Origin of the sequence: Marinobacter sp. F4216, assembly GCF_019931195.1 — a bacterium.
GTDB lineage: Bacteria > Pseudomonadota > Gammaproteobacteria > Pseudomonadales > Oleiphilaceae > Marinobacter > Marinobacter suaedae.
On sequence record NZ_JAIOUO010000003.1, the window covers coordinates 684,667 to 800,009 of the forward strand.

At 56.4% G+C, this 115,343-nt stretch carries 104 protein-coding genes, 1 tRNA gene and 1 pseudogene (2 of these 106 only partly in view); 47 read left to right on the top strand and 59 right to left on the bottom strand.

All coding sequences use genetic code 11. The annotated features are described in order from the left end of the window. The 3 genes in view from K8I84_RS08710 to K8I84_RS08720 are tightly spaced (at most 33 nt apart) and all read left to right on the top strand, a layout consistent with a single transcriptional unit that may run on beyond the window. A protein-coding gene (locus tag K8I84_RS08710) for a PrkA family serine protein kinase (protein WP_223794355.1) crosses the window boundary here: on the top strand, positions 1-1,515 show its 3' portion. Its footprint begins 408 nt before the window's first position; only the last 1,515 of its 1,923 coding nucleotides appear in the window; the start codon falls outside the window, past its left edge; its stop codon occupies positions 1,513-1,515. Positions 1,516-1,548: 33 nt separating this feature from the next. Further along, complete coding sequence (locus K8I84_RS08715; protein ID WP_223794356.1) at positions 1,549-2,841, top strand: YeaH/YhbH family protein; 1,293 nt, start codon at positions 1,549-1,551, stop codon at positions 2,839-2,841. Continuing rightward, the gene (locus K8I84_RS08720; protein ID WP_223794357.1) at positions 2,838-4,403 is read left to right on the top strand and encodes a SpoVR family protein; all 1,566 of its coding nucleotides are present in this window, start codon (positions 2,838-2,840) and stop codon (positions 4,401-4,403) included. The genes K8I84_RS08715 and K8I84_RS08720 overlap by 4 nt, the downstream gene beginning before the upstream one ends. 9 nt (positions 4,404-4,412) lie before the next feature. Here the strand turns inward: K8I84_RS08720 and K8I84_RS08725 are convergent, their stop codons facing one another. Together K8I84_RS08725 and K8I84_RS08730 are read right to left on the bottom strand one after the other, a co-directional pair. Beyond that, complete coding sequence (locus tag K8I84_RS08725; RefSeq protein WP_223794358.1) at positions 4,413-5,144, bottom strand: LrgB family protein; 732 nt, start codon at positions 5,142-5,144, stop codon at positions 4,413-4,415. Beyond that, positions 5,137-5,520: a CidA/LrgA family protein gene (locus tag K8I84_RS08730; RefSeq protein ID WP_223794359.1), complete on the bottom strand. Its 384-nt coding sequence runs from the start codon at positions 5,518-5,520 to the stop codon at positions 5,137-5,139. The genes K8I84_RS08725 and K8I84_RS08730 overlap by 8 nt, the downstream gene beginning before the upstream one ends. 213 nt (positions 5,521-5,733) lie before the next feature. Here K8I84_RS08730 and K8I84_RS08735 point away from each other — a divergent pair, with 213 nt between their 5' ends. After that, positions 5,734-7,170, top strand: a complete 1,437-nt coding sequence (locus tag K8I84_RS08735) for a WS/DGAT/MGAT family O-acyltransferase (protein WP_223794360.1) — start codon at positions 5,734-5,736, stop codon at positions 7,168-7,170. Here K8I84_RS08735 and K8I84_RS08740 read toward each other — a convergent pair. Beyond that, the gene (locus K8I84_RS08740; protein ID WP_223794361.1) at positions 7,167-7,796 is read right to left on the bottom strand and encodes a TetR family transcriptional regulator; all 630 of its coding nucleotides are present in this window, start codon (positions 7,794-7,796) and stop codon (positions 7,167-7,169) included. The genes K8I84_RS08735 and K8I84_RS08740 overlap by 4 nt on opposite strands. Positions 7,797-7,988: 192 nt before the next feature. Here K8I84_RS08740 and K8I84_RS08745 point away from each other — a divergent pair, with 192 nt between their 5' ends. Both K8I84_RS08745 and K8I84_RS08750 read left to right on the top strand, forming a co-directional pair. Next, the gene (locus tag K8I84_RS08745) at positions 7,989-9,092 is read left to right on the top strand and encodes a ferredoxin reductase (protein WP_223794362.1); all 1,104 of its coding nucleotides are present in this window, start codon (positions 7,989-7,991) and stop codon (positions 9,090-9,092) included. A 53-nt stretch (positions 9,093-9,145) separates the two neighbouring features. After that, complete coding sequence (locus K8I84_RS08750) at positions 9,146-10,237, top strand: fatty acid desaturase family protein (RefSeq protein WP_223794363.1); 1,092 nt, start codon at positions 9,146-9,148, stop codon at positions 10,235-10,237. On the opposite strand, the gene K8I84_RS08755 is transcribed toward K8I84_RS08750, so the two are convergent. Further along, the gene (locus K8I84_RS08755; protein ID WP_223794364.1) at positions 10,225-10,662 is read right to left on the bottom strand and encodes an RrF2 family transcriptional regulator; all 438 of its coding nucleotides are present in this window, start codon (positions 10,660-10,662) and stop codon (positions 10,225-10,227) included. The genes K8I84_RS08750 and K8I84_RS08755 overlap by 13 nt on opposite strands. Before the next feature lie 254 nt (positions 10,663-10,916). On the opposite strand from K8I84_RS08755, the gene moaA reads away from it, so the two are divergent. Further along, positions 10,917-11,909, top strand: a complete 993-nt coding sequence (moaA, locus tag K8I84_RS08760; protein WP_223794365.1) for a GTP 3',8-cyclase MoaA — start codon at positions 10,917-10,919, stop codon at positions 11,907-11,909. Between the two features lie 9 nt (positions 11,910-11,918). Here the strand turns inward: moaA and hemN are convergent, their stop codons facing one another. Beyond that, on the bottom strand, positions 11,919-13,337 hold the full coding sequence (gene hemN / locus K8I84_RS08765; RefSeq protein ID WP_223794366.1) for an oxygen-independent coproporphyrinogen III oxidase: 1,419 nt from the start codon (positions 13,335-13,337) through the stop codon (positions 11,919-11,921). 203 nt (positions 13,338-13,540) lie between these two features. On the opposite strand from hemN, the gene K8I84_RS08770 reads away from it, so the two are divergent. Further along, on the top strand, positions 13,541-15,073 hold the full coding sequence (locus K8I84_RS08770; protein WP_223794367.1) for a cryptochrome/photolyase family protein: 1,533 nt from the start codon (positions 13,541-13,543) through the stop codon (positions 15,071-15,073). A 317-nt stretch (positions 15,074-15,390) separates the two neighbouring features. On the opposite strand, the gene K8I84_RS08775 is transcribed toward K8I84_RS08770, so the two are convergent. Continuing rightward, a complete protein-coding gene (locus K8I84_RS08775) occupies positions 15,391-16,167 on the bottom strand; it encodes an outer membrane beta-barrel protein (protein WP_223794368.1) in 777 nt (258 codons plus the stop codon). Between the two features lie 613 nt (positions 16,168-16,780). On the opposite strand from K8I84_RS08775, the gene K8I84_RS08780 reads away from it, so the two are divergent. Continuing rightward, on the top strand, positions 16,781-17,173 hold the full coding sequence (locus K8I84_RS08780; protein WP_223794369.1) for a hypothetical protein: 393 nt from the start codon (positions 16,781-16,783) through the stop codon (positions 17,171-17,173). 193 nt (positions 17,174-17,366) lie between these two features. Here K8I84_RS08780 and K8I84_RS08785 read toward each other — a convergent pair whose 3' ends face one another. The 3 genes from K8I84_RS08785 to K8I84_RS08795 form a co-directional block, all read right to left on the bottom strand. Beyond that, on the bottom strand, positions 17,367-17,981 hold the full coding sequence (locus K8I84_RS08785) for a TetR/AcrR family transcriptional regulator (RefSeq protein ID WP_223794370.1): 615 nt from the start codon (positions 17,979-17,981) through the stop codon (positions 17,367-17,369). A 93-nt stretch (positions 17,982-18,074) separates the two neighbouring features. Further along, a complete protein-coding gene (locus K8I84_RS08790; protein WP_223794371.1) occupies positions 18,075-19,709 on the bottom strand; it encodes a GMC oxidoreductase in 1,635 nt (544 codons plus the stop codon). A gap of 362 nt (positions 19,710-20,071) precedes the next feature. After that, a complete protein-coding gene (locus K8I84_RS08795) occupies positions 20,072-21,760 on the bottom strand; it encodes an HAD family hydrolase (protein ID WP_223794372.1) in 1,689 nt (562 codons plus the stop codon). A 154-nt stretch (positions 21,761-21,914) separates the two neighbouring features. Between K8I84_RS08795 and K8I84_RS17000 the strand changes: the two genes are divergently transcribed. Together K8I84_RS17000 and K8I84_RS08805 are read left to right on the top strand one after the other, a co-directional pair. Next, entirely contained in the window at positions 21,915-22,058 is a 144-nt protein-coding gene (locus K8I84_RS17000; RefSeq protein WP_223794373.1) for a DUF2256 domain-containing protein, read from the top strand. Then, on the top strand, positions 22,055-23,578 hold the full coding sequence (locus K8I84_RS08805; RefSeq protein ID WP_223794374.1) for an FAD-binding domain-containing protein: 1,524 nt from the start codon (positions 22,055-22,057) through the stop codon (positions 23,576-23,578). Before K8I84_RS17000 ends, K8I84_RS08805 begins: the two co-directional genes overlap by 4 nt. 55 nt (positions 23,579-23,633) lie before the next feature. On the opposite strand, the gene K8I84_RS08810 is transcribed toward K8I84_RS08805, so the two are convergent. Continuing rightward, positions 23,634-24,122 carry a DUF4175 domain-containing protein gene (locus K8I84_RS08810; RefSeq protein WP_223794375.1) on the bottom strand — a complete coding sequence of 163 codons (489 nt, stop codon included), beginning with the start codon at positions 24,120-24,122 and terminating at the stop codon, positions 23,634-23,636. Positions 24,123-24,356: 234 nt separating this feature from the next. Between K8I84_RS08810 and K8I84_RS08815 the strand changes: the two genes are divergently transcribed. Beyond that, a complete protein-coding gene (locus K8I84_RS08815; protein WP_223794376.1) occupies positions 24,357-25,022 on the top strand; it encodes a cation transporter in 666 nt (221 codons plus the stop codon). On the opposite strand, the gene K8I84_RS08820 is transcribed toward K8I84_RS08815, so the two are convergent. Beyond that, a complete protein-coding gene (locus K8I84_RS08820; protein ID WP_223794377.1) occupies positions 25,019-25,936 on the bottom strand; it encodes an AEC family transporter in 918 nt (305 codons plus the stop codon). The genes K8I84_RS08815 and K8I84_RS08820 overlap by 4 nt on opposite strands. Before the next feature lie 316 nt (positions 25,937-26,252). Between K8I84_RS08820 and trhA the strand changes: the two genes are divergently transcribed. The 4 genes from trhA to K8I84_RS08840 all read left to right on the top strand — a co-directional run bounded on the left by trhA (position 26,253) and on the right by K8I84_RS08840 (position 28,912). Then, positions 26,253-26,936 (top strand): PAQR family membrane homeostasis protein TrhA, encoded by a 684-nt coding sequence (gene trhA, locus K8I84_RS08825; RefSeq protein WP_223794378.1) that lies wholly within the window; start codon positions 26,253-26,255, stop codon positions 26,934-26,936. A 74-nt stretch (positions 26,937-27,010) separates the two neighbouring features. Further along, positions 27,011-27,466 carry an EVE domain-containing protein gene (locus K8I84_RS08830; RefSeq protein ID WP_223794379.1) on the top strand — a complete coding sequence of 152 codons (456 nt, stop codon included), beginning with the start codon at positions 27,011-27,013 and terminating at the stop codon, positions 27,464-27,466. 137 nt (positions 27,467-27,603) lie between these two features. Continuing rightward, entirely contained in the window at positions 27,604-27,993 is a 390-nt protein-coding gene (locus K8I84_RS08835; RefSeq protein WP_317848208.1) for a septal ring lytic transglycosylase RlpA family protein, read from the top strand. Positions 27,994-28,096: 103 nt separating this feature from the next. Beyond that, on the top strand, positions 28,097-28,912 hold the full coding sequence (locus K8I84_RS08840) for an ion transporter (RefSeq protein ID WP_223794380.1): 816 nt from the start codon (positions 28,097-28,099) through the stop codon (positions 28,910-28,912). A gap of 66 nt (positions 28,913-28,978) precedes the next feature. Here K8I84_RS08840 and K8I84_RS08845 read toward each other — a convergent pair whose 3' ends face one another. The 5 genes from K8I84_RS08845 to K8I84_RS08865 form a co-directional block, all read right to left on the bottom strand. Then, on the bottom strand, positions 28,979-29,869 hold the full coding sequence (locus tag K8I84_RS08845; protein WP_223794381.1) for a hypothetical protein: 891 nt from the start codon (positions 29,867-29,869) through the stop codon (positions 28,979-28,981). A gap of 138 nt (positions 29,870-30,007) precedes the next feature. After that, positions 30,008-31,375, bottom strand: coding sequence for an alpha/beta hydrolase (locus K8I84_RS08850; protein ID WP_223794382.1), 1,368 nt, complete (start codon positions 31,373-31,375; stop codon positions 30,008-30,010). Positions 31,376-31,440: 65 nt separating this feature from the next. Then, complete coding sequence (locus K8I84_RS08855; RefSeq protein WP_223794383.1) at positions 31,441-31,773, bottom strand: hypothetical protein; 333 nt, start codon at positions 31,771-31,773, stop codon at positions 31,441-31,443. A gap of 68 nt (positions 31,774-31,841) precedes the next feature. Then, entirely contained in the window at positions 31,842-33,773 is a 1,932-nt protein-coding gene (locus K8I84_RS08860) for a DUF3604 domain-containing protein (RefSeq protein WP_223794384.1), read from the bottom strand. Between the two features lie 79 nt (positions 33,774-33,852). Then, positions 33,853-35,358 carry a DUF1214 domain-containing protein gene (locus K8I84_RS08865; RefSeq protein ID WP_223794385.1) on the bottom strand — a complete coding sequence of 502 codons (1,506 nt, stop codon included), beginning with the start codon at positions 35,356-35,358 and terminating at the stop codon, positions 33,853-33,855. Between the two features lie 218 nt (positions 35,359-35,576). On the opposite strand from K8I84_RS08865, the gene yegQ reads away from it, so the two are divergent. The 12 genes and pseudogenes from yegQ to trmL all read left to right on the top strand — a co-directional run bounded on the left by yegQ (position 35,577) and on the right by trmL (position 46,903). After that, entirely contained in the window at positions 35,577-36,890 is a 1,314-nt protein-coding gene (gene yegQ / locus K8I84_RS08870) for a tRNA 5-hydroxyuridine modification protein YegQ (protein ID WP_223794386.1), read from the top strand. Positions 36,891-37,314: 424 nt separating this feature from the next. Continuing rightward, the gene (gene sufB / locus K8I84_RS08875) at positions 37,315-38,763 is read left to right on the top strand and encodes a Fe-S cluster assembly protein SufB (RefSeq protein ID WP_223794387.1); all 1,449 of its coding nucleotides are present in this window, start codon (positions 37,315-37,317) and stop codon (positions 38,761-38,763) included. Between the two features lie 61 nt (positions 38,764-38,824). Beyond that, complete coding sequence (gene sufC, locus K8I84_RS08880) at positions 38,825-39,598, top strand: Fe-S cluster assembly ATPase SufC (protein ID WP_223794388.1); 774 nt, start codon at positions 38,825-38,827, stop codon at positions 39,596-39,598. 12 nt (positions 39,599-39,610) lie between these two features. After that, the gene (gene sufD / locus K8I84_RS08885; protein WP_223794389.1) at positions 39,611-40,897 is read left to right on the top strand and encodes a Fe-S cluster assembly protein SufD; all 1,287 of its coding nucleotides are present in this window, start codon (positions 39,611-39,613) and stop codon (positions 40,895-40,897) included. 6 nt (positions 40,898-40,903) lie between these two features. Then, positions 40,904-42,157 (top strand): aminotransferase class V-fold PLP-dependent enzyme, encoded by a 1,254-nt coding sequence (locus tag K8I84_RS08890; RefSeq protein ID WP_223794390.1) that lies wholly within the window; start codon positions 40,904-40,906, stop codon positions 42,155-42,157. 13 nt (positions 42,158-42,170) lie between these two features. Then, positions 42,171-42,524 (top strand): HesB/IscA family protein, encoded by a 354-nt coding sequence (locus tag K8I84_RS08895; protein WP_223794391.1) that lies wholly within the window; start codon positions 42,171-42,173, stop codon positions 42,522-42,524. Positions 42,525-42,568: 44 nt separating this feature from the next. After that, on the top strand, positions 42,569-43,111 hold the full coding sequence (gene sufT, locus K8I84_RS08900) for a putative Fe-S cluster assembly protein SufT (RefSeq protein WP_223794392.1): 543 nt from the start codon (positions 42,569-42,571) through the stop codon (positions 43,109-43,111). Next, on the top strand, positions 43,111-43,569 hold the full coding sequence (locus K8I84_RS08905) for a SufE family protein (protein WP_223794393.1): 459 nt from the start codon (positions 43,111-43,113) through the stop codon (positions 43,567-43,569). The genes sufT and K8I84_RS08905 overlap by 1 nt, the downstream gene beginning before the upstream one ends. A 144-nt stretch (positions 43,570-43,713) precedes the next feature. After that, positions 43,714-43,893, top strand: a pseudogene (locus K8I84_RS08910) (conjugal transfer protein TraF); the annotation flags it as partial. Positions 43,894-44,025: 132 nt separating this feature from the next. Then, entirely contained in the window at positions 44,026-45,147 is a 1,122-nt protein-coding gene (locus K8I84_RS08915; protein ID WP_223794395.1) for a multifunctional CCA tRNA nucleotidyl transferase/2'3'-cyclic phosphodiesterase/2'nucleotidase/phosphatase, read from the top strand. 107 nt (positions 45,148-45,254) lie between these two features. Beyond that, positions 45,255-46,433, top strand: a complete 1,179-nt coding sequence (locus tag K8I84_RS08920; RefSeq protein ID WP_223794396.1) for an acetyl-CoA C-acetyltransferase — start codon at positions 45,255-45,257, stop codon at positions 46,431-46,433. A 5-nt stretch (positions 46,434-46,438) separates the two neighbouring features. Further along, on the top strand, positions 46,439-46,903 hold the full coding sequence (trmL, locus tag K8I84_RS08925) for a tRNA (uridine(34)/cytosine(34)/5-carboxymethylaminomethyluridine(34)-2'-O)-methyltransferase TrmL (protein WP_223794397.1): 465 nt from the start codon (positions 46,439-46,441) through the stop codon (positions 46,901-46,903). 73 nt (positions 46,904-46,976) lie between these two features. On the opposite strand, the gene secB is transcribed toward trmL, so the two are convergent. After that, on the bottom strand, positions 46,977-47,483 hold the full coding sequence (gene secB, locus K8I84_RS08930) for a protein-export chaperone SecB (RefSeq protein WP_223794398.1): 507 nt from the start codon (positions 47,481-47,483) through the stop codon (positions 46,977-46,979). Positions 47,484-47,624: 141 nt separating this feature from the next. Beyond that, on the bottom strand, positions 47,625-48,041 hold the full coding sequence (locus K8I84_RS08935) for a rhodanese-like domain-containing protein (RefSeq protein ID WP_223794399.1): 417 nt from the start codon (positions 48,039-48,041) through the stop codon (positions 47,625-47,627). A gap of 143 nt (positions 48,042-48,184) precedes the next feature. Here K8I84_RS08935 and gpmM point away from each other — a divergent pair, with 143 nt between their 5' ends. The 4 genes from gpmM (at position 48,185) to K8I84_RS08955 (ending at position 53,225) form a co-directional block, all read left to right on the top strand. Further along, positions 48,185-49,732 carry a 2,3-bisphosphoglycerate-independent phosphoglycerate mutase gene (gpmM, locus tag K8I84_RS08940; protein ID WP_223794400.1) on the top strand — a complete coding sequence of 516 codons (1,548 nt, stop codon included), beginning with the start codon at positions 48,185-48,187 and terminating at the stop codon, positions 49,730-49,732. Positions 49,733-49,751: 19 nt separating this feature from the next. Beyond that, positions 49,752-50,888 carry a murein hydrolase activator EnvC family protein gene (locus K8I84_RS08945; protein ID WP_223794401.1) on the top strand — a complete coding sequence of 379 codons (1,137 nt, stop codon included), beginning with the start codon at positions 49,752-49,754 and terminating at the stop codon, positions 50,886-50,888. Between the two features lie 97 nt (positions 50,889-50,985). Next, positions 50,986-52,395 carry a S41 family peptidase gene (locus K8I84_RS08950; RefSeq protein WP_223794402.1) on the top strand — a complete coding sequence of 470 codons (1,410 nt, stop codon included), beginning with the start codon at positions 50,986-50,988 and terminating at the stop codon, positions 52,393-52,395. 23 nt (positions 52,396-52,418) lie between these two features. After that, positions 52,419-53,225, top strand: a complete 807-nt coding sequence (locus tag K8I84_RS08955) for a divergent polysaccharide deacetylase family protein (protein WP_411722666.1) — start codon at positions 52,419-52,421, stop codon at positions 53,223-53,225. A gap of 9 nt (positions 53,226-53,234) precedes the next feature. Here K8I84_RS08955 and hisF read toward each other — a convergent pair whose 3' ends face one another. The 5 genes from hisF to K8I84_RS08980 all read right to left on the bottom strand — a co-directional run bounded on the left by hisF (position 53,235) and on the right by K8I84_RS08980 (position 56,630). Continuing rightward, positions 53,235-54,008, bottom strand: a complete 774-nt coding sequence (hisF, locus tag K8I84_RS08960; RefSeq protein WP_223794403.1) for an imidazole glycerol phosphate synthase subunit HisF — start codon at positions 54,006-54,008, stop codon at positions 53,235-53,237. Positions 54,009-54,019: 11 nt separating this feature from the next. Further along, positions 54,020-54,757 carry a 1-(5-phosphoribosyl)-5-[(5-phosphoribosylamino)methylideneamino]imidazole-4-carboxamide isomerase gene (hisA, locus tag K8I84_RS08965; RefSeq protein ID WP_223794404.1) on the bottom strand — a complete coding sequence of 246 codons (738 nt, stop codon included), beginning with the start codon at positions 54,755-54,757 and terminating at the stop codon, positions 54,020-54,022. A gap of 36 nt (positions 54,758-54,793) precedes the next feature. After that, positions 54,794-55,432: an imidazole glycerol phosphate synthase subunit HisH gene (gene hisH, locus K8I84_RS08970; RefSeq protein ID WP_223794405.1), complete on the bottom strand. Its 639-nt coding sequence runs from the start codon at positions 55,430-55,432 to the stop codon at positions 54,794-54,796. Positions 55,433-55,457: 25 nt separating this feature from the next. Further along, positions 55,458-56,051, bottom strand: a complete 594-nt coding sequence (gene hisB / locus K8I84_RS08975; protein WP_223794406.1) for an imidazoleglycerol-phosphate dehydratase HisB — start codon at positions 56,049-56,051, stop codon at positions 55,458-55,460. Positions 56,052-56,168: 117 nt separating this feature from the next. After that, the gene (locus K8I84_RS08980) at positions 56,169-56,630 is read right to left on the bottom strand and encodes an SRPBCC family protein (protein ID WP_223794407.1); all 462 of its coding nucleotides are present in this window, start codon (positions 56,628-56,630) and stop codon (positions 56,169-56,171) included. 190 nt (positions 56,631-56,820) lie between these two features. On the opposite strand from K8I84_RS08980, the gene K8I84_RS08985 reads away from it, so the two are divergent. From K8I84_RS08985 to K8I84_RS09000, 4 genes are all read left to right on the top strand, one after another. Further along, complete coding sequence (locus K8I84_RS08985; protein ID WP_223794408.1) at positions 56,821-59,007, top strand: AsmA family protein; 2,187 nt, start codon at positions 56,821-56,823, stop codon at positions 59,005-59,007. After that, on the top strand, positions 59,007-60,071 hold the full coding sequence (gene mutY / locus K8I84_RS08990) for an A/G-specific adenine glycosylase (protein ID WP_223794409.1): 1,065 nt from the start codon (positions 59,007-59,009) through the stop codon (positions 60,069-60,071). Before K8I84_RS08985 ends, mutY begins: the two co-directional genes overlap by 1 nt. 74 nt (positions 60,072-60,145) lie before the next feature. Further along, the gene (locus K8I84_RS08995; protein ID WP_223794410.1) at positions 60,146-60,418 is read left to right on the top strand and encodes an oxidative damage protection protein; all 273 of its coding nucleotides are present in this window, start codon (positions 60,146-60,148) and stop codon (positions 60,416-60,418) included. 121 nt (positions 60,419-60,539) lie between these two features. After that, a tRNA-Phe gene (locus K8I84_RS09000) sits at positions 60,540-60,615 on the top strand. Positions 60,616-61,883: 1,268 nt separating this feature from the next. On the opposite strand, the gene cas7c is transcribed toward K8I84_RS09000, so the two are convergent. The 5 genes from cas7c to K8I84_RS09025 all read right to left on the bottom strand — a co-directional run bounded on the left by cas7c (position 61,884) and on the right by K8I84_RS09025 (position 68,683). Beyond that, positions 61,884-62,753: a type I-C CRISPR-associated protein Cas7/Csd2 gene (gene cas7c, locus K8I84_RS09005; RefSeq protein WP_223794411.1), complete on the bottom strand. Its 870-nt coding sequence runs from the start codon at positions 62,751-62,753 to the stop codon at positions 61,884-61,886. Next, the gene (gene cas8c, locus K8I84_RS09010; RefSeq protein WP_223794412.1) at positions 62,753-64,534 is read right to left on the bottom strand and encodes a type I-C CRISPR-associated protein Cas8c/Csd1; all 1,782 of its coding nucleotides are present in this window, start codon (positions 64,532-64,534) and stop codon (positions 62,753-62,755) included. Before cas8c ends, cas7c begins: the two co-directional genes overlap by 1 nt. Beyond that, positions 64,531-65,205, bottom strand: a complete 675-nt coding sequence (gene cas5c, locus K8I84_RS09015) for a type I-C CRISPR-associated protein Cas5c (protein WP_223794413.1) — start codon at positions 65,203-65,205, stop codon at positions 64,531-64,533. The genes cas8c and cas5c overlap by 4 nt, the downstream gene beginning before the upstream one ends. A gap of 42 nt (positions 65,206-65,247) precedes the next feature. Continuing rightward, the gene (locus tag K8I84_RS09020; protein WP_223794414.1) at positions 65,248-67,467 is read right to left on the bottom strand and encodes a CRISPR-associated endonuclease Cas3''; all 2,220 of its coding nucleotides are present in this window, start codon (positions 67,465-67,467) and stop codon (positions 65,248-65,250) included. A gap of 217 nt (positions 67,468-67,684) precedes the next feature. Then, entirely contained in the window at positions 67,685-68,683 is a 999-nt protein-coding gene (locus K8I84_RS09025) for a helix-turn-helix transcriptional regulator (protein ID WP_223794415.1), read from the bottom strand. Between the two features lie 1,336 nt (positions 68,684-70,019). Between K8I84_RS09025 and K8I84_RS17005 the strand changes: the two genes are divergently transcribed. The 3 genes from K8I84_RS17005 to K8I84_RS09040 all read left to right on the top strand — a co-directional run bounded on the left by K8I84_RS17005 (position 70,020) and on the right by K8I84_RS09040 (position 72,169). Next, positions 70,020-71,102: a tyrosine-type recombinase/integrase gene (locus K8I84_RS17005; protein ID WP_223794416.1), complete on the top strand. Its 1,083-nt coding sequence runs from the start codon at positions 70,020-70,022 to the stop codon at positions 71,100-71,102. A gap of 441 nt (positions 71,103-71,543) precedes the next feature. Beyond that, on the top strand, positions 71,544-71,753 hold the full coding sequence (locus K8I84_RS09035) for a helix-turn-helix transcriptional regulator (RefSeq protein WP_223794417.1): 210 nt from the start codon (positions 71,544-71,546) through the stop codon (positions 71,751-71,753). Positions 71,754-71,842: 89 nt separating this feature from the next. Further along, complete coding sequence (locus K8I84_RS09040; protein WP_223794418.1) at positions 71,843-72,169, top strand: hypothetical protein; 327 nt, start codon at positions 71,843-71,845, stop codon at positions 72,167-72,169. Between the two features lie 1,328 nt (positions 72,170-73,497). Here K8I84_RS09040 and K8I84_RS09045 read toward each other — a convergent pair. The 22 genes from K8I84_RS09045 to K8I84_RS09150 form a co-directional block, all read right to left on the bottom strand. After that, positions 73,498-74,979 carry an O-antigen ligase family protein gene (locus K8I84_RS09045; protein ID WP_223794419.1) on the bottom strand — a complete coding sequence of 494 codons (1,482 nt, stop codon included), beginning with the start codon at positions 74,977-74,979 and terminating at the stop codon, positions 73,498-73,500. 79 nt (positions 74,980-75,058) lie between these two features. Beyond that, positions 75,059-76,195 (bottom strand): tetratricopeptide repeat protein, encoded by a 1,137-nt coding sequence (locus K8I84_RS09050; protein ID WP_223794420.1) that lies wholly within the window; start codon positions 76,193-76,195, stop codon positions 75,059-75,061. 42 nt (positions 76,196-76,237) lie between these two features. Further along, positions 76,238-77,206 carry a type II secretion system F family protein gene (locus tag K8I84_RS09055; protein ID WP_223794421.1) on the bottom strand — a complete coding sequence of 323 codons (969 nt, stop codon included), beginning with the start codon at positions 77,204-77,206 and terminating at the stop codon, positions 76,238-76,240. A gap of 3 nt (positions 77,207-77,209) precedes the next feature. After that, a complete protein-coding gene (locus K8I84_RS09060) occupies positions 77,210-78,118 on the bottom strand; it encodes a type II secretion system F family protein (protein ID WP_223794422.1) in 909 nt (302 codons plus the stop codon). A gap of 80 nt (positions 78,119-78,198) precedes the next feature. Beyond that, a complete protein-coding gene (locus tag K8I84_RS09065; RefSeq protein ID WP_411722667.1) occupies positions 78,199-79,524 on the bottom strand; it encodes a CpaF family protein in 1,326 nt (441 codons plus the stop codon). 71 nt (positions 79,525-79,595) lie between these two features. Further along, on the bottom strand, positions 79,596-80,819 hold the full coding sequence (locus K8I84_RS09070) for a CpaE family protein (RefSeq protein ID WP_223794423.1): 1,224 nt from the start codon (positions 80,817-80,819) through the stop codon (positions 79,596-79,598). Positions 80,820-80,839: 20 nt separating this feature from the next. Continuing rightward, positions 80,840-81,319: a TadE/TadG family type IV pilus assembly protein gene (locus K8I84_RS09075; protein ID WP_223794424.1), complete on the bottom strand. Its 480-nt coding sequence runs from the start codon at positions 81,317-81,319 to the stop codon at positions 80,840-80,842. Continuing rightward, the gene (locus K8I84_RS09080; RefSeq protein ID WP_223794425.1) at positions 81,316-81,792 is read right to left on the bottom strand and encodes a TadE/TadG family type IV pilus assembly protein; all 477 of its coding nucleotides are present in this window, start codon (positions 81,790-81,792) and stop codon (positions 81,316-81,318) included. The genes K8I84_RS09075 and K8I84_RS09080 overlap by 4 nt, the downstream gene beginning before the upstream one ends. After that, positions 81,789-83,120, bottom strand: coding sequence for a Tad domain-containing protein (locus K8I84_RS09085; protein ID WP_223794426.1), 1,332 nt, complete (start codon positions 83,118-83,120; stop codon positions 81,789-81,791). The genes K8I84_RS09080 and K8I84_RS09085 overlap by 4 nt, the downstream gene beginning before the upstream one ends. Positions 83,121-83,174: 54 nt before the next feature. Continuing rightward, positions 83,175-83,441, bottom strand: coding sequence for a hypothetical protein (locus K8I84_RS09090; RefSeq protein ID WP_223794427.1), 267 nt, complete (start codon positions 83,439-83,441; stop codon positions 83,175-83,177). 22 nt (positions 83,442-83,463) lie between these two features. Continuing rightward, a complete protein-coding gene (locus tag K8I84_RS09095) occupies positions 83,464-84,927 on the bottom strand; it encodes a type II and III secretion system protein family protein (RefSeq protein ID WP_223794428.1) in 1,464 nt (487 codons plus the stop codon). A 32-nt stretch (positions 84,928-84,959) separates the two neighbouring features. Beyond that, positions 84,960-85,745, bottom strand: a complete 786-nt coding sequence (gene cpaB / locus K8I84_RS09100; RefSeq protein WP_223794429.1) for a Flp pilus assembly protein CpaB — start codon at positions 85,743-85,745, stop codon at positions 84,960-84,962. Further along, positions 85,742-87,106, bottom strand: coding sequence for an AAA family ATPase (locus K8I84_RS09105; protein ID WP_223794430.1), 1,365 nt, complete (start codon positions 87,104-87,106; stop codon positions 85,742-85,744). Before K8I84_RS09105 ends, cpaB begins: the two co-directional genes overlap by 4 nt. 97 nt (positions 87,107-87,203) lie before the next feature. Next, positions 87,204-87,713 carry a prepilin peptidase gene (locus K8I84_RS09110; protein ID WP_223794431.1) on the bottom strand — a complete coding sequence of 170 codons (510 nt, stop codon included), beginning with the start codon at positions 87,711-87,713 and terminating at the stop codon, positions 87,204-87,206. Positions 87,714-87,773: 60 nt separating this feature from the next. Beyond that, positions 87,774-87,938 carry a Flp family type IVb pilin gene (locus K8I84_RS09115; RefSeq protein WP_223794432.1) on the bottom strand — a complete coding sequence of 55 codons (165 nt, stop codon included), beginning with the start codon at positions 87,936-87,938 and terminating at the stop codon, positions 87,774-87,776. Between the two features lie 170 nt (positions 87,939-88,108). Further along, positions 88,109-89,518: a L,D-transpeptidase family protein gene (locus K8I84_RS09120; RefSeq protein WP_223794433.1), complete on the bottom strand. Its 1,410-nt coding sequence runs from the start codon at positions 89,516-89,518 to the stop codon at positions 88,109-88,111. A 246-nt stretch (positions 89,519-89,764) separates the two neighbouring features. Next, on the bottom strand, positions 89,765-91,033 hold the full coding sequence (locus tag K8I84_RS09125) for a dicarboxylate/amino acid:cation symporter (protein WP_223794434.1): 1,269 nt from the start codon (positions 91,031-91,033) through the stop codon (positions 89,765-89,767). A gap of 348 nt (positions 91,034-91,381) precedes the next feature. Continuing rightward, on the bottom strand, positions 91,382-92,818 hold the full coding sequence (locus tag K8I84_RS09130) for a sigma-54-dependent transcriptional regulator (RefSeq protein WP_223794435.1): 1,437 nt from the start codon (positions 92,816-92,818) through the stop codon (positions 91,382-91,384). After that, the gene (locus K8I84_RS09135; protein WP_223794436.1) at positions 92,815-94,485 is read right to left on the bottom strand and encodes a transporter substrate-binding domain-containing protein; all 1,671 of its coding nucleotides are present in this window, start codon (positions 94,483-94,485) and stop codon (positions 92,815-92,817) included. The genes K8I84_RS09130 and K8I84_RS09135 overlap by 4 nt, the downstream gene beginning before the upstream one ends. Continuing rightward, complete coding sequence (locus K8I84_RS09140) at positions 94,482-95,285, bottom strand: enoyl-CoA hydratase-related protein (RefSeq protein WP_223794437.1); 804 nt, start codon at positions 95,283-95,285, stop codon at positions 94,482-94,484. The genes K8I84_RS09135 and K8I84_RS09140 overlap by 4 nt, the downstream gene beginning before the upstream one ends. Continuing rightward, the gene (locus tag K8I84_RS09145) at positions 95,282-95,581 is read right to left on the bottom strand and encodes a hypothetical protein (protein WP_223794438.1); all 300 of its coding nucleotides are present in this window, start codon (positions 95,579-95,581) and stop codon (positions 95,282-95,284) included. Before K8I84_RS09145 ends, K8I84_RS09140 begins: the two co-directional genes overlap by 4 nt. A 65-nt stretch (positions 95,582-95,646) precedes the next feature. Beyond that, entirely contained in the window at positions 95,647-96,090 is a 444-nt protein-coding gene (locus K8I84_RS09150) for a DUF4124 domain-containing protein (protein WP_223794439.1), read from the bottom strand. A 235-nt stretch (positions 96,091-96,325) separates the two neighbouring features. Between K8I84_RS09150 and K8I84_RS09155 the strand changes: the two genes are divergently transcribed. Next, the gene (locus K8I84_RS09155; RefSeq protein WP_223794440.1) at positions 96,326-97,453 is read left to right on the top strand and encodes a hypothetical protein; all 1,128 of its coding nucleotides are present in this window, start codon (positions 96,326-96,328) and stop codon (positions 97,451-97,453) included. An 84-nt stretch (positions 97,454-97,537) separates the two neighbouring features. Here the strand turns inward: K8I84_RS09155 and glcF are convergent, their stop codons facing one another. From glcF to dctP, 7 genes are all read right to left on the bottom strand, one after another. Next, positions 97,538-98,746, bottom strand: coding sequence for a glycolate oxidase subunit GlcF (glcF, locus tag K8I84_RS09160; RefSeq protein WP_223794441.1), 1,209 nt, complete (start codon positions 98,744-98,746; stop codon positions 97,538-97,540). Positions 98,747-98,759: 13 nt separating this feature from the next. Beyond that, complete coding sequence (gene glcE / locus K8I84_RS09165) at positions 98,760-99,827, bottom strand: glycolate oxidase subunit GlcE (RefSeq protein ID WP_223794442.1); 1,068 nt, start codon at positions 99,825-99,827, stop codon at positions 98,760-98,762. Beyond that, positions 99,820-101,292: an FAD-linked oxidase C-terminal domain-containing protein gene (locus K8I84_RS09170; protein ID WP_223794443.1), complete on the bottom strand. Its 1,473-nt coding sequence runs from the start codon at positions 101,290-101,292 to the stop codon at positions 99,820-99,822. The genes glcE and K8I84_RS09170 overlap by 8 nt, the downstream gene beginning before the upstream one ends. A 93-nt stretch (positions 101,293-101,385) precedes the next feature. Beyond that, positions 101,386-101,811 (bottom strand): GlcG/HbpS family heme-binding protein, encoded by a 426-nt coding sequence (locus K8I84_RS09175; protein WP_223794444.1) that lies wholly within the window; start codon positions 101,809-101,811, stop codon positions 101,386-101,388. 22 nt (positions 101,812-101,833) lie between these two features. Beyond that, positions 101,834-103,369 carry a TRAP transporter large permease subunit gene (locus K8I84_RS09180; RefSeq protein WP_223794445.1) on the bottom strand — a complete coding sequence of 512 codons (1,536 nt, stop codon included), beginning with the start codon at positions 103,367-103,369 and terminating at the stop codon, positions 101,834-101,836. Beyond that, positions 103,366-104,070, bottom strand: a complete 705-nt coding sequence (locus K8I84_RS09185; protein WP_223794446.1) for a TRAP transporter small permease subunit — start codon at positions 104,068-104,070, stop codon at positions 103,366-103,368. Before K8I84_RS09185 ends, K8I84_RS09180 begins: the two co-directional genes overlap by 4 nt. Before the next feature lie 98 nt (positions 104,071-104,168). Then, positions 104,169-105,212 carry a TRAP transporter substrate-binding protein DctP gene (gene dctP / locus K8I84_RS09190; protein ID WP_411722668.1) on the bottom strand — a complete coding sequence of 348 codons (1,044 nt, stop codon included), beginning with the start codon at positions 105,210-105,212 and terminating at the stop codon, positions 104,169-104,171. A gap of 366 nt (positions 105,213-105,578) precedes the next feature. Here dctP and K8I84_RS09195 point away from each other — a divergent pair, with 366 nt between their 5' ends. From K8I84_RS09195 to astE, 6 genes are all read left to right on the top strand, one after another. Continuing rightward, positions 105,579-106,337 carry an FCD domain-containing protein gene (locus K8I84_RS09195; RefSeq protein WP_223794511.1) on the top strand — a complete coding sequence of 253 codons (759 nt, stop codon included), beginning with the start codon at positions 105,579-105,581 and terminating at the stop codon, positions 106,335-106,337. A gap of 155 nt (positions 106,338-106,492) precedes the next feature. Continuing rightward, positions 106,493-107,263, top strand: coding sequence for an ABC transporter ATP-binding protein (locus tag K8I84_RS09200; protein ID WP_223794448.1), 771 nt, complete (start codon positions 106,493-106,495; stop codon positions 107,261-107,263). 87 nt (positions 107,264-107,350) lie between these two features. Beyond that, entirely contained in the window at positions 107,351-108,106 is a 756-nt protein-coding gene (locus K8I84_RS09205; RefSeq protein ID WP_223794449.1) for an ABC transporter substrate-binding protein, read from the top strand. Positions 108,107-108,155: 49 nt separating this feature from the next. Beyond that, complete coding sequence (locus K8I84_RS09210) at positions 108,156-108,860, top strand: ABC transporter permease (RefSeq protein ID WP_223794450.1); 705 nt, start codon at positions 108,156-108,158, stop codon at positions 108,858-108,860. Between the two features lie 3 nt (positions 108,861-108,863). Then, the gene (locus K8I84_RS09215; RefSeq protein ID WP_223794451.1) at positions 108,864-109,589 is read left to right on the top strand and encodes an ABC transporter permease; all 726 of its coding nucleotides are present in this window, start codon (positions 108,864-108,866) and stop codon (positions 109,587-109,589) included. A gap of 160 nt (positions 109,590-109,749) precedes the next feature. Then, positions 109,750-110,790 (top strand): succinylglutamate desuccinylase, encoded by a 1,041-nt coding sequence (gene astE, locus K8I84_RS09220; RefSeq protein ID WP_223794452.1) that lies wholly within the window; start codon positions 109,750-109,752, stop codon positions 110,788-110,790. A 12-nt stretch (positions 110,791-110,802) separates the two neighbouring features. Here the strand turns inward: astE and K8I84_RS09225 are convergent, their stop codons facing one another. Together K8I84_RS09225 and K8I84_RS09230 are read right to left on the bottom strand one after the other, a co-directional pair. Continuing rightward, entirely contained in the window at positions 110,803-113,829 is a 3,027-nt protein-coding gene (locus K8I84_RS09225; RefSeq protein WP_223794453.1) for an efflux RND transporter permease subunit, read from the bottom strand. Further along, positions 113,829-114,908 (bottom strand): efflux RND transporter periplasmic adaptor subunit, encoded by a 1,080-nt coding sequence (locus K8I84_RS09230; RefSeq protein WP_223794454.1) that lies wholly within the window; start codon positions 114,906-114,908, stop codon positions 113,829-113,831. The genes K8I84_RS09225 and K8I84_RS09230 overlap by 1 nt, the downstream gene beginning before the upstream one ends. A gap of 164 nt (positions 114,909-115,072) precedes the next feature. Between K8I84_RS09230 and K8I84_RS09235 the strand changes: the two genes are divergently transcribed. Then, on the top strand, positions 115,073-115,343 hold the beginning of the coding sequence (locus K8I84_RS09235; protein ID WP_223794455.1) for a TetR/AcrR family transcriptional regulator. It continues 365 nt past the right edge of the window; the window shows 271 of its 636 coding nt (coding positions 1-271); it begins with the start codon at positions 115,073-115,075; its stop codon lies off the right edge, out of view.

Below are 115,343 nucleotides of genomic sequence, written 5' to 3' on the forward strand. Positions count from 1 at the left end.
GGCTCGCCGGTGAACGAATCGCCGCTCGGCCTGTTCGACCCGGCCGAAGACGCGCAGATTCTTGAAGAAGAATACGGCATTCCCTCCCGCTACCTGACGTCCATTATGTCCCCCTGGGCCGTCAAACGGCTCCACGAATACGGGGGTGACGTCAGCCAGTTCCGGGTCGTGAAACGTTACCCGTCCGTGCTCGATCAGGTGGGCGTGTCCAAAACCGAGCCGGGCGATGACAACAACCAGGACATCTCCGCCCTGGTGGGCAAGGTCAACATCCGCATGCTGGAAGATTTTTCCCAGGACGATCCGGATGCCTACAGCTTCAGCGGTGGCCTGTGCAAGGCCAACCAGGGCCTGCTGGAATTCGTGGAGATGTTCAAGGCACCGATCAAGGTTCTGCATCCCCTGCTGACCGCCACCCAGGAAGGCAACTACAACACCACCGAGGGCATGGGTTCTGTGCCCTTCGATGGCGTGATTCTCGCCCACTCCAACGAATCCGAGTGGCAGACCTTCCGTAACAACAAACACAATGAGGCATTCCTGGATCGGGTATACATCGTCAAGGTGCCCTACTGTGTGCGGGTAACAGAAGAGATCGAGATCTACAAGAAGCTGCTCAAGAACAGTTCACTGTCCGGCGCGCCCTGTGCCCCGGACACCCTGGACATGCTGGCCCAGTTTTCCGTGCTCTCACGTGTTAAGGAGCCGGATAATTCCAGTATTTTCTCCAAGATGCGTGTATACGATGGCCAGAACATCAAGGACACCGATCCCAAGGCCAAGTCCATTCAGGAGTACCGGGACTCTGCCGGTGTGAACGAGGGCATGGACGGTCTGTCGACCCGCTTTGCGTTCAAGATCCTGTCCAAGGTCTTCAACTTCGACACCACCGAAGTGGCCGCCAACCCGGTCCACCTGCTGTATGTCCTCGAGAAGCAGATCGAGCAGGAACAGTTCCCGACCGAAACCCAGGAGCGCTACCTGCGCTACATCAAGGAGTTTCTGGCGCCCCACTACGTCGAATTCATCGGCAAGGAAATCCAGACCGCGTATCTGGAAAGCTACAGTGAGTATGGCCAGAACCTGTTCGACCGTTACGTCACCTATGCGGACTTCTGGATTCAGGATCAGGAATACCGGGATCCGGAAACCGGGGAGATTCTCGACCGTTCTTCCATCAATGACGAACTGGAAAAAATTGAGAAGCCGGCCGGCATCAGCAACCCGAAAGACTTCCGCAACGAGGTGGTCAACTTTGTTCTGCGGGCTCGGGCCAACAATCAGGGCCGCAACCCGTCCTGGCTCAGCTACGAAAAGCTGCGCGCTGTGATCGAGAAGAAGATGTTCTCCAATACCGAGGATCTGCTTCCTGTCATCTCGTTCAACCCGAAAGCAAGTCAGGAAGACCAGAAAAAGCACAAGCAATTCGTGGAACGCATGGTCGACCGGGGTTATACCGAGAAGCAGGTACGCCTGCTGGCCGAGTGGTACTTGCGGGTTCGCAAGTCTCACTAAGCCTGTGACCGAGCGCTGAACGGGAGTTACGCTATGGGTATGACTCACGTCGTCGACCGGCGACTGAACGGCAAGAACAAGAGCGCTGTGAACCGGGAACGGTTTCTGCGCCGCTACCGGCACCACATCAAGAAAGCCGTGTCGGATGCGGTGCAGCGCCGCTCCATCACGGACATTGAGCGGGGTGAGCACGTCAGCATTCCCACCCGGGATATCGAAGAACCGATCTTCCACCACGGGCAGGGAGGTAGTCGGGAAGTCGTGCATCCGGGCAACCAGGAGTTTGTCGCTGGCGACACCATCCCCAAGCCCGGGGGCGGTGGCAAAGGCCAGGGACAAGGCAGCGCCAGTCCGGATGGCGAAGGCATGGACGAGTTTGCGTTCCAGATCACCCAGGACGAATTCCTGGACTTCCTGTTCGATGACCTGGAACTGCCCAACCTTGCCCGTAAAAAGCTCAAGGATACCGAGTCGTTCAAGTACGTCCGCTCGGGCTTCACCACTCAGGGCGTGCCCGCCAAGCTGGACGTTGTGCGTTCACTCCGTGGCGCCCATGCCCGCCGCCTGGGTCTGGGCGGTGCCCGGAAGAAAAAGATCCGGGAAATGGAAGCGCAGCTGGAGGCACTGAAAGCCGCCCCGGCGGAGCTGGACCCCGCGTTCAGTCACGAAGATCAGGTGCAGGCGCTGGAGGAAGAAATCGCTCGCCTGAAGGCCAATGTACGTCGCATTCCCTTCATTGACGAAATCGACCTGCGCTACCGCCAGCACCTGAAGCACCCCCAGCCGGCCACCAGTGCCGTGATGTTCTGCCTGATGGATGTATCCGGGTCCATGACCCAGATGCACAAGGACATTGCCAAGCGTTTTTTCATCCTGCTCTACTTGTTCCTCAAGAAGAACTACAAGAAGATTGACGTTGTCTTCATTCGCCATCACACCAGCGCCAAGGAAGTGGATGAAGAGGAGTTCTTCTACTCCCGGGAAACCGGCGGCACCATCGTCTCGAGCGCACTGAAGCTGATGAAGAAAATCGTCGACGCCCGCTACCCGTCTTCAGAGTGGAACATCTATGCCGCCCAGGCATCCGATGGCGACAACTGGAATGACGATTCCCCCGTGTGCAGCAAGATTCTGGCAGAAAGCCTGCTGCCGCTGGTTCAGTACTACGCCTATATTGAGATAACGCCGCAGGATCACCAGATGCTCTGGTACGAGTACGAAAAGATCATGCAGGAGTTCCCACAAAGTTTTGCCATGCAGCAGATAGCCGACCCGGGCGAGATTTACCCGGTGTTCCGCCAGTTGTTTGAGAGGAAAGCCGCATGACCGATTTCGTGGATCGCCCCAACGCTCCGGAGGAGCCGGGGCAACCCAGAGCCAATGAGCCGATATCCAGCAGCTCCGAATGGACCTTCGAACTGATTCAGCAGTACGACGAGGAAATCGCCAGGTGCGCACAGGAGTTCGGGCTGGACACCTACCCCAATCAGATTGAAGTGATCAGCGCCGAACAGATGATGGACGCTTACAGCTCCGTGGGCATGCCAGTGGGCTATCACCACTGGTCATTCGGCAAGCAGTTCCTGAGCACTTCCAAGAGCTACCAGCGCGGGCAGATGGGGCTGGCCTACGAGATCGTGATCAACTCAAACCCCTGCATCGCCTACCTGATGGAGGAAAACACCCTGCCCATGCAGGCGCTGGTGATTGCCCACGCCTGTTACGGCCACAACTCCTTTTTCAAGGGCAATTACCTGTTCCGTACCTGGACCGATGCCAGCGCGATCATTGATTACCTCGTATTCGCCCGGAACTTTGTTGCCGAGTGCGAGGAACGCCACGGCGTCGAAGCGGTGGAGGAAATCCTGGATTCCTGCCATGCGCTGATGAACTACGGCGTGGACCGGTACAAGCGCCCGGCCCCGATTTCTGCCGTGGAAGAGCAGCGCCGACAGCAGGAACGGGAGGAGTACCAACAGCGCAGGATCAACGATCTCTGGCGCACCATTCCTCACCACGATGACATTGATCCCGTCGAGCAGAAAAAGCGGTTCCCCGAGGAACCCCACGAGAACATTCTCTATTTCATCGAAAAGAACGCGCCTCTGCTGGAAACCTGGCAGCGGGAGATTGTCCGTATCGTTCGCAAGCTGGGGCAGTACTTCTACCCCCAGCGCCAGACCCAGGTCATGAACGAGGGCTGGGCTACCTTCTGGCATTACACCCTCACCCACCGGATGTACGAGAAAGGGCTGGTCAACGACGGCTTCATGATGGAGTTCCTGCAAAGCCACACGGCCGTGGTATACCAACCTCCGTTCAACAGCCCCTGGTATTCGGGCATCAACCCCTACACCCTGGGTTTTTCCATCTTCACCGATCTGCGCCGGATCTGTGAAAATCCTACCGAGGAAGATCGGGAGTGGTTTCCCGACATCGCGGGTTCAAACTGGTTGGAAACCCTGCACTTCGCCATGAAGAACTTCAAGGACGAGAGTTTTATCCTGCAGTTCCTGTCACCCAAAGTCATGCGGGATCTGAAGCTGTTTTCGGTTCAGAACGATGATCAGGAAGACGTTTACCGCGTTACCGCCATCCATGACGATCCGGGCTATCGACCGCTGCGGGAAAAGCTGGCCCGCCAGTACAACCTCAGCTACCGGGAGCCCAACATCCAGGTCTGGAACGTCGATGTGCGCGGCGACCGGTCACTGACCCTGCGTCACGTTCCCGTTGACCGGGTGCCACTGGGCGAAGATACCGATGAAGTGCTGCGCCACGTGCACCGTCTGTGGGGATTCGATGTGCATCTGGAGAGCGTCGACAACGACAAGGTTGTGGAGGAGTTTCACTGCCCTCAGTCACAGGCCAATGCCCCAACCGACTGAGTTTCTTACTCACAACAGACTTTGGAGCCAGTCCACCATCCAGGGCACGATCAGGGCGGTGGCAAATGCGGACAAGGCCATCGCCAATCCCGAGAAAGCCCCCATCTGGGAGCTGACCTGAAACGCCCGGGCCGTCCCAATACCGTGGGCGGCAACCCCCATGGCAATGCCTTTGGCGGTGTCATCCTTGATACGCAGCCACTCAAACAGCTTGGTGCCCAGAACCGCTCCAGTGATGCCTGTAATCACCACCAGCACAGCCGTCAGTGAGGGCAGCCCGCCAATTTTCTCCGAGATCCCCATGGCCACCGGAGCCGTTGCCGACTTGGGTGCCAGGGACATCTGGATTTCCGTCGAGCCACCCAGTAACCAGGCCAGCCCTATGGAGCTGCCGGCCGCAATAATTACACCGCACACCAGCGAAATGGTAACGGGAAGCCACAGTTGCTGAAGCCGACTGAATTGCTCGTAAAGCGGCACCGCCAGGGCCACTGTCGCAGGCCCCAGCAGGAAGTGCACAAACTGCCCGCCTTCGAAATAATCGTCGTAGGAGGTCCCAGTCAGCAGCAAGACACCAATGAGCATGGCCACGGACGTGACCACCGGATTGGTCAGCGGATTGGAGTTGGCACGAAGATACAACCGATAGGCGAGCGCGTAGGCCACCATAGTGATGGTCAGTCCAAGCAGCGGCGATGCGGACAGGTAAACCCAGATATCCCTCAGGTTCGGATCAGTCATCATCAGCTCCCGCCCCGTTATCCTGAGGCCGTGCCAGCCAGCGGGTGGTCAACTGCATGATCAACGCGGTAGCGACCATGGTAAGGACAGTGCTCAGTAGCAAGGCAATGGTGATCGGCAACCACTCTGCGGCGATGCGATCAAAGTGCACCATCATTCCCACGCCCGCCGGCACGAACAGCAGGGAAAGGTGGGAAAGCAATGCCGACGAAGCCTGATCCAGTGACTCCGCCGTTCGCCCCCGAATCCACAGGGTAATAAACAACAACACCATGCCGAGCACCGGCCCCGGAATGGGGACGTCCGCAAGACGCACCGTCACTTCACCGATCAACTGGTAAACCAGTAACCAGGTAATGCCATGGATAAATGACATAGGCAGAAGGCCTGTTCGCTAAGAAAGTCCTTTATGATCAGAGCATAGCCGGACAAGGCACTGGCGAACAGCAAATAGGGGCATTTGCGACAACTGTGAAATGTCGAAAAACCCTATCGGATTATCGACCGCATCATCGTGAACCGATCTTGATATCAGTATACTGAGGGAACACACCTTTTAACTTTTAATATTCGTGGAGTAAGACAAGGAATGAAACGCCTGGGAACATTGGATGCCTCATGGCTGGCAGTTGAATCTGAAGACACCCCCATGCACGTGGGCAACCTGCAGATTTTTTCACTGCCAGAAGGCGCTCCCGATACCTTTCTGCGGGACATGGTGACCCGCATGAAAGAAGCTGGTGATGTCGCACCGCCCTGGAGCTACAAGCTGGCCTGGCCTGGAGCCTTCGGTAAGTTAGTGGCCCCCGCCTGGAAAGAAGACAAGGCCATTGATCTGGATTACCACGTGCGCCACTCGGCCCTGCCCCGCCCCGGCGGCGAACGGGAACTGGGGATACTGGTATCGCGCCTGCACTCCAACCCGCTGGATTTCCACCGGCCACTCTGGGAGTGTCACGTAATTGAGGGGCTGGAAAATAACCGCTTCGCGCTCTATACCAAGATGCATCACTCCCTGATCGATGGTATCAGCGGCGTCAGGCTTTTGCAGCGAGTGCTGACCACCGATCCAAACAAAACCAACATGACCCCGCCATGGTGTGTAAAACCCGCATCCCGGCGCGCCAGCAAAACCGATACCGAAGCCAGCATTCCTGCCGCCGTTTCTCAGGCAATGGAAGCCCTGAAGCTTCAGGCAGGTATGGCCCCGCGGCTTGTAAAGGCAGGCAGCCGGCTTCTGCATTCGGCACGCCACCCGGAAGATGGGCTGCCATTCCCGTTCATGGGCCCGGTTTCCAAGCTGAATCATCGTGTCACCGGTCAGCGTCGCTTTGCTACCCAGCATTATCAGCTGGAGCGGATCAAGGAGCTGGCCCGCGAGTCCGGAGGCTCGCTGAACGACATCGTACTGTACCTGTGCGGTACGGCCCTGCGCCGCTTCCTGCTGGAACAGGGTGAACTGCCGGATACGTCCCTGACGGCAGGCATTCCAGTGAACGTCCGTCCGGCGGACGATCAGGGCACGGGCACCCAGATCAGCTTCATGATTGCGTCGCTGGCGACGGACGAGCCAGACCCGCTGAATCGCCTGCAGCAGATCAAGAATTCCACCCGTATAGCCAAGGAGCACCTGCAGAAACTGCCGAAAGCGGCGCTCACCCAGTACACCATGTTGATGATGTCGCCTTACATCCTGCAGCTGATGTCCGGGCTTGGCGGGCGCATGCGTCCGGCGTTCAACGTCACTATTTCGAACGTACCGGGCCCACAGGAAAGCCATTACTACGAGGGCGCCAAACTGGAAGCCATGTACCCGGTGTCCCTGATCACCCATGGCGGCGCACTCAACATTACCTGCCTGAGCTACCATGGTTCCCTGAACTTTGGCTACACCGGCTGCCGGGACACCTTGCCCAGCATGCAGAAGCTGGCGGTGTACACCGGTGAAGCACTGGATGAACTGGAAAGCCTGGTGATGCCGCCGAAACCTAAGCAGACCCGGAGAAAGGCACGCAAATCGGCCTAACCCGTGCCACTCTGCCAATGATTGGCACCGACAAAGATCAGTTGAAGGAAGCGGATCGTCCGCTTCCGGATCTGATCCATCTGGTAGTCATCGTTGGCAGACACCCTCAGTAGATCCGTCAGGCTGAATGCAACGGTTCGAACCACCAGATCACAGGCCATATCCAAATCGCCGTCGCTCAGATGATCAAGCAGCTTTAATCGTCTGAGATCATTCGCCAGTTCAGTGGCAAAGAACCGAATCTCGCTTCGAATGCCATCCTGAACCGCCCGGCTTTCGCCGGCCAGCCCCTGGGCCATAAACAGGAAGAAACTCTGATTCGCCCGTCCGTGGCTGATAAAAATATCCACCGACTCGGCGATTAACTTGTCTGCCTGTGACACGTGCGCCCGGGCTTCCCGCATCATCCGGCGTAATACCAGCCCAAGCTCGTCCACCAGCTGCAAGCCAAGGTCGTCCATGCTTCGGAAATGCCGGTAAAAAGAGGTTGGCACCACACCCGCCTGGCGGGTCACCTCCCGAATCCCCAGGCTGTCAAAATGACGCCCACTCCCCACCAGGCTCAGCGCCGCGCCCATCAGTTTTTCGCGGGTTTCTCCCGGTTTCCTGCGCCTTTTTTCCGCCATGAACTGCTCACATCAGTTATCAACAAAACAACGTAACAAGTGTACACATCCGCCTGGAGAAATGAACCGGCGACTTGTCATTCCACGCCAAAAACTGCGTCCTTGTTGTTGCTCGACCAATCCCTGTGTACAGTCGTACACATAAGTGAACAACTGTACACTAGAGTGCAGGCAATACCATGGAGAAACGCGATGTTAGCGAGAGAGAAACCAAGCAAAGCACTCCGGTGGCTGGGCAAGCAACTGTTTAACCGGGAAAATCCCGCTGCCTTTTTTGACCCACTACTGGAAAGCCTCAACCCGATGTGGGTGCGTGGTTACACACCGGCAAGGGTAGAACAGGTCCTTAAGGAAACCGCAGAAACCAAGACCTTCATTCTGAAACCAACTCAACGCTGGAGCGGATTCGAAGCGGGACAGCATGTGAACATCTGTACCGAAATTGATGGCAGACGCCATACCCGCCCATTCAGCCTGTCCAGTTCACCGGTTCTCTGGCAAGAGCAGGGCGTGATAACGCTGACCATCAAGCGCCTGCCCGGAGGGCTGGTGACCAACTGGCTGCACGATCGGCTAGAGGTGGGTGCCGTACTGGGGATGAGCGACGCCTTTGGTGACTTTCTGATTCCGGAACCCGCCGCCCCGGTGCTGTTCATTGCCGGCGGCAGCGGGATCACACCGATTCTGAGTCAGTTGGAAACCATGGCGACGCAGGATTACCGGGCACCGATCACCCTGCTCTATTTCGTGCGAACCCACGAAGATGTGATTGCCGGTTCCCAGCTAAATGCCCTGGCAGCCCGTTACCCGGCCCTCACCCTGAACATCGTCGCCACCCACTTGGGTGCATCCCCACGCTACCTGTCGGACAAGGATCTGGATACCGTGCCCGGACTGAAAGCCCGCAAGGCCTTCCTGTGCGGCCCCAGAGGACTGATGGAACTGGCGGAACATCTGCTCAGGGGTCGTGGCATCCGACAGAGCGACATTCATTGCACGTTCTTCGCTGCGCCCAGTGCCGGGCTTTCAGATCAAGCCGTCGGCGGCCAGGTGCAGTTCACTGAAAGCAGCCTGGAAGTCGGCTCCCAAGGCGACGCCAATCTGCTGGAGATTGCCGAGGCCGCCGGCCTGTCACCACGCTACGGTTGCCGCATGGGCATCTGCCATCAGTGCAGCTGCAGAAAGACCAGCGGCACCGTCATCAACCGGCTGACGGGCCAACCATCCGGCCGCGGCGAAGAGATGGTCCAACTATGTATTTCGGTACCCCAGGGTCCGGTTTCCATTGAAGCCTAGCCCCTCAGCGAATACCAACGCGGTGCAACTGAAGCACCACAAGGAGTAAGACAATGAAACGGATGACCGAAGCACAGCTCAGCGAACTGGAGCAGGATTTCAATGCCATTCGCGACCAGGTTGTCGCGGATCTTGGCGAGCGGGACGCGACCTATATACGCCGCATTGTCCGTCTGCATCGCACCCTGGAAGTGGCCGGTCGGATTACCATGCCCTTTGGTTTCATTCCGCCGGTCTTTGTCGGCGCAACCCTCGCACTGGGCCTTTCCAAAATCATCGAGAACATGGAAATCGGCCACAACGTCATGCACGGCCAGTACGACTGGATGAACGATTCCAGCCTGCACTCGCAGAGCTACGAATGGGACACCGTCTGTACCGGCGAATCCTGGCGCCGGACCCACAACTACGAACACCACACCTACACCAACATCATCGGTAAAGACCGGGACTACGGCTACGCATTGCTGCGTTTGGACGATGACGAACAATGGCGCCCAAGGCACAGCCTCCAGTTCATCAACTACATCCTGCTGAGTGTCTTCTTTCAGTGGGGCGTGGGTTTGCACGAACTGGAAAGCGAGCGCATTCGTCGGGGCGAAATCCGCGTGAAGGACAAGCTGCCATTCCTGAAAGACTTCTTTCGCAAAGGCGGGCGCCAGGCGTTCAAGGATTACGTGTTCTTTCCCCTGGTGACCCTGCCGGTTGCCCCCATTGTCCTGGCCGGGAACATCGGCGCCAACCTCATTCGCAACCTGTGGTCATCCACGGTCATTTTCTGCGGGCACTTCACCCAGCAAGCCGAGACGTTTACCGAGGCGGAGTGTGAAGGTGAAAGCCGGGGGCACTGGTACCTGCGCCAGCTTACCGGTTCGTCCAACTTTACCGGTGGCAAGTGGGTTCATCTGCTGAGCGGCCATCTGAGTTTCCAGGTCGAACATCACCTGTTCCCGGACCTGCCCGCGCACCGCTATCCGGAGATCTCGGAGCAGGTCCAGGCCGTGTGCCAAAAGCACGGCCTGCCCTACAACACCGGCAGTTTTGCCCGACAATACGGTTCCGTCCTCAAACGAATTGCCGCCTTTTCTCTGCCCGACCGGATTCGCACCCGGCTGCCCGCCCTGAGCATGGCTCATGCCACGTGAAGCAGCCGTAACAGCTGAGGCCGGTGATGATCCTGGATCACATCGGCCAGCGTGTAGTTATCCAGTACATCCAGAAAAGCCTGCAGGGCCTCCGCAAACATAGGTTTCAGGCCACAGACCGGGGCAATCCTGCAGGCGGTCTTGGGTGCGAAGCACTCCACCATTTTGAGATCCTGTTCGGTTTCCCGCACCAGCACTCCGATATTGATATCAGGAGGCTCCATATTGAGCCGCATGCCCCCTTTCTTGCCGCGAACCGTTTCGATGTAGCCGTGCCTGTTAAGCTGGTGAACCACTTTCATCAGATGGTTCCTGGAAATGTCGTACTGGTTGGCAATTTCCTGGATGGTGACCAGCCGGCTTTTCTGGACTGCGAGGTAAATAAGTACGCGTAATGAATAATCGGTATAGCGGGTGATGTGCATCGGATGCCTCCCCGATTTCTGAACAGATGAGTCTGAGCCCCTTTGGTCTCAACTTCCCTGGCAGAGCAAAACCGGACACTGCGGCACCGCCAAATAAAAGGAATACCTTAAAAGCAGAATATCACCTCTCCGGGATTTTGCCCGAAATGGGTCAGAATTCTTCCTTTTCGAACGTCCCCTCAACGCGCTAACCTGCCATATATCAGCTATGCTTCGGTAAAGTGACCCGTTAACCTGGACAGGAATGCGACATAATGGCACGGACCCCGCTGACAGATCGTTTTGGTCGCACGGTAAACTACGTGCGCCTGTCGGTGACTGACCGATGTGATTTCCGGTGTGTCTACTGCATGTCAGAAGACATGACATTCGTTCCCCGAGAGCAGGTTCTGACCCTGGAAGAGCTTGCCAAAGTGGCTCGTACCTTCGTTGACCTTGGTACCCAGAAAATACGCCTGACCGGAGGCGAGCCCCTGGTACGCAGGGACATTCTCGAACTGGTCAGGGAAATAGGTACCTTTGGTTTACGTGATTTCGCCATGACCACCAACGGCAGTCAGCTGCCCACCATGGCGGAGTCACTCAGGGAAGCGGGACTGAAGCGCCTGAACATCAGCCTCGACTCACTGGACGCCGACAAATTCCACCGCATCACCCGCACCGGCAAGCTGTCGCAGGTGCTGGATGGTATTGACGCTGCCCGGGAAGCGGGTTTTGAAGGCATCAAGCTCAACACGGTGGTTCTGAAAGGTCGTAACCACGAAGAGATCCCGGATCTGGTGGATTTCGCCCGGCAAAAGAACATCGACATTACCTTCATCGAGGAAATGCCCCTGGGCGAGATTTCCGAGCACGACCGCGGCCTGACCCTGTGCACCAGCGATGAAGTCCGGGACATCATCCGCGAACGACACGAACTGATCCCCACCGCAGAAGACTCCGGAGGCCCGGCCCGCTACTACCGGATGCCTGACAGCAACACCAAAGTGGGTTTTATCTCGCCCCACTCCCACAACTTCTGCTCGACCTGTAACCGTGTACGGGTCACCGTGGAAGGACGGCTGCTGCTGTGCCTGGGCAATGAGCACTCGATGGACTTGCGACGGGTATTGCGAAGCCATCCGGATTCGGACGACAAACTGCGGCAAACGATCATCGAAGCGATGGATCTCAAGCCCGAACGCCACCACTTTGCCAGTAATGGGGACGTTCAGATCCTGCGATTCATGAACATGACCGGCGGCTGATCCGCCGGTTCAGATGATTCGGGAAAAGCGCTGGCTGGCGCCTTCCTTTCGGTACAGATCAAAAATCTGGCAAATCGCCCTAATCAGCAACCGGCCTGCGGGCTGCACCCTCAATGCCGTGCCAAGATCGGCTACCAGACCATCCTCCATCATCGGCTGAAGCCGGCTCAGCTCATCGGCAAAGTACCGATCGAAGTCCTCATTCCACTGCGCTGAAAACTGGCTTCGATCCAGCCCGAACTGGCAGATCAACTGCCCGATGACCCAGCGGCGAATGCGATCATCCCGTGACAACCCCACACCTCGGGTAATCGCCAACTGGCCTGCATCGACGGCCGATTCCCAGGCCGATAAATCATGATGATTCTGGAAATAGGCGTCGTCGGTCTGCCCGATGGCCGAGACCCCCAGGGATACCAGATCGCAATCCGAGTGGGTGGTGTAACCCTGGAAATTCCGGTGCAACCGGCCCTCGCGCTGTGCCACCGAGAGACTGTCGTCCGGCTTGGCGAAATGATCCATGCCGATGTAATCGTAACCTGCCTCCAGCAACCGGTTGATCGTGTTGTGCAGAATAGTCAACTTCTGCTGGGGACTGGGTAGAGTGTCCGCCTGAATGCGCGTCTGGGGATAGAACCGATCCGGCAGGTGCGCATAACTGAACACGGACAACCGATCCGGTGACATGTCGATCACCGCGTCCAGCGTCTCCGCGAAGCTCTCCGGCGTCTGGTGCGGCAGCCCGTAGATCAGGTCGAGATTGATAGACCGGAAACCAATTCGACGAGCTTCATTCAGCACCGCCTCGGTCATGTCCTGGGGCTGAACCCGGTTCACCGCTTTCTGAACCGCCGGATTCACATCCTGTACACCCAGACTGATACGGTTGAAGCCCAGCTCCCACAGGGTGGAGAGGGTATCGTGATCCACTTCCCGCGGATCGATTTCCACGCTGTAATCCCGCTCATCCGAGGTTTGCAGGTTGAACAGCTCACCATAGCCGGCCATGAGGTGACGCATGACATCGGTGGGTAGGAACGTGGGTGTACCGCCGCCCCAGTGAAGCTGGCTCACCGGCCGGTCGGCACCGAACATTTTTGCCTGCATGGCCGCTTCTTTCAGCAGGCGCTCCACGTAAGGCATCGCCTTGTCCCGCTTCTTGGTAATCACCTTGTTACAGGCGCAGTAGTAGCAGAGGTGAGCGCAGAACGGCAGGTGGGTATAGAGTGAAATGGCTCCGCCTTTGGCGCGACTCCGGCCCGCCGCTTTGACCATATCCTCAATACCGAATTTGGGAGTGAACTCCACCGCCGTCGGGTAGGACGTGTAACGAGGCCCGCTGAGGTCATAACGGCGGATCAGGGCATCGTCCCAGAGAAAATCCGGAAGTTCATTGGAAACGGCAACGGCTGCGGAATCAGGGGCCATAGAAAACTCGGTATGGTTAAGTGAATGGTGTGCATTAACAAGGGCCGCCATTGTCGCCTAATCCCGTGCTGACGCACTTGACCAGAGTCAGATGCGCAACACTTTGGGCATCGCCCCCAAGCACTTCGCCTGAACCAGCAGCGCACAATGGGCGTACTCTGGCTAGCCTTACTTCCATAGTGTAGACGCCGGAGCCTCACCCGATGGCCAACCTGATTCTGATCCTCGGCGACCAGCTCAGCCCGCAGATCAGTGCCCTTGAAAATGCGAATCCCGCGGGTGACCGTATCGTGATGGCTGAAGTGGCCGACGAGGCCGGCTATACCAATCACCACAAGAAGAAGCTGGTTCTGCTGTTCAGCGCCATGCGCCACTTTGCAGAGCAACTGAAAGCGGATGGCTGGCGAGTCCACTACCATGACTTTGCAGCGGACTCAGAGTATAAAAGCCTGGAAGACGTGGTTGCCGGACAGCTGACGGCACAGTCCTGCGAACGAGTCATTACCACCGAGTGCGGCGAATGGCGCCTGCACGAACAGATCAGCCAATGGCACACCCGGCTCGGTGTGCCGGTGGAAATCCGACCGGACACCCGCTTCATCGCCGGCAAAAAGGAGTTCGCCGACTGGGCCGAGGGCAGGAAACAGCTACGGATGGAGTTTTTCTACCGGGAGATGCGCCGCAAGACTGGACTGCTGATGACCGCCGACGGTGACCCGGAAGGCGGCCATTGGAACTTCGACGCCGACAACCGGAAGAAGTGGACAGGCAAGCCCGCCGCACCCGCCCCCTTCCGGGTGGAACCGGATGACATCACCCGGCAAGTCATCGAACTGGTGAACAGGCACTTTGCCGACCACTTCGGCACCACCGAAGACTTTCACTTTGCGGTCACCCGAAAAGATGCCGAGGCCGCTCTGGAACATTTCATTGACTACGCCCTGCCCTGTTTCGGCGACTACCAGGACGCCATCTCCGATACCGAGGACTGGCTGTTCCACGCCATTCTCTCCCCCTACATCAACTGCGGCCTGCTGGACCCGCTGGCGGCATGTGAAGCCGCCGCTCAAGCCTGGTATTCCGGTCGCGCGCCAATCAACGCAGTGGAAGGATTTATACGTCAGATCATCGGCTGGCGGGAGTTCGTCCGTGGTATCTACTGGCTGCATATGCCCGATTACGCGAAGGAAAACCGTCTGGGGAATAGCCGACCCCTTCCCTGGCTCTATTGGACCGGGAAAACCCACATGCGCTGCATGCACAAAGCCATCGATGCCACCCGCCGAAATGCCTACGCCCATCATATCCAACGTCTGATGGTCACCGGCAATTTCGCCCTGCTAACCGGCATCAAGCCCGAAGAAATCTGCGACTGGTATCTGGCGGTGTATGCCGACGCCTACGACTGGGTGGAGCTGCCCAACGTGCTGGGTATGGTGATGCACGCCGATGGAGGACATCTGGGCTCCAAGCCCTACGCCGCCAGCGGCAAGTACATCCATCGCATGTCCGATCACTGCGCCAACTGCCACTACAACGTCAACAAAAGCACCGAGGACGACGCCTGCCCGTTCAACGCCCTTTACTGGCATTTCATCGACCGGCACCGGGATGACTTCGAAAACAACCCCCGCATGGGCATGATGTACCGCAACTGGGACAAGCAGAGCCCAGATCGGCGGGAGGCGTTACTAACAAGAGCGGAATGGCTCTTGGACAACGTAGAGAACCTTTGATGCTGCCGGAACACTGGCCGGCATGGAAGGTTATGCCGCCATATTGTGGCCGTCCCTCTATTTTCTTACCGAATCTAAACAGAAGCGGACATTGGGTCAGTGGATTTATCGATGAGGTCTGGTACAGGCTGGAACAGAGCGGAGAAAGACGATAGACCTCGTGGGCATCAGGAACAATGAAGGAAGTCTATCTCTCGGCAGAATCACGGATACGCTCGCTATGTCCCGTTTCGGTCGTGGATAAGGCTGATGTGAGCAAGTGCAGTGCAACGTGGTCGGCACACTCCCGGCGCAAAAGGCACCGAGAGCTTTTTCATTTAGAACTTGTAGCGAATGCCGAGATTATATTGGCTGCCATCATCATAGAAGTTGCCACCAAGCTGGAGCCCCAAGCTTGTAGTCAGGAAATAGACACCTTGCATGGTGAACTCGGTGGAAGAATCTCCTACCGTGTAGTGGTCTGCTCGCAAATCCAGCTCAAGCGTGTCAGTGAGGTTTCGTCGGTATCCAATGGATAGAATTGCGCCGGAATCATCGCCACTTTCAGATCCTGCGCCTGAATCCCAACGGCCGGGCGGATTGGTAACCCTGTCGCCGTTCGCATCCCGGTACACAATGGTGTAGGTAAGTTCGGTTTCGACTTCTGTGTGTGCGTAGCCGCCCGCAAGGTAGGCGCTGCTCAGGTCATCTTGGAAGAAACGGTAGCCTGCGGATATCGTCACCAACGAGCCGCTAAGATCAAAGTCAATAACTTGTTGCATTAATGTCGCCCCCGGAGGTAGAGAGCCCGGAGCGAAACTGCTGAGCGGCGTTTCAATGATGTGATCGGCGTCACCGGTGATTTCCTGGAAACGGGCTTGCCCAAACCAGTTGTTTCCGAAATCGAAGCTGGCCGTTAGCTGAAAGCCATCAAACGTCACATCTTTGTCAGGTATCGAGACAAACGTCCCGATATTGAGTGGCACATCTTGTAGTTCGGTCCTCAGGTAGTCAACCGAGACAAAGCTATAAGAAGGCGACACAGCCTGTGTGTTGGTGGAAAAAAGAGTCAGTGCTATGAATGTTAATGCAAAACGTTTGTTGGCAGACTTCATTTGGGCTCCTTGCCGGCAGTTCCTCTGGGGCGACATTACACTCAACATTTCGGCCGCCAGATATGTCTCTTTTGAAGGCAAATATCGATTTGCCGCACCGTTTTATACCAAATTTTGGAACTTGGGTTACGCCTCTAACTGAGGCGTTTGTTGTTTTTGAGTGCTTTTTCAAAGAAATAGTGCTGGATGTCCATGCTTAAGCACTGAAAGCGTGGGTACAATTCGCAACGATCGGTGTCCGGGCTGGCACCGAGTGCTCTGGGTTTTGCCTGTTGGGGGCGGTTTCGCACACTCTCAATGTCCGCTTTGCGACCGGCGGCTCCTCTGATGAAGAAGCTCCAGGCGATTACGTTCAAGTACACACCGATCCGGTTTTAGATGCGCTGCCAATGCTATTAATAAAGGCCATTCCACTGTAAACGGCATGGTGGTGGGGCACCGTTCAGAGGAGGGAAAGTTGATTTTCGTCCTATAGGACATAGCCATACCTGCTTTGACTGGCGACCTTGCGGAAGTAAATCGCCAAGCGAGTTGGCCCTGGCTAAGTGCGCTGAACGAGCGATGGGCTGCTATCCTGTCATAGTCTTTCATCGTCACAAGGATGTCTCTATCCATGGTTACCTACCTGTATTGGTTCATTATTCTTGCCCTCGTGTGTGGCGCCCTGTTTGGAATCGGTGTCAGGCTGGGGAAGTGGCAACTGGCAGTGATTCTGGCGGTGGTCATCGCGATGCTCGGCACCATGGCCTATTACTTTTGGCTTCAGCAGATATTCGTGAAGCGCTATGGCGGCGTGATGAGTATTACTATCCCTCAGGGCCTGCAGCATATTGGCTCCACCTGGAAGGACGATAACCTTTGGATTGAGGACTACAACCCGGAAACTAACGAATGCATTTTCCGGGAATACTCTCGGGGCGACCTGTTGCAAGGGCGTGTCGTGCTTAAGAACTGTCATCCGCTGGGGGCTTCGCCGTCAGTTTCTGTACCGGCCACCAACGAGTAAAGCGGAGCCGCTTTCTTAGCCCCCTGTATCAATCGGACAATAAACTTCCTGGACTGTTCCGGGCCAGGTTTATGGCACCAATGGGTAAGATCCCATTTCTGTACAAATTGCAGCTGAAGACCCTGGCGTCTGAGGTGTTTCTCGATATGGACTGAGTGCTGTATTGGTGGGCCGGAATTCGTCCCTCTTAACCCTACATAAAGGTGTCCAATGCTGCCCGCATTTCCTCAGCGAGTGACGCCCGGCTACGGGGGGTGCCCGTGACCTGGTTTTGCAGCTGGTAGCGGAAGAGGCCGTCAATCAGTGCATAACCAATTTCGGCATTGGTTTTTTCATTGCTGCCGGAACGGCTAGCGGCAAGAGCGACCATATCAATCAACGTTCTCTCGATATCCTTGACCACCGGCCGGAAGGCAGGGTCGAACAGAGCCTGGCTCCGCAGGTCATACCAGAGCCGGTGTATCAGGGCATCATCAGCAATGCTGTTGGCCAGTGCATTGGTCAGGGTGTCCAGCACCTGTTCCCGGCCCTCTGCGCCGCTGATGGCATCTGCGAGCTGCGAGGTGAATGACGTTTTGTAGGCGGTTACGCAGTACAGGATCAGTTCTGTGCGATCTTCGAAGTAGTAGTGCAGCATGCCAAGCGACAGATTGGCTTTCTCGGCAATATCCCTCAGGCTTGTGTTGGCATACCCCAGCTCCTGCAGAGCTTCCAGAGCGCTGCTGGCAATCTGATCCTTCTTCTGCTGTCGCTTACGGCTTTTGCGCTCGGCGCGGACCAGTAATTTTTCGGACACATCGGAACTCATTGGGTATTTCCTCAAACGGATGATGCGGCGTGGGGCGCTTCAGTACCCTGATGGGGCGCGAACCTCCCCATCCTTAACCCATTGGCGAATCAGTCACATTGGGGCCTTTGAATCATTCGCTTTCTCCGGAATAAACGACATGGCTCGTTCCGCAAGTGCTGTGATGGTCAGGCTCGGATTCACACCCAGGTTGGCCGATAGCATCGAGGCATCCACCACATAAAGATTCTGATAATTGAATACCCGGTTTTGGGCGTCGATCACTCCGTTCTCCGGTGAGTCCGCCATGGCGCAACCACCCATGCAATGCGCGGTCATGGGTACGTTGAACAGAATCTCGCTCATGGAGCTGAGGCCCACCCCCCCGGTGGCCTTGGCCGCCTTCTCCGCAAAGGCATTGGCTTCCGGGATGAACGTGGGAATACGATCGCCCTCGGTCGCCAGCCGTTTGGTGAATGGCCAGTACCACGCCCGTTTCCAGCGCATGTTGATGTGACCGTCGAGGGTCTGCATGACCAGGAAAATCACCGTTTCAGAAGCCCACCGATAGGGCAGCATACTGCGGATGCCAGTGATACCCCGGGTGGCGATCAGCTTGGTGAGAGCGCCCATCCAGTTCAGTATCCGGGTCGGCCCCGGTCGGCCACCGGTCAACACGGTGAACAGACTGCTCATCAGGTTGGAGCCCTCGGGATAACGAACCGCCTCGATATGAGTGTGCTCGTCAACATAGATGCCAGAGCCAATGGCGATTCCACGGGACATATCCTCGTCGGTGCCGGGGTAGCGAACCCCAAGGATCGACTCGGAATTGGTGCGGACCCGCTTGCCAAGGTCGTCGGACACGTTTGGCAGCGACCCGGACTCCTTCAGCTTGAACAGGAGTTGCTGGGTACCCAGGGAAGAGGCGGCAAAAACGACGCTCTTGGCGGTGATACGGGTCTTGGGGCGGTTAAAGCGTTTGAACGCCGGGGCCGTGATCACCTCGTAACCCTCCGAGCCATCTGAGGCGCCCAAGGGTCGAACATCCACGCATTCGGTTTCCGCCCGCACTTCCGTACCCAGTTTTTCAGCCAGATACAGGTAATTTTTGTCCAGGGTATTCTTGGCATTGTAGCGGCAGCCCACCATGCAGCCGCCGCAGCCGATGCAGGAATTCCGCGCCGGACCCTCGCCGCCGAAATACGGATCTGGATGCTCGGTGCCCTCAGGCTCGTCGTCGTTGCCGAAAAATACCCCCACGTCGGTGTAGTAGAAACTGTCCTCGATGTTGGCGGCTTTCGCCATTTCGCGGAGTTTATGATCCGCCGGTCCGGGGCGACGGTTTTCGGTGACGCCCAGCATCTGCTTGGCGGTCTGGTAGTGGGCAGGCATGGTGCCTTTCCAGTCATCCAGCCCGGCCCAGTTGCCATCGCTCCAAACGCTGTCCTTGGGGACAAGCAGTGTCTGGGCGTACGTGATAGAACCACCACCGACGGCATTGCCATGGAGAACCATAACGTGTTTGAAGAGTCGAAGGCTCAGGAATCCCTTCAGGCCGAGGAAGGGGCGCCAGAGGTAATCCCAGGCTTTCCAGTTGGTGCGGGGCAGGTTCTCGGGAGTCCATCGGCGCCCTTGTTCCAATACCAGGACCCGATAGCCTTTCTGGCTCAGACGATAGGCTGAAACGCTGCCGCCAAACCCGGAACCAACGACGACGTAATCATAATCATGCTGTTCGTTTTTCATATGGAAGGCTCACCGATTAATTGTTGTATGTAGCCTCCGAACTCCGCCGCGCCAGCGACGATGTCGGGTCTGGCTCGCTGGCTTTGCGCCCAGAACGCAGGTGGCGCCCCACCACTGCTGTCAGTTCGTTAGTGGCGGACAACCCTTGGTTTTCCGATTGTGCTTTTAGCTAATCATTTTTTCTGGACAGTTGTCCAATTAATTTGACCTGTTTGGAGTGCCAGATGTAGTAGTTGCCCGGAGAGAACCCGTCATTAAACCTGGATGGATTCGCCAGAAACGACAACCGACCTGAAGCGAAACCAGACGTAAAATGAATGGCCGGCCATGCCGAAGAAGCCGCTGTTCAACGTGGCAAACCGTCAAGGAGGACCGATCTCACAGGCCAGTACCAGCGCCCAGAACTCGGAAAAATCGTTTACCACCACATCCGGTTTGTGGGGGTGCTTGTGGGTGCCGGGAAAGATCCGGTTCAGCCAGGGCTGGTCCCACTGGGCACCGTTGAAGAACACTGACGTCATGCCGGCCTGCTTGGCGGCAATCACATCCGTGGTGCTGTCGCCCACGTACCAGACGCTCGGGTCCGGCGGATAATCCAGCCTCTGTACCGCCAGAAGAAGCTGATCCGGATGGGGTTTCCTCAGCGGTGTATCGTCCCCGCAGACGTTCACATCGAACAGGTGTGTCCAGCCGGTTTCCTCGACTGCCGCCAGCTCGTGTTCGAAAAACTCCCGGTCCCGGTTGGTGATCACCCCCACCTGCATATGCAGCCGGTGCAGCCCTTCGAGCACATCCCGCACCCGGGGTTCAAAGGCTTTCACCGTGCCGTAATGGGTACGGTAGTGGTAATTGAAGGCCTTGTGGGCAATCTGCTTGGCTTCCTGATCCTCACCAAACAGCACTTCAAAGATATCGGTGCGGGAAATTTTACGGTCCGCCTTCACCTTGGGGTGCAGCCGGGCGAACTCCCGGACGTAGGCCACCAGCCGGGCGTCTTCCGGCGTCTTGCTGTCCTCCGGTGCCACCATACGCCCCATCAGGTCGAGCTTGTGGAAATCCGGCAGCATGTCATCCACGGCGTGGTACATGGCGTCCAGGGTATCCACCAGCGTGGCGTGCCAGTCGAACAGCACCACCGACGGGCGGATCAGCTTGACCAGTGCCGGGTGCCAATCGGCCTCGATCCGGGGCTCCGGGCGCTCGGGTGGTGGGAAGGGCCTGGGGCGCACCTCGGCCGGGGTCTGCTGGAACGCACGGGGCTCCTGGCGCTCCAGCAAGGCCAACAGATCCAGCAATTCTTCGAAGCTTTCAAGAATGGCGGCCGGAGCATCCTTGGAAGAAAACCAGCTGTCGATCCGGGCCTGATCCCAGCCGGCGCCATTGTAGAATACGCCGGCCACACCCGCCCGGTGTGCGGTCAGCATGTCGACGAAACTGTCGCCCACATACCAGGCCCGTTCGTCCGCCGGAACGCCGAGCTGCTCAAGCACTTTCAGAATCACCTGAGGGTCAGGTTTGTACTCGGTCACATCGTCCGCGCAGACCGTAGCGTCGAACAGGTGCTGCCAGCGCCCTTCATCGACCGTGCGAAGCTCCTTGTCCAGGAATTCCCGGTTACGGTTGGTGGACACCGCCAGCCTGATCCCCATTTCCTTGAGGGCAGACAGGTATTCATAGGCACCGGGCTGGAACGGTTTCACCTGCCCAAAGAAGCGCCGGTAAGCGGTGTTGTAGGCTTTGTGGGCGATGAGTTTGGCGTCCCGGTCCTCGCCGAAAATGGCATTAAAGATATCGGTCCGGGAAACCCGGCGTTCGGCCAGTATCCGTGGGTGCAGCCGGCGGAAGATCCGGATGTAACGCACCAGCCGGGCATCGTCTTCGGTGCGGCACTGGTCTTCCGGCAGCAGCCGCTCCACCAGATTCAGCTCTTCCAGCTGGGGCAGCATTTCTTCCATAGCGCTGAACATGGCGTCGTGGGTATCCACCAGGGTGCCATGCCAGTCGAAGATCAGCACCGACGGTGCCGGAAGGGATTCGGAAAATCGGGCCATACACTGTCTCCCTGCAGGAACCGGCCGGACTCGTAACAACCTGTCCGTAAAGATAAACACAGTTGCCGTTCCTTGCACATTCGACCGGCGGGTAATCCCCGCCCAGTGCCACAACGTAATTGCTCTAGAAGCCACCAATGAACGACGGAGTGCCGTGCACACCAAATCCCACCTTCCCTCCAAACTCTGCCCGGTATGCCACCGACCGTTCAGCTGGCGAAAGAAATGGGCCAGAGACTGGGAGCAGGTTCGCTATTGCAGCGAGCGCTGCCGGCGTGACCGGAGCCGCGCATCATGACCACGCTGGTCTGGTTTAAACGGGACCTGAGAATTGACGACCATGGCCCTCTGACTGCCGCTGCCGAGCTGAATGAAGCCGTCATCCCCCTGTACATCGTGGAGCCAGACTACTGGCAACTGCCCGATACCTCCGCCCGCCAATGGGCGTTTATTGAAGAATCCCTGGATGATCTGCGCCGACAACTGCGCGGCCTTGGCACCGATCTGCTGGTACTGACAGGGAATGCCCGGGACGTGCTGGCGCAGCTGCACCGCTCAATGCCTTTCCGCCGGGTCTTTTGTCATCAGGAGACGGGCGGGCACTGGACCTTCGAGCGGGATAAAGCGGTGATTGGCTGGTGCCAGGAACAGAACATCGAGTTTCGGGAATGGCAGCCCTACGGCGTGGTTCGGCGCCTGCAGGACAGAGACCTCTGGGATCGTGCCTGGAACAGCCTGATGAAGCAGGCACTGTTATCGCCCCCCAACCACCTGGCCAAACCCGATGGTCTCGACCCTCTGATCCAGCCGATCGAAACGCCCCAACTGGCAGATGCGTCACCCTGCCCGGACCGCCAGATCGGCGGCAGTCAGCATGCCCGAAAACTGCTTAACTCCTTTCTGGAGCGGCGCTGTGTGGGTTACCAGTACAACATTTCCAGCCCGCTCACCGCCGTGCGGTCCTGTTCCCGCCTGAGCCCGCATCTGGCTTATGGGACACTGAGCCTGCGCGAGGTCTATCAGGCCGCCAAGGCCGCGGGACAAGACGCCGGCAGCCTGCCCAGAAAAAAGCGCAGCCTGACCAGTTTCCGTTCCCGACTGCACTGGCACTGCCACTTTATCCAGAAGCTGGAAGATGAACCGGAACTGGAATTCCGCGCCATGCACCGGGAACTGGAGCATCTGAAAACGGCAGGGGATGAATCGGAACGCCTTCAGCGCTGGCAGGAGGGAGAAACGGGCTGGCCGCTGGTGGACGCCAGTATGCGGGCACTGCAGCACACCGGCTGGATCAACTTCCGTATGCGAGCCATGTTAATGGCGGTTGCCAGCTACCATCTCTGGCTGCACTGGCGGGCGCCGGCGCTTCACCTGGCCCGGCAGTTCACCGACTTTGAGCCCGGCATCCATTACCCACAGGCACAGATGCAGTCCGGGCTGACTGGCATCAACGTCTGGCGCATTTACAATCCCGTTTTACAGAGCCAGAAACTGGATCCGGAGGGCGAGTTTATCCGTCGCTGGGTGCCAGAACTCCAGGGCCTGCCCACCGAATTCGTTCACACTCCCTGGCTCATGACACCTCCGCAGAAAAAACGCCACGGCGGCAACACCTACGTTCCGCCGGTGAGTGACCACGAACAGGCCGCACGGGCCGCCCGCAAGGCTATGGGGGCGTTCTATAAAGCCCGCGTGTCACGGGAGGAAACCCAGCGGGTACTGCAACGCCACGGTAGCCGGAGGGGGCCGACCCAACGCAGGCCCCGGCCACCGTCGAACAAGACGTCTGCCGACTCACAGCTGTCCCTGTTCGACTAACCCTCTGGCTTTCAGTTCTGTGCAACGGTGAGGTTGAGCTAAGCAGTCACGACATTCAGTTCTGGTGCATCTGCTGTTGACGGCGGAACATCTGCTCCATCATCAACTGCATCTGGTTCATGCGCTCTTCCATCATCCGCATTCGCTGATCGACGCTCGGCTGATTAGCACCCTTAGACTGTTTACCCGATTCAGGCTGCCCTTGCATCATGCCTTGGCCCTGATTACCGTGCATCATCCCATGTCCGCTCTGTCCCATCATTCCCGGGCCCATCATGCCTTCGTGCATCAAGCCCATCTGTTCCTCCATAGCCTTCCAATGCTCTTCCATCAGGCGCTGGCGTTCATCCGCAGAGCTGTTGGGAATTTGCTGCATCATCTCGTCCATGCGTGACCAGTTCTGATGCATCTGCTCCATTTGTTCCGGGTTCATCATCATGCCGGGCCCATGGCCCGAGGCAGGCCCTTCACTGCCATGAGCCAGCACCAGCACCGGCACAACGGCCAGGGCACCGACAGCGATAAAGCGCATTACGGTATTCATGTTCAATCTCCTTGCCTACGGCTGTTTCTGTCACTCAAGAGTAGATGCCAACTGCGGAACCGAAAATGCAAGAATGCACCCGATTGACTCAGGCTTGATCTGCGTCAGTTATGACATGGGCAGGACCGCCCGCCACCATCGACGGCTCCCTGTCTTGCTTGTGTGTTGTTCCAAAAATCACGGAGCGCTATGGTTGTAGACACACGGCTCCAAACTTTCAGTAGGAGATGTTTCATGGCGTGCAGTTGTTCCGCTCCAGAGTCCAATTCACCGGCCCCAGGATTTCGGCGGGCTCTGTGGATCGCACTTTGGGTCAACCTTGCCATGTTCGTGGTCGAGGGCGTGGCCAGCTTCCAATCCGGTTCCGTCTCTCTACTAGCCGATGCCATCGACTTTTTTGGCGACAGCGCCAACTACATTTTGTCCCTGAGTGTGCTGTCCATGGGTATGCTGTGGCGCAGTCGTGCGGCCATGGTCAAGGGGCTGACCATGGCGATATTTGGCCTGGTGGTCTGGGGGCGAGCAATCTGGATTGCCAACAGCGGCACAACGCCCGAACCTTTGACCATGGGAGCCGTGGGTCTGCTTGCATTATTTGCAAACGTGAACGTTGCTCTGCTGCTGTACAAGTTCCGGGAAGGTGATTCGGATATGCGCTCAGTGTGGCTGTGCAGCCGCAATGACGCCATCGGAAACCTGGCCGTCATGGCCGCCGCATTTGGCGTATTCGGCACCGGCAGCGCCTGGCCCGACCTGATCGTCGCCGCGATCATGGGTACCCTCGCCGTCACCGCCGGAATCAGTGTGGTGCGTCACGCCCGCACGGATGCTGCAAACGCCCGAGCCACAGCCAGTTCTGTGCAAGTTGAACCCTGCAGCTCGTCAGCCGGCACAAACTAGAAGGCCAGTGAAACCATCACCGGGATATAAACCAGCGCAAACAGAGTGGTCAATAGTACGGTACCCGCGACTTGTCTGGGATGAGTATCCAGCAGCGTGGCAATGACCACCGCATTGGCGGCAATCGGAGTGATGGAAATCAGGAACAGCGCCTGATGCACGGCGGGCTCGTACAAACCCAGTACGTGGACATCCAGCCACCAGAACAGCCCAACCAGAATCGGCCAAGAGGCAAACTTGCCCCAGAAGGCCAGTGCCGTGAATTTGATGTTGCCCGCCAGCCCCCGGAAACTGGAAATGCTCATACCGATGATCATCATCCCCAGCACGCTGTACGCCCCGCGTAGATTGTCGAACAGAGGAACAAAGGTTTCCGGAATGCCCGCACCCGAGAGATTCAGGACAACGGCCAGCACAAAGGCATAGACCGCGGGCAACCGCGCAACCCGCAGCAGGGCATCCTTGAAGTCGTAGCGCCCGCGCGCCGCCAGATAAAAACCCACCGACGTTTCGAACAGAGTGCAACCGAGCATGCACACAATATAAAGCGCCAGGCCCTCTTCCCCGAACAGCAGCAACGCCACCGGTATCCCGAAATAACCGGTATTGCCTGACCCCACACACAGAGCCAGGATACGCTCGCTGCCATCGCCAAGCACCGACTGCCCAAGCTTGAGGTGGATCACCGCCAGCAGTGAAGCAATACCGAAGACCAGAAACGGCAGAAAAATCACTTCAAGCGAGAGTGGCGCAGCCATAACACCGGAGAACACCACCGACGGGGTGACGATGTACAGCATGATCCCGGCGATATGCTTACCGCTGGCCTCCAGAAAGCGACCCGCGATCCATCCGAGCACCACGGTGACATACAGGGGAATCAGCTTAATGAACAAAGCCAGCGCGGCGGTCATGGGGGCTCCGGTAAAACCAATCACGAAGGAAGCGCGCAGTTTAACGCGATCTTGAAATTAGCTACACACAGTCGTCACCGGCCACACATAAAAAAGGCGGCAGGAGAGCCTGCCGCCAGGGGTACACAACAAACAACGCACAGAGGTCAACGCACTTCATGGTGGATCTACTAACCTTATACGCAGGTGCTCGCCAAATGAGATCAACATCACAAAATGAAAATTCAGGGTGCCTTGATCAAAGTTTCTGAGCAAGTGAACACCTCGTCATCAAAAACAGTTTGCGTACAAGTGTACGCTCAAGTAGGGTGCACTTATGAATCAACAAAACCCGGAATCCATGCCTGACTCTCCAGCCAACTCCATACACCATCGCATCGAAGAATGGCTGAACAGCGCCACTCATGGGATTGGCGCACTCCTGAGTGTCATCGGAACCATTGTGCTCGTGGTCGGTGCCAGCCAGCTGGAAGACAACTGGAAGCTGGTCAGCTTCAGCATCTTCGGCGCATCCCTGATCCTGCTCTACCTGGCGTCCACCCTGTACCACGGCACCCGGCACCCGGAGCTTAAAAAGTTATTCAAAACTCTCGATCATTGCGCCATCTTTTTATTGATCGCCGGAACCTACACCCCCTTTCTTCTGGTCAACATGCGGGGAACGGTGGGATGGACCCTGTTTGCGATCATCTGGTCACTTGCGATAACCGGGGTGGTACTGAAGATCATCTTCAAGAACCGCTATGAGCTGGCACGGGTTGGCATCTATATCGCCATGGGCTGGCTGATTATCTTTGCCTCCTCAGACCTCGTCGCAAGTCTCAGCGACACGGCCCTGACACTGATGATCGCCGGCGGAATCGCGTACACCGGGGGCGTGGCGTTTTACCTGGCCGATCGCATCCCTTACATGCACGCCGTATGGCACCTGTTCGTCATTGGCGGCAGCGCTTGCCACTTCAGTGCCGTGTATTACGGGGTACTGCCCCACGTTGCCTGATCCCGGTTACCAGGTTTAATCCTGCAAACCGGGATCCGCTATACTCCGCCCAGAATCAACGGACGGAACGCGCAATGGCAAAGTGGCTGGTTAAATCGGAACCGGATGAGTGCGGTATTGACGACTTCGCACAGTCACCGGAATCCGTCATCCCGTGGGATGGCGTACGGAACTACCAGGCCCGTAATTTCCTGGCACAGATGGCAGTAGACGACGAAGTATTCCTGTACCACTCCAGCTGCAAGCACATCGGCATCGCCGGCATCGTCAAAGTAGTCCGAGACGCCTACCCGGACCCGGCCCAGTTCAATGCAAACTCTCCCTACCACGACCCGAAGAGCACACCGGAGAACCCCCGCTGGCAGGCGGTCGATTTTGCCTTCGTCAAAAAGCTCCCGAGACTGATTCCTCTGGATGAGCTCAAATCTCTGCCCGGGCTTGAGCAACTGCCGCTGGTTCGCAAAGTTAACCGCCTGTCGGTTATGCCCGTCAGTGAGGAGGAATGGCAGATCATCCTTCAACAGGTCTAGCGGCCAGCTTTCTCCAACAAGGCTTTCAGATGCCCAGCGGCGCGGACACTGAACCCGGAGTATCCGGGACTATCAGCCCAACGGGTCACATCAAACCCACTCGACTCAAACACAGACAGTTGAAGAGAACTCAAACTATGATGACCACTCTCAGAAACGGTGCGGCGGCTGCGCTCCTTAGCCTGATCGCTGGATGCTCAACGGCTCACCCGGGGGCCGGAGGCAACACAGAAGGTTTCACAGAAACCGGCCAAGCATCGTTTTACGCGGACAAATTTCAGGGTCGACAGACAGCCAGCGGCGCCCTTTACAAGCACGACCTTTATACCGCCGCACATAAGACCTTACCGTTTGGCTCGACGGTCCGAGTCACCAACACCACGAATGGCAAGAGTGTCGTGGTTGAAGTGAATGATCGGGGCCCGTTTGTTAAAGGCCGCATCATCGATCTCTCAAAATCGGCGTTTAAGAGCATTGGAAATACGTCGCTCGGTTTGATTGATGTGAAAATTGAAGTGCTGCGTTAATGCGTAGCGACCTGTTCGCGCAGCCACCCCGACATCCCCGCTCTAGAATGCCCTTTCAAGGATCATTAGAATTGCCCGTTCCGACGTTACCTGGAGTTCCCGCATGTCCCCGGAAATGAGTCCCTCGCAGGGCTTCAACCAATTGCGCCGCATAGAATCGAGCAAGATCTTTCAGAGCGTCGTCATCGCCATCATCATCCTGTCGGCCCTGACGATCGGTGCAAAAACCTACGACCTTCCGGTCTGGGCTGAGCAGAGCCTGATCCTGACGGACAACGCCATTACCCTGTTCTTTCTGGTAGAGATCCTCTTCCGGTTCGCCGCCTGCCCCAATAAGCGCAAGTTCCTGCTGGATGGCTGGAACCTGTTCGACACCATTGTGGTGATTGGTAGTTTGATTCCGCTGGACAACTCCGAAGCGGTCCTGCTCGGCCGGCTGCTTCGGGTGTTCCGGGTACTGCGTCTGGTATCGGTGGTGCCGGAACTGAGGCAACTGATCAACGCCCTGCTCAAGGCCATTCCGCGCATGGGCTACATCGCCCTGCTGATGTTCATCATCTTCTACATCTACGCCGCCATGGGCGCGATCTTCTTCGCCGAGGTGGATCAGGAATTGTGGGGAGACGTGGCCATTTCCATGCTGACCCTGTTCCGGGTGGCCACCTTTGAGGACTGGACCGACGTCATGTACGCCACCATGGAACAGTACCCGATGAGCTGGCTGTACTACCTGACCTTTATCTTCCTCACGGCCTTCGTGTTCCTTAACATGATGATCGGCGCGATTCTGGAAGTAATGGGCGAGGAGCAGAACGCCCAGCAGGCGCAGAAAGCCCATGACGAACGGGACGAAATCGTGAAACAGCTGCACGCCGTTCAGCGCAAGCTGGATGAGCTGTCCCAAAGGCTGGAACGATAGACACTCACCGTTGAGCTTCAGGGAATCCCATCGCTCCCGTATGGTGATGGGATTCCCACATCGCCCCTAGCGTTTTTCCGACCGGTGCAGAAACCACCCCCCTTCCGAATCCCGGCAAATCTGCAGCTCGGTTTGCTTGAACAGCTCATCCCCCTTGCGGCTTCTGAGTGCCACGAGCCGACAATCCATTCCGTCGATCACCCGATTGGAAAGCAGTTCGTACTGCAGGGAAATGTTTGGATCTTCGGTCACAAAGGTCTGCATATCGCCGATCTCCGCGGTATTCACAAACCCTCGCATGCGATTTTTGAGTTCAGCCTCATCGCTGTCCGACAGCTTGGCGTTCGAGGGCAGCAGAAAGTCCGTGACATTCCCCAGAAGTTTGACCGGTGCCTTGAAGATACCCGAGATCATGCCGGTGAAGACGTTCTCGCCAGCCGATGAGGCAATTTCATCGGCTTCCAGAACAATCCCTTCGATCCGATTAAGCGTTGGCGGGATGGTTTCGCGAATACGTCGGCTTTCGTCCAGTACCTGAGGCACCAGAAGCCGATAGGCCTCTGCTTCGATGATCAAATCCGGAATCTGCGCACGGATCCGGGCGGCCTCGGCCCGAATCTGCTCCGCTTCCTTCCTCATCAAGTCCGTTTGCTCCAGAATAGCCGGCAGACTCTGCCGGATGGCGGCCGATTCATCCAGCACATCCGGAACCAGCAAGCGGACCGCCTCCACCTCGGCAACCGCATCTTCGGCCAGACTCCTGGCCTGTTTCGCTTCCTCAAGAAAATCCGGCACCAGCTCAACCACTGGAGTCAGGGATTCCACAACCCCCTCAGACTGCGTCACGATCAGTTCAACCCGGTCTGCGGTCTGGAGCAAGGCATAGCCGAGGTAGAAAATGGACGCTGCCAACAGCACGATGCAGAGTGAATTGAAGCCCTGTAGGATCGTCTTCACAGGCCAGTCTCCGGTGGGTCCACGCTTTGCAGCGGGATCAGAAAAGCCTAGTTCAATCCCCCAGAACCGTCCAAACCCGGGCGCGGTGATGATGTTGCAACCCCAGAGTTCTGAGTTCTTGCAGTTCGACCACCCGACTTATTCTGAAGGGGCTTGATCTCCCTCTGCCCAGTCAGGATTCAGGCGCTGGATGTTGCCCCAAAGGCGGGATATGTAATCCGGCGGAAAGGTGTAGACGGGCAGATCGGTTTGCCGAACCAGGCCTCGCTGCTCGGGCTCCAGCCCGTAGTAAAGCGTCATCAGAATGTCGCTGCTGGCCCAGGGGCTTTGCCGGAAATAGTGATGTCCATTTCCATCGGTTGCGCCCTCGGCTTCCGTCACGTTGATAAAGCTCATCTGCCCCCGCAGGTTTTCCAGCGCCTGCCGCGCTTGCGGGTGTATCTCGTTGCCATCCCCCGTCCAGAGTTCGCCAAGGCGTCGTTTATTGGTCAGGAATCTGGAAATGCCCAAAGCCTTGTCTTCTGCGGATACGTAGACGGAGAGATGCCGGCACACCTTCAGCAAACCGTCCGCCAGCGAGTTGCCGAAGGCGGCCCGGTCAATATCGCTGCCCAGCAGAATCACGTTGCCGATACGAAGGGTTTCCTGAATCTCTTCCTCAGTCCGGTGCTGGTTAATGAGCGCCAACTGTTCCAGAGCCTGTACCACCAAGCGGGTGCCGTTGCTGTAGCCGATGATGTGAATTTCTTCGGCGTTGGTTTTCTCCGCCAGTACTTCAAGCAGCAGCCGCAGATTTCGAGCATAGCCCACAGCCGTATCCGAGTCCTTGATGTAGGCCAGCCGGTGCGGTGTCGACGGCCAGGCGTAGGCAATAAACGCCCCTCGATAGCCCAAGAAGTGCCAGAGCTCCGCCGATACCAGCAGCGGATTAACGAACGTCACCAGATAACCGTGGGTATACAGGTAGATATCTTTCGAGTCCGAATTCGCCAGTTGGTCGTTAATGGCTTGTGCAAACTGATCGACTGCATCCGGGGGCAGCGGGGCTTCTTCGGGTAAACCGGCATCCACCCAGTAGGGAATGGTCTCACCGACAATGCCCCACTCCGTGACCTTGCCAATCTTCACCGGAAATTCCGCCGTTCTCGCTTTCAACAGCGAAACCTGCCTTGCTTGCTCCCAGGTCAGGTCGCCCTCGCCCATCTGGATTTCCGCGTAACCCAAACGCAGCACCTGCCCACGCTCGTTGCGATAGAAGAGCTCTTCGTCGTCAGGGCCCGCCGGCTCGCGATCGGTGGCGTAGAGAATGCCGTCGTAGGGAATATCCAGGAAGGGATTGCTCTTGGGCAATGGATTAAACAACCCATCACCATAAACGTCCGGTGGCGGCATGAGCTCCAGTTGGCCGACAGGCTTCTGAGCGCAAGCAACAACCAGCTGCAACAGCAGAACCAGAAGGGAGCCCCGCAAAAACCTCTGGCAGTCAACGGCGTTACTGCACCTCATGGCCACTCTCCCAAATGCCCGCCATCAAGCACGGGGGTGCGGTTCGCGGGATTGTACGTTCGTCGTCAGTAGGCGATAGCCTCGACGGTTATACACTGCTCCAGATACCCAATCTGCCAGTTCGTACGATCGTCGATCGCTATATCGGCGAGGTATTGAGTTCCGTCGCGGGCATTCTTGGCCGCCAGAACCGCTTCGCTGGTCGAAACGCCTTCCCCCATGGGCAACACATAGAGGAACTTTGTCTGACAGCTACTGCCCTCTACCTTGCCCAGCGGCTCTGACCCTTCGATAACACCGCCGGCAACGTAGCTGATGGGCGCGTAGGAGCCATGAAAAGAGGAGGAGCATGCAGTCAACGCAAACACGATAAACAAGATGACACCACTCTTTTCCATTCCCTCTCACCTCAGCGGCCAAGTCCGTTTAAAACAGATTGGACAACATTGTTCCAAAGCGCAAAGCATCAACCACCGGGCGTGTACCAGACCGGTGACGTATACGCCCGCTCCTGATGGGTGGGCTCGACGTCCTCTGGCAAATCAACACCGAAAAACGCCGCGTCGTAGGTGCTCCAGCGCGGGGTTGGAATCTCCAGCACGCGCACGTAGTAGAACGCACGTTGCTGGGCGTCAAAGTCAGGATCCTTCCAGTACGCCAACATCAGCGCGTCACCAATGCTGTTGCTGTAGGTCGCCTCTTCCACGTCAACGGTATTGCCAACCGGCTTTTCGCATTGATGCTGATCGTTGGTCGCTCGGTCGTCCGAACACAGCACGTCATACACCTGCTCATGCAGTTCGCCATCGCCATCCATCCAGCCTTTAACGATCAGGATACGATCCAGATTGGCGCCGTCCACATCGCGCAGTGCCCGGATCATAAAGGTGGGTGCCTTGCCGTCCGGTGCATTTTTCAGGTCTCCGCCCATGGGCACGCCGCGGACATACCCCGTTTTGGCAAAGTCCGGCCGTTGCACTTCGGATTCTTCGAAGTCCCACCCGGCGAACATCCGCACGGTGATGCGTGTGCCGGTGGTGGCGTACACTTCTTTGCGGTTCAGGGCATCCCAGATCGCTTCGCGGGTATTATCCGTCGCCCAGACCGCCGCCAAGCCCGAAGACAGTGAGTTCAGATGGCGAATGGTGACATCCGGGCCGCCGGGCTCCTGCAAGAAGCCGGTGATTTTTTCCTCGAAACGTTCAGGGCTTGCCGTCGGCTCTACCGGCGTGGCTTTGCCGAAATAATTGTTCTCTTCGGTTGTCGCCAGCGAGGTATGGCTATCGGTGGAACCGATCATGCCGAACTTGAACGGATTAACGCCCAGATCTTCTTCGTACTGCAACCCTCGTTTGTAGGCTTCCCGGGCATATTCACGGGGCAACATGTCCTGCGTCTTGGGTTCCGTGCCAAAACTGCCTTTATCCCAGGTGCCATAATCGGCGAACTCGTCATTCGGTGACAAAGCCGGGTGGGCCTCACCGTCGCCCTTCATTTGCGTGACTTCGTACACGGGTTCCCAGCGCATCCGCCGCTCGGCGTAATCACGGTCGATGCCTTTGCCGGAGAGTGTTTCATCGTCGAACATCAGGCCGTTGGAAAGGTTACCATTGTGCGGGATAGCCAACGCCCGGCCACCGGTTTTTTCCTCGTAAGCCTGCATCCAGGCCCAGAGATCTTCGGGGTCTGAGGAGTCGTAATTGGAGATAGGAACAATCTGGTCCGCCTCGTCCTTGCCATCCCGGAAGATCACATTTCGATGCATGTTGTTCCCGTTAGGGCTCGCCGTCCACTCAAAGCCAATCAGCGCGGTGAACTTGCCGGGATCATTGTACTGTTCCGCCGCTTTTGTCACCCGCTCCCACATGGTACGGAGCAGTTCGGTTTCCTCGGCCAGCGGGTCCTCGCCCAGGGTCATGCCTTCTCCCCAGAGCGCATAGGCATCGCCAAATTTGCCATCGTAAACCAGTTGGGCAATCTTCCGGCCGAAGTCCGTTGCCAGCAAGTCCGGGTTACGCTCGGCGATCATTGGGGCCAGCCCGAGGTTCTCGGCGTGATCGGCCACAACCAGGAAATCCAGTGGGCGCTGCAGCCGGGCCCGGACACCGTTACTCGCCACAACCATGTCGCCCAGCGCAAAGCGGTACGCCTCTTCCAGCCCAAGGGTATTGCCGACCATACCGGCATCCGTTGAAAGGGCTGTGTGCAGGTGAGTGTCGCCCCAGAACACACGTTGGGGATAACCGATATTCAGGTAAGGCGAGTACTCTTTCTCGCCGACATGATCCTTCTCTGTGGGCCCCGAGCCATAGCCGGCGTAGGAATCTTCCGCCGATGCCCATGGCACAAACAGCATCGTCAAAGCGGGGATCAGGCAGGTTCTGAGTGTCACGTTCACGTTTCGCTCCTTGTTTCGCAATCGAAATTCAGGCTGAACGAAACACCACACTTCTCCGTAGGCGGCCTGCAGTATTGTTCTATAACTTTTTCGCCTTCGCCGGCGACCAACTCTCGTACTGTTCGAGGTCTGGCGAGTACAGCCGCATGATCAGACCCAGGTCCTCATCCTTACGCTCGATGGGCAGCCAGTTTTCCTCTGGCACCCCCTCCGGTTGTTCGGCCGCAATCACAATGCGGATGCCACCCTCCTCGTCGAGCTGAAAACCGGCGTTCTCGCCGACGCTGTATTTCTTGCGGGCGTTAGGGATGAAAAAACCGTTATCCAGGTCGTACAGCGTGACCGACCAGAACGCCTTGACCGGCGGAAGATCCTCGGCGGCCATGACCAGTTCATAATCGAACATCGCATTCATCGGCGCACCGTCCTCCGTGCCGATGGGCGGATAGAGCGCCTCACGGGCAGGTTGGCCAATCGGCCCAATGACCGACTGGAGCGCCAGCAATTCTGCGGTCATCTGCCCCTTGGGCTGGAACAGTTTCGTGAGGTTGCTAGAGGTGAATTCCGCGTCGTCCATGCTCGCAAGGCGCTGGGTCGCGAAGTCCTCGGCCACCGAACGCAGCGCGGCACCATCGATCTGTGCCACGGCATCGGGGTCAAACACCTTACCCGGTTCAACACCCAGGGGCTTGAGGGCATCAAGCAGCGCCTGGTCCAGTTCGTTTTCGGGATCAAAGGTGGTGTGATTGACCACAAATTGCATCACTTCCAGGAAGCGATCCTCAAAGATCTCGAAATCCGAGCCAAACTCCGGGAAACGAGCAAGGTCCTCTTTCACATCCAGATTTCTTGCGATGCCGGATGGGCTGTCCCAGGGCACGAAATGACTTTCATTGCCGCGCCGGCCAAGAAACTCGGATAGCGGCTCCACATCGACGCTGCGCATGGCGGCCAGGTTGGCCTTCAGCCGCTCAGGCTCAGCGGCGTGCGGCATCACCCGGAACACAGCACTGACAAAATCACCGGTGACCTCAAACACCTCGTCCACACCGTCGACCGGTTCGCCCTGGTAGCCTGGCGTGCGCTGGCTGTAGAACAACATCGTGGCCGGCTCATCGAAGTCACCCTGCCCGGTGGACATCGGGATATTCACGTAATGATCATAGGCCGTGACCATCAGTGACACGTACGTGGAGTCGAAGGCGGGAATCTCCAGCACAACGGGCTCCGCCGTGACATCGATCATAGCCCCGATATAGAGAGTGTCGTTGTTCGGACGCGCAATGCCCTTGAGCGTGTGATCCGCCAGCGCCGTGTTGGCTTTCACCCGGTTGTAGCCACCGGTATTCATTGGGTTGCGGGCATCCAGCGCAAACTTGTTATTGACGTTGAACATGGCTATGTACGGGTAGGATCGGAGTACAAGCTCCTCCATCTCGGCGTCCGACATTTCATATCCCCGCCCTGACTGGCCCCACGCGATACTGGCCATCATCAGGCCACACAATAGAACCAACTGAATGACCACGTACTTTAAGGTGGAGCCCTTTCCGCCCGGCGTAGAATCTGAGTAACGGCGACGCATGGCAAATCCCTCTGAGAGAAGTGTCTGTGTGCCCCCACGTGCAGTCGGCGAACTACGTCACCGCCAGAGAGCAATTAGCCAGTTTAGTACAGCCCTCCTGAAGCACGCTCACGCAGATTGACCTGCATCAACATTGAGCCAGATCAAGACCTGAATCTTCGGCCACTGGCAGACTGGCGCGCTTTTTATTTCCCTGTCCCAGCAATTCCGGAATCACCATGCGAACGCCTGAACTCCTCTGCCCTGCCGGCACCCTTGAGCACCTTGAAACCGCCTTTGCCTATGGCGCAGATGCCGTCTATGCGGGCCAGCCCCGTTATTCCCTGCGCGCCAGAAACAACAGTTTCAAAACCGTGGACACCCTGGCCACCGGGATTGAGCGGGCACGGGCGCTCGGCAAACAGCTATACGTGGTGTCGAATATCGCGCCCCACAACAGCAAGGTGAAAACCTTTGTGGATGACATGGCATCGGTGATTGAGCTGAAGCCCGATGCCCTGATTATGTCTGACCCGGGCCTGATCATGATGATCCGGGACAAGTGGCCGGACCAGCCTATTCACCTGTCGGTGCAGGCCAACACCGTCAACTGGGCGACGGTGGAATTCTGGCGTCGGCAGGGCATCAGCCGGGTGATCCTGTCCCGGGAGCTGGACCTGAAAGAGATCGCCGAGATTCGCGAGCGGGTGCCGGAGATGGAACTGGAAGTCTTTGTCCACGGCGCCCTGTGCATGGCCTATTCCGGTCGCTGTCTGCTGTCGGGCTATATGAATCACCGGGACGCCAATCAGGGCACCTGCACCAACGCCTGTCGCTGGAATTATCGGGAAGTCCAAAGCACCCATGACCAGAGCGGCGACCTGATTCCGGTACAGCAGTTCGATCCCGACGCAAACACCCGGGAAATCCTGCTGGAGGAACCCAACCGTCCGGGCAGTTTCATACCTGCCTATGAAGACGAACACGGTACCTACATCATGAACTCCCGCGACCTTCGGGCTGTGCAGCATGTGGAAGCCCTGTGCCGGATGGGTGTCCACTCCCTGAAGATTGAAGGCCGCACCAAGAGCCCCTACTACGTGGCCCGAACCACCCAGGTGTATCGCCGGGCTATTAACCGCGCCGTGACAGGCCTGCCGTTCGATATGGGCCAGATGGATGAGCTGGAAGCGCTCTCCAACCGAGGCTACACCGAAGGTTTCCTGCGCCGGCATCTGCCCCAGGAATACCAGACTTACGAGCAGGGCTCCTCGATTCAGGGCACCCAGCAGGTGGTGGGGCAAATTGTCGACGCCGACGACCAGACCATCACCATTGATGTCAAGAACCGCTTTGGCTGCAACGACCCACTGGAGCTGATGACACCGGACGGCAACATCCGCTTTGCGATCCACAGAATGGAAACCCGCGAAGGAAGGTCTCTGGATTACGCCCCCGGCAGCGGTTATGTTGTTCGAATCCCGCGACCGGAAGGCACGCCGGCTAATCTGGAATACAGCTACCTGACCCGCATCCTGAACCAGGAAAGATGAAGCCATCCGCCAGCAGGCAATGGCTGGCGACTGGTCGGCGTAAGCTACTCAACCGATCTGCAAGACCTCTACGAAATCGTTGACTGAGCGCCACAGGGCCCGCTTCGGTTTTCACGCCTTGGTACCCGCGCCTCCGGATGCGGTATAATCCGGCCACGCACGATTTAATACCTGACTAAATTACTATGGTATTGTATAATCGCTCGCCAGAACTGACGGGCGCGCCGGTTTTTTATGCTTTTTTAGCACTGCAGCCGGCCTTTCACGAACCCGTCATCCAAAAAACGATTGCAGGGCGTACTCACAAGATGAGCGACCACTGCAACACCCAAACTTAAGACATCCGCCCGGCGGCCAGACACCAAAGGCCGGCGGCACACCAAGGGCGACAGCGCCCGCGATGAGAGAATACGGAGCGACGATCATGGCGACCACCGATCAAGAGGTGAACGAGCTGATCAAAAAAGGGTACGAGCACGGTTTCGTAACCGAGATTGAGGCCGATACCTTCGAACCCGGCCTGAACGAAGACGTCATTGCCCGGCTTTCCCAGATTAAGGGTGAGCCCGAGTGGATGCTGGAGTGGCGTCTGAAAGCCTATCGTCGTTGGCTCGAAATGGACGAGCCGGACTGGGCCCACGTTGGCTATCCGAAAATCGATTACAACGCGATCTCCTACTACTCGGCGCCCAAGCGCAAAGAGGACATGCCTCAGAGCCTGGATGAAGTGGATCCGGAGCTGCTCAAGACCTATGAAAAGCTGGGCATCCCCCTGCACGAGCGGGAAAAGCTCGCCGGTGTTGCGGTCGATGCGGTCTTCGATTCCGTCTCCGTTGCGACAACCTTTAAAGAGCCGCTGGCCAAGGCCGGCGTGGTGTTCTGCTCCATCTCCGAAGCCATTCGCGATTATCCGGAACTCGTGCAGAAGTACCTCGGTTCGGTGGTTCCCCAGGGTGACAACTTCTTCGCCGCCCTGAACTCCGCGGTATTCTCAGATGGTACCTTCGTGTATGTGCCCAAGGGCGTTCGCTGCCCGATGGAGCTGTCAACCTACTTCCGGATAAACGCCGCCAATACCGGTCAGTTCGAACGCACGCTGATCATTGCCGAAGACAGCAGCTACGTCAGCTACCTGGAAGGTTGCACCGCGCCTATGCGGGATGAAAATCAGCTGCACGCGGCGGTGGTAGAGTTGGTGGCGCTGGACGATGCCCAGATCAAGTACTCCACCGTGCAGAACTGGTACCCGGGCGACGAGAACGGCAAAGGCGGTATCTACAACTTCGTTACCAAGCGGGGCGCCTGCATCGGCAGGAACAGCAAGATCTCCTGGACCCAGGTAGAAACCGGTTCCGCCGTCACCTGGAAGTACCCCAGCTGTGTGCTGCGGGGCGAGAACAGCGTGGGCGAGTTCTACTCCGTGGCGCTGACCAACAACTTCCAGCAGGCCGACACCGGTACCAAGATGGTCCATCTGGGCAAGAACACCCGTAGCACCATCATTTCCAAGGGTATTTCGGCCGGCAAGAGCTCCAACGCTTACCGCGGCCTGGTGAAATTTGGCCCGGGCGCCGAAGGTGCCCGCAACTTCACCCAGTGCGACTCCTTGCTGATCGGTGATCGTTGTGCGGCGCACACCTTCCCGTACATCGAGAGCAAGAACAAGTCGGCCATCGTTGAGCACGAGGCCACTACCTCCAAGGTCAGTGACGAGCAGATGTTTCTGTGCCGTCAACGTGGTATCGACCCGGAGCAGGCGGTGTCCATGATCGTCAACGGCTTCTGTAAGGAAGTATTCAAAGAGCTGCCCATGGAGTTCGCCGTAGAAGCCGGCAAGCTGCTGGAAGTCAGCCTGGAAGGTTCCGTGGGCTAAAGGCCGCGAACAAACGCCGACACACGAATTCAAAGAGTTTAAAACAGAGAGAACCCCATACATGCTGAGCATCAAAAACCTGCACGCATCGGTTGAGGGCAAAGAGATCCTCAAGGGCATCAACCTGGAAGTAAAGGCGGGCGAAGTACACGCCATCATGGGCCCGAACGGTTCCGGCAAAAGCACCCTGTCCCAGGTGCTGGCAGGCAACGAAGCGTATGAGGTCACCGGCGGTGAAATCACCCTCAACGGCAAAAACCTGCTGGAGCAGGAAACCGAGGAGCGCGCCCGCGAAGGCATCTTCCTGGCGTTCCAGTACCCGGTGGAAATCCCCGGCGTCAGCAACCTTCAGTTCCTGCGTACTGCGGTGAACGCCATGCGCACGCACAGGGGTGAGCCGGAAATCAACGCCGCTGAATTCATGAAGCTGGCGAAAGAAGTTTCCAAGCAGGTGGACCTGGATCCGGCGTTCCTGAAGCGCGGCGTGAACGAAGGTTTCTCCGGTGGCGAAAAGAAGCGTAACGAAATCATGCAGGCCCTGCTGCTGCAGCCGAAGCTGGCCATTCTGGACGAAACCGACTCCGGCCTGGACATTGACGCCCTAAAAGTCGTGTCCGACGGTGTCAACGCTCTGCGTTCCGAAGATCGTGCGATCCTGATGGTGACCCACTACCAGCGTCTGCTGAATCACATTGTGCCGGACCACGTTCATGTACTGGCCGGAGGCAGGATCATCAAGTCCGGTGGCCGCGAACTGGCCCTGGAACTGGAAGAGCGCGGCTACGGCTGGCTCGGCATCCGGGACGAAGATACAGCCAACGAGACGGGTCAGTAAGGAGGTCACGGAATGAAACCAGCCCCGACTCTCTCATCGGCCTTTCTGAAGCCGGGCGGGCAATCTCTGCCGGCTCCGCTGCTGGCACTGCGCGAAGAGCGCGGCACTGGCCTTGTGGACATGCCGCTGCCGACGCGCAAAACCGAGAACTGGAAGTACTCCAGCAAATACCTGAAGCTGGCCGACGAGATGGCCACTTCTCTCTCGAATGAGGGCAAGCCCGGCCCGAGCCTTCCTGCGCCCGGCTACAAGGTGGTTTTCCTGAACGGCGTGATGATGCCGGAGGCCAGCGATTACCCGGATCTGGACGACATTCGAATTCGCAGCTTCAGGGACCTGTCGGATGACGAGGCCAAAACGCTCGCCTCGCGACTGGACAGCACCCTGGACACCGATGCCGTACAGATGGCGCGCCTGAATTCGGCCCGGTTTGAAGACGGCCTGCTGATTCAGCTGAAGCCGGAGGCCCGGCTCGACCAGCCGCTGTTCATCGTGCACGAAGTGACAGCCGACGCCAGCGGCTCTGCATTCCCGCGCATTTTCGTCGAGGCGGCGCGCCACAGCCAGATCACCCTGGTGGAAGAATACATCTCCAGCGGCAGCGAGCCGGTGATGGTCAACACCGTGACCGAGTTTGACCTGGCCGACGGCGCCAGCATCACCAGTGTGCGCCTGAATACCGAAGGCGACAGCGTTCAGCACATTGGCGCCACCGGCGTTCGTCAGCAACGCGACTCCCGCTTTGAAAGCCACACCGTTGGCTTCGGCGGCCCCCTGCGCCGCCATGACCTGCAGGTTCGCCTGGAAGGCGAAGGTGCCGAATGCAAGCTGAACGGCGTGGTGGTGACCCAGGACAAGCAGCATTACGACAACCACACCTGCATCGAGCATGTGGCCGCCCACTGCAACAGCGAGGAAACCTACCGCAATATTGCGGCAGATACCTCCCACGCGGTGTTCAACGGTCGCATTCACATCCATCAGGATGCGCAGAAGTCCAATGCGGACATGAACAACAAGAACCTGTTGTTGTCCAACGGTGCAGAAATCGATACGAAGCCCGAGCTGGAAATCTACGCAGACGATGTGAAATGTGCCCACGGTGCCACCATCGGCCAGCTGGACGAAACCTCACTGTTCTATCTGGTGTCTCGCGGCATTGGCAGGCGAGAGGCCAATGTGCTGCTGACCATGGCGTTTATTAATGAACTGGTGGAAGAGATTCCGGTGGACGCCGTGAAGGAAACGGTTCAAGTGCAGCTCAACCAGTTCTTCGAACACACCTTTCAGGAGGCGTAACCGGGTATGACGGATCTGTCCGTGGCAAACTCAGCCAACAAGCCAGCGTTCGACGTAGCGGCCATCCGGCAGGACTTTCCAATCCTCGCCCAGCAGGTCAACGGCAAGCCGCTGGTGTATCTGGACAACGGCGCATCGGCCCAGAAGCCGCTGGCCGTGCTGGACGCCATGGACCGTTACTACCGGGAGATGCATTCCAACGTGCACCGTGGCGCTCATACGCTGGGCGACCGGGCCACGACCGCCTTCGAAGGCGCCCGTGAAACCGTTCGCCAGTTCCTGAACGCCGGCAGCACCCGGGAAATCATCTGGACCCGGGGCACCACCGAGGCGATCAACCTGATTGCCAACGGTCTGGCCCCGCGCCTGAACGAAGGCGATGAAATTCTCGTCAGCCGGATGGAGCACCACGCCAACATCGTGCCCTGGCAGATGGTGGCCGAGCGCACCGGTGCGAAGGTGGTTCCCATCGACATCACCCCGGAAGGTGATCTGGACCTAGATTCGTTCAACCGCCTGCTTGGGGATCGAACCAAGATCCTGGCCATCACCCACGTGTCGAACGTACTGGGCACTGTGAACCCGGTGGCCGAGCTGATCCAGAAAGCCAGGGCGCGTAACGTTCTGACCGTCGTGGACGGTGCCCAGGCCGTACCGCACTATCAGCCGGATGTGCAGGCACTGGACTGCGACTTCTACGCGTTTTCATCCCATAAACTGTTCGGCCCCACCGGCATCGGTGTGCTGTACGGCAAGGCCCGGCTTCTGGAAGACATGCCCCCTTATCAGGGCGGCGGCGAGATGATCGAGCGGGTGTCGTTCGAGAAAACCACCTGGAACACCCTGCCCTACAAATTCGAAGCCGGAACACCGGCGATTGCCGAAGCGGTCGGATTGGGCGCAGCCATCAAGTACCTGAACGGTCTTGACCGGGCCGCCATGGAGGCCGCCGAACGTTCACTGCTTGAACGCGCCAACCAGCTGGTTGAAACCGTACCCGGCATGGAAATCATTGGCACGGCAAAGAAGAAGGTGCCGGTGATGTCGTTCAAAATCGCCGGCCTGCACCCCAGTGACATCGGCACCCTGCTGGACCAGCAAGGCATTGCCATCCGCACTGGCCACCATTGCGCCATGCCACTGATGGACTTCTATGGAGTTCCCGGTACAGCACGGGCCTCCTTTGCGTTTTACAATACTATGGAAGAGGTGGACCAGTTGTTTTCCGCCTTGCAGAAAATCCAGCGCCTGTTTGCCTGAGGGAGGTCGACCCATGACAGCCGAAGTCTTTACACCGACCGTCGCCGTGACCATGACCGATAGCGCGGTTAAGCATGTACGCAAGCAGCTGGAGAAAAAGCCAGAGGCCAAGGGCATTCGCCTGGCCATCAGGAAAAGCGGCTGCTCCGGCTTCAAGTACGAGACGCTCTGGGCAGAGTCCATCGAGGCCGATGACCGGGTGTTCCATGTGGACGGTGTGGACATCATCGTGAAGGAAGAACACCTGCCACTGGTGAACGGCATCGAGATTGATTTCGTCACCGTCGGCGTAAACTCTATGTTCCAGTATCGCAATCCCAACGCCACCGCCGAATGTGGCTGCGGGGAAAGTTTTACCGTTGCCTGAGCCTGCTCGGGTAGCCAACTGACATCAGCGAGGCCATTTTGGGCATGCAAGAACGGGAAGTGGTCCTGACCAAGCGCGAAGTAGAGGCGCGCCTTGTCCCTGCCGGCACCGAAATCATGATTCCGGCGGACACCTTTGTGACCATCACACAGTCACTGGGCGGTAGCTTTACCGTCGCGGTCAACGGCAACCTGGCCCGCATCGAAGGCCACAATGCCGACGCCCTGGGCAAGAAGCCGCTGGAAAGCAGCTTCGACACCCCGGAAGACGGATCCATCAATGAAAACCAGGTGTGGGAAGCACTCCGTAACTGCTACGACCCGGAAATTCCCGTGAACGTCGTGGATCTGGGCCTGATCTACGAATGCAAGATCGAAAACGGCACCGACGATGGCAACCACGTCTACATCAAGATGACGCTGACCGCCGCCGGTTGCGGCATGGGACCGGTGATCTGCGATGATGTGAAACGCAAGACCGAGCATGTTCCCAACGTGGACAAGGTGACGGTGGAACTGACCTTCGACCCGCCCTGGAGCAACGACATGCTCACCGACGAAGCCAAGCTTGAACTGGGAATGCTCTGATGACCGCAAGCGAACAGGATTTCAAGAACAACCCGCTGGGCACCAAGACGACCCTGGAAGACGTCACCGACGCTTTCGAATTCCTGGATGACTGGGAAGAGCGTTACGCCTACATCATCGATCTGGGCAAGCAGCTACCGGCGTTCCCCGATGACGCCCGGATGGAAGAGAATTACGTGCACGGCTGTCAAAGCCAGGTGTGGCTGATTCACCACTACGACGAAGACACCGGCAAGCTGTACCTGCTGATCGATTCCGACGCTATGATCGTGCGCGGCCTGGCCGCCATCATCCTGGTGGCGCTGAATGGCAAGTCCCCAAGGGAACTGCTCACCACGGACATCGATGAATTGTTCGAAGAGCTGGACCTGTTCCGCCACATCTCCCCGACTCGCGGTAACGGGTTGCGGGCCATGGTTAGCAAGATCCGGGATATTGCTGCAGCTCAGGCTGCCTGAGCCGCAGCGGTAAACATTACCCGACGACCATCAATCCGAGCCATTCGAGCCATTCACGACTGACTGGACAGCCTGTCCGTGGTGGCTCAACCCACCTCCACTAACGCCTTGACCTTACTGCCAGTCAGCCCTCGGCCTCAGCCCCAACTGCGCGTTGGTGTTCGCCAGAACCTGGCCAGCAATGACGACAACGACGGCATTGCCGAAGAAACCCAGTTTACCGCAGGCCTGGGCGTCAACCTGATGGGCGTCCGATTCGACCTGGGCGCACTCTACAGCGATGCCGATGTGGGCGCCGCCCTGGAGTTTGGCACCGCGTTCTGATTTTCCGACGGAAACAGCCAGAGCCCGCCCGGCCACGCCGCGCGGGCTTTTTTATGCTGATTCCGGGTTTGCCTCTGGACACGTCGAACCGGATAATTCCCGGACCATCTTTAATCAGGGAACAGACCTTCCATGCACACTTATCTGGTTGGCGGCGCCGTCCGAGATGAACTTCTTGGCCTTGAGGTCAAAGACCGGGACTGGGTGGTTGTCGGTGCAACACCGGACCAGATGCTGGCAGAGGGTTTCAAGCAAGTAGGCGCTGACTTCCCCGTCTTCCTTCACCCCGGAAGCCGGGAGGAATACGCCCTGGCCCGCACTGAACGGAAGCAGGGGCATGGCTACCATGGCTTTGAGATCTACAGTGCGCCGGACGTCACCCTGGAAGAAGACCTGAAGCGGCGGGACCTCACGATCAACGCCATGGCCCGGGACAACCAGGGCCATATCATCGACCCGTTCAACGGCCAGCAAGACATCCGGGACCGTCAGTTGCGCCACGTGTCGGAGGCCTTTGCCGAGGACCCACTGCGGATACTGCGAATCGCCCGGTTTGCCGCCCGGTTTGCCCCCATGGGCTTCGAGGTGTGCCAGAACACCATGGAACTGATGCAAACCATGGTCAACGATGGCGAGGTGCATCATCTGGTGGCCGAACGGGTTTGGCAGGAAATCCAGAGAGCTCTGCAGGAGAAAGAGCCCGGAACCTTTTTTGAGGTACTTCGGGCCTGTGGTGCCCTCGACGTGCTGATCCCGGAACTCAGCCCGCCTGAGCGTTTCGATGCCGCCATGGCCGCCCTGCACTGCGTCCACCGCCACGACGGAAACCTGACCCAGCGCTTTGCCGCTTTGATGTCTCCGGTTCCACCACAGGAGATGTCTGAACGAGCCAGGGCACTGAAAGCACCCAACGACTGCACCGCCCTGGCACAGCTACTGGCCACGACCCAACCGATACTTGGCGAAAGCACCGGCACAGCTCCCGGTGCCAGTGAATTGCTTGATCTGCTCGACCGCGCCGATGTCTGGCGCCGGGCTGACCGGTTTCACACCCTGCTGGAGGTCCTGAGGTGTACGTTGCCGGAAATGGCCATCACCAACCTTGATGCGCTTCAGCGAGCAGCGACGGCAGCCGCAGGGGTCGAACCAAGGCAGCTCCTGGACAAAGGGTTCAAAGGCAAAGCCCTGGGCCAGGCCATTCAGCAGGAACGGCTGAAATGCGTTGAACAGGCACTGACGGGTAAGAACCGCTAACCACACCGGCTACCTTGGGCCGGGTGCAACTTTCCGGCTACAATGCCGTCATTCTAAAACTTGCGCGAATGGAGCCAGACCCGCGCCCAGCGAATCGGAGAGATCTTATGCGTGATGTTGTCATTGTTGCCGCCAAACGTACCGCCATTGGCGCCTTTGGTGGCGCCCTGTCCAGCCTCAAGGCCGATCAGCTTGGCACCACAGTGATCAAAGCCCTGATGGAAGAAACGGGGATTGCCGGCGACCAGGTAAACGAGGTGATTCTCGGTCAGGTTCTAACTGCCGGCTGCGGCCAGAATCCGGCTCGCCAGGCCTCTATCAACGCGGGGCTGCCGGCTTCTGTGCCCGCCATGACCATCAACAAGGTGTGCGGCTCCGGCCTGAAAGCGGTTCACATGGCCGTTCAGGCGATCAGCTGCGGCGATGCTGAGCTACTGATTGCCGGTGGCCAGGAAAGCATGAGCCAGTCGCCCCACGTTCTGCCCAACAGCCGCAACGGCCAGCGCATGGGCAACTGGAGCATGGTCGACACCATGATCACCGACGGACTCTGGGATGCCTTCAACGACTACCACATGGGCATCACCGCCGAGAACATCGTGGAAAAGTATGGAATCAGCCGGGACGAGCAGGACGCCTTCGCCGCAGCCTCCCAGCAGAAGGCGGTTGCCGCCCAGTCTGCCGGACACTTCGACAGCCAGATTGTGCCGGTTTCCGTGCCTCAGCGTAAAGGCGACCCGATCGTGGTCGACAAGGACGAATGTCCGCGCGATGGCGTGACCGGCGACGGGCTGGGCAAGCTCCGCCCCGCCTTCAAGAAGGACGGTTCCGTGACCGCCGGCAACGCCTCCTCCCTGAACGATGGTGCTGCGGCGGTGATGGTCTGCAGCGCCGACAAGGCCCGCGAACTGGGCCTGACACCACTGGTCACCATCAAGGCGTATGCGAACGCGGGGGTCGACCCCACGATCATGGGCACCGGTCCGATTCCGGCCAGTCAGCGCTGTCTGCAGCGTGCCGGCTGGAGCGTGGATGACCTGGACCTGATCGAAGCTAACGAAGCGTTCGCTGCCCAGGCGATCTCTGTGAACCGGGACCTGGGTTGGGATACGGACAAAGTGAATGTGAATGGCGGTGCCATCGCCCTGGGTCACCCCATTGGTGCCTCCGGCTGCCGCATTCTGGTCACCCTGCTGCACGAAATGGTGCGCCGGGACGCCAACAAAGGCCTGGCCACCCTGTGCATTGGTGGCGGTATGGGCGTTGCCCTGGCGGTCGAGCGGTAACCTTGATGCTGAACGTGGTGCTGTACGAGCCGGAGATTCCGCCCAACACAGGTAACATCATCCGGCTCTGTGCCAACACAGGCTGTCAGCTGCATCTGATTGAACCGCTGGGGTTCAACCTCGAGGACAAACAGATGCGGCGCGCGGGGCTGGATTACAGCGAATACGCCACGGTGAAGGTACACCCGGACTATGACGCCTTTCTGGAGGCCGAACGCCCAACCCGGCTGTTCGGGTTCACGACCAAAGGCCAGCGCCATTACCATGAAGTGGCGTTCGAAGACGGTGATTACCTGATGTTCGGCCCGGAAACCCGGGGGCTGCCGATTGAGGTTCGGGAGGCATTACCCGCCGGAAACCGGCTAAGGGTGCCCATGCGACCGGAAAGCCGTAGCCTGAACCTGTCCAACACGGCAGCGCTCGTGGTCTATGAAGCCTGGCGTCAAATGGGATTTGCCGGCTCGATCTGACTCTGCACGCCTGGAACGCCAGCACAAAAAAACCGGCCACAAGGCCGGTTTTTTCTATACGGAAGAACGCGAATCAGTGTGTCTGCGACTCTTGCTTGCCCGCTTCTTCGCCACCCTCTTCCTGCTTGCGCTTCAGCGCCTGGGCGTAGATGGCATCAAAGTTGACCGGTGCCAGCATAAGGGCCGGGAAGCTGCCCTTGCCGACGATGCCGTCGATGGCTTCGCGGGCGTAGGGAAACAGAATGTTCGGGCAGTAGGCACCGAGCATCTGACCCAGCTGAGGGCCTTCAATACCACTCACCAGGAAAACACCGGCCTGCTGGATCTCAACCAGGTACGCGGTTTTCTCGCCGATCTTGGCAGTAACCGTCAGTGACAGAACCACTTCGTACTGGTTGTCGCTCAGTTTGTTGTGAGACGTGTTGAGATCGAGGTTCACCTGAGGCTTCCACTGCTCCTGAAACACCAGTGGGGAGTTTGGTGATTCAAAGGACAGGTCCTTCACGTAGATGCGCTGAAGGGCAAACTGGGGTTGGTTCTCGTTTTGACTGCCTGCGGCGGCCTGCTGGTTCTCAGCCATGGTCTTTCCTTTTGTTCTCTTTCGTGGGCCTGACGCCCTTGTTAATAAAATGTGCTACCGGAGCCGTGTACCGACTGGCTCCGCCGACTGATGTGAAACAGTGCGGCAGAATGCGCTCCAGATCAAGGCCTCTTGCACGCCTTACTTTTTCACCAGCGGCAGATTGTTGGCTTTCCAATCGGTGATCCCACCGTTCAGGCGCGCCACATTGGTGAAACCTTCGGCGTTCAGCTGCTTCACCGCCATGGCCGAATGCTGGCCCATCTTGTCCGCCACAATGATCTGTTTGTCCTTGTGCTTGGACAGCTCACTCACCCGGCTTTTCAGACTGTTGAGAGGGATGTTGATGGCACCGGTGATACGCCCCTCGCCATATTCCTTGCGATCCCGGATATCCAGCACCACCGCCTGATCACCGTTAATCAGCCGGATCACTTCCTGTGCCGATACTTTGCTGCCACCACGACGGGATTCCAGAATGACGATAGCAACCAGAAAGGCAACAAACAGTGAAGCAAGGATGTAATGGTTAACAACGAACTCGAAAAAGCGATCCATGAAAATACCCTGAAGAAAAATTTTGGCTGGATTATACACGCACCGGCCGAGTCACAGAAGGCAGGCAGCATGGCTTGTCTGTGCCAAACCGGTTAGAATCCGGGGTCTCTATTTTCCCATTTTTTATTCGATCGGAAGGACTGATGACCGCGACGCGCAAGCCGACTGCACTGATTATCCTGGATGGCTGGGGCCACCGTGACCCGGCTGAAGACAATGCCATCAGCAACGCCAACACGCCGTTCTGGGACAAACTCTGGCAATCCCAGCCAAAGACCCTGATCAACACCTCCGGCATGTTCGTGGGGCTGCCCCAGGGTCAGATGGGCAACTCGGAAGTGGGCCACATGAACCTGGGCGCGGGACGCGTGGTGTATCAGAGCCTGACCCGTATCGACAAAGAACTGGAAGACGGCAGCTTCCAGAAAAATGAGACGCTGTGTGCCGCCATCGACAAAGCCGTCAGCGGTGGTCGGGCGGTTCACCTGATGGGCCTGCTGTCACCAGGTGGCGTTCACAGCCACGAAGATCACATTCTCGCTGCTGCCGAGATGGCGGCGAATCGCGGAGCGAAAGAAGTCTACATCCACGCCTTCCTCGATGGCCGGGACATGCCGCCGCGCAGCGCCAAACCATCCCTGGAAAAGGCCGCAGCCAAGCTGGAAAGCCTGGGCGTGGGGCGCGTTGCCTCCATCGTCGGCCGCTACTTTGCCATGGACCGGGACAACCGCTGGGACCGTGTCGAAGGCGCCTACAACCTGATGACCCAGGGCAAAGCAGCGTTCACCGCAACCGACCCGGTCAGCGCCCTTGAGCAAGCCTATGCCAGGGAAGAGAACGACGAGTTCGTGCAACCGACCCGAATTTATTCCGCGGGTCAGCCGGAAGGCACCATCAACGACGGCGACACGGTTCTGTTCATGAACTTCCGGGCCGACCGTGCCCGGGAAATGACCCGCGCGTTCGTCGAGCAGGATTTCGATGGTTTTGATCGGATCAAGCATCCTGAACTGGCGGATTTCGTCATGCTCACTGAGTATGCGGCAGACATCAAAACCAGCTGCGCCTACCCGCCCGAGCAGCTGTCCAATGGCCTCGGCGAGTACATGGCCAAGCTGAACAAGACCCAGCTTCGCATCTCCGAAACCGAAAAGTACGCTCACGTGACTTTCTTCTTCAACGGCGGAATGGAAACTCCGTTTGACGGCGAAGACCGCATTCTGGTCCCCTCCCCTCAGGTGGCCACCTATGACCTGAAGCCGGAAATGAGCGCACCGGAAGTCACCGACAAGCTGGTGGACGCCATCAAGAGCGGGAAGTATGACCTGATCGTGTGCAACTACGCCAACGGCGACATGGTCGGACACACCGGCAAGCTGGATGCCGCCATCAAGGCAGCTGAATGCCTCGACACCTGCGTGAAGCGCGTTATTGAAGCGCTTGACGAGGTCGGCGGCGAGGCCCTGATTACGGCCGACCATGGCAACTGCGAGCAGATGACCGATCCGGAAACCGGACAGGTTCACACGGCCCACACCAGCGATCCTGTGCCGCTGGTCTACACCGGCCCGCGCAAGGTTTCCTTGCTGGATGATGGCAGCCTGAGCGACGTAGCGCCCACGCTCCTGGCCCTGATGGGACTGGAGCAGCCCAGCGAAATGACCGGGCACAGCCTGGTAAAAGCTGACTGACCGCTGCGAACTGACAGCCGTGTTGCGGTTAATACCGGCTCTGCTCATCACGCTTCTGGCAGGCACCTCGGCAGCTCTGGCCCAGGATGAGGTTACGCCGTCCCAGGTGCGAGAACTGAAGGAACGCATAGCGGGCATCGACGAGTGGCTGAGCGATGCAGAACGAGATCGCTCAGCGCTTGAACGCCAGCTTGCTGCAACGGAGCGGAAAATAGGCCGCCTGACCCGTGAGCGCCGGGATCTGGAGCAACGCACGGAAAAACTGAAGGCCCGCCTGAAAGAACTGGAGCAGGAAGAACGCCAGCTCGTTACCAACCTGAATCGACAGCGGGACAGCCTGAAACGTCAGATCCGGGCCGCCTGGATGGAAGGTGACACTCCGGCCATCAAGGTTCTGCTTAATGAAGTCGATCCGGACCGGGTCGCTCGCACCATGACCTACTACGAGTATCTCAGCCGGCATACGGTTGAGAGCCTGGAAGCCTTCCGCGCCAGTCTCCGGGAACTGAAAGACGCCAGAGCCAGCATCCAGACCACTCGCACCAACCTGGCCCGCACCGCCGCAGACATTGCCAGCCGGCAAGCCGAGCTGGACGAAAGCCGCAAGGAACGCCAGCAAACCCTGGCCAAACTCAACAGCGACATCCGTACCCGTAAAAGCGAGCGGGAGAATCTGGAAGCTGACCGCCAGCGGCTGGAAAAGCTGCTCAGGGAAGTCCAGCAGGCGATCGCCAACATCCCTGCCCCCAACGAATCCCAGCCATTCAGCTCATTGCGCAACAAGCTTCCCTGGCCCGTGCAGGGCAAAATCGTCAGTAACTACGGCGATCAATACGCCGGTGGCAAGCTGAAACGAAGCGGCCTGCTGATCGGCACCGGCGAGGGCACCGAGATCAGGGCCATCCACTACGGACGAGTCGTTTTTGCCAACTGGCTTCGTGGCTTCGGCTTGATGACCATCATTGATCATGGCGATGGCTACATGACACTCTACGGCCATAACAGCAGCCTGTTCACCAGCCCGGGCGACTGGGTGGCAGCAGGCGAGCCCATCGCTGTTGCAGGGCGTACCGGCGAGGCTGAAAGCCCCGCGGTGTACTTTGAAGTTCGCCACAATGGCAAGCCGGTCAATCCCAGGCGCTGGCTTGCGAACTGAGTACTCCCAACAGGGCTGACAAACGAAGCGCTGGACGCCATACTGTCTGACATCAGGGAAACAAGTCCAACTATTGGAATAAAAACAGGATATGTGAATGAAGCGGGCCAGACGTCCATCCCATGCTCTTCCTCTGAGTGCCATTGTCCTAAGCACTTTTTTTACCGCTATCCCCGGACTGGCACTTGCCCAGGATCAGGAAGATGATGGTAGTCAGACCTACCAAGGCACCGTTAATGGACAGCAGGTCGAAGTCACCCTGCCGGACCCGGAGAAGCAGCTTCCGCTGGAAGACCTGCGCAAGTTCACCGAGGTCTTTGCCCGTATCAAGGATGCTTATGTGGAAGAGGTGGATGACCAGCAACTGCTGGAAAGCGCCATCAAGGGCATGCTTTCCGACCTGGACCCGCACTCCACCTACCTTGCCCCCAAAGACTACGAGGAACTGGAGGAAAGCACCTCCGGCGAATTTGGTGGCCTGGGCATTGAGGTTGGCATGGAGAACGGCTTCGTCAAAGTCATCGCACCGATTGATGACACCCCGGCCCAGAAGGCCGGCGTGCAGGCCGGCGACCTGATCATCAAGCTGGACGAGAAGCCAGTTAAGGGCATGACCCTCGAAGAGGCCGTGTCATTGATGCGGGGCAAACCAGGCAGCATCCTCACCCTGACCATCATGCGCGAGGGTGAAAGCGCCCCAATCGAAATCGATGTCGAGCGGGACATCATCAAGGTCACCAGCGTGAAATCCCGCATGATCGAGAACGGCTACGGCTACGTCCGCATCACCCAGTTCCAGGCCGAAACCGGCAACCAGTTCCGCCAGGCACTTGAGTCGCTGGAAGAAGAGAATGGCAACACCCTGGACGGGCTGATTATTGATCTGCGCAACAACCCGGGCGGCGTCCTCCAGGCTGCGGTTGAGACCGCCGATGCCCTGCTGGACCAGGGATTGATCGTTTACACCGAAGGCCGTATCCAGAGCTCCCGCCTGCGCTTCAGTGCAACTGCAGGAGATTTCATGCCAAGCACGCCGGTGGTTGTGCTGATCAACGGCGGATCCGCGTCTGCCTCCGAAATTCTGGCCGGCGCTCTCCAAGACCATGGACGTGCCGTGATCATGGGCACCCAATCCTTTGGCAAGGGCAGCGTACAGACGGTTATCCCGCTGGACGAGGCTCACGCCATCAAGATGACCACCGCCCGTTACTACACCCCCGATGGTCGCTCCATTCAGGCTACCGGAATCAAGCCGGACATCGAGGTTCGCCCGGCTGAACTGACAGAGCTCGACAGCCAGCCCTTCTTTACCGAGGCGGACCTGAGCGGCCATCTGGAGGGCCAGAACGAAAACAAGGATGGCGAGACAGCCAAGGAAAAAAACGGCCCTTCGCCAGCTGAACAGGATTATCAGCTTCGCTCCGCCCTGAACCTGTTGAAGGGCCTTCATATTTTTGGCAGTAAAGATGGAAACACCGCCATAGAGGGACAGGATATCAGCCAGTGAAGTTGTTCCGCCTTACGACGGTCCTGGCGGCCATACTGGCCGCCCCATTCGCAACGGGTAACTCAGATACCCCGGACAAACCAGCCGACAAGGCCCTGCTTCCGACCATCGCCATCATCATCGATGATATGGGGCACAACCGGGAACAGGGCGAACGCCTGGCCAATATGGAACAGCCCCTGACGCTGGCGTTCCTGCCCTTCCGCCGCCACACCGTGTCGCTGGCTGAGCTGGCACACCGTCAGCGCAAGGAAATCATGCTGCACTCCCCCATGGCCAACACCCGAAACTTCTCACTGGGTGCCGGCGGACTGACCTCCGACATGGATGAAGCCAGCATTGCCACCACCCTTCGTCGTTCCCTGCAGGCTATTCCCCATGTGCGGGGCGTGAACAATCATATGGGCAGCCTGCTGACCCAGAGGCTGGAAATGATGGACTGGGTAATGAAGGAGCTGACCAAGTACCCGGTCTACTTCGTGGATAGTCGCACCATCGCTACTTCGATCGCCGGGGACGTGGCTCAGGCCTACCAGATTCCGAGCATGACCCGGGATATCTTCCTCGACCACGAGCAGTCTGAAGAATTCGTTGACCGTCAATTCAAGAAGCTGATCCGGCGCGCGAAGGAAAATGGCACCGCCATTGGCATCGGTCATCCACACAAGGTGACGGTCGATTACCTGGATAAACACCTGCCCGAGCTGGATGCCCAGGGCGTAGCCATTGCGACCATCAGTGGCCTGTGGGCGATTCGGAATGGTAATCGGGAAATGTTCGCCGACGGGGAAAAGCAGGCCATTTCGCCTGCCCTGGCCCGGAATCCGTAGAGGAAAGCCTCAGTCCCGGACTTCAATCCCCTGATTTTTCATGAAGGCCTTGGCCTCGGGAATGGTGTGCTGGCCAAAGTGGAAAATGGACGCCGCCAGCACCGCATCGGCACCCCCTTTGGTGACCCCGTCCGCCAGATGCTGGAGCTCTCCGACGCCACCTGAGGCAATCACCGGAACACTGACGGCATCACTGATAGCCCGCGTCAGGCCGAGATCGAAACCAATTTTGGTGCCATCACGGTCCATACTGGTTAACAGAAGCTCGCCCGCACCCAGTTCGACCATTTTCCTTGCCCAATCCACAGCATCCAGGCCAGTTGGCTTGCGGCCACCGTGGGTAAAGATTTCCCAGCGCGGCTTTTCGCCCTCGGCGCTCACCTGCTTGGCATCAATGGCCACGACAATGCACTGACTGCCAAACCGGTCGGCAGCCTCACGAACGAACTCCGGATTGAACACCGCCGCAGTGTTGATGGACACCTTGTCGGCACCCGCATTCAGTAGCTTGCGGATGTCATCGACGGTACGCACGCCCCCACCCACGGTCAGTGGAATAAAGACTTCCGCCGCCATGCGCTCGACGGTTTCGTACGTGGTATCGCGACTCTCATGACTGGCCGTGATATCGAGAAAGGTAATTTCATCGGCGCCCTGTTCGTTGTAGCGACGGGCCACCTCAACCGGATCTCCGGCGTCACGGATATCAACAAAGTTAACACCCTTGACCACCCGGCCCTTATCAACATCCAGACATGGAATAATGCGCTTTGCCAGTGCCATGACAGCCCCCCTTACGCCTTCAGGCTATCGCAGTAGGCCTGAGCTTCCGCCACGTCCAGTGTGCCTTCGTAAATCGCTCGCCCGGTGATGGCGCCCAGCACGCCCTGATCGGCCACCGTGGCCAGGCGCTTCAGGTCATCCATATTGGTTACACCACCGGATGCAATAACGGGAATGCCGCCTTCGCGGGCCAGTGCGGCAGTGGCCTCCACGTTCACGCCCTGCATCATGCCATCGCGGCTGATGTCGGTATAAACAATGGAATCGACGCCGTCGTCAGCAAATCGCTTGGCCAGGTCAGTCGCCATCACTTCGGACACTTCCGCCCAGCCGTCGGTGGCGACCCGCCCGTCCTTGGCATCCAGGCCCACAATAATGTGGCCTGGAAAACGCTTGCACATCTCGGTTACGAATTCGGGCTCTTTGACAGCCTTGGTGCCGATAATCACCCACTGGACACCGGCTTTAAGGTAAGCCTCGATGGTGTCCACCGAGCGGATACCGCCACCAATCTGAATGGGCAGGTCGGGGTATTTGCGCGCGATCGCCTGAACGATCTCACCGTTGACCGGCTCACCGGCAAAGGCGCCGTTCAGATCCACCAGGTGCAGTCGGCGGGCTCCAGCGTCTACCCAGCGGGTAGCCATATCAACCGGGTCATCACCAAACACCGTGGAATCGTCCATTCGGCCCTGGCGCAAACGAACGCATTTGCCGTCTTTGAGATCAATGGCGGGAATAATCAGCATAAAACAGAATCCGTGTTAGCGAGTCAGACCGTCCGGTTACTGACCGGACCAGTCAACGAAGTTTTTCAGAAGCTGGAGACCGGCGCGGGCGCTTTTTTCGGGGTGAAACTGCACCGCGAAGATATTCTCCCGGGCAACGGCCACCGCCAGGTCGACGCCGTAATGACTCCGGCCCGCCATGTCGGCATTGCCTTCGGCCTCGGCATAATAGCTGTGCACGAAGTAGAAACGGTCACCATCCGGAATGTTATGCCACAGGGGATGATCGACGGTCTGGTAAACCTCGTTCCACCCCATGTGCGGCACTTTCAGGCGTTCACCGTCCTCAACCAGGTTGTCACCGAAGAAACGGACCTCTGACGGGAACAGACCGATACCCTCGACACCACCGTTTTCTTCGCTGCGGGACATGAGCGCCTGCATACCAACACAGATGCCGAGAAACGGGCGGTCCCGGGAAACTTCCCGAACCAGCACATCCACGCCCAGCCGGCGAATTTCGTGCATACAGTCACGGATGGCGCCGACGCCGGGCAGGATCACATGGTCGGCTTCACGGATCTGGTCGGCGTTATCGGTAACCAGCACGTTCACATCGGGTGCAACGTGCTCGACCGCTTTTCGGGCAGAGTGCAGATTCCCCATACCGTAATCGATAATGGCAACGGTTTTCATAGTGCGCTTCGCTGTCCTTGAACGATTACAGGGAGCCCTTGGTGGACGGTGTAATACCGGCCATCCGCTCATCCATCTCGATGGCCATACGCAGGGCGCGACCAAAGGCCTTGAAGACCGTCTCGATCTGGTGGTGGGTATTCTTGCCCTTCAGGTTGTCAATGTGGAGGGTCACCATGGAGTGGTTCACGAAGCCCTGGAAAAACTCGCCAAACAGATCCACGTCGAAGCCACCCACCACCGCACGGGTGTAGGGCACATCCATCAACAGGCCGGGGCGGCCAGACAGGTCCATCACCACCCGTGACAGGGCCTCATCCAGCGGAACATAGGCGTGACCGTAACGGCGAATACCTTTTTTATCCCCGACGGCCTGTTTGAAGGCCTGACCCAGCGTGATACCGATGTCTTCCACGGTGTGGTGATCGTCGATGTGCAGGTCGCCTTTGCAGACGATGTTGAGATCGACCAGCCCGTGACGGGCGATCTGATCCATCATGTGTTCGAGGAAGGGAACGCCGGTATCAAAAGTAGCCTTACCGGTGCCGTCGAGATCAATCTCAACGGTAATCTGGGTTTCAAGGGTATTACGCTCTACCCGAGCCTTGCGTTCGGCCATTAGGGACTCCGTCACTTTTGGGCGACATAATGCCGCAAAGTTTCAATCCGCGGATTATACAGTCTAAGCCCGCCGGAGTCCCACAGGCTGATCAACCACGCTGTTTGACCAGCGGTTTTAGAACGCCGACTTCAGGTTGTTCATGTAGATATCAACCAGACCGTTGAACTCGTGCTTCACCACCGGGCTGATGGCAAGCTTGAGCAGGCTCGGCAGCGGGAGGGTCAGCTCCGCATTGGTGCGGAACTTGGCAACAGTGGCGTTATCGCCCTTGGCGCTCAGCTCCCAGGCTCCGCGGACAATACCGTTACCCTCGCCCTTGATGGGCTCCCAGGTAATCCTGCCGGCGTCTTTGTCCGCGTGATACTTGCACGCGTAAACAGACTGAATCGCGTGTTTGTCGATCCCCACTTTTTCCATTTCCCAGCGGTAGGTGTTATCCCCCAGATCGGTCAGCTGATGAACTTTGGGGAAATGACTGGCAGAACGGGGAACATCCGCCAGCAGCTCAAACACCTCGTCAAAGCCGCCTGGTATTTCAATTTCCCGATTCAGCTCGATGGTTACAGTAATGGCCACGGTCGCTCCTTTTATTGTGCTTATACGCATCAAACTTGTTGAAAATAAGAAGGTTCGTATTGTGACTTAACACTACCGCATTTTCATACTCCCCCGCTGTTAATTTGTTAACCCTGCGGTATCCTTTCGTTAATCGGCGACCACCGTCGCACACTTGGCAACACATTCCCGGGAAAAGGAAGCCACGATCATGAAAGTTGTTCGTTATTTGCTGATCGCCATTGTTGCACTGATCGTCCTCGCCGCAGTGGCAATTGCCATCGCCATGGCAGTGATCGACCCCAACAATTACAAACCACAAATTGAAAATGCGGTGGAAAAACACACCAACCTGGACCTGGTACTGGACGGCGACATCAGCTGGTCCTTTATCCCTCTTGGCATCGAACTGAACGATGTGGAAGCCAATCTTGAGGGTGGTCGCCTGGTGGCACTGGAACAACTGGTGGCGCAGGTGGATTTCATGTCCCTTGTCACCATGTCGCCCCGGGTCGGCACCTTTGCCCTGAGTGGGCTGGATGCCCGCCTGGAAGTCAATGAGCAGGGCGAAGGCAACTGGACACGGATCATGCCGGAAGGCACAAGCACCGCCGAGGCCGAACAGCCGGCGCAGGAGCAGCCCGCCGAAACAGACAGTGAACCGGCTCAGGAGTCCGGCGGCGAACCCCTGGCGTTCAACGTCGAGAACATTGAAATCACCAACGCCCAGGTACATTACACGGATAAGCGCACAGGCCAGGCCGTCACGCTGGAGAACTTCACCGTGAATGCCAGTGACATTGCGCTGGATTCCGAATTCCCTCTGGATGTGACCTTCCGTGTCGAAACCGCCAAGCCCCAGTTCGAGCTGGACGGCGACATCAGCACCCGCATTGAAGCCAACGAAGCACTCAATGCCTTCGCCATTTCCGGACTGAAAGCGGTGTTCGATATGGCGGGAGAACCCTTGGGCGGCAAGTCCGTGACCGCCGAACTCGAAGGCTCCGCCAGCGCTGATCTTGAAAATGAAACCGCGACTTTGAGCGACTTCACCCTTGGCCTGGCCAACCTCTCCGTTACCACCGATCTAAACGTGAAAGGCTTTGGCGACAAACCCACGGTCAGCGGCACCTTCGCCCTGAACGAATTCTCTCCGAAGGCCTTGCTGGAAACCCTGGGCCAGGCACCGATCGAAACGCGAGATCCGGACGTGCTTGAGTCCGTGGCATTTTCAACCAGCATCGGTGGCGCCGAGGGCAACATCGAAATGTCCGATATCAAGCTGGCACTGGACGACACCACGTTTGAGGGCTCAGGCAGCTTCAACCTGACCAACCAGGCGACAACCCTGAACCTGACCGGCGACAAGCTGAACCTTGACCGTTACCTGGCACCGGAGGCGGAAGGCGACACCACCGAGCCGGCACCTGAAGAGACAGCAACCAGCAAGACCGCCAGCAGCAACTCCGGAGAATCCGACCTCCTGCCGCTGGAAGCCCTGCGCGCCCTGCTGCTGGATATCGACCTCGGCCTCGGTGAACTGATCGCCAGCAACCTCACCATCAATGACATCAAGGCCAGCACCACTGCCAAAGACGGCTTGCTGAAAGTCGACGAGTTCAGCGGCAAGCTTTACGACGGTAGCTTCGGCGCCAACGTCACGCTGGATGCGCGCAACGATGCCCCCGACTGGAAAGTAAGCGCTAACGTCACCAATGTGCAGACCCTGACATTGCTGACCGACCTGGCGGAAGTGGACATGCTCGCCGGGGGCGCCAATCTGAAGGTCAACGTCACCACCAAAGGAAACCGGACTACCGTGCTTCGTGATAACGCGAAAGGCGAGATCGGATTCAATCTGGCCGAAGGTGAGTTCCGCAGAATGAACCTTACCCGCATGGCCTGCCAGGGCATTGCACTGGCCAATCAGGAAAGCCTCGGCAACAGTGGCTGGGGCACCACTACCCCGTTCAACGACATGCGCGGTACCCTGAAGATCGATGGCAGCACCCTTGAAAACACCGACCTGGTAGCCGCCCTCGCCGGCATGACGCTGGAAGGTGACGGCACTGTAAACCTCGAGCAGAAAAACCTGGATTACGAGGCCGGCCTTCGCATCACCGGCGAAATCCACCGGGACGAAGCCTGCCGCGTCAGCGATGTCGTCCAGAACGTGGTTATCCCGGTTGAATGCCGGGGCAGTCTGACCGACGACCCTGCCAAGCTGTGCTCTTTTGACGGTTCCCGTTTCCGCGACACACTCAAGGATATGGCCGCCAATGCCGCCAAGGCCAAAGCGGAAGAAGAGCTGGACCGCGCCCAAGAAAAAGCCGAAAAGAAAATCCAGGAAAAGCTCGAGGAGGAGCTGGGTGACAAACTGAAAGGTCTGTTCAAGTAATGCCTGACAGCTTCGCCGGGCGCTTGCTCGAATGGTACGACCAGCACGGCAGGCACGACCTGCCGTGGCACCACAACCGCAATGCTTACCGGGTCTGGGTGTCTGAAATCATGCTTCAGCAAACCCAGGTGACCACGGTCATCCCCTACTTCAATGCCTTTATGCGGCGTTTCCCGGATGCCCGCGCTCTGGCAGAGGCGCCGGAAGATGATGTGCTCGGCCACTGGTCCGGACTGGGCTACTACGCCCGCGCCCGGAACCTGCAAAAAGCCGCGAAAACGGTCATGGCTGAGTTCGGAGGTGAATTCCCACAAGATCAGGACAAACTCGAGAGCCTGACAGGCATCGGGCGCTCAACCGCCGCCGCTATCCTGGCCCAGGCCTTCGGCAAGCGGGCCGCCATTCTGGATGGCAACGTCAAGCGGGTTCTGGCCCGCTACCACGCCGTACCCGGATGGCCGGGCCGGACCAGCGTCCTGAACAGGTTGTGGGAATACGCGGAACAACACACGCCACACGATCGTGTGCGCGACTACACCCAGGCCATCATGGACCTGGGCGCCATGGTGTGCACCCGAACGCGACCACAGTGCGACTCCTGCCCTCTGCAGGCGGACTGCACCGCCTACGCTCGTGGGGAGGCCACTCTTTATCCTGGTTCCAAGCCCAAGAAGGCCAAACCGGAAAAAACCACCTGGATGGTCATTTTGGAAGACTCACAAGGCAGAATTATGCTGGAGCGACGTCCACCGTCCGGCATTTGGGGCGGCCTGTGGAGCCTGCCAGAACTGGACCCGGCTTTCGGCGCAGACGAACTACAGGATGCCTGTGAGCGGAAGCTCGGCATTGCCTGCGAAACGCCTCAACTGATCAGCGGCTTCCGGCATACCTTCAGCCACTATCATTTGCACATTCAGCCAGCCCGGCTGCGCGTACACAGCAGCCACGTCGTTGCTGATAGCGACAACCTGCGCTGGCTGCACCGGGACGAAGCGCTTACCCTGGGCTTGCCGGCCCCCATTCGCACCCTGCTCACTGACGCCGAACAGGCAGCGCTGCTCTGACGCACCGGGGTGCGCCAGAGCCCCTCCCCTTTCTGGTATCATGCCCGCAGATTCATTCACCTGAAGGAGCGACCATGAGCCGCACCGTTTTCTGCCGCAAGTATCAGAAGGAACTCGAAGGCCTGGACTTCCCCCCCATGCCCGGCAAAAAAGGCCAGGAACTGTTCGAAACCGTCTCCAAACAGGCGTGGGAAGAATGGCAGTCCCAGCAAACCATGCTGATTAACGAAAAGCACCTGAGCCTGATGGACCCGAACACCCGCAAATACCTGCAGGCACAGATGGAACACTTCCTCGACAACGAACCGTTCGACAAGGCCGAAGGGTACGTGCCACCGGAGCAATAACCGCTCATTGGTCAAGGGCTGAACAGCACCGAAAAGATTCGGATTTTTTTGCCACTCAGCCTTGACTCAAAACAGCGAAACCGGTTTAATAGCGCCCCGTTGCACGACAGCACTGCAACATGCCCGGATAGCTCAGTTGGTAGAGCAGGGGATTGAAAATCCCCGTGTCGGTGGTTCGATTCCGCCTCCGGGCACCAACGAATTCAGTGAATTAGCCCGCTTTCTAGCGGGCTTTTTCGTTTCTGGATGGCCTCATGGGACACTGATGGGGCACCACGCTATAACTTAGCCATCCAAATGCGTTCGCCCCCTGCCCAAATCCCCTCAGCGATTGATACTGCTAGCAGCGCTCGATTACCTGAAACCGATGACTAGTTAAGGCAAGCAGTTAATCAGGCGCCCGCGTGGAGCGCGACCATGGCTGATGCCGCTTCAATGGTTCCTTTCAGGTTTCTATCCACGCGCCCCGCGAGGCACGACAAATAACCAGTACGGCAGCACCGCCTCGAGGTCGGTCTGATTTCTATCCATGCGCCCGTGCGGGGAGCGACTGTCCTTCAACCGCATCAGCGATTTGCGCAGGTCGTTTCTATCCGCGCGCCCTCATGGGGCGCGACAGCCTCCAAAGCGACGTAGTACGTAGCCCAAGCGAAGTTTCTATCCACGCGCCCACACAGAGCGCGACCTGTTGATCAGATGCACGACTTCGCGGGTGTGATTGTTTCAATCCACGCGCCCGCATGGGGCACGACCCATGAAGCTTAGCCCGATTGAGGGCGAAGACATGTTTCTACCCACGGCCCCGCGCTACGGGCGCGACCTTCGATCTTCCTCGGTTGCCCAATCCGGCCGATAGTTTCTATCCACGCGCCCTAACGGAGGCACGACCTTGTAGCGATATTCCGCGTATCGATCCTGTTAGCCATTTCTATCCGCGCGCCCCCCAAAGGGCGCGACCCACGCCTCTCCACAGCGGAGTATATGTTCCAGTGGTTTCTATCCACGCGCCCGCGTGAGGCCCGAACCCGTTACGCGCTTCCCCAACCCGTTTAACGTTTCTATCCACGCGCCCTCATAGGGCGCGAAACTTCGTGATTGTGCCTTCCATGTCCTTACGCTTGTTTCGATCCGCGCGCCCGCGAAGGGCGCGACTGCGCGAGCTGGCACTTACCATGACGCGGCGGCATGTTTCTATCCACGCGCCCTCTTGGGGCGCGACCTTGTAATGGTATTCCGCAAATCGCTCCTGATACCCGTTTCTATCCGCACGCCCCAAGGGGCGAGGCGCGCAAACGCAGCCTTCGACTTCTACACGAAGAAGTTTCAATCCACACGCCCGCATGGGGCGCGACTTGGCATTCACAAAGCCGGGCTCGGCAATTAATGGTTTCTATCCACGCGCCCAAATAGGTCGCGGTTTTGCGCAGTGTTGCAGAGCAGCAGTAAGCAAAACACCATCTATCAGTTACAACTTCTCTTCAACACTGACCCCTTCGGGCAAGCGTTCAGCATCGATCGAAACTTTGTAGTCTGAAAAGCTTCTCGCGGGTGAACCCGGCTCCCCTTCAACACGTTCGACTTTGACCGTATCGAACAAAACATGTGCAGGGGCATTTCCTAAAGCATTCTCATGTTTGAAGATGATGAGTTTGCGTGCGGCCATTTCTCCCCGGGCTGCAGATCGATCATGCTCGAACATATTTATCAGTGACCGCCAGAAAACTTCCAGGTCTTCCTCGGAGAAGCCGGATTTCTCCGCCAACTTCGCTGAAATGAACCCGTGGACGCGGTAAAGGCCGTAAGGAACGATATGTTTGCGCCCCATGGTCCTCTCTTTTTCAAGATCTCGCTCATTGGTCACCGCCATCCGCGTGATCGTCACTTCCATCGGAACAATAGGATCTATGGAGCTGGCAAAAGCCATCTGGATAGGCCCCCTGACCTGGCCGGCGTTAACTTCTGTAGTCATCACTGCTCCGAACGTACGGATATCGAAAAAGTTCTTGGACATCCATGCCGTCAGCTCGCGAGCTTTGGCCTCGTTTCTTGGAAGCTTCTTGGGCTCCGGCTCGATTTCCAGAGCTTCGTATGCTCTCTTGTGCTGATTGTTCAACACAGATTTTTCCTGCATGTAGATGGCAAAGCCCGGCTCACTTTCTTTCTCCATTGCAACATAGTTGCGCACCTTTCGCTTAAGGCAAACATCCGTAACCAACCCCTGGTTAGTTTCCGGATCTAGTCGGGGCATATTGCCAGCGTCTGGGTCTCCATTAGGGTTGCCATTGGTGACTTCGAACAGGTAAACGAATTCGTAGCGATTTGAAATGACCGACATTATTCTTCTCCTTCCTCGGCATTGGCCTCAGCTTTCGTGTAATGAGCTTGTGTTTGATGGTAATAACCGATTGCGAATCGTCCCTGAGCCTCAATCCTCAAGCTGCGAGGAAAGCTGCTAGCTAAGCGATCTAGGATTTCCCCCAGTTGTTTTTGAAGGTTGACCGCGAGACCGGGCTTGCCTTTCCGGATTTTTCCCAAATGATTCTGAGCGTTACGGATCAGAACGGGAAACACACTAGCGGGTGTTGCCGAAGCGGCTCCATAGTATCGATCTCGTATGGTGGCATTTACATCTCTCCCTTGGGCAGACCGCTGGACGCTTTCAAGCGTCGCAAACAGCCTTCCCAGCAAATAGCCGGGATCATTATTTTCGGTATCTAGACTCACAGGGACCTCCGTTTCGATGCCTCTAACGCCCAAGCGCCAATCACGGGCCAGGACGCCTTTGCACATTGCTACGCGCAGAGGCGAGATATCACCGTCCGCGCGCATTCTCATAATCAGATTGGTTAGCAGACTTCTTGGATAGCGCTTGCCTGTCAGAATGGACCTGGTCATCTCCCCAGCTATCAAGGGCTGAACATCATCGAGCTTTGGTTTAACTCCATCACGGTGCGGAACGGTTTCTCGCAGAAGACGCCAGACTGCAGGCTCCGTTTTCCAGGGAGAGGGAACAAGGTTCAGGTCCTGGTAGTGCTGCGCCAATCGCTTGGCAAACACTTCCAAATTTCCACGCTCCCAGAATCGAACGGAGAGCCGGGACGCGTTGGGGGCGAGTCCCAGCACGAAAATTTCCGTATCCGGTGCCAGCTCAGGGTTAAGCTTATTAAGGGGGCGACCTTTTGCGATAGCATCCAATGCGGAGCGTAGGCGGGACGTTTCTGACACGTCGGTTTCCGCTGGCGGCTGAAGAAAGTCACCAAAAAGCATCTCTGCCGCTTCAGCCTCTTTGACATTTTGAGCTTTTGCCCAGAACACAACGGTTGTGTCACCAATCCGAAGGCGTTGACGGTTGCCTTCTTCTCTCCGAAGTAAGTGATTAAGAGCAGTGGTATAGGCAAAGGCGACCTGCTCGGAAACCGGGGCATTGTTTCCTTGCGATTTTTGAAAGGAACAAAACGCGTCAAGGTTAAAACAAACAATGGACGCCCCAGAGCTTTGTGCACCATCTACGCCTTTGATAGCCGGATGCAACCTCGAAATAGGCTGCTGATTGCCGGTGACCAAACATTGAGCCACATCGCCCGCCGCGATCTTGACCATCTCAGCGCGTATTTTTTTGGCAGCAGGAGACTCGTGAACAAAGGCCTTTTCTCCATCGATCCGAAAAACAAACCTGGCATCCAGCATCTCAGCGTTAAACAATCCAGACGCTGTAAATTGCTCTGGAACCCATTGCTCCAAAAAAATCCGGACAGCTTGCAGAGATGTGTCCAGTTCATTTTTCAGTAGTTCACCATGCAGCTCTTTGAAGGCGTTATGCTCTTGCGTGGCCCTCTCGCCTCCTTTCGAAGCCACGCCCAATACATAACTGGATTTGTCCCACAAGAAATTGGATTTCACTCCCGACGTGCGCTTCTCAGGCTGGGGGACCATCAGACTTCTGGGCCTGGGTTTATTACCCGACGTGTCCCGGAGATCTTGCACATCCACAAGCTCTCCACCTACCGAAAGAACTAACGCATAACTTATTTGCTCCTGGCTGTAACCAAATATTGCGATGCTATCCCCACGTTCCAACAAGTGGTTGTAGTAATCATTCAATGCAGAAATGATCATGCCTTCACCTCCTCGCCCATCAGTGGAGGCACATCAATAACACCATCAATCATTCGGGCCCTGAAGAAATGCGGGGTGCAGTCGTTTTTGAAATCAAAGTCGTGAAGCATCCAGCCAAGATCGATAACACCCGTTAAGGAGGAATCAACTGTTTTCTCCGGCTCATCCTGTTCCAAAAGCTGGAAGTTGGCGGGGAATTCCCTTACGCCGAGGCAAGGTGCATGGAAACATTGTCCTTTCCGGGCGCGCCGGTTAAAAATATCCAGATGTTTGCCTTCTGTGTCGTCGGCACCGGCCTTATCAGTTAGTTCGAAATGCGCTTCAATCACATAAGCCACGTCACGCAGGATGGTTGCCGCTCGTTGCTGCCGGTCTCGGTCTACATAGTTGGCAAGTCCGACCGTAGATTTTGCTTTCATGGCCGAGGCAACTTTTTTCGCCGATATCTTGCTACCCACTTCATTACGACGAATCGTCTCGAAACGAATCGAATTTAAAACCTGAATCCGATCAATCACCCAACGAATGGCGGGCTTCCAATGGATAGCCTCCAAAACACCGCGGGCAGCCGATGGGGTGATGACGTCATAGCTGACTCGTTCAACCTTCATTTCCGGTCGGGAAAAACAAGCTCTATCGCCCCAGACCAATAACCTGATGCCGTACGCCATTTGCTTTCTCCTCTCAATCCACGCTGCCGACAACGCAACGACTCATATCACTGAACGCTCTGCATTGATAAACACATTGTTGTCCCAATTCAGGCCGTACCTTGGGTGGTACAGATCCTGATTCACTAACTCCATAAACTGCGTACCGAATCGGTCCGGCTGAACGGCCTCGATCGCTCTCGCTTGTTGCAGCTCTCTAAAGCCCTGTTCCGGCACCTGGACGAGGTAAGGTTGAAGCGCTCTGGCCAATGAACCGCAGTGTTCTGCGTACTTGAGCCCACGCAGTGCTTCTTTAGCCGCGGCATCGTACGGCACGATCACGGGCAGCATTACACTCTCGATCATCCGGAATTTTGACGCGATAGTTTCATAGGGGATGCCCTCAATTTGCCCCTCCTCCGACAAGCCGAGAAGATCGTGCGCATCAAGGTGTTTAGCGCCTTTTTGCCAGTACAGTTCAGCGAAATAATCATTAATCGCTTCGAGACAAAAAACGTCGTCGCCGTAACGACGGAAGATTGCGCGGGCGGCTTGGGCGAACTGCTTCAGTTCCGGAGGCGTCGACCAATCGCTACCCACACCAAAGACACTCACATTACTTTCTTCAGGAGGCCAGCGGCCTTCGCGATTGCATCGACCCGCAGCTTGAGCGATCGAATCCAATCCGGCTTCTGCCCGATAGACGGCCGGAAAATCCACGTCCACACCCGCTTCGATCAAGGAAGTCGATATCAAACGACAGGGTTTACCCTCATGAAGACGCTGCCGTATCTCCGCCAGGGCATCACTCCTGTGTTTTGCGCACATCAGTGTGGTGAGATGTCGAGCACCGGGTTCCTGGCTGATGGCTTCATACAAGAAGCGCGCATGCCGGCGGTTGTTGACGATGCATAACACTTGGGGGTGGACTTTCAGCTCAGCCACAAGCGCTTCGTCAGTCAGTGTCCCGCGGTGATGCAAGGAGACCCTATTCAATCGCGCGTGAAGCGCTTGCGGTTCTGGGGCGAGCTCGCGGACATCCTCAAGCCCCCCCTCAAACCCCTCCACCCGCTGCAGAGCCGGCTGAGTGGCAGTGCAAAGCACAAGACTGGTTTGGTAATTCAACGCCAGTTCGTTCATTGCTGCGACACAGGGGCGGAGCAACTTAAGTGGTAAGGTTTGGGCCTCGTCCAGTATCACCACACTGCCAGTAATGTTGTGGAGTTTTCGACACTTGGAGGGCCGATCAGCGAACAAGCTTTCGAAGAACTGGACTGCGGTTGTTACGACGATCGGGGCATCCCAATTTTCCATCGCCAGTTTCAGTTTTTCGCGTGCTTGAGGGTCTTTATTGGTGTCATCCCTAAACGCGCTGTGATGCTCAAGCACGGTATCCTCACCAAGTTTCCCCAAAGCGTCTCGGAACACAGCGGCGTTTTGCTCAACAATGCTAGTGAAGGGGATCACGTAAATGACCCGCCGCAACCCATGGTGAATGGCATGATCTAGAGCGAAGGCCAATGAACTGAGTGTCTTACCACCGCCCGTCGGCACATTCAGCGAGAACAAACCCGCCTCTTTGGGGGCCTGTTTGCGCACGTGCTGGAGGATGCGTGCCCTCTCCTTGTTAACGAGCGTCTCTGTATCAAATTGATTCAGGTGATGATCAAGTTGTTCCTTCAGAGCATAGAGCGAAGGGGGTTCCTGATCGCGGAGCAAGATCTTTCCTTCCGTGCGTGCGTAGAAAGCTTCCGTGTCCAGGTAGTCCGCATCGACGAGAGTGGAGAAAAGCATTCGGCCAAAGAAGGCATACTGAAAGAAGCGCCGTTCCGCTACTGCCTTCAAATCGGGCGGTTTCGGAGCGGAGCGCAAGCTCAACTCCTGTTCCCAAACGGACAGCAGAACTGGAAGTTCTTTACGCAGCCGATCCTTCAAACTACTGCGTCGCTTCCCATCGAGACCATTTGGGAGCCCCGCGTGATGACCAGCAATCCCATAAGCGATCAGTGCCCCCAGCATACCGTATCGCTCACGGACAACAATCGCCCCATGGGTCGCATGATCCACGCGCGTCAGATCGCCACTGAGGCGGCCCTGGAATTCATCGGTATACTTTCCAAGATCGTGGAGCAATCCGGCGAGTTCTGCACACTCTCCACCACCGAAGTACTGTGCCTTCCTGTAGGCAAGCTCACCGACAGAGATCAAGTGGTCCGCCAGACGCTGCCAGTCCTGCTTATCAGGGTTTGATGTCGAGTGTGCGTAAAAAGATTCTTCAGGCACGAGTCCCCCTCCGTGAGTTCATCAGCCCAATAAACCGCAGAATGCCCCTTTATTTCATCCAGTTCTGTACAAGCACAAACTAAGACAACGATCGCTTGGGCACGGCTTTCCTTAATGCGTTGAGTATTCTGCTGCGTTCAGCTGAGTTCTCCCAAAGACCTGCACAAACCTTACCCGCCGTTGACGACAAATAGTGTCGCTTTAAAACAACTTTTGCTCAATTTTTGCTCAAGCGATCCAAGCCAGCCTGCAACTCTTGTCGAATTTGATCACGAAGCCAGTCGGGCTCAAGGATGTCGATGTTCGTGGACTGAGCAATGAGCCACCACCGCAAGTCCTGGGTATCCCGCACAGTGACAGAAATTTCAAAATCGGTATCGGTGTTTCGGAGCTCACACTGATCCAGGCCCAGCGGGGCCTCAAGCACATGATTCATCGCAGGTTTGTCGCACCGAATTCTTAGCAATATAGGGTCGGTGGATTTGAGGATGCCCATAGCGCCCGAGCGGATGAACAAATCCAAGTTGAAGTTCTCAGGAAGCTCAGCCGGCTCGTCCAACCGAATCCCCGAGCGCGCCCTGTGCAGAACCAACTGCCGGATGCCATCGCGCCCGTCGATGCGACCGATCAGATAGACATTGGGATCCCGAAAGACCAGTCCATAAGGATGAACGGTGACTATCTCAGGTGCCGGCCAGTTGCGGGCCTGGTAGTTCAACTCGCAACACCGTTCTGTCAGCAAAGCTTCGGTGACGGCTTCCAGGACGTCCGGGTCTATATCAGGACGCCGACCGCTAAGTCCCCGGTTGATGACTCTCACCCGCTCAGGCCATTTACCAAAAAGCTCCTCGTCATGCGCAAGTGCTTTTCTTGAGCCTTTGAAATGGGCCTCCATGTGTGACAGCGCACGTTGAGGAAGCACTGGCGTTAAATAAGCCCTAGCGAGCTCAAACGTAAGTGCAGCAGGCAAGTCAAGCGCGGGAATAATCTCAACAGTCGCGTCTCGTTCGAACGACCATTGGTGGGGGCGCACGTCTTCATCTACGACCAAAGGGAAATAGGTGGAAAGCTTTTCCAAGTCTCGCTGAATCGAGCGAATGCTGACTCCAAAACCGTTATCATTGAGGCGGCCAGCAAGAGCTGTCGTTGTAATGCTGTTCGGGTACCGTGGCACCAACTTCAGCATAGCGAGGTATCTGACTGCCGTGTCGGACATTCCTTTTCCTTTTTATTTTTCTCCTTCACCTTAGCAATAGAAGAATCAAAGGGGCAATGTGGGCAGAGCTATTGCCACTTGATAAATCGAACCCTGCTTTCGTAACGTCCCGCCGCCCACTCCCGAGGCAATTTAAAAGCAGTTCTCCATAATAGTGTGGACTTGCCCAGTAGCCATTAGTCTGACCTCCAAGAGAGATGTCGCTCTCGGTTAACGCAACGCTGACTTAAGATCGAAGTATTAGCGGCGCCACTACCCAGGCCTACCCCAAAAGGAACGACAGACTCTGAGATGGTATCGGGTTACGGCGCGCTGCAATGTTTCCAAGCAATACAAAAACTAAACATGGAATTGCCTCCTGAAAAGGAAGTGGGGGACCTCCATGGTTAAAATAAGTCCGCACCGAGGTCTACAACAAGCGCCAGATGTCGGACTGGTTTTCCGCTGAGCGCCAAACCAGTTGAAAATGCAGGCGACGATCGGCCGATTCACCAACCAACGGATTTGAATATTTTGAAGAATGTCCTCTTTTCAGTAGGGATGCTGCCCCTATTAGCAGGCTGTACATTTGCCCACGTCTCTTCAACGCCAATGCATATTGAGGGAATTGGAAAGGTTTTTCGTTACGAGGGACGCTCCAATTTTTCCCATCAACTCAAGAAAGCTGATGAGATGATGGCGTCGACCTGTAAAGAGGAAAATGGTGGGTATCCGGTAATTGTTGATCATAGGCAAAAGGACCTTGGATTTATCGTCCTAGGCTCTAGCCAATCCACAACGAATCTCAGTGCAAACTCATATGGCAGTTCTATATACGGTACAGCGACAACGTCATCATATGGGTCCGGTAACGCGATGAAAAACCATAATCAGGTCATACTATTTAAGTGTGAAACTGAATAATTCTGACTGCCTAGAAAATGCAGTGCTTGCCAGTAATTCAAATGCATGACCAGCCAAGGACGGCGATGTTTCATCGTAATGCCTTTAGGCTTGGGAAGGGCTCTCTCCACCCCTCCTAGCCAGCCTCCCAAATTCTGATAAACCGAGCGAATCTCAATCCCTCCGCCCCTCACGTGCCCCACCCTAACTCAGCAAATACATAAACAACTGTTTTTTATCTGTTTTTGAGACATTTCACGGGGATTACGTATCCCATGGTTGCCATGACATGGATGCTATGGATACAGTTAAAAAGAGAGGCGGGTTACTAGACAGCTACTCACCCGGTATCCAGCAGCCCATGCGCAGACGACGTTCTGCCAGCAAAATAAGTATGTGAGGCCCCCTCTACCCCCCATTTCACAAGGACTTGCATCACAAGGAGAAGTGCGCCGTGGCGAATATCGAGAAACGGACCAGTAAAGATGGCAAAACCAGCTACCGTGTAAAAATACGCTTGAAAGGGAGGCAGCCTGAAACAGCAACCTTTAAACGTCTGACCGATGCAAAACGCTGGGCGACACAGACTGAGGCTGCCATCCGAGAGGGTAGGTATTTTCATTCCGCAGCGGGTAAAGGAAAAACTCTCTCAGACGCCATCGACCGCTACTCCCGAGACATCTTGCCCAACCTAAAGGATCAGAAGCATCGTCTTGCCCACTTAGAGTGGTGGCGCAAGAAGCTTGGCCAAACAGAGATTGGTGACATTACCTCCATTCTCATTATGGAATACAAAGACGAATTAAAAGCCACACCATACAAAGTTGGTGAGACTCTAAAGGCTCGATCTGATGCAACCGTCAATCGCTACGTGGCATCACTCAGCCCAGTAATGGCCGCTGCAGCAAACGAATGGGGCTGGATATCGAACAACCCTTGTCAGAAGGTACGGCGAGGCGGTGAAAGTCGCGGCCGCACACGCTTTCTATCAAATGAAGAGCGAAAAGCCTTGCTGGCGGCTTGCGACAGAGCGACAGACACTCCTGAGCTAAAAATCATTGTCCTTTTAGCCATAACAACAGGAGGAAGACGAGGAGAGATCGCCGGGCTTCGCTGGCGTGATGTTGACCTCAAGCGCCACAGAATAACCTTCGCTGACACAAAGAATGGCGAAACCCGCTCCGCACCGCTCGTAGGGCCTGCTCTTGATGCTATGCAAGCTTGGGCGAAAGTACGGCCATTAAATGAAAGCGCCTACGTTTTTCCCGGTAGGTCCGAGAAAACGAAGAACAAGCCATTGGATTTTGAGCGGCCCTGGAGAACCGCAATACAGCGAGCAGAACTGTCTGATTTTAAATTCCACGACCTTCGACATACTGCGGCAAGCTATCTCGCGATGAACGGAGCGGGGCTTCGGGAGATCGCCGACATTCTCGGCCACAAAACAATGGCCATGGTCCAGAGGTACAGCCACCTAACCGAAGACCATAAGAGCTCAATCGTAGAACGGATGGCCAACGCAATATTCAATGACTAGGCATGATTCGAGCCCCGTGGACTAACTCCAGAAACCAAAATTCATGATCATTTTTTATAGAAGAAAAGAAAATTTATAAGGCAGAATTATGAGAATTCGTGGCAACAATAATGGCTGCACAAAAACCTAACGCCAGCAAAAAAAACAAAATTAAAACAAATACCTAAAGAAAAAACACCACCTAGATTACGGTTTGCCAGCAGCACCGAAAAGCGGCAAGGTAGGGACATGTTCGGACTAAATAAGCGGGATACGGAAGTGCTCCAACACCACCGTACCCGCCCGAACCCAAAGCCGTTTCAGGTTGGGTGCTATTGAGAATCCACTCCACATAGCAACCTGAAGATAACAGCCAGAGTGCCTTCAGACAAATTCAGCTGGCGGTTGCTAGCCCCTACCCTGATTTCGGCATAACCAAAACTCAAAACAGAGAGACAAGTTATGTCAGACCAACATTTTTCCATTCTTAGACTTCCAGAAACCCTTCGCCGCACAGGACTGAGCCGAACCAAACTATACGAGCTTCAAGCTGCTGGTGAATTCCCAGGCTCCGTAAAGCTCTCCCAACATGGCAATGGTGTTGGATGGATTGAGTCAGAGGTTACTAGGTGGGTACAGGGCCGTATTTCAGAACGAGATTGCCGGCTCTAAACCTCTCAAAAATTTCCCAATCCCAAATAAACTGGAATGCTCTTCACTGGGCAGGGACACGCTCAATCTCAAAAGGGTGGAATCAACATATGAGAGCCAGGAATCAGAAAAAACCGCAAGCTTTAAACAACGAAGTCAAATCACCTTTACCGTTTCCAGAATTCATTTCTTCCACCGACCATTCGGGCCTGAGTGACGCCAAAACTACCGAGCCACTCCTTTTGACTATTCATCAGCTTTGTCAGCTTGAATCTGCGCTCACTGTCGGTGGTATTCGGCATCTGTTATTCACCAAAGGCCATAACATACCGGGCGTTTACCGTTTCGGTAGAAAGCTACTTTTCGACCGCGCAGAGTTTGTTCAAGGAATAAAAAAGGGAGCTACAGCAAAAATTGGTGGAGGTAGCGCATCATGAAACAATTAATGGCCGCCAAATCAATCATGAACGTGAAACACCGCCTTAGCCCGAGGAATCGTCGCTTAATATCCGCGCTGCTTAATGGACCTTTGCCACGCGAGGACGCTGATCGTGTTGCTGGATCGAGCAATAGCCCACGTCACATTCAAGATCTAAGGAATAGATATCATCTCAATATAACTACAAGACGGCTGACGGTCGCCGATAGAGACGGCTTTATTACCCACCCAGGCGTGTATCACTTAGAACCGGATTCTAGAGAACTAGCTAGAACTATTTTGGCCCTCCCGTAAGGGCTCAAAGATGGCTAAGAAAAAATCCAAACTTCCATTCGACAGGAAAGGGGGAGTAGTGGCCATCCAGCGCCGCCTACTGGCCTCCCCTGCGTACCTCGGTCTGTCTCCGTATGCGAAGTCTCTGATAGCGCTAATGCAGCGACACTGGACTCCCAAAGGCCCAGTAGGCTTTGGGGTTAGGCAAGCTGAGCAAGAGATTCCATGTGCAAGACGAACAGCTATGAGGGCTTTTAGAGAGCTACAGGAAGCTGGTTTTATCGTCATGCAGGACGAAAGTCTATTTTGCTCCCGACAGCAGTCAAGGACCCGAACATGGAGACTTACTTGGATGCCATGCTGGAGACATAGAGAGCCGACAAATGAATGGGAGGAACAGCCGCCTTAATAAACGAACCGGTGCATATTTGTAACTCCTAGCCACCCTAGGGGTATCATATATGCACCATTGCATTCGCTAATTCACTCTTCAGGTATCGCATTTGCCACCTAGGCATGCTTTTCCACTAGCTTACAGGTGCATAATCTACACCACTCCTACTACAGCCACCGTTTGCACCATAATCGATGAGTTCCACCCCATTTCAATCAAGCTCATGCACGTTGGGGAACGGGCTTTAAAAACTGATTTTATAACGCTTTATTCCCCTCTATGTACTTGTTACGAAATTCCGGCTTATTGCACCCATTTCAATCGTCGCCAACCTCAAATCGGATTGATTAGATGGGCATTGCTCCATGGGGCACTCATGGGACGCCAAGTCAGAAAAAATGGCAGCATAAGGCGAACAAAGACAACACGGAAGCACATTAGCACTTTGTTTTTAGTGTTATTATTTGTCGCTTCATTTTACCCAGCTTGACATTAGACAGATTGAAAATCCCCGTGTCGGTGGTTCGATTCCGCCTCCGGGCACCATCCGAATTCCATGACAAAGCCCGCTTTTTAGCGGGCTTTGTCATTTCTCATCGATGCAATTATTACTGCCTATAAAAGCCCAACTTACCCAGATCAGAAGGCAGTAAATTAAGTCACTGGGCTCGCGGGAAATTCCCATGCAGCCAGAATCTTGGTGCCCACCGATCATCTTCAAAAGATGCTTTATCTTCGAGCATCGCCTGGTGGTACTGCCAGACTTCATATGACCAAATCCCCGACGATGAAAGGCTTATTGTAAAAACGACCAAGGCAGCGATAGCACGGGTGATCGTTCCTTTCCCTGTTCGATTTCCAGCCTCTTTATTCTCCCCGAGGAGCATCCAAAAGATTGTGATTATAAACAAGCCAACCAGCATGGATGCAGGGGCAAGAAACACCGCAGAAACACTTGCATGAACCAAAGCAGCAACAACGGAAGCCGTAAAGGCGATTAAGCAAAGCGCGTACTCCTGGTTGCTCCCGCTTTGGACAATCGCTCTCTTTCGCAGCAACTTCCCAAACGCGACGGCAACCAATCCAAGGACCCCAAAGACAAAAATCCAACCGTATTCAGCTGCCCAGAAAAGATACATATTATGTGGGTGCGAAAACTTGGACGCATTCTGATAACTATCGGTCAGTAACTCATGAGTCAGCCATGATTGTGCCCCCATTCCAAAGGGCGCATGGACCATGCTCATGGCAAAGGCCTCTGCAAACATCGGGATTCTACCCGAATCACCAGTATCTATATCCAAGCTCAATGTCCCAGCATCCCCAGCCAAAATCGCAGGAAGCCCGAGAGAGAGAGTTAGCCAAAACAAAATCCCGAGTGAAAAGTGACGAAGCAACTCTTTCAACCATGGAAAAGCCTGGCGCCCCATTAACACCACTGAAAAAAACACACTGGCAACAAGACCTACCATACTACCTCTCGCAGAAGATAATATAAGAACCCACCACCAGAGACCGCCCGCTATCAGCACACAGAGGCGCCATAGCCCCGAGCGTTTCAAAGGACCAACAAACACAGCCAAGGGTAGAAGAGGAAGCGCCCAGGAGGCGATATGACTCCAGTAACGGATATTGTTAAAGCCCCAAGGCAGGTAATCGATTACTCTGAATTCACCTTCCTGCATTTTGCCCGCATAGATGATTAAAGCCACATAACCATACAACAGACACCCAACAACCAAAGGGTAAAGGAAGCTCTCTGCCAGGGACTGAACATTCGTCATCCCTGCACGTCCAAGCCAGGCCGCCAAGAGAATCGGAAGAATAAAAAAACCGCCAAACATAACCGGTTCAACCCAGCCATAAAGCGCTCCGCCACTCGTCCCGGAAATGCTCATTGCACCCAACAAAAGGCAGCAAAACCCCAGGGCATTTCTATAACCATTTAACGACTGGAAATTACAAATTAGACGAGGAAGCAAAACTAGAGTGAGACCGGCTAATATGCCCACGAGGAGGAAGCGCTGAATGGCATATAAGTCAAAGTCCGAAGAAAAGAAGCCTCCAAACAATACGACCACCACCACGCTGGTCGCCAAAATCCCGAATGAGGCGGGGTATATCCGGTAGTTTATCTGCACGCTAGTACCACAACAGCTAAACAAAAAATGTTTGCGTTACGCTCAACCAAATTGCCAAAGTCAAAGCGAGCACTTCCGATTAGTTGCCGTCGTCCCAACCTTGTTGTGCATAACGCAGATTGTCCTGGGCGAGACCAAAATAAGTGGGAGAGCTATCTATCGCTCGCTGGAGGTACCGCTTTGCGACATCAGTCTGCCCCTGGAGCAAGGCGAAATAACCTATATCGTTCATCGCATCAGGGGTGTCGGCCACCCTCCTCAATGTCCGCTCGGCCTGCTGATGCTTACCAAGGCGGGCATAAAGTAACGCCAGATTTGACCATGCCCGCTTGAACTCTGGCTTCGCACGCACAGACCGCTGGAAGTAATGCTCAGCCAATATCAGGTCACCCTCCAAATAATGCGAATACCCCATATTGTTTAGTGTTTTGGCATCATCACGATTGACAACAAGGACCAAACTATAATGATCACGCGCCTCGCCATAGCGTTCCCAGAGGTCAAAAATGATACCCAGTGCGCTGTAGCATGCCAGCGGTGAGTGCTCATCCAGAGCTAAGAGCGGACCATCCTGCTCTGCGCCCCTGATTTTAACCTTTTGATTGTCTGCATGTGGTACCACCGCCGGCTCAGCCAAATCTGCGTCACTGGTCTCGGCCGCACTGTACTGTCTCAGCCCCGCACCGCCTTTTTCAAGGCGATTTAAACTGGAACGATATGCAGGCGTTTTTTTTGACTCCCCCCTCTCAGGGGAGTTTTTCTCGTTTGCCGGAAACAGCTTGGCAGCCAACCGTTCCTGATCCTGTTCACGAATCGCTTCGAGGTCTGAAAATGCTCTGTGGACCTGACCTTTTCGCAACCGAAGCAGAGCTTGACCCAGGCGTGCAGGAGTATATTCGGGCTGAAGCTCCAAAGCATCCGAGTAGGCTTGCTCCGCCTCCCGGAAGGACTCCTTTTGCTCCTGAATAAAGCCAACCCGATAGAGCACTTCCGCACTTTCGGGCGCCTGGGCCAGTACCTTGATGTAGTGTTTCAGTGCCAGGTTGTAATTTCCTGCCTCATAAGCCGTGTCGGCCCGCAAGCGCAGTTGTTCGGAATCTTCCGGCTCACTCAGATTGCCAACTGTTTTCCCTGTGCTCGCGCAGCCCACTAATAAAAGCTGAGCAGACATCACCGCGACGGCAACACTCCGAAAAATTTGCGCCTTAAACTTCATTGGCCTGAACTCCTACGACTTTTTTGTTTGATAAAGAGCAGCTTAGAACGCCTTATCCCATACTTGCGCGACTTTCAGGATTGAGGGCCCGACCGCAACGATGAAAAATGATGGCCAGATACAGAAAATGGTGGGGAAAATCATTTTTACGCCCAGTTTTGCAGCCTTCTCCTCTGCCGCCTGCTGGCGCTTATCCCTGAGCTCTTCCGCGTAGATTTTTAGTGTCTCCGCGATTCCCGTACCCAAACGAATACTCTGGGTAATGGCTCCGTTCAAGCCGCGGATGTCCTCCAGCCCTGTCCGTTCGGAAAACTCCGCCAGAGACCTTTCAAGACTAATACCTCCACGAACCTTTTTGCAGACCAGGTCAAGCTCATGGGCAAGTTCGAAATGACTCAGTTTTATTTCACCGGCCACCCGCTGCAACGCTCCCATCAGCGTCAATCCGGACTCACAGCAAACCACAAGGAGATCCAGCGCGTCAGGAAACCCCCTGCGCATCAGGCTCTTTCGATTCGAAGCAATTCGATCAAGGACCAAACTCGGAAGCAGAAAGGCAATACCGAGGAACCCAGCAACAGCATACATCGTGACGGCTTTTGACAGGTCAGGAAACGCCCGCAAAAAGACGTACACCGCCACCAGACTGAACAACACTAAAACGATTCTAACCCCGTTGTAGATGGCCAGCGCTGAATCATTATGGAAGCCAGCCTGGATCAGAGTACGCTTGACCTCATCGCCACCGATCGAAAACGACCCGAGAAACGTTTTCTTGTGATTAAACGTGAGACTGCCCTCAAGCCGTCCCTTCAGCTCTTGCTGGTATGACTCACCCTGACTCACCAGAGCGCCAACCCGCTTACTTCGCGGAGAATAAACACCCGAGACAAAATATTGAACCGCAATGGCAAGACTGAGCCCAGCAACACCCGCGATCACATAAATGCCGAACGCAGAATAGGTTTCGTTCTGAGTAAAGTCATTGATTAAGCCAACTAGAAAATCCATAGGTCATACATCCAAGCGAATCAATCTACCCAACCAGAACACACCGGCCCCCATTCCCAGAAACCCGTAAAGCAAAAGCTCTCTTCCCTGCTCCGTGCCGGTGAGTTCCTGCGCATAGTCAGGGCTGGTCAAGTAAAGAAATGCAAACAGTGCGATGGGCATCAGAACCAGAACCCAAGCCGACATCCGCCCCTCAGCTGAGAGGGTTTTGACTTTCCGCTTGAAGGCAAACCGCTGGCGAATGATTTTAGACAGGTTTTTAACATTTTCAGCCAGATTTCCACCGGTTTCCTTTTGAACGATCACCGCGCTGCTGAAGGCCATGGCGGACACTGTCGGCACCCGCTCAACAAAGAACAGCAACGCGGCCTTGACGCTTTTCCGGTAATTTATGTCATTGAAAATCTTAAAGAACTCTTCAGCAATAGGCCCCTCAAGTTCCTCATACGTCATTTTTATCGCATCTGGAAAGGCATGACCTGCCTGCAGACTTCGCCCGATAATTCCGAGTGCCTCGGGAAACTGTTCTTCAATTTTGTCTATGCGCTTGGCAAAGCGCTTGTTAAGGCTGGTGTAAAAGGCAGCGGGAATTACAACGAACGCAATCGCGGCAAGCCCAATCGAGTTCTTCCAGACAAAAACACCCACAGCCGCGAAAGCTGCCAACAGTAGGGCCTTGGCAATGTATCGATAGCCCAAATCGTCCGAGCCGGACTGTTCCAGGCGCAGGGTGATATTTGCGATAAAGGGGAGTGCTTCCAGCTGACGTCCCCAGGCACTGGCCTTTTCCAGCCTATTCTTTCGGAATACCGATATTTCTGCCTCTTTTCCGCCACGCTCCTCGCGAATGGCCTCAAGGCGCTCTTTGATGTATCGAGTGTCACCACGCTGGGGACGATAAACCGGCAGCATCAGTGCCTGTGACAGCAGAATGACGGCCACGAACACACTGAGCAGAATCATCAAATCCACAGACATTTTGTGGGCCTCCCTTAAAAGCCGAAGTCCATTTTCGACTCGAACATACCAATGGGGATTTCGACACCACAGCTCGAAAGCTTTTCATGAAAATGCGGAATCACACCAGTGGCGCCGTACTCCCCCAACACATTGCCCTGCTCATCCCTGCCCTTTCTCTTAAAAGCAAAGATTTCCGAAAGCGTAATAACCTCTCCCTCCATGCCACATATTTCTGAAATGCTGACAACGCGCCTTCGACCGTCTTCGTGCCGCTGCAGCTGGACCACCAGGTCAATCGCCGAAGCAATTTGAGTACGAATATTTTTCACCGGGATATCCATACCCGTCATACACACCATATTCTCAAGTCGGCTGAGTGCATCGCGGGGGGTGTTGGCATGCAATGTGGTAAGGGAACCTTCATGACCCGTATTCATGGCGGTGAGCATATCGAGCGCCTCCCCACCCCGAACTTCCCCAACAACCACCCGGTTCGGGCGCATCCGCAAACAGTTCTTTACCAGATCCCTGGCGTTGATTTCCCCCCTGCCCTCAATATTGGGTGGACGGGTTTCGAGGCGAACCACATGTGGCTGCTGGAGCTGTAATTCAGCAGAGTCTTCTACCGTGATTATTCGCTCATCAGAGGGAATGTAGCCAGACAGGATATTAAGAAGCGTGGTCTTCCCGCTGCCTGTGCCGCCGGAAACCAGAACATTCAACTTCCCAACCACAGCCGCATGAAGTAACTGCCCCATCGCATCAGACATGGAGCCTCTTTCAATCAATTGCTCCGCTCTCAGTTTGTCTACGGTAAACCGGCGAATGGATAGCGCAGGCCCGTCTAAGGCCAGAGGACCAATGATTGCGTTGACCCGGGACCCATCCTTCAAGCGGGCATCCACCATGGGGCTGGATTCATCGACACGCCGCCCGACGCTGGACACGATTTTGTCGATAATGCCGAGTAAATGCTGATTATCATTGAACCGGAGCGGGAGCCGCTGAAGTCGGCCAAATCGCTCGACGTACACATTGTCGAAGCCGTTGACCAGAATATCTGAAATGCTATCGTCCGCCAGCAAAGCCTCCAGAGGGCCAAGCCCAAGCAACTCGTCATTGATTTGATTGATTATTTTCTCACGGGCAACACGATTAACCGGACGGGGATCGGCATCCAGTAACTGGTGACATGTCTTGGTGATCTGGTCCCTGGCACTGGACTCTTCCACATCGGATAATCGGGAAACATCCAACAAAGGCATGAGTTTTTCGAATAATTCGAGCTTGACCGCCTGCTCCTGATCGGTAAGCACGTGTCTTGCGTAGTCGCTACCGACATTTTCCATTGTCCCCATCAGACTCCCTCCTGCGAATACTTCCATGTCTCGTTCTCCGGCTCGGATCGCGCGTTAAGTGACGGTCAGGCTCAACCGAACCACCGCCGCCAAATAGATTTTTGGGGCTGCTGGTCTTTCCCGAACTGTGCCTGCTGGGCGATTTCCTTAATTTGCTTGGTTATCCCCTTTTTGGGGGCAATCACAGACAGGGGTTTTCCTTGCTCCATAGCCAGACTGGCCAGTTTGTAGTCATTCCGTACCGTCACGATCTGATCCGTTCCGAGCGCCTTTTCGATTTCTTCCAACTTCAGACTGTTGGGATTCTTGAGGTATCGGTTCACGACGACCTGCATTCGCTCTTTCGGAATGTCCAGCTCACGCACTGCGTAGCGAATCAGATTGGCAGCGTCTCGCAGACAAACCACGTTGTCCTGCACGACGATGAAAATATTATCCGCCTGCTTCAGGACAGGTAGTGACCAGTGCTCTGCCCCGCGGGAGAGATCAAAGACAACGGACTCAAAGGAAGTACGCAATTTGAAAAGTAAGGTTGGAAGCTGAGAGAAGTCGAAATGATTCGGCCGCAGCATCCCAAACGGCGCTGCTGGCAGGAGCGCAATACCGGAAAACTGGCTCATCAGCCCTTTGATTGCCGAATCATCCAGTGAGGAGGCCTCGCGCAGGGCATCCTGAAAATGATACTCGGGGGCTCCTTTAAGCATTGCTGACTGACTGGCATTAAGGTGGTCGCCGTCTGCCAACGCCGCCTTACCGCCGGTCATCAAGGATAACTGGTCTGCCAGCGACATACTTAAAAAGCTTGCCCCCGAGCCGCCCTTGGCATTAATGACCACATTCAGTGGCGCCAGCTTCACTTCCGTCACGAGATGGTCAGCAATGCTGTAAATGGCCTGAATCAGGTCATCCAGATCTTCCGGCTTGCCTGATACGAAATCGATTACGCCCGCTCGCAACGCGCTGCGGGTGAGCTCCGGTGTGACATTATTGCCGATCACAATACAGTTCTTTACCTGGGGTGCCAGCTCTTGCACAAGGTGCAAGGCATGAGCCGAATCGTCAGGCATATGCAGAAGAACCGTCTGATGATCTTGAAGCTGTGACGGATTCAGGTGTTTAAATCCAGCATGGGTCACGGTGAGGTTTGGAATCGACTCAAGCTCTCTGGCCGTCTCCCGCGCAGCTTCCGGCTGTATCGCAATAACAAGGACAGAAACAGGAACGGCCAGAGGAACCCGAGGTTTGATTTGATTCTCGGCCTTGCTTTGCAAAGGCTGTACGATCAGGTCGTTCACAGTTCTCTCCTTATAACTGCTCATGCACACACCGTCATGCCGAAACGGGTCGCCCCAAGGCTCTCTCTTGGCAAGGTTGTCGTAAAACCAGGAGCATTCAGGGTGATGAAAAAGCCCGGAATAATCAGTTGATGCTGGTAGTTCTCAACACTCGCAGAAACAAGGTCAATCTGCATTGCCGTATTCGCAACTGCCCCGTTTTCTGCGAGGTAGCGGATATTAAGGTTATTCAGTGTGAGGCCGGTCACAAGCTCATCCATGCCATCAAGTGCGAGTGCTTTCAGGCCATCGGGCGCTTCGGGGACGACTTCGAGGTCAGGCTGGCACACCACCGCCAAACGCGCTGCCCGCCGGGAAACCTCTTCAAGGGTATTGAAAGTAAACATTAAGCGCCCTGTTTCAAATGCCGCGAAGATCATCACCAAAACGACCGACGCCACGATCGCAAACTCGACGGCATATACTCCGCCCTGCTTTTTTAGAGCGTATATCTTCTTCATAGCACCCTCATCGAGAGGTTAACGTCCATATTCCATGACAAGGATATTGGGTTACCGTAGAAGGCTGGTATTGAATTCCCGAAGATAGGCGTCCAGTCGTAATTGACCTGTACAGTAACTTGCTCTGAGACCGGATCCACGCCAATTTGAACATCGTCCTCATTCAGTCCAGGTAAAATTGACTCGGCACCATCAGCTGGCTGGGCAGTCGAGCCATAGACTATCAATCGAGTGGCGGCAGATCGAACCGCATCGGTCACGACCACATCCCCGAGACTGCCCGGTCGCGCCACATTAATGAGGTATCGAGACGCGTTTCGGGCGGCACCGTACAACTCATGATACTGATAGAACGCCCGCCCCAACTCCGCAAAGGCAAAGAACAGCAAGAACAGCAACGGCAAAACCAGAGTCGCTTCGATCGCGGCCAAACCACGTTGACGCCTCATGGAATGTTGAATAGTCGCCGTCATGAGTCATTACTTCCCGGGTCACGATACAAAACGATTGTATAGGGCCCATTCTGATCAACCGCATCAACGACTGCCGGGCCAGTGCCACTGCAATCCTCAATAAACTCTCCAATCACAAAAGCTTCATTTCCTTTCTGGATGACCTCCTGCATCAGGAAAAAACAGGCCATACCTTCGAACGCAAGATTATTCTGTCCGTTAGCTTCGCCATCACACTGCCCAACCAGTATCGTAAATTCCCGCCGAGCACTATTTCCGTCCTCCCTCCACGATTGGGCCGGATTATGGGGACAGGAATATCCCTCTCCACTTAGACTATTCGAATAGGCATCTGCGTAATCCGCATAGCGGTACAGGGAAGGAGAATCGGCGTTATCAACGAGCGCACCACTCTCCTCGTAGACCACTTGTCCATCGACAACATCAAGCGGTGCGCCCACACACACATCTTTGTCCGATGGATGATCCGTCGGATTAACGGTGCCATTGGCATAGCGACCCAGACGGGTATTCATACCCGTTGCAACGGGGCCCACAGTATTTCCCGGCTCGGTTTCAATATCTTCGTTGACCGTTCCCGGTCCGAAGCAGGTTTCCGCCCCTACTGCCGCGCCAGCCATGGCATTCCGGATATCCGCCCCGCCAGTTAAGCCCGGAAGCCTGGCCAGCTGAAAATTTCCATCTCCGATTGCACTATCTGTGTTGCTGCTGATCTTCATCTGCATGATGGTGTTATTGGGATATCCGGAAGGGGTGCTGGGGTCCCCTCCCTGGCACACCACCATCGGCAAAAGGTTATTGGAGCAGCTGAGCAAGGGCGTACTGGGACCGGCCACCGCGGAAGCGCGAACGGGAAGCTCATTAAAACCCGCAATACCTGCGAGAAAGGCAGGTTGCCCAATATCTTGCAAACGCACCCGGACATAGTCAGCCGCCAGGTCGCCGGTTGGAATGAAAGGGTCTGGCTGGAGGGAAAATTCCACCTTGAGCTGATCGGTAACATCGGGCCCATCAAACGTCGCCCCGGCCAGATCAATCTCATCTCTTAACGCCTCGTAGTCATCGGAGGCGAGTACGTTAGTCAACATCGTCACGACTTCCCGACGTACCGCAGCGTGATCTGCTCCCAGGTCACGCTCCTTCGCCGCATGGAGCGCCGTCGCATCAACGGCATTCTGTAGCCGAGCCTTGTTAAGGAATAAATACCCACCGTCCAGCGTCAACGCACCAACAGCTAAAATGGCCGCCAGAGAAACCGTCACCAGAATGGCAACAGCACCACGCTGTCTTTTGGTGTCAGGATACCGATGGCATTGTTCGACGATCATCCTTTCTCCCTTTCCCTGGAGTAGAGACCCTAATACGGCGCGATCGGACGCTTCCTAGTCTTCACCGATCGCCAGCGTTTTCCCACGAGCAGATGCTGGCGGATACGTGGATTTTTCATAGTTCGTTATGACTCGGGAGGTGACGTTTCCGTTCAACGTGTGAACTTTTCCGGCATTCCGGTACTCCGCTCCGGGATCCAGAATTTGGCGCTGCTTCACCTCAGCAATCGTGCCACCAAGTTCAACTTTCTCCAGAACATTGTTGTTGCTGCAAGCGGTTAGAAAGACAGCGATACAAGACAATAAAATAGGCTTGTTCATTTAAGTTCCTCCTGAGCGCAATTTACAGCGCATGTCCGTATTTATTGCCTGTACCAGCCATTTCAGCCGCTCGCATGCCGGGTTGCACCGCCGAGGATGATGCCCCACCAGTGCTACGCTGCCCCGAATCTCCCTCAGTTTCGCGTTTAAACATTCGGCCGAGCAGATAAAACTCCAAATCAGTGGGCGGCACAAAGCCATCCGTCGGCAACTGCAAGCCTTCGCGGGTAATCGGCTGGGCCAGTCGAGGAGTAACAAGAATAACCAGCTCGGTTTCCCCATTCAGGTATTCCTCACTGCGGAACAACTGTCCAAGAATAGGCACATCGCCCAATCCAGGTAATTGATTAACAGACTCACGAACGCGATTGCTGAGCAAGCCGGCAATAGCAATAGTCTGCCCGTCAGCAAGCTCAACCGTAGTCCGAGCGCTTCGCTTCACAATTGACGGAGTAATAATGGTTGCAGTTGTCCCCGTGGGCGCGATCCCTACCGCATTCGCATTACTCAGCTCACTGACCAGCACATCGAGGTTCAGATTAATATTTCCATCCCCAAGAATTGTGGGAACGAATGACACACCAACACCGAATTCCTTGTAAGAAATCTTTATTCCGTCATCATCCGGCACCGGCACGGGGAACTCGCCACCGGACAAAAAGTCAGCCTGTTGACCACTCAAGGCTGTAATGTTGGGCTCGGCCAGAACGCGAGCAAGCCCCTGTTCCTTGGCTGCATCGATAGCAAAATCGTAGAGAAAACTGTTGGTCACGTATGAGCCGAAGATTCCGAATTCACTAATCAGGCCATCCCCACCAATAAGCCCTCCCAGGAAGTTGCCGTCCTGGCCGACCAAGGCAAAGTCACTATTGAGCCTGTGGGCGAGCTCCCGCTGAACCTCAGCCACGGTGACTTCCAGCATCACCTGCTGGCCGCCGCCAACTGACATCATATTGAGAACTTCGCTGTTAGCGTCTTCTCCACCGGCCGCGAGTGCATAGCCATCGGCGAGGCGTCTTGCGGCTTCCATACGCTCCGGGCTCGATACTTGGCCTGACAGGACCAAATGCCCCTGAGAACTGAGCACGCTAATATTTTCGTCCGGCAGGAAGCGATAAAGTTTGTCTTTCAGTCCATTCAGATCGTGGGTGACTTCTATATCGATAGAGTCAACCAGGCGATCGTTTTTATCCCAAACCAGGATGTTAGTGCTTCCCAGTCTCTTTCCCACAACGTAAAGCTCAGAGCGTTCGGTCACCAGAATGTCTGCGATATCCGGATTACCCACAGACACGCGGGCAGGTGTACTTTGAATCGGAATGGTTCGGGACTTGTAGATGGGAATAAGGTTGACCGAAACCCCCAGCCCTGAACCGCCACCAGCCCAGGCGGGGGTGAAATACAGCCCCGCAACCACAACCATCACAGCCGCCTGGAAAAATCGCGCAAGCTGATTCTTTGAACTTCTCCACAACGAGTTATTCATAGCTACTTCTTCCTAAAGTTTGGTGCACATCCTCAGTCCACGGTGACGGTTTGCATCGAAACACCACGAATCACTTCAATCTTTCGTTTCTCGTAACTGGGTGCCAGCCGGCGAGGCTCCACAGCCGCAACCACAGGTTCCGGTTTCGCCTCAGCCAACTCTACCGCGCTCTTGTCGTTGGGATTCCGCAGAGCGAGCTGAATACTGCCCCGACTTCTGGCGTTCATCAGCACCTCGGCCTGTTCCAGGGAAACTTCCAGAGTGACAGCCCTCACCAAAATAGGCTTGTTGGCATCGGTTCCGGTCACCTGATCGACGGCCAGCACCTTTAGATTACTGAGAACAACATCCGTAGATGCGTTCTCCCGGGAACTGCGAGTCATCAACACATCGACTCGATTACCCGGAAGAAGAAAACCGGCAACCCCCACAACATCGTCAACCCGGATGGTGACCGCACGCATGTTGGATTCGATCAGACTGGCCAGAACACTTCCTTCCCCCTTTTCCGCCAACTTTTCGGGGCGAACGAAATCCCCTTCCAGCATCGGGTGCCTGGCCACTTTACCCACAACCGCCTCCATGCTCTGACTCACATTCTTCGGCGCCATAGACCGGGGAAAGCTGCGTACAGAGAGATGCTTCTGCTCCAGAACCGTTCCCGCCGACACAGACACAGACATGGCAATGGCCTGCACTTCATCCACCTTGACGTCTTTCGGCCGATTATTATCAAGCCAGTTCTTGGCCATGAATACGGCTATGCCCGCAAACAGCACCGACAATACGGTGAAGCCTAGTGATCGAGAATTCATCATGATCCGCCCTCCTCATTGAATGTGGCCACAGCAGCCGGAAACGGACAGCGACTGGCTTCCACGAAATAGATATTCCAGGCTCGCTCGAGCAGCTCTGGTTCAATAATGCTGGATAGTTCGTTAAACCGAATTTGATCTGACACGATGGAAAGCAGGTCCCGAGGATGAGACGGAAGCATGTCTACCTGATTCGTGGGGTAACACTGCTGAACCAACCACCGGCCAAGATGATATTTGTCATTGAGGCCCATCACACGGCATTGCTGCTGCCAGATTGCAACAAACGCTTCATCATCTATGGCTTTGAATTCAATCTTGTAACCCAGGCGCCTAAGGAAGGCCGGATCAAAGATGTCCTGGGGGCTGAGGTTGGTGGAAAACAAAAGGTTCTGCTCGAAGGGCACCTCAAAGTGCGCCCCACTGGGTAACGACAGAAAATCACGAGCCTCTTCTAAAGGCACGATCCATCGATTAAACACCTCCTTGGCACTGATTTTCTGTCGGCCAAGATCGTCAATCAAAAGCACGCCGTTATTGGCCAGAAGGCCAATGGGCGCCTTGTGAAGCCTTGCTTTTGGGTCATGACTGATGTCGAGCATAGAGAGCTCAAGCTCCCCTCCCACGACCACCAGGGGGCGATGGCAGCGATACCAGCGGGGATCACTGACTTGCGCAAAAAGATCGTCGTCTCGAAAAGTGCTATCAATTCTCTGGTGTATCTGAGGATCAAAAATCTGCACGATTTCCCCACCCATCTCTATGGCATGGGGAATCATGACCTCGTCACCGAAGAGACGATTCAGCTGACGACAGATAAAGCTCTTTCCCGTGCCAGCGGCACCATAGATCAACACCGGGCGCCGGGAATTTATGGCAGGACCGATCTGATCGATCAAATCGGGCTGCACCACCGTGGTATCAAAGACTTCCAGCAGGCGTTGACGGCTGACAGCCTGACGCCGACTGGATTGCTGGATACAAATGCGACGGTATTCCTCGAGAGGAACAGGGGCCTTGCCAACATAGCCGCTCAGCTCAAGGGCCTGACGCGCCTGTTGCCGCCCCACAGCGCTCAGCGCCACTCGCATTTGACCTTGCTCGCTGTTTCGATTTTCAACCAGGCTGTTGGCTTTGGCCTCTGCGACCAGTTCAGCAATCACGTTGCCGCTGAGCCCCATCAACTCGGCCAACAATTTGATGGAAGCCACTTCGCGCTTTAACAGGTGCTTGAGCAAAAGACCCCGAAGCAACGGGCCAGGCAAACTGGTTTCGGAAACAGTATGAGGCGTAGGAAGGGACACCGCAGGCGGGGCACCAACTGGCTCAGTAACCTTGGATTCTTCTAGCTGAATTGACTTCAACGGCAAGCTCCTTCCAGTTGGAGCAATAAAACCTAGTCAAAAATACACACCATTAATTTGGAGCAAACTTCTGACTTCCCTTGTGCATCGGGCCTGCTTACCCGATCTGTAATACATAAAACAGCCATCCCAGCGCCAGCGCAGGCGCGTAGGGCACCCTCACGCCTGCGATTTCAGAACTCTCGGGCGCAATGTAGGTACGAAAAGCCGCCATCATCCGGTAACGTTTGAGGGTAACCAACAAGGGCTGCCACCCCATCCGAAGGGTTGCGATCAAAGGCGAGGTAACAGCCCCGAAAGCAATCCCGAGCGCGGAAATCATCAGTGCCTGGACAGGATCGTAAAAACTGCACACAGCCATCATCAACTTAACATCGCCCCCGCCTACCCACCTGAAGCGGAAAAGTGTGCCAAATATAAACAAAGCACAGAGTGCCCCCCCCAGACCGCTTAGCATTCCAGAAATACCCGACGAGTAACTCTGGAATACCAAACCCATCAAAAGACCTACAACAGACAGAGCATTCGGAATTTTTTCCCGAAAAATATCGCTCGTCACAGCGAGCAAAAAAATCACCAAAACTACCTTGAAAGAAATTGATTCCACGCCGCCTCCTGACTAAAAACGCCCAGCCCAGAATTCCTGGGCTGGGGTTTCGCCAAAAACTTAGCTTACCGCGTCAGCAAGTTCGCCGATTCTGGCCGTAGCCCGACCCCCGAGCAACTGGAAGGCACCAACCATTCCACCAACAACCAAACCACCTGCAATTGCGTACTCAACCGCAGTCAAGCCATCCTCATCCTTCCACAGAGCCTTCAGAAATTCTTTCATTTTTTGGTCCCTCAAAATGTAAAGCTAGATACAAGATGCTCGAATTCAGGCTCGAGCCACATCCCTGAGTACCGCTGACGCCAAACGCCAACCTCACTTTAAACTTAGGGCATGTATCTTTTTGTTACAATCGAAGACAGCTCCAAACTGTGACACGTATCACAATCTACCTAAGATGCTTTCCCGTATATGTCGTTCGCCACCAGCACGCTTCCCGAGGTGTCTACCCAAACTGGCATATACACAAAATGGACGGAAACGTCGCTTTCAAGGGCCTCATGCCAATCAGGCTGTTTTTGAAAGGAAAGCCCCCGGTATCTCCCAGGTTGTTTAAATATCGCATCGACTAGGGACCCAGCATCGGCCACCCTGACACACCCATGGCTGAGTGCCCGCCGGGACTCACCAAAAAGTTGCTTCTGCGGAGTATCGTGTAAGTAAATGGCCTGAGTCTGTTGCAGGTTAAAACGAACCCTGCCCAAGGGGTTGTTGTTGCCGGGCATCTGTCTGAGCACATAACGGCCAAGGATCCGGGTATTTTCATGCTGCCAGAAGTCTTCCCAGCCCAGAGGCGAAGTAACGTTACTGGCATCGAGCGGAAACAGTTCGAACCCGCGCTTCTTGAGAGCAAAAGGGTCTTTTTGCAGTAAGGGCAACAACTCTGTCTTCAGTATGCTGACCGGTGGGGTCCAACTGGGATTGAAAGTAACGCTTCCGAAACGGCTGTTGAGCCTTGGTGTCGGGCTGTCGGGCTTCCCGACGATGACGGGCATGACCAACTCAACCCGACCCGCCTCGATAAATAGCAACTCGAAATGCGGAATGTTCACCAACACAGTTCGATCAGGCATACGTTTTGGCAACTGCAGCCACTGCCTGAGACTGTAACGCATGGCTGGGAGCGGATTACCTCTGAATTTCAGGTGGCGAAGGGTGTGCTCATCCAGGTGACCGCTGACGTCGAGATTGTGCTGTCTCTGGTAATCTTTCAAGAGAAGCACCAGGGACGGATCCCAGACCGTTCGCTCTTGCATTCCCGGTGGCAAGGCATGGTCGAGAATATTTGCCAGGTAGGTTCGAAAGACCGCCACCTCTGGGTGTGACTGCCCGAGGCTTAACCCGGTCAGCAACCCGAACTCCGGCAGTGGCACTGTCTGACGGCGTATCTCGGCGGAGATCGCCTTCCGAAGGCGAGAAAAACCGGCGTATTCCGGTGTGAGTTCGTTAACCAGTTCGGGTAGGCGATGCTGCTTTATCGCCCTGGACAATATCTCGTCTGGCGACGGCCCATTTCGTTCGGACCGCAATTCGGCCCTCAGCGCCAACACCTTTTTGGTCGCTGTGTTTATTTCTTCTTCCGATGGCGTTTCAATGTCAGCGGAAAGAACCCCCCAATCTTGCAGCAAGGATACCCATTGAGGGGTCAGGTCGGTGAGTTCGGGGGAGAGCCATCCATACTGGTCAGTGAAGGGGGGACTGGATTGATCCGGCAACTGTATGGCACTGGCCTTTGCCGCAAAAAGCAACACTGCCAACAGCAGCCCTGCCGTGGTTCCGAATCTACCCATTATTGCTTCCATCCCTGGCGCTCAAGTGCCCGCTTAACAGGCCTAATTTGCTATCAGGTTAGTCAAAAAAACCGTCAGCGTTGACGATCAACCTCTCAAATTTTGGTTCTCACTTCGTCACATCCCGGTTCAAGCCCCTGCTGATAGGCGTATACGCCGGTTCTGACCGGAACCGGGTTCGCCTTTCAGGCTTCAGAAGGCCTGAACACAACAAACCCCGGAAACCGGGGTTTGTTGTGTTCAGCGTGAGGGCCGAAGTCAGGCCAGAACTTCACCGGACTCTGGAGCGGTCTTGTTATAAACCGTCTCGTCCAGCTCATTTTCGCTCTTGCTAACGAGTACCGACACCATCATATCGCCACACACGTTTACAGTGGTGCGCGCCATATCCAGGATACGGTCGATACCGGCCACAATGGCGAGGCCTTCCATCGGCAGGCCGACAGTGGTCAGAACCAGTGACAGCATGATCAGGCCCGCGCCCGGAACGCCGGCAGTACCGACAGACGCCAGAGTAGAGGTGGCAATGATCAGCAAGTAGTCAGTAAAAGCAAGATCCACACCGAACGCCTGGGCAATAAAGAGCGCACAAACACCCTGATACAGAGCGGTACCATCCATATTGATGGTCGCACCCAGTGGCAGTACGAAGCTGGAAATTCCCTTGGACACACCCATTTCCTCACGGGCGGCCTTGATAGTCGCCGGCAGGGTGCCGGAGCTGCTGGTGGTGGTGAACGCCACCGCCGCAGGGTTAACCAAACCCTTCAGGTACTGCATCGGGTTCAGACGGCCAACGGTGCTGACCAGTAGGGAGTAAAACACCACTACGTGAACCAGCGCGCCCAGATAAACAGCGCCTACCACTTTGATCAACGGCATCAGGATATCCATACCGTATTTGCCAGCAACCCAGGCCATCAGGCCGAAAACACCGTAAGGTGCAAGCTTCATCACCAGCTCGGTAAGTTTGTACATACCTTCGGCCAGGCCCTCAAATACCTTGATGGTCGGCTCGGCTTTCTCCCCCACCAGGTTCAGGGAAATACCAAGGCCCAGGGCGAAAACGATGATCTGCAGAATGTTACCTGCCGCAAGCGCATCAACCGGGTTTTTGGGAATCATGTTCAGCAGGGTTTGAACCAGTGACGGCGCATCCTGGGCGGCAGGGGCGGCTGCGTCAACCACCATGTTCACACCCGCACCCGGAGCAACAATGGCACCCAGACCCAGGCCAATGCTGATGGCCACAGCGGTGGTTCCGAGATACAAAGCGACCGATTTAAGACCTATGCGGCCCATCTTTCGGGTGTCTTTCATGGAAGTGACGCCAACGATCAGCGAGCAGAACACCAGCGGCACAATCAGCATTTTGATAGCGTTGATAAAAAGGGTTCCGATGGGCTTCAGAACTTCTGCGTCCGGCCCCATGACAGCGCCGACGATACAGCCAAGAACCATCCCGATCAGAATTTTCTTCCAGAGAGCCATATCACTCCAGAAGCCAGCGCTAGACTGTGTTTGCATGGTCTGTTCCATTGCGATTACCTATTTTGCTACTAAAAAACAGGCTGTGAAGCAGCAAACGCAATGCCAACTCAACAAAAATCACAATAGGTCATTGAAAATAAATCAAAACTCCATTCAGATCATTTTTTGGTCGGAACTCTACTAGGGTATAACCAAAAGAATAGAGATTAAGAAAAAATCAACCAATCATAAAAATAAATCAGAAATACCAGCACCTTACGACCACCGTATTCGATCAGTTATAACCTTACTTTAGTTATAGGGGCTACCGTGGCGATGCGAGCCACAGCTCAAGGCTGACGAAAGGGTTCTTTTCTTTCCAGCGCTGGCCAGCTAACCACAGGGTTATGACGATGAGTCCTCTGCTTTTTTCTTGAGTCTCTTGCTCAATGCAGGCTGTGAAATACCGAGCAGGCTGGAAGCAATCGACTGGTTGCCCTGCGATCTTCGCATGGCCTCGTCCACCAGCATATCAGCCATTTCCTGGAGGGTTGGTAGCGGTTGATCCGGGCTAAAAAGGGCCACGCTAGGCTCGCTCGTTACGTCCCGACTGATAGAATTCTGGTCGAGGGCGCGCCGGAAGCTATCCATCGACAAGACCCCGGTTCGATGCTGACTCATGGCATCGTACGCCAAGGCCCGCAATTCCCGGACATTGCCGGGAAAACTGTAATTGTCCAACAGCACTGCCAGCTCCTTGGGCACTGTCGGCTTACTCTTCTCCAGCTCTGTCGCCGCCTCAGCCAGGAAGTGATCCAGCAACAATGGAATGTCACCCTTCCTCTGGCGCAGGGACGGAATCTCAACCTGATGGATTCTCAAGCGGTAGTAAAGATCTTTCCGGAATTCACCAGCAAGCTGTTTTTGTTCCAAGTCGCGGTGTGTGGCAACGACTACTCGTGCACGGATACGCTTGGGTTTATCGCTACCCAGGGGATAATACTCCCCTTCCTGAAGTAACCTCAGCAGCTTGACCTGGGAGGCCATGCTCAGGTCCCCGATCTCATCCAGAAACAGGGTGCCTTCACCAGCCTGTTCCACCATACCCTCCCTGGCCTGGTCAGCCCCGGTAAACGCTCCACGACTGTGGCCAAAAAGGGTATCTGCGAACACGTTGTCGTCCAGCCCCGCCACGTTAACGCACACCAGCTTGCCCGGCCGGTTACTGAGCTCATGAATGGCATGGGCGATCAGTTCCTTGCCTACGCCACTCTCTCCGGAAACCAGCACGGGCTGGCCACTGGGTGCCACCGACTCAAGGTACTGGAACACCGAGCGCATACCTTTGTCCCTGGTAATGATGGGGGAAAACACCTCGGGGCGTTCGAGCGTATCGGTCAGGAACTTTCTGCGCATTGCCTGATTCTCCAGGCGCATTTCCTGCATCTCGACAGCGCGGCGCACCCCCTCAATCAGCCGGTCTTCTTCGGTCGTTTTGACAAAATAGTCGAACGCGCCGAGGCGAATGCAATGCACCGCCTTTTCGACCTGGTTCAGCCCACTGATGATGATCACCCCGACACCCGGATGCTGCTCGGTGATTTGCTTCAGCAGTTCCTCCCCCGAGATATGGGGCATGGTCAGATCAAGCAACACGAGGCCGATAGGCTCCCGGGCAATCATCGCCAGAGCATCCCGACTGTCCTGGCAGCGATACAAGTGGTTGTAGCCGCCCCGCCGCTCCAGCACCATACTCAGACTGCGCAGAAAAGACGCCTCGTCATCCACCATCAGGATGCCGAATCCCGGATTGCGGTTGGCGGGAGTGACTGAAGCGCTCATGGTTTTACCGGCAGCGAGAGAATCGCCCGTGTGCCCTTGCCCGGTTCCGACTCATATTCCAGCCGACCGCCGTGGTCTTCCAGGATATTGGCTGATATCGACAGACCCAATCCCGTTCCCCCTTGCTCGCGCTTGGTGGTAAAAAATGGATCAAAGATCGCAGACAGATGATCCGGATCTATTCCCTTGCCCTGATCGGCAACCTCCAGCCGAAGTTCCCCAGGCTTTGGCAAGAAACGTGTTATTACCCGAATCCCTTTTTCCGGCGATTCCAGTGCCTGGCATGCGTTCACAATAAGGTTCACAATGACCTGCTCAATTCGCTGGCTGTTGCCCGAAAACTCTGGCAGGTCCTTTCCATAGTCCACTTCAAAGTGATCGGTAGAGCGGCGAATGGTGTTATCCAGTAGTCGAACAGAGGTCGCAACGACCTCATTAAGATCAACGGATTCGTCCAGGCTGGACGTACCCTGACGGGCAAAATCCCGCAAATCATCCACAATCCCCCGAATACGCTGGGTGCCTGCCAACATATCATCCAGCATCATGGGAATTTCTTCCCGCATCCGGCTGTAAGCCAGACCAGCTACGTAAAAGTCCCCGTGGGCATCGTAGTACTGGTCCAGAACCTCCTCCAGATCATCAAAGCTTTCTTTCAGCACGGGCAAATTCAGCAGCAGCAAACCGCAGGGATTGTTGATTTCGTGAGCCACTCCGGATACCAGAATTCCTAGGGATGCCATCTTATCGGCCTGAATCAATCGTTGCTGCTGCAGTTCAAGCTCGGCAGTGCGACGCGCCACCTCCCTCTTCAACATCCGGTTCCAGACGATGCTACCGCCCAGCACCAGCAAGAGAAGGGCGGACAGCACACCCGCCGCCAGACCAACTTTCTTCCAGTCCATGCCTGGCTGCTCAAGAGGTCCCAGCCACTTATCATAGATCGCCTGCTGGCGGCCGGTGTTCTTCAATATGGCCAGCCCCTCGCTGAACTGGGCCAGCACGGCCCGATCCCCCTTGGGCACCGCATAACCATAGTCCAGCGCGGCGAAGGGTTTGCCTGCCGCATAGATATTGGAGAGTTCCAGTTCACGCTCCAGGTACAGGCCCGGGAGATTCGCTACCAGCGCATAGTCGTGTTGCCCTGAGGCAAGCAGACGCAAAGCATCTGCGTGGGTTTCCACTGTGACGGTTCTGGCTTCCGGCACGTTCTGGGCCAGGTAATCCTGCATGATGCCGCCCGCTTGTACGATCACCGATTTACCGGCGAGCTCGGGCAGTGCCTCAATCGGATCATCGCCCTTGCGTGCGAACACGGATTCATTGATGACAGCGTGAGGAGGCGAGAAATCATAACTGTCCAGCCTGCGCTCAGAGAGAACCATGCCCTGGAGCACGTCGATCTCACCTTTATCAAGGCGCGCGCGCATTTCCTCCCAGGGCCCAAGGCGAATCTCAATTTCAATCCCCATGACCTCAGCAATGGCACGGGTCAGCTCGGTGTTGTAACCATCGGGCTGGCCCTGCTCATTGATAAATTCGTACGGGGGGTAATTATGGTCGCCACCAACCACGAGTATTCCATTACCTGAGGGCTTGTCGGCGTGGCTTATATTCGCCGTAAACAGCCATATCAGTCCCACCAAAAGCCAGAATCGAAACTTCACTTCCGGCCCATCGCCGCGAGCATGCGCTCCACTGCCTCTATGTGCTCCGGCTCATTGTGACTCATTCCCTGAAAACAGGCACACACCTCCAGGAAGTCTTTCAGCTCCATTCGCTGGGCCATTTTCATCAAGCGCTTGGTAAGCCGGGTGGCTTTCGGGGGTTGGCGAGCAATCTGGTTGGCGAGTTTGAGCGCCTCGGGCATCAGGTTATCCGGCGGAACCACGCTCATCACAATGCCCAACTCTTTCGCCTCGACAGCCTGCACGACACGACCACTGAAGGTCAGCTCCGCTGCCAGCTGGTAACCGATCAGGCGCTGCAGGAACCAGGCGCCCCCATCGCCCGGGATGATGCCGAGATTGAGGAAGGTTTCGCCGAACGAGGCACTTTCCGATGCGATGCGGATATCGGCCATGTTCGCCAGATCAAACCCGGCACCAATGGCCGGGCCATTCACCGCCGCAATAATGGGCACTTCGACGGCCTGCATGGCCAGAGGGATGCGCTGAATACCTTTGCGATAGCGCTCGGCGCATTCGGCTACGTCTCCGGCAAAATCCCCGCTCCGCTCAGCCATGTCCCGGATGTTTCCACCGGCGCAGAACGCAGAGCCAGCCCCGGTGATCACCAGCACCGAGACCTCTTCGCAGCCGTTCACCCATTCGGCAGTCGCTACGAGATCGTCAATCAGATGCGTGCCCGTCAGGGCGTTGCGCACATCATGGCGATCCAGCGTCAGCAGGGCTACGCCCTGCTCCAGGGTCAGAAGCGCGTCGGTCAGCGGCGGTAACTGGGTCATGATCGGGACTCTCCTTCGGCATTGGTGGAACGGGAAGACTGATCCGAGCTATCGGATTCCGAACTGCCGACATGCTTTGGATTCAATTCCTGCTCCACCCATTGAACCACCTCCTTTTGGTCCCGTCGACGCACCAGTTGTTCCGAGTGGATGTTCTGCGGATACACGCAGGTGCCGTTGCGCTGCCGAAGATGGAAACGGCGCCGGACACCGATGGGATATTTGCTGGGCCCGTGAATCATGGCCGCACGAATCTCGAGCGCCTGTACGCTCTCCCTCCAAACTTGGGTTTTCACCCGCCGGGAATGCACTCGGTCGACATTCCCTGATGGCGGCAGAATACAAACCTAGGTTTCGTCTGCTAACGCAGAATACAGTCGCGGCTGAGCTGCTGACTCAGTTCACGCCGCTGCCGCCGCAAGGTGTTTCCCCTTTTGTTGGTATAACCGGCCCGGAGCTCGGACTGTATGTTGCTCAAACGGCGCCGGTATTGTTCACAAGCCTGCTGGCGCCTTGCTCGGGCTTCTGAGAGGTCACTGTCACTGGTCGGCGCGGCTTGAGGCCGGGCGGAAAGCAGATTGCGAACATCGTCCCGAATCCCGCGGACGCGCCGTTCCTGCTCAAGGTTTTCGGACATGGGCACAATCGAGGGCTGCCCCATCCTGAGCTTTTGATGGCCCTCCGTATCAGGAGGCCGATCCGAGAAATGCGCTATCCCCTCGCGATCTGTCCATGAATAAACCTCCGCCTGTAACGACGCACTGTAAATGCCGGCAAAAACGAAACACGCCAGTATCCTTGGCATAACTATCCACTCCCTGTGGTTTCTTTTCGTACCAGCGCAGTATAACGAACCCGGCAAATCCCCTTTGTGGCACCGGCAGCATTTGAGCACTCGCCCATTTAGGACTACTTTTTAAGTATTAATTTGCAGAGGTGCGAATTATCAAACTGTGGCCCGACCAGCAGGATGTTGAATACCGGCCGGCCCAATAAGAGAAATGTAAGTTCAGTATCCATACCAACGATAGGGAACGTCGATGAACAGAATTATCTGGAGTGTTAGTGGTGCGCTTGCGGTTTCCGTTGCTCTGTCAGCCTGTGGGGGTGGCGGCAGCAGTGGCTCTGGCGGTGGTGGAGGCGGCTCCGGCGGAGGGGGCGGCGGAACCGATACCGTGGAACTGGTCGACGGGGATTTTAAGTTCTCTTCAACAACAGGTTGGACATACCAGAACCCGGATGCCGGTGAGGATGCAAAACGCCTGGAAGAGGGGTGTTTTGACAGCGATCGCTATTTCGAGTCTGACAATTTCCTCGTGTATTCGAATCTCACGACCCACTCGGACGAAGATTACAGAACGGCCGCCAGCAAGGCCCAGGACGCAATGGACCGGGTTCTGCCGCAGTTTGGCATGGACTGGGATGCTTTCCGGGCGATGAAGAGGGTCGTCAGTTACAGCGATATTGATCAGTTTGCCATTGAAGCAAGCCAGCTTGGCTTAAGCACAGCTGAACTTGCCACCTATTTTCCGAACATTGAGGATGGCACCGAAACACAGCAGCAGGCATTTATCTATAACACCCTCATCAACGAAGAAGACCCAGCCGCCGTTCTTTCTGTTATCAACCAGTTCATTGCGGATAACCCGGACATAACGGAGCCAACGCCGATTTACGACAAAATCCAGATATGCGCATCCGGCAACGATCGCATCGGCAGATCATCAAGCAGCGGGATCAAGATTTCTCCGGACTTTGCCAACGATGTCTACCGCCACGAAGCAATACATTTGATTATTGATCAGGTATCCCAGTATCCCGCGTTCTGGGCCAAGGAAGGTCAGACACACACGCAGCTGGGCGAGGGGGCTCCGCCGGTTGTGGAGGATCCCGCAAGCATCAGTGAAAACATAATCAACGCTAACGAGGCTGAACCCGAGATACTCAACAAGTTCAAGTACGCTTATTTGGAGCTCTTGACCGTCACTGGCAATGACCTTGATAAGATCATGGACTGGTATCGGAAATCTTCCAATATCAAGGCCGAGTGGTTAGTCCCTGATGGGACCGGAGAGCCCATCTCCGAGGAAGAGATCAAAGAGGGAGTCAAGGAAGCTTTCGAAGGTGCTATCGGAGTGAGCTACCAAGAGTTCTTCAGCAACCTGTAAAACCTTAATCAAAAAATAACAAAGGCCGGAGGTTCATCTCCGGCCTTTTCGTTTATGGCTCAGTGCAACAGCCAGTCCCGCGCCCTACTGATCCAGCAATTCTATCCAGTGCTGAACCGGCACCCTGGCTTTGGTTTCCAGGTGCATCTGGCAGCCAATGTTGGCGGTCACGATGCGGTCCGGATTATCCATGGTCAGGGCGTCCAGCTTGTTGCTCAGCAGCTGCTGGCTCATCTCTGGCTGCAGGACGGAATAAGTACCAGCCGATCCGCAGCACAGGTGCTTGTCACGGGTCTGGGCCAGGTCAACGCCGGCGCTGGTCAGCACCTGTTCCACCACACCGCTCTGCTTCATGGCGTGCTGAAGGGTGCATGGGCAGTGGAAGGCAACCTTGCCGGGATTCTGGCGAATCTTGAGCTTGTCCAGGTCCTGCTTGAGCAGGAACGCACCGATGTCGGTGCACAGTTCGCTGACTTTCTTCGCCTTGTCTTTGTAGGCAGGATCGTCTTTGAGCAGGTGTCCGTAGTCCTGAACCATGGCACCGCATCCGGAGGCCGTCATAACGATGGCCTCAGCCCCGGCTTCGATGGCCGGCCACCAGGCATCGATATTCTGGCGCATGCGCTCAAGGCCCAGTTCGTGTTCGGACAGGTGATAGTTCACCGCCCCGCAGCAACCAGCCTCCGGCGCTTCCACCATGGTGATACCCAGCTTGTCGAGTACCCGTGCTGCTGCCGCGTTGGTGTTGGGCGTGGCCGTCGGTTGGGCACAACCAGCCAGCGCCAGCACCTTGCGCTCGTGACTGGCCGCCGGCCAGGGGCTCGCCTGTTTCTTCGGCGGCACTTTGGTACGCAGCTTCCCCGGCAGGATTGGGCTGAAAAACTGCCCGAGCCGGAGCAACGCACCAAACAGCTTCCGGTTGGGAATAACCCTGCCCAGCGCCCAGCGCATCCACTTATCCGTACTGGAACGAGGCAGCTCTTTTTCCATCAACCCACGGCTGATGTCCACCAGCCGGCCGTACTGAACGCCCGACGGACAGGTGGTTTCACAGCTTCGGCACGTCAGGCACCGATCCAGGTGCTCCCGGGTTTTCTCGGTAACCTCCTCCCCCTCGAGGAACATCTTCATGAGGTAGATTCGGCCCCTGGGACCGTCACGCTCATCGTTCAGCTCCTGATACGTCGGGCAGGTTGCGGTGCAGAATCCACAGTGCACACAGGCACGCAGGATGGACTCGGCTTCCTGGCCTTCGGGAGTATTGGCGAATTGTTGAACGAGATTAGTTTGCATCTTACTCCTGCTCTTACAACCAGCTGTATAGACGTCCGGGGTTAAAGATATTGTCCGGATCGAACGCGTTTTTTACCCGGCGCTGAATACCCTTCAAGGCCTCGGGCTGATGGTGCATCACTTCTCCGGAACGGTCTCCGCCCCGGAAAAGGCTCACCTGTCCCCCGGCTGCGCGAGCCATGGGCTCAAGGTCGCTCTGCTCGGCATCACCGCGGAACCAGCGCTGGGAACCCGCCCAGTCGATCAGCCAGGAGCCTTCCAAGCCCGGATTATCGGCGATCGAGCCGACTGAAAAACGCCACAACGGGACATCATTGCCGGCAAAGAACTCGTGCTGGAAGTCCTGAATCGAACGCCAGAACGCCCCATCATCCTCCAGGATCGCGCCCGGCCACTTGTTCGCCGTTGCCTCGACCGCCGAGCGGGCCCCCGACAATCGCAGGTACACCTTGCCATCCACCCAGCAGGCCCCGGTAATCGGCTTTGGCTCCGCCGCACGCTGGTTCATGTAGGGAATCGCGCCTTCCAGAGACATGTCCTGCACCAGGGTCATCGTGGCTGCCGGTTTGGGCATCACTTTCAGGCTGATCTCCGTCATCACCCCAAGGGTGCCCAAGGCGCCAGCCTGCAGCCGGGACACATCGTACCCCGCCACGTTCTTCATCACCTGGCCACCGAAACGCAGATGTTCGCCTTTGCCGTTTATCAGCCGGACACCCAACACCTGGTCCCGGACGGACCCCGCCCAGGGACGCGCCGGGCCCGACAGGTTGGCGGCGAAAGTTCCGCCAATGGTGGCCCCCTCCCCCAGATGCGGCGGTTCGAAGTGAAGGGCCTGCCCGTGCTCTGCCAGGGCGGCTTCAATTTCTCGGATGGTGGTGCCGGCCCGAACCGTCAACACCAGCTCCACCGGATGATATTCGACGATACCAGTGTGCTCGCCCACGTTGAGCGTTCCGGCATCCGGGTCGGCGTCGCGCCCCATGAAGGCCTTGGTATTACCTCCAACGATGTTAAGCTTGTGCCCGCTGTCCCGGGCCTTGAGAACCTCATCTTGCAACTGCTTGGAAATATCAGCCATGGGCGGCTTCCGTCTGTTCCTGCTTGTGTTGTTTGTGTTCGAGTGAACGGTATTCCTGGCAGAACCTCAGGGCGGGTACTCCCTTGCCCGGGTTCAGAATACCGGCGGGGTCGAAAGCGGCCTTCACGTCGTGGAACTGTTGCAGCTCCTCGTCACTGAACTGAATCGCCATCTGGCGAATTTTCTCGACGCCGACCCCGTGTTCCCCGGTGATGCAACCGCCCACATCCACGCACAGCTTGAGGATGCTGCTGCCGAATGCCTCGGTACGTTCAAACTCACCGGGCACGTTGGCATCGAACAGAATGAGCGGATGCAGATTGCCGTCGCCGGCATGGAACACGTTGGCCACACGCAGGCCGAACTCTTCCGACATTTCTTCCATTCGGGTCAATACATTGGCCAGTTCGCGGCGAGGGATGGTGCCGTCCATGCAGTAGTAGTCCGGGGATATCCGGCCTACCGCAGGGAACGCAGATTTTCGTCCCTTCCACAGCAGCGCCCGCTCCTCTTCACTCCGGGAAGTGCGCACGGTGGTCGCGCCAAACTTGCGGAACACCTCTTCGGCCTGGGCGATGTGCTCGTCCACTTCCTCTTCGGTGCCGTCCACCTCACACAGCAAGAGCGCCTTGGCCTCACGGGGATAACCTGCCTTGGCAAAATCGTCCGCCGCCACGATGGCGTGGCTATCCATCATTTCCAGCCCGCCGGGAATAATGCCATGGGAAATCACACCGCCGACTGCGTCCCCACCGTTTTGCACACTGTCGAAACCAGCCATCACCACCCGGGCCACTTCCGGCTTGGGAAGCAGCTTGACCTTCACTTCCGTAACCACCCCCAGCAAACCTTCGGAGCCCGTCACCAGTGCCAGCAGATCCATGCCGCAGGCATCCAGACCATCACTGCCCACGGTCACAACATCGCCCTCAGCCGTGACCATTTCGACACTCAGGAGGTTATGTACTGTCAGACCATACTTCAGGCAGTGCACCCCACCGGAGTTCTCCGCCACGTTGCCGCCAATGGTGCAGGCAATTTGCGAAGAAGGATCGGGGCCGTAATACAGGCCATACTGGGCCGCTTCCTCGCTGATGGCGAGATTGCGCACACCCGGCTGCAGGCGCGCCGTCCGGGCCAGCGGGTCGATTTCCATGATGCGGTTGAACTTGGCCAGCGACAGCACCACGCCCTCTTTATGAGGCATAGCACCCGCACTCAGGCCAGTGCCGGCACCACGGGCCACCACGGGCACCTGATGCTCGTTACAGATGCGCATCACCCGCTGAACCTGTTCCACCGTTTCCGGTAACACCACCAGCAACGGCATCTCGCAGTACATCGACATGCCGTCGCATTCATAGGGCTTTTTGGTTTCTTCGTCGGTAATGACGAAGCGCGGGTCAATAAACGACCTGAACTGCTCCGCCAGCTGAGCTTTGCTGACTGTCGGCTTGGTAGTCATAACATTCTCGGGGATTGTGTAGCGTTGAATAAGGCCGGGGGACGTCACCGGAATGCCCGGGGACTAGCCCCGGGCATTCCGGTATGACAGGCATCAAGCGCGTTTGGTTTCAAAATGGTCGATACCCGCCTGGGCACAATCCATGTCCTGCTGGGGCGTACCGGAACTGATGCCGATACCGCCAACCACTTCGCCGCCAACAGCCACCGGCAAACCACCGCCCACCGAGCTGATACGGCCACCCACTTCGGTGTGGATACCGAACGCGAGACTGCCCGGCACATTCACCTGGTTGTATTCGTGGGTGGCTTTGCGTGCTGCTGCTGCCGTGAACGCCTTGTCCTGGGCAATGGTAATACTGGTGACCTTGCCGCCGTCCATCCGCTCGAAGGCAATCAGGTTGCCGGATTCGTCCACCACCGCAATGCACATGGGCACGCCAATTTCCCTGGCCTTGTTAGCCGCGCCCTCAATCAGGATCCGGGCGTCGTCCAGATCCAACCGTTTAACCGTCAACATAGTGAAATACTCCTCTTAAAAATCAGCCATATACCTGATTGGGCAGCCAGGTAACGATGCCCGGAATCAGGATGCACATAAACAACCCGAAGGCCTGGATCGCCAGGAACACCAGGGAAGACTTGAAGATTGTACCCATGGAGATTTCCGGCGGACACACGCCGCGAATATAAAACAGCGCATAGCCAAAGGGTGGACTAAGGAACGACATCTGCATATTCACCAAATAGAGCACACCGAACCAGAGCACCACATCCTCACCGCTCACCGGCGGAAAACCCATCAGCCCCGGGAATTCCAGAGCCTCGACGATCGGAATAAAGATAGGTACAGCCAGTAGCAAAATGCCAACCCAATCCAGGAACATGCCCAGAATCACCAGCAACACCATCAGCAGGAACAGGATGCCGTAGGCCGAGAGCCCGGTGCCGAGAATGGCGTCGGTGACGAACTGCTGCCCGCCCTGGAGGATATAGAAACCGACAAACACCGAGGCACCAAACATGATCCACAGCACCATGGCGGAAGCCTTGGCGGTGGTCACGGAGGCCTCGCGCAGGCCGCTGATGGAGAACTTGCCATGCATCAGCGCCACGACAATAGCGCCAAATGAGCCGATACCCGCGGCCTCAACCGGTGTGGCGATACCCCCGAACAGCAGCCCCAGAACCAGCCCCACCAGAATCAACGGCGCAATCAGTCCACGCAGCAGAATCAGCTTTTCCTTCAGTGAGATCCGCTCTTCAACAGGAACCGGCGGCCCCAACTTGGGGTTGAGCCAACTGCGGACCAGCACATAAGTGATGTAGAGGCCGGACAACAGCAGGCCAGGCAGTACAGAACCAAGGTAAAGTTCGCCCACCGATTGCTGGGCCACCACGGCGTACAGGATGGCCAGAATAGACGGTGGAATCAGGATCCCAAGGGTGCCCCCTGCCATGATCGAACCGAGCGCAATCTTGTGATCGTAGCCTCGCTTGAGCATCGCCGGCAGGGCGATAATCCCCATGGTAACCACGGCCGCACCAATCACCCCAACCATGGCAGCCAGAATGGTGGAGGCCAGGATGGTTGCTGTCGCCAGACCGCCGCTCAGGCCCCCCATCCACTTGTAGACCACGCTGAACATTTCCTCGATCAGGCCAGCCCGCTCGAGCATGGACGCCATGAAAATGAACAACGGAATCGCCGCCAGGTCCGAGTTGGTCATCATCGGGAAGATCCGGCTGGGCACGATGTTCAGCATCAGCGAATCGCCAACCAGATAGATGAACATGACCCCAAGGCCGCCGGTCACAAACGCCAGTGGCAGCCCCATCATCAAGGCCACGGCCAGTGAACCAAACATTAGATAAGTCAGCGGTCCTATCTGGACGTTAGACAAACTGCCCGCCAGCTTGAACAGGAATTTCTCGTCACTGAACGGGTCGTAGAAAAGAATGTTGATCAGTTCCACACAGAGCACGAAAGCCAGTGCCGCTGTGCCCAGAATCATTAGCCAGGTACCCAGCTTCCCCCAGAGGTTGCTGCCCGGCGCGGTTGCGATATCACTGCTCATGCGTTGCGCTCCTGGCCCAGTCGAATGAAAAGAACGATGTCCTTGATCAGTTTCGAAATCCCCGCCAGCAAGAGCAGCAGAGAACCGAGTACCATCATGCCCTTAACCGGCCAGTACTGGATGCCCCAGGTCTCAACGGTCGTTTCGTTCATGGAGTAGGAATTCTGGAAGAACGTCCATGATGTAATAAGAAGGATCAGGGCAAACATAAAGAAGAACAGCGAGGTGAAGATGTCCATGCCCACCCGGCCACGCACCGGCAGCAGGTTGTAAAGAACATCCACCCGAACGTGAGCACCGTGCAACAAGGCAAAACCACCCGCCAGCAGATACTGCATCCCCAGCAACAGGAAGCTGGCCTCATGCACCCAGATGGTCGGCATGTTGAACAGGTAGCGCATCACCACTTCGAAGAAATAAAACACCACCGCGTTGATGGTCCAGAAGGACACGAACACACCGGATTTTTCGCAAATCCAGTCAACGGTCTTGGTAAACCAGTTGCCCTCGAAATGAAGTGACAGCAGAGGATCGTCCTCCTCTGCCTGAATTTCCGCTGGCGTTTTTTCCGGTGCGCTGTCCGCGCCACCGTGATTACTGCTCCATTTGTCCCAAGCCATCATGATCAGGGGCATCACCGCCAGCCAGCCCCAGTAAAACCAATGTGGCAACACAAATCCGAAGCCTTCAAGATCTGACATGTTGTTGCTACCTCAGCCACAAAAGAGGGAAGGTGGGCTGCATCCTTCCGGAGCAGCGCCGCTCCTTCCCTATCGATTTTTGTTGTTGATCCAAAGGGTTATTTACCCTCTACACCCTCAAGATCAGACTCGTCGATATACCCGACGGTGTCGTTCATCATGTATTCCAGCTGCATGTCGAAGATCGCACGGGCATCCTCGTCCTTGTTGGCCCACTTGTACCAGATCGGGATGGCAGCACGACGGAACTCCTGCAGGTCTTCCTGACTCAGGCGGCTGACGGTATCGCCGGATTCCTTGAACTTCTCCATCGCCTCGATATTGCGCTTCTGGATGGTCAGGTAGTGCTTCTGGGAGTAGTTACGCACTTCGTCTTCCACCAGCTGCTGCAGCTTCGGATCCAGCGCGTTCCAGGCCCGCAGGTTCACGGTCAGGTCCATCAGGTCAACCGGCTGGTAGATGGACATCACACCGGGAGGTCCGAACAGGATGTAATCGGTCACCTGGGAGAAACCCAGTTCCCAGTTCACCGCCGGTCCCACATAGTCGGCCGCATCAATGGTGCCCTTTTCCAGCGCCGGGAAAATGTCGGAACCCGGCAGGCTCACGGTGGACACACCGAACTGCTGGAATACTTCGGCAACCATGCCGCCCGGCACACGGATTTTCATGCCTTTCAGGTCTGCAAGGCTGTTAACCGGCTGCTTGGAGTGAATAATGTTAGCGTCGTGCTGGATCGGTCCGACGTAAAACAGACCGAACTTCTCGTAGATTTCCCGGGTTTTTTCCAGCATGCCCATGGAATAGAACATGGTGTCCCACTGGTGGGGCTGGTCCGGACCGGCCGGATAAGATGACAGGAAGACAGACGCGGGGATTTTACCGGACCAGTACAGGGTAAACGGGTTCATGCCCTGCAATACGCCGTTACGAACCGCGTCGAAAAGCGCGTTGTTATCCGCCGCAACAGCCTTGGCCGGGAAGGGTTTGAAAATCAGCTCACCGCCGGATTTTTCTTCAATGCTCTGACACCACTCTTCGAACAGATCATACCCGACGGTGCCGGCGTCCCAGACGGACTGGATTTTCCAGGTGGTGGCGGCCTGAGCCTGACCACTCCCCAGCATTAAAGCACCAGCCATGGACAGCCCGAGGGCCGCGGTTTTCAGAAAGCTTCGGCGAGGCGGTGCCTCTGCCTGATCACACGTGGTCCACGTTATTGTGTTGGGTTTCATTGCCACATCTCCGTTAGCGTTGTTTTTATCTATGTCGGATCAACGCCGGCGCGATGCATCGCAACTGCCGACATTAACAAGATATTCGTCACCAATTCGGTTTTAGTCCAGTAAACAGAGAACTGGTCAGACCAGTTTTTCCAATCAGGAAAATGGACGAATTCCCTTAAATCAGCCATATTTACAGCGCTCTGGCCCGGAAACAGAACAACAATACCGGCTGACTATGTGCCGCCTCACTGGTCAGACCAGCACGCAATCATGGAATCATTCATGGCTATTTCCCAGGAAATTTCATACCGACTGGAACGACTCATCCTTGATGGAGGGCTGGCTCCGGGACAAAAAATCCCTTCCGAACGGCAATTGTCGACGCGACTGGGAGTGTCCCGCTCAGTGATTCGGGAAGCCCTGCACGAATTGCAGGGGCGTGGCGTTATCGAAACCCGGCACGGCAAGGGTTCCTTTGTTGCCAGCATGGTTCCGGAACCGGAAGAACTGAACGAGCAGAGCCCCCTGATGCATCTATATGAAGGGCACCCACGCACCCTGTACGACTTACTGGAAGTCCGGGAGCAGCTGGAGGGACAAGCAGCCTATCTGGCGGCGCAGCGGGCGACCAGTCTGGACAAACACCGCATTTCCAAGGCCTTCCGGGCGCTGGAAGAAACCGACCCGCTCAGCAACGCCCGGCCCGACCACAATTTTCACCAGGCCATCGTCGAAGCCTCCCACAACCCGGTGCTTGTGCACGTGCTGAGCAGCCTGAAGAACATGATGCTGATGACAGTCCATGCGTCCGTAGTGAATCTCAACCCGCGCCAGGAAATGCGCGGACAGATCATCCGCCAGCACAAGCAACTCTATAACGCCATTCTGGCGGGAAAAGCCAATGCTGCTCAAAAAGCAGCCGTTGCTCATGTACGTTTTGTGAGCAATGCTATGAAGAAGCTGGAGATGGAAGGGCGGGAAGTCATCCGGATGCCAGCCATGAAAACATCGCCCGATCAGCAGCACTTGACAAGCCTGTGAGCCAATTGTGGCGCGGGATTGGCCAGAATGACGAAGCCTGTAGGGACGGGCCTTACAGCGGGGTTCTGAAACAAAACCCTGCATTTCAGGTCTTGATTTCTATCAACTCAATCCGTAAAACATGCGGCTTTAAATGACAGCTTCAGGAGCTACCCATGGCGGACCAAGCGCCTTTGATCTGCAGGGATATCCACAAAACCTTCGGCGAACTTGAAGTCTTGAAGGGCGTGTCCCTGGAAACCCGCAAAGGAGACGTTGTCTCCCTTATTGGAAGTTCGGGTTCCGGAAAGAGTACTTTCCTGCGGTGCATCAACCTTCTTGAAACCCCCACTTCCGGCGACATTATTGTCCACGGTGATCCGATCCGGTTCACCGAGAATCGTCGCGGCGAGCGTGTACCGGCGGATAACCGGCAGGTGGAACAGATTCGCTCAAAACTGTCCATGGTGTTCCAGAGCTTCAACCTCTGGTCCCACATGACGGTTCTGGAGAACATCATTGAAGCACCGGTTAACGTGCTGAAGGTTCCCAAGAAAGAGGCGATCGAACGCGCAGAGGCTTACCTGCAAAAGGTAGGCATCTATGAGCGTAAGGACTACTACCCCGCCCAGATGTCTGGCGGTCAGCAGCAGCGTGCAGCGATTGCCCGTGCTCTGGCCATGGAGCCGGAAGTCATGCTGTTCGATGAGCCGACTTCTGCCCTGGACCCTGAGCTGGTTGGTGAAGTCCTTAAGGTCATGCAGAGCCTGGCCGAGGAAGGCCGGACCATGATCGTGGTTACCCACGAGATGGCGTTTGCAAGGGATGTGTCAACGCAGGTCCTGTATTTACACCAAGGCAAGATCGAGGAACAAGGCACCCCTGACAAGGTGTTTGATAACCCGGATTCTGAACGGATGAAGCAATTCCTTGCTCCCAAGTTCTGATTCCCGGTGCTATCTTGATCACGAGCTTTAGTGTGAAATTTTCATAAGAAATAAGCCGAAAAGGCAGACCACTAGGAGAAGTGACACATGAAAAAACTGTTTGTTGCAGCAAGTTGTGCCCTGGCCATGGCGGCCGGCACCGTCCAGGCAAAAGACTGGAAAGAAGTTCGCATCGCATTTGACGTGCCTTACGCACCGTTCGAATACAAAGATGAGAACGGCGAACTGACCGGCTTTGAAGTAGAACTGGCTGAAGCCATGTGCGAACAGATGAAGGCTGACTGCGAATTTGTTATCCAGGCTTGGGACGGCATGATCCCGGGACTGCTGGCTCGTAAGTTCGACGCCATCATGTCCTCCATGTCCATCACCCCTGAGCGTGCTGAGCGTGTTCTGTTCTCCGAGCCGTACTACAACACCCCGGGTGGCTGGTTCGGCCGTACCGACTTCAACACCGACGTAACCGACATGGAAGCCATGAAGGGCAAGACCGTTGGTGTTCAGCGCGGCACTACCATGGACACTTACGTGACCGAAGAAATGGCTGACGTGGTAACCATCAAGCGTTACACCACCGCCGACGACATGGTGCTGGACCTCGAAGGTCAGCGTCTGGACGTAGTCTTCGTTGACTACCCGGTTGGTGAACAGACCATCCTGAGCAAAGAAGGCTTCAAAGAAGTTGGTGAGCCTGTGAAGCTGGGCGAAGGTGTCGGCGTTGCCATGCGTCAGCGTGACAAAGACCTGGCCGGCAAAGTAAACGCCGCCCTGAAGAAGCTGAAAAACGATGGTACCTACGACACCATCATGCAGAAGTACTTCAGCTACGACATCAAGATGTAAACCTCCGGGGGTGGCCGCCTAGGCCACCCCTGACCTACCGGACTATTCCATGCTCGATCTGAAAGGCTATGGCCCGGCTCTCTTTGAAGGGGCCATTGTTACCGTTGAACTGGCCTTCCTCTCCCTAGCCCTGGCGTTATTCATTGGCTTGATAGGTGCGACCTCCAAGCTGTCTAACAACCGGGTAGCCAGAGGCATCGCAACGGCGTACACAACCCTCATCCGAGGTGTACCTGACCTGGTCATGATGCTGCTGTTCTATTACGGCGGCCAGGTGGCAGTGAACAACCTGTCGGATTTTCTCTGGGACAAGTACGAGATTGATTTCTTCTTCCAGTTCAATCCGTTCATTTCAGGCGTCGTGACCATTGGCCTGATCTTTGGCGCATACATGACCGAAACGTTCCGGGGCGCGTTCCTGGCGGTGGAAAAAGGTCAGATTGAAGCGGCCAAGGCGTACGGATTTTCCAACTGGCACACCTTCCGGCGGATCATGTTCCCGCAGATGCTGCGCCACGCCCTCCCCGGCCTGGGCAACAACTGGCAGGTACTGCTGAAAACCACGGCACTGGTATCCATCATTGGCCTGACTGACATGGTCCGGGTTGCCGAGGAAGCGGCCAAGGCCGAGCGCATGCCGTTCCACTTCTTCATTCCCGTAGCGGCGATGTACCTGCTGCTGACAGCCGGCTCCGAGCTGTTCATCAAGTGGCTCGACAAGCGGGCGAATGCCGGCGTGGTTAAGGGGGGATAAGACATGCCTGAATTTATTACCGAGTGGCTGAATCAAAACGAAATTTTCACCGCCATGACCATGATGGAATACTGGGATGGTCTGGTGAGTACGGTTCAACTGGTCTTTCTGTCCCTGGTGATCGGCCTGGTTCTGGCCATCCCGCTGGCCATCATGCGGACCAGCAAAAACCACTTTGTGTCCGGCCCGGTGTGGATCTTTACCTATGTATTCCGGGGTACACCACTGCTGATCCAGCTGTACATCATTTACTACGGCATCGCGCAGATTCCCGGCATCCAGGACACCTTCTGGTGGGATATTTTCAAAGAACCGTTCTACCCGGCTCTGCTGGCCTTTGTCCTGAACACCGCAGCCTACACCACCGAGATCATTCGGGGCGCCATCGTGGCTACACCAAACGGTGAGATCGAAGCAGCCAAGGCTTATGGCATGAACTGGTTCATGCGCATGCGCCGCATCATCCTGCCGAGCGCGGCACGTCGAGCGGTTCAGGCCTACTCCAACGAGGTCATCTTCATGCTGCATTCCAGTGCGATTGCCAGTGTGGTGACCATCGTCGACCTGACCGGCGCAGCGAGAAACATCTACTCGCGCTTCTACGCGCCGTTTGATGCCTTTATTGCCGTGGCGCTGATCTACATGGCACTGACGTTCCTGCTGGTATTCCTCTTCCGCAAGCTGGAAAACCACCTCCTGCGGCACCAGCGCCCGGCCGGCAGCTCCTGAGGGAGCAGCCGTTCGGTATGGTTCCCGGGCTGGCAGGGTGTTGCCCCCCGGGAACCATCTACCTGTCTTCGGGTCTCTGAACCCAACTCCTGAACCATTTCGGACTGAACCCCAGGCAAGCAACACCCTGCTCTCCTATCGATCATGACGGGGACGCACCATGACGATTGATCACACCCTTTTCGACACGGCCTCAGACTGGCTCGCGCATACCCTTGAGCACGCCTCGAAAGACATTACGGAAACCCATACGCAACTGGCCGACGGCACCCGGATTAACCGCAAGGCACTGGGCGTTCTGGAAGTCATCCCGCCAGCGGACAGACCAAACCCCAACAATGAAGCCCTGATCATCTCCGCAGGTGTACACGGTAACGAAACCGCTCCGATTGAAGTACTGAACGGTCTGGTCAGTGAGTTGCTGAACGGCGAATGGCAGGTGGCCTGCCCGCTGCTGCTGATACTGGGCAACCCGCCAGCCATGGTCCAGGGTGATCGATTTACCGAAGCGAACATGAACCGGCTGTTCCATGGCGCCCACGGCAAACCGGAGTACCAAGGGCTACCCGAGGCGGGCCGGGCCAAACAGCTCGAAGACTTCTGCCGGGATTTCGCCAGCCGCCATGAGGGTGCCCTGAACCACTACGACCTGCACACCGCAATCCGGCCTTCACAAAGGGAGAAGTTCGCCCTGTATCCGTTTGTGGAAGGCCGCAACGCGCCCAAGGACCAGTGCGACTTCCTGCTGGAAGCCGACGTGGACACCCTGCTGCTGCAACACAAAGAGGGCACCACGTTCTCATCCTTCACGTCCTCCCAGCTGGGTGCCGAGAGTTTCACTATCGAACTGGGCAAGGTCCGCCCGTTCGGCGAGAACGACCTGAACCGCTTCACCGGCATCCGGGATGCCCTGCGCCGCCGTTTCCGGGGCCAGCCGGCACCCGCCCAGGACAGCGACCGGATGACGGTATTCAAGGTGGTCTTTGAAATTCTGAACACCGGCGACAGCTTCCAGTTCCACATTCCGGACGATGTCGCCAACTTCACCGAGTACGCCACCGGCGAGGTGATCTGGGAAGACAACGAAACCAGCTACCGGGTAGGCGACATTCCGGAATCCATCGTCTTCCCGAACCGCAAGGTGCCGGTTGGCCAACGGGTAGGACTGCTGATCAGGCCCCTCGGTAACGAGCAAGCCTGATCAGACAGACGATCAGGCAGGAGCGTTCACCGGCTGTGGTACACGGGTGCTGATGACCTTGCTGCACAAGGCAGGGATCATCAGCAGCGTGAGCATGGTGGACGCCAGCAGGCCGGAGATAATGGCCCAGGCCATGGGCGGCCAGAGAGTTGAACTGGAGAAGGCCAGCGGCAAGAGTCCGGCAACGGTCGTCGCCGTGGTCAGCAATATCGGCCGGGTTCTCTGCTCGACGGCGATGCGCACCGCATCCCGAATCCCCTTACCTTCCGTCAGTTTCCGGTCCATCACATCCAGCAAGACAATGGCGTTGTTCACCACGATGCCCACCAGGGCAATCACCCCCAGCATCGACTGGAAGCCAAAGGGCGAGCCGGACAGCACCAGCCCGGGAATAATGCCCACGGCAGCCAGTGGCACCGTCAGCAGAATAATGCCCACCCGGCGGAACGAGTTGAACTGCAGCAGCAGGAAGAACAGCAGCAGAAGCACGCCAATGGGTGCGGCAGTGAGCAGTGCGGTGTTGGCATCGCCGGATCCTTCTGCATCGCCACCCAGTTCCATCCGTGTCCCGCCGGGCAACGGATTGCTCTCCAGCCCCCGGTTGAGGCCATCCAGTGCCTGACTGAAACTGTAACCGGTCAGCAGGTTGGCGGTGACCGTATTGGTCCGCACGCCATCCCGCAGGTAGCGCACCGCTGGCTCCCAGATGGTGTCCACCGAGGCAATGGCCGACAGGGGCACCGCATCGCCACGGTCGTTGTAGATGTTCACAGACAACAGGCGGGACAAGGGTAACGCCGTGCCTTCACGGGACCGAAGGACCAGTGGGATCGGATCGTCTTCCTGCCGGTAACGCTCAGCAACCACCCCGAAACTCTGCCCATACAGGCTCTGGGCCACATCGGCACGGGTCAGCCCGTAACGAGCTGCCGAGGCATCATCCACATTGATCGCGATACTGGGCACACCCAGGTCGATGTCATTGCGGACATCCGCCGTGCCTTCCACATTCCGAAGGATTGAAAACACCTGCTCCACCGCCCGGGTGCGAACCGCGTCATCCGGATGGTAGAGCCGGATCTCGACCGGTGCCGCCCGGGGAGGCCCCTGCCCCAGTATGCTGACACTCACATCCAGTTCGGGCATGTCCTCCTTCACGAAGGCTCTTACCCATTCCATCATTACCGCGGTATCTTCCAGGGCCGGGGTGCGCACAACCAGTCTCGCCCGGTTCGGTGCCTGGGGCGCACGCTGCAGATTGTAATAGAACGCCGGGCCTGAAAAGCCAACAAACCGATGCACTTCCAGGGCATCCGGCTGGGTCCGGATAGCACGCTCAAGCTTGGCCGCAGCCTCGGCCGTGCGCTCCTGGTCCGTCCCCTCGGGCATGTACATTTCGACAATCACCCGAGGCCGATCAGCATTCGGGAAAAACTGTTTCGCCATAAACGGCGCCATGGCCATGCTCACGACAACCAGCAGACCACCAACGGCGATCAGCCGGCTGGGGTAACGAGCCACCAGCTGGCCAAGAAACACCGCCAGCCCGGCCAACCGATCCTTGCCAGTCTGCGCTCTGGGCTTCAGGAAGCGCACCGCCAGCAGGGGAACCGCGGAAATAGCCAGCAGGTAGCTCACCGACAGAGTCAGCATGATCATGACCGGGATACCCCGGGTAAAGTCGGCGGTGCCCCCGGTCGCTAGCAACAAGGGTGCAAAGGCTGCCAGTGTGGTGGCGGTAGAGGCGCCCAGCGGTCCGGCCAACTCCGCAATAGCGGTCTTCAGGGCATCCAGGCGTGCCATGCCAGCTTCCAGATGCCCCTGAATGTTCTCGACGATGACAATGGCGTTGTCGATGAGAATGCCCAGCGAGATGACCATACCGATCACCGCAATCTGATGCAGAACCCCGCCGCCGAGGTCGTAAAGCCCGACGCTGATCATGGCCACCATGGGCAGAATGGACGCCACCAGCAGCCCCATGCGAATGCCCATACCAAGGAACACCACGGTCACGATGATCATCACCGAGAACAGCAGGCTCCAGGCCAGGTTATCCAGGCGGTCTTCCACCTTGTCCGGCTGGAAAAACATTTCCCTAATGTCGTAAGGCTCAAACTCTGACCGGATCAGGTCCAGTCGCTCACGGACCCGCTCACCAAAGCGGATGGCATCGGTACTGCCCTCCTCCATGATGAGGTTTACCAGCACCACTCGCTCACCGTCGAACCAGGTTTCCGGCTGCCTGGGCTCGACCGGCCCACGCCAGACTTCGGCGGCGGCAGCCAGGGGCACCTGGGAGCCATCCGGCAATTCGATGGGCGTGGCCCGAATGGCCTCGATATCGGCAAATTCGCTGTTCGGCAGTACCGACAGGCGGCGGCCGTCCACCACCACAAAACCACCCGGAATGGTCTGGTTCCGTCGCGCCAGGGTGTCCATCACCCGTGTGGGTGAAATACCCAGCCGATACAGGGCGGCGTCATCCAGCGCCAGGGTAATCTGCTCGTCCGCATCGCCATCCAGTTCGATCCGGGACACGCCCTGAATGTCCAGCAATTCCTGTTTCAGACGTTCAGCAACGGAGGACAGCTCTGTCACCGAGGGCGAGCCACCAACCGCCAGCACGATGGCCGGGATATCAATGAGCCGGTCATCCAGGGACATCTGGCCGACGTCATCGGGGAAGTCCTGACGGGCACGATCCATGGCAAGGCGCACCCGGTCCCAGGCGGCATCGGTTTCGTAGATGTCGTCATGCAGACGCACCCGGACAAGGGCAACGCCGGTGCGGGCGGTACCCTGGGCAAAGTCGACCTCTTCGACCTGACGAAGTTCATCCGCCAGGGGACGCATGACCAGACGCTCGACCGCATCCGCGCTGGCGCCGGGGTAGCTGACCGTGACCATACCGGCCCGGTAAGGGAATGAGGGATCTTCCTGCCGGGGCATGGTGACGTAAGCCGCAATCCCCAGCAGGCAGAGCATGGTGACCACCATGCCCAGCAGGCGCTGACAGCGGAGAAGGTAACGGACCATCAGTGCACCTCCACCCGATCCCCGTCGGTCAGACGGGTCATGCCGGCGTAGACCACCTGGTCGCCCGGAACCAGAAAGTCGGAACTGACCAGGGCACGCTCGCCCAGAATCCGATCCACGGTGACCGGAACCCGAAGAGCCTGGCCATCACGAACCCGGAACACCCCCGTGCCCTCTGCCGTTCGGGTCACCGCCACCAACGGTACGGATGCAGCGGCAGTACCCTCGGGCGTAATGCCCACTTCCACCGGCTCACCCGGTTCCAGGGAATCGACCGGCAGGCTGACCAGTATCGGGTGGAGTTCACCGCGAATGGCTCCGGCCTGGGCGATTTCCAGTACCGAACCGGTGAGCACCGGCAGGCTTCGATCCTGTACGGACCAGATGGATAACTCCTGCCCAAGGGCAACGTGATCCAGCAAATAGGCAGGCACCCGGACCTCGACTTCCCTGCCCTGGGGTGAGGACAGCCGCATCACCGGCTGGCCGGCCGCCACAAATTCGTCCCGCTCCACCAGCAACGCTTCCACCCGGCCGGCAAACGGGGCCCGCAGAGTGCTTTCTTCCAACAGCTGCGTGGCTTCTGCGAGCGAGGCTTTGGCCGTTGCCACGCTCGCTTTCAGGGCATCCCGGCGAGCGGCAATCTGTTCCAGGCTCTGTTCGGAAACCACGCCCCGCTCATGCAGGCGATTTGAACGCAACCACTCCCGACGAGCCTGTTCGTACTGCGTATTCAGCTCTGCCAACCGGGCCTTTGCCGAGTCCCGCGCAGGCGCCAATGCCGGGCTATAGACTTGAGCCAGCACATCACCCGCCGCCACTTTCTGCCCCAGCTCGACCGCCTGCTCTTCCAGCCGTCCACTGACCTGGAAGGTCAGCGTTGCCCGCTGGCTGGCCCGAACAATGCCGGAAAACCTCAGGGGCACACCCGCGGACTCACCCCCAGTCACTTCCGCGACCCGCACCGTTACCGCCTCAGGCGTCGACCCCGCACTGACATCACCAGCCTTGCAGCCGGCGAGTATCCACGGAAACACAATCAGAAGGGTTGCAGCGTAAAGTTTGGCTCGTGGTTTCATGGCTCGTCCTTTCATCCCTGCTCTGTTCGGTGGCGAATGCCCTCTCCGTCGGACACCCGAATGAATATTCGGACATGATGTCACTTATTGACACCTTGTCAATGTTCAGTATTTAATCTATTCAACTAAAATTCCGAACAATCGCAGTAAAACGGACGCATTCCATGACCGATACCCTGAAAACCCGCCGGGAACGAGAAAAGCAGGCCCGCTACGACGCCATTCTGGACGCGGCAGAACTCGTGTTTTCTGAAAAGGGGTACGAACGCACGTCTATGGACGATATCGCCCGCACAGCGAGCCTGAGCCGGGCGTTGTTGTATGTGTACTTCAAGGACAAGGCGGCAATACAGCGGGGCATCATGGTCAGGGCCGGGCACAGCCTGTTCCGGAGATTTGAAGAGGCGAGACAGACCGCCGATAACGGCCTGGATC

Excerpts from the sequence above, each read along its gene's own strand:
- K8I84_RS09170 (WP_223794443.1), bottom strand. The coding sequence starts at position 101,292 with ATGACTACCAAGCCGACAGTCAGCAAAGCTCAGCTGGCGGAGCAGTTC.
- K8I84_RS08740 (WP_223794361.1), bottom strand. The coding sequence starts at position 7,796 with ATGGCGGAAAAAAGGCGCAGGAAACCGGGAGAAACCCGCGAAAAACTG.
- K8I84_RS08915 (WP_223794395.1), top strand. The coding sequence starts at position 44,026 with ATGCACACTTATCTGGTTGGCGGCGCCGTCCGAGATGAACTTCTTGGC.
- K8I84_RS08935 (WP_223794399.1), bottom strand. The coding sequence starts at position 48,041 with ATGGATCGCTTTTTCGAGTTCGTTGTTAACCATTACATCCTTGCTTCA.
- K8I84_RS09130 (WP_223794435.1), bottom strand. The coding sequence starts at position 92,818 with ATGAGCGCTTCAGTCACTCCCGCCAACCGCAATCCGGGATTCGGCATC.
- K8I84_RS08995 (WP_223794410.1), top strand. The coding sequence starts at position 60,146 with ATGAGCCGCACCGTTTTCTGCCGCAAGTATCAGAAGGAACTCGAAGGC.
- K8I84_RS08725 (WP_223794358.1), bottom strand. The coding sequence starts at position 5,144 with ATGACTGATCCGAACCTGAGGGATATCTGGGTTTACCTGTCCGCATCG.
- K8I84_RS08855 (WP_223794383.1), bottom strand. The coding sequence starts at position 31,773 with ATGGAAAAGAGTGGTGTCATCTTGTTTATCGTGTTTGCGTTGACTGCA.
- K8I84_RS09175 (WP_223794444.1), bottom strand. The coding sequence starts at position 101,811 with ATGTTGACGGTTAAACGGTTGGATCTGGACGACGCCCGGATCCTGATT.
- K8I84_RS09050 (WP_223794420.1), bottom strand. The coding sequence starts at position 76,195 with ATGAAGTTTAAGGCGCAAATTTTTCGGAGTGTTGCCGTCGCGGTGATG.
- trmL (WP_223794397.1), top strand. The coding sequence starts at position 46,439 with ATGCTGAACGTGGTGCTGTACGAGCCGGAGATTCCGCCCAACACAGGT.
- K8I84_RS08715 (WP_223794356.1), top strand. The coding sequence starts at position 1,549 with ATGGGTATGACTCACGTCGTCGACCGGCGACTGAACGGCAAGAACAAG.
- sufD (WP_223794389.1), top strand. The coding sequence starts at position 39,611 with ATGAAACCAGCCCCGACTCTCTCATCGGCCTTTCTGAAGCCGGGCGGG.
- K8I84_RS09230 (WP_223794454.1), bottom strand. The coding sequence starts at position 114,908 with ATGAAACCACGAGCCAAACTTTACGCTGCAACCCTTCTGATTGTGTTT.
- K8I84_RS08810 (WP_223794375.1), bottom strand. The coding sequence starts at position 24,122 with ATGAATACCGTAATGCGCTTTATCGCTGTCGGTGCCCTGGCCGTTGTG.
- K8I84_RS09065 (WP_411722667.1), bottom strand. The coding sequence starts at position 79,524 with ATGGGGACAATGGAAAATGTCGGTAGCGACTACGCAAGACACGTGCTT.
- sufB (WP_223794387.1), top strand. The coding sequence starts at position 37,315 with ATGGCGACCACCGATCAAGAGGTGAACGAGCTGATCAAAAAAGGGTAC.
- K8I84_RS09080 (WP_223794425.1), bottom strand. The coding sequence starts at position 81,792 with ATGACGGCGACTATTCAACATTCCATGAGGCGTCAACGTGGTTTGGCC.
- K8I84_RS09215 (WP_223794451.1), top strand. The coding sequence starts at position 108,864 with ATGCCTGAATTTATTACCGAGTGGCTGAATCAAAACGAAATTTTCACC.
- K8I84_RS08985 (WP_223794408.1), top strand. The coding sequence starts at position 56,821 with ATGAAAGTTGTTCGTTATTTGCTGATCGCCATTGTTGCACTGATCGTC.
- K8I84_RS09085 (WP_223794426.1), bottom strand. The coding sequence starts at position 83,120 with ATGATCGTCGAACAATGCCATCGGTATCCTGACACCAAAAGACAGCGT.
- K8I84_RS08850 (WP_223794382.1), bottom strand. The coding sequence starts at position 31,375 with ATGAGGTGCAGTAACGCCGTTGACTGCCAGAGGTTTTTGCGGGGCTCC.
- cas5c (WP_223794413.1), bottom strand. The coding sequence starts at position 65,205 with ATGGCGTACGGCATCAGGTTATTGGTCTGGGGCGATAGAGCTTGTTTT.
- K8I84_RS08780 (WP_223794369.1), top strand. The coding sequence starts at position 16,781 with ATGGTTACCTACCTGTATTGGTTCATTATTCTTGCCCTCGTGTGTGGC.
- K8I84_RS08805 (WP_223794374.1), top strand. The coding sequence starts at position 22,055 with ATGACCACGCTGGTCTGGTTTAAACGGGACCTGAGAATTGACGACCAT.
- K8I84_RS08785 (WP_223794370.1), bottom strand. The coding sequence starts at position 17,981 with ATGAGTTCCGATGTGTCCGAAAAATTACTGGTCCGCGCCGAGCGCAAA.
- glcF (WP_223794441.1), bottom strand. The coding sequence starts at position 98,746 with ATGCAAACTAATCTCGTTCAACAATTCGCCAATACTCCCGAAGGCCAG.
- hisA (WP_223794404.1), bottom strand. The coding sequence starts at position 54,757 with ATGCTGATTATTCCCGCCATTGATCTCAAAGACGGCAAATGCGTTCGT.
- K8I84_RS09210 (WP_223794450.1), top strand. The coding sequence starts at position 108,156 with ATGCTCGATCTGAAAGGCTATGGCCCGGCTCTCTTTGAAGGGGCCATT.
- K8I84_RS08790 (WP_223794371.1), bottom strand. The coding sequence starts at position 19,709 with ATGAAAAACGAACAGCATGATTATGATTACGTCGTCGTTGGTTCCGGG.
- hisH (WP_223794405.1), bottom strand. The coding sequence starts at position 55,432 with ATGAAAACCGTTGCCATTATCGATTACGGTATGGGGAATCTGCACTCT.
- K8I84_RS08865 (WP_223794385.1), bottom strand. The coding sequence starts at position 35,358 with ATGCGTCGCCGTTACTCAGATTCTACGCCGGGCGGAAAGGGCTCCACC.
- K8I84_RS09025 (WP_223794415.1), bottom strand. The coding sequence starts at position 68,683 with ATGTCCGACACGGCAGTCAGATACCTCGCTATGCTGAAGTTGGTGCCA.
- K8I84_RS08730 (WP_223794359.1), bottom strand. The coding sequence starts at position 5,520 with ATGTCATTTATCCATGGCATTACCTGGTTACTGGTTTACCAGTTGATC.
- K8I84_RS08745 (WP_223794362.1), top strand. The coding sequence starts at position 7,989 with ATGTTAGCGAGAGAGAAACCAAGCAAAGCACTCCGGTGGCTGGGCAAG.
- K8I84_RS08895 (WP_223794391.1), top strand. The coding sequence starts at position 42,171 with ATGACAGCCGAAGTCTTTACACCGACCGTCGCCGTGACCATGACCGAT.
- K8I84_RS09200 (WP_223794448.1), top strand. The coding sequence starts at position 106,493 with ATGGCGGACCAAGCGCCTTTGATCTGCAGGGATATCCACAAAACCTTC.
- K8I84_RS09225 (WP_223794453.1), bottom strand. The coding sequence starts at position 113,829 with ATGGTCCGTTACCTTCTCCGCTGTCAGCGCCTGCTGGGCATGGTGGTC.
- cpaB (WP_223794429.1), bottom strand. The coding sequence starts at position 85,745 with ATGATGAATTCTCGATCACTAGGCTTCACCGTATTGTCGGTGCTGTTT.
- K8I84_RS09155 (WP_223794440.1), top strand. The coding sequence starts at position 96,326 with ATGAACAGAATTATCTGGAGTGTTAGTGGTGCGCTTGCGGTTTCCGTT.
- K8I84_RS08920 (WP_223794396.1), top strand. The coding sequence starts at position 45,255 with ATGCGTGATGTTGTCATTGTTGCCGCCAAACGTACCGCCATTGGCGCC.
- secB (WP_223794398.1), bottom strand. The coding sequence starts at position 47,483 with ATGGCTGAGAACCAGCAGGCCGCCGCAGGCAGTCAAAACGAGAACCAA.
- K8I84_RS08750 (WP_223794363.1), top strand. The coding sequence starts at position 9,146 with ATGAAACGGATGACCGAAGCACAGCTCAGCGAACTGGAGCAGGATTTC.
- dctP (WP_411722668.1), bottom strand. The coding sequence starts at position 105,212 with ATGGCTGGTGCTTTAATGCTGGGGAGTGGTCAGGCTCAGGCCGCCACC.
- K8I84_RS09095 (WP_223794428.1), bottom strand. The coding sequence starts at position 84,927 with ATGAATAACTCGTTGTGGAGAAGTTCAAAGAATCAGCTTGCGCGATTT.
- sufC (WP_223794388.1), top strand. The coding sequence starts at position 38,825 with ATGCTGAGCATCAAAAACCTGCACGCATCGGTTGAGGGCAAAGAGATC.
- K8I84_RS09060 (WP_223794422.1), bottom strand. The coding sequence starts at position 78,118 with ATGCTGCCGGTTTATCGTCCCCAGCGTGGTGACACTCGATACATCAAA.
- K8I84_RS09140 (WP_223794437.1), bottom strand. The coding sequence starts at position 95,285 with ATGACCCAGTTACCGCCGCTGACCGACGCGCTTCTGACCCTGGAGCAG.
- K8I84_RS08755 (WP_223794364.1), bottom strand. The coding sequence starts at position 10,662 with ATGCACATCACCCGCTATACCGATTATTCATTACGCGTACTTATTTAC.
- K8I84_RS08905 (WP_223794393.1), top strand. The coding sequence starts at position 43,111 with ATGACCGCAAGCGAACAGGATTTCAAGAACAACCCGCTGGGCACCAAG.
- cas8c (WP_223794412.1), bottom strand. The coding sequence starts at position 64,534 with ATGATCATTTCTGCATTGAATGATTACTACAACCACTTGTTGGAACGT.
- K8I84_RS08770 (WP_223794367.1), top strand. The coding sequence starts at position 13,541 with ATGGCCAACCTGATTCTGATCCTCGGCGACCAGCTCAGCCCGCAGATC.
- cas7c (WP_223794411.1), bottom strand. The coding sequence starts at position 62,753 with ATGTCGGTCATTTCAAATCGCTACGAATTCGTTTACCTGTTCGAAGTC.
- K8I84_RS08840 (WP_223794380.1), top strand. The coding sequence starts at position 28,097 with ATGTCCCCGGAAATGAGTCCCTCGCAGGGCTTCAACCAATTGCGCCGC.
- K8I84_RS09075 (WP_223794424.1), bottom strand. The coding sequence starts at position 81,319 with ATGAAGAAGATATACGCTCTAAAAAAGCAGGGCGGAGTATATGCCGTC.
- K8I84_RS08830 (WP_223794379.1), top strand. The coding sequence starts at position 27,011 with ATGGCAAAGTGGCTGGTTAAATCGGAACCGGATGAGTGCGGTATTGAC.
- glcE (WP_223794442.1), bottom strand. The coding sequence starts at position 99,827 with ATGGCTGATATTTCCAAGCAGTTGCAAGATGAGGTTCTCAAGGCCCGG.
- astE (WP_223794452.1), top strand. The coding sequence starts at position 109,750 with ATGACGATTGATCACACCCTTTTCGACACGGCCTCAGACTGGCTCGCG.
- K8I84_RS08735 (WP_223794360.1), top strand. The coding sequence starts at position 5,734 with ATGAAACGCCTGGGAACATTGGATGCCTCATGGCTGGCAGTTGAATCT.
- K8I84_RS09120 (WP_223794433.1), bottom strand. The coding sequence starts at position 89,518 with ATGGAAGCAATAATGGGTAGATTCGGAACCACGGCAGGGCTGCTGTTG.
- hisF (WP_223794403.1), bottom strand. The coding sequence starts at position 54,008 with ATGGCACTGGCAAAGCGCATTATTCCATGTCTGGATGTTGATAAGGGC.
- K8I84_RS08890 (WP_223794390.1), top strand. The coding sequence starts at position 40,904 with ATGACGGATCTGTCCGTGGCAAACTCAGCCAACAAGCCAGCGTTCGAC.
- K8I84_RS09115 (WP_223794432.1), bottom strand. The coding sequence starts at position 87,938 with ATGAAAGAATTTCTGAAGGCTCTGTGGAAGGATGAGGATGGCTTGACT.
- K8I84_RS09035 (WP_223794417.1), top strand. The coding sequence starts at position 71,544 with ATGTCAGACCAACATTTTTCCATTCTTAGACTTCCAGAAACCCTTCGC.
- moaA (WP_223794365.1), top strand. The coding sequence starts at position 10,917 with ATGGCACGGACCCCGCTGACAGATCGTTTTGGTCGCACGGTAAACTAC.
- K8I84_RS09205 (WP_223794449.1), top strand. The coding sequence starts at position 107,351 with ATGAAAAAACTGTTTGTTGCAGCAAGTTGTGCCCTGGCCATGGCGGCC.
- K8I84_RS09180 (WP_223794445.1), bottom strand. The coding sequence starts at position 103,369 with ATGAGCAGTGATATCGCAACCGCGCCGGGCAGCAACCTCTGGGGGAAG.
- gpmM (WP_223794400.1), top strand. The coding sequence starts at position 48,185 with ATGACCGCGACGCGCAAGCCGACTGCACTGATTATCCTGGATGGCTGG.
- K8I84_RS09195 (WP_223794511.1), top strand. The coding sequence starts at position 105,579 with ATGGCTATTTCCCAGGAAATTTCATACCGACTGGAACGACTCATCCTT.
- hemN (WP_223794366.1), bottom strand. The coding sequence starts at position 13,337 with ATGGCCCCTGATTCCGCAGCCGTTGCCGTTTCCAATGAACTTCCGGAT.
- K8I84_RS08950 (WP_223794402.1), top strand. The coding sequence starts at position 50,986 with ATGAAGCGGGCCAGACGTCCATCCCATGCTCTTCCTCTGAGTGCCATT.
- K8I84_RS09040 (WP_223794418.1), top strand. The coding sequence starts at position 71,843 with ATGAGAGCCAGGAATCAGAAAAAACCGCAAGCTTTAAACAACGAAGTC.
- K8I84_RS09125 (WP_223794434.1), bottom strand. The coding sequence starts at position 91,033 with ATGCAAACACAGTCTAGCGCTGGCTTCTGGAGTGATATGGCTCTCTGG.
- hisB (WP_223794406.1), bottom strand. The coding sequence starts at position 56,051 with ATGGCCGAACGCAAGGCTCGGGTAGAGCGTAATACCCTTGAAACCCAG.
- K8I84_RS08775 (WP_223794368.1), bottom strand. The coding sequence starts at position 16,167 with ATGAAGTCTGCCAACAAACGTTTTGCATTAACATTCATAGCACTGACT.
- yegQ (WP_223794386.1), top strand. The coding sequence starts at position 35,577 with ATGCGAACGCCTGAACTCCTCTGCCCTGCCGGCACCCTTGAGCACCTT.
- K8I84_RS08820 (WP_223794377.1), bottom strand. The coding sequence starts at position 25,936 with ATGACCGCCGCGCTGGCTTTGTTCATTAAGCTGATTCCCCTGTATGTC.
- K8I84_RS08795 (WP_223794372.1), bottom strand. The coding sequence starts at position 21,760 with ATGGCCCGATTTTCCGAATCCCTTCCGGCACCGTCGGTGCTGATCTTC.
- K8I84_RS09090 (WP_223794427.1), bottom strand. The coding sequence starts at position 83,441 with ATGAACAAGCCTATTTTATTGTCTTGTATCGCTGTCTTTCTAACCGCT.
- K8I84_RS08835 (WP_317848208.1), top strand. The coding sequence starts at position 27,604 with ATGATGACCACTCTCAGAAACGGTGCGGCGGCTGCGCTCCTTAGCCTG.
- trhA (WP_223794378.1), top strand. The coding sequence starts at position 26,253 with ATGAATCAACAAAACCCGGAATCCATGCCTGACTCTCCAGCCAACTCC.
- K8I84_RS09185 (WP_223794446.1), bottom strand. The coding sequence starts at position 104,070 with ATGTCAGATCTTGAAGGCTTCGGATTTGTGTTGCCACATTGGTTTTAC.
- mutY (WP_223794409.1), top strand. The coding sequence starts at position 59,007 with ATGCCTGACAGCTTCGCCGGGCGCTTGCTCGAATGGTACGACCAGCAC.
- K8I84_RS08815 (WP_223794376.1), top strand. The coding sequence starts at position 24,357 with ATGGCGTGCAGTTGTTCCGCTCCAGAGTCCAATTCACCGGCCCCAGGA.
- K8I84_RS09055 (WP_223794421.1), bottom strand. The coding sequence starts at position 77,206 with ATGGATTTTCTAGTTGGCTTAATCAATGACTTTACTCAGAACGAAACC.
- K8I84_RS09150 (WP_223794439.1), bottom strand. The coding sequence starts at position 96,090 with ATGCCAAGGATACTGGCGTGTTTCGTTTTTGCCGGCATTTACAGTGCG.
- K8I84_RS08720 (WP_223794357.1), top strand. The coding sequence starts at position 2,838 with ATGACCGATTTCGTGGATCGCCCCAACGCTCCGGAGGAGCCGGGGCAA.
- sufT (WP_223794392.1), top strand. The coding sequence starts at position 42,569 with ATGCAAGAACGGGAAGTGGTCCTGACCAAGCGCGAAGTAGAGGCGCGC.